Source organism: Pseudomonas sp. NBRC 111131 (assembly GCF_001320525.1).
Lineage (GTDB): Bacteria > Pseudomonadota > Gammaproteobacteria > Pseudomonadales > Pseudomonadaceae > Aquipseudomonas > Aquipseudomonas ceruminis.
The window spans coordinates 1-82,484 of sequence record NZ_BCBH01000026.1 but is presented as its reverse complement, the minus strand read 5'-3'; the positions used below and the strand labels follow the sequence as shown (position 1 = coordinate 82,484).

74 protein-coding genes and 2 pseudogenes are annotated in these 82,484 nt (G+C 63.1%); 40 read left to right on the top strand and 36 right to left on the bottom strand.

The features are described 5' to 3' along the window. Positions 1–1,379, bottom strand: a 1,379-nt coding sequence (locus APH34_RS20925) for a DUF1302 domain-containing protein (protein ID WP_054902795.1), incomplete at its 3' end; no start/stop codon positions are given. Positions 1,380–1,730: 351 nt separating this feature from the next. Here APH34_RS20925 and APH34_RS20920 point away from each other — a divergent pair. Then, positions 1,731–2,303 (top strand): TetR/AcrR family transcriptional regulator, encoded by a 573-nt coding sequence (locus APH34_RS20920; protein WP_156358102.1) that lies wholly within the window; start codon positions 1,731–1,733, stop codon positions 2,301–2,303. Positions 2,304–2,528: 225 nt separating this feature from the next. Then, positions 2,529–3,422 carry a PA4780 family RIO1-like protein kinase gene (locus APH34_RS20915; RefSeq protein ID WP_054902793.1) on the top strand — a complete coding sequence of 298 codons (894 nt, stop codon included), beginning with the start codon at positions 2,529–2,531 and terminating at the stop codon, positions 3,420–3,422. 24 nt (positions 3,423–3,446) lie between these two features. Here APH34_RS20915 and APH34_RS20910 read toward each other — a convergent pair whose 3' ends face one another. Beyond that, entirely contained in the window at positions 3,447–4,088 is a 642-nt protein-coding gene (locus APH34_RS20910) for a TetR/AcrR family transcriptional regulator (protein WP_054902792.1), read from the bottom strand. Positions 4,089–4,214: 126 nt separating this feature from the next. Between APH34_RS20910 and APH34_RS20905 the strand changes: the two genes are divergently transcribed. Next, the gene (locus tag APH34_RS20905) at positions 4,215–6,251 is read left to right on the top strand and encodes an NADH:flavin oxidoreductase (RefSeq protein ID WP_054902791.1); all 2,037 of its coding nucleotides are present in this window, start codon (positions 4,215–4,217) and stop codon (positions 6,249–6,251) included. A 53-nt stretch (positions 6,252–6,304) separates the two neighbouring features. On the opposite strand, the gene APH34_RS20900 is transcribed toward APH34_RS20905, so the two are convergent. Next, entirely contained in the window at positions 6,305–7,213 is a 909-nt protein-coding gene (locus APH34_RS20900; protein ID WP_054902790.1) for a LysR family transcriptional regulator, read from the bottom strand. Positions 7,214–7,367: 154 nt separating this feature from the next. Between APH34_RS20900 and APH34_RS20895 the strand changes: the two genes are divergently transcribed. The 3 genes from APH34_RS20895 to APH34_RS20885 are packed head-to-tail and all read left to right on the top strand — an operon-like array spanning position 7,368 to position 10,967. Next, a complete protein-coding gene (locus APH34_RS20895; RefSeq protein WP_054902789.1) occupies positions 7,368–8,672 on the top strand; it encodes an MFS transporter in 1,305 nt (434 codons plus the stop codon). Positions 8,673–8,703: 31 nt separating this feature from the next. After that, positions 8,704–9,945, top strand: coding sequence for a Zn-dependent hydrolase (locus APH34_RS20890; protein WP_054902788.1), 1,242 nt, complete (start codon positions 8,704–8,706; stop codon positions 9,943–9,945). Then, entirely contained in the window at positions 9,945–10,967 is a 1,023-nt protein-coding gene (locus APH34_RS20885) for a histone deacetylase family protein (protein WP_054902787.1), read from the top strand. Before APH34_RS20890 ends, APH34_RS20885 begins: the two co-directional genes overlap by 1 nt. A 108-nt stretch (positions 10,968–11,075) precedes the next feature. Here the strand turns inward: APH34_RS20885 and APH34_RS20880 are convergent, their stop codons facing one another. After that, the gene (locus tag APH34_RS20880; RefSeq protein WP_054902786.1) at positions 11,076–11,267 is read right to left on the bottom strand and encodes a hypothetical protein; all 192 of its coding nucleotides are present in this window, start codon (positions 11,265–11,267) and stop codon (positions 11,076–11,078) included. A 113-nt stretch (positions 11,268–11,380) separates the two neighbouring features. After that, entirely contained in the window at positions 11,381–12,805 is a 1,425-nt protein-coding gene (locus APH34_RS20875; protein WP_054902785.1) for a PLP-dependent aminotransferase family protein, read from the bottom strand. A gap of 325 nt (positions 12,806–13,130) precedes the next feature. Here APH34_RS20875 and APH34_RS20870 point away from each other — a divergent pair, with 325 nt between their 5' ends. Together APH34_RS20870 and tam are read left to right on the top strand one after the other, a co-directional pair. Then, positions 13,131–14,540 carry an amino acid permease gene (locus APH34_RS20870; RefSeq protein WP_054902784.1) on the top strand — a complete coding sequence of 470 codons (1,410 nt, stop codon included), beginning with the start codon at positions 13,131–13,133 and terminating at the stop codon, positions 14,538–14,540. 320 nt (positions 14,541–14,860) lie between these two features. Beyond that, positions 14,861–15,637, top strand: a complete 777-nt coding sequence (gene tam, locus APH34_RS20865; protein ID WP_054902783.1) for a trans-aconitate 2-methyltransferase — start codon at positions 14,861–14,863, stop codon at positions 15,635–15,637. On the opposite strand, the gene APH34_RS20860 is transcribed toward tam, so the two are convergent. Both APH34_RS20860 and APH34_RS20855 read right to left on the bottom strand, forming a co-directional pair. Beyond that, positions 15,634–15,999, bottom strand: a complete 366-nt coding sequence (locus APH34_RS20860) for a DUF2784 domain-containing protein (protein ID WP_054902782.1) — start codon at positions 15,997–15,999, stop codon at positions 15,634–15,636. The two genes, tam and APH34_RS20860, sit on opposite strands and share 4 nt — an antisense overlap. Positions 16,000–16,051: 52 nt before the next feature. Further along, on the bottom strand, positions 16,052–16,921 hold the full coding sequence (locus APH34_RS20855) for a LysR substrate-binding domain-containing protein (protein ID WP_054902781.1): 870 nt from the start codon (positions 16,919–16,921) through the stop codon (positions 16,052–16,054). 242 nt (positions 16,922–17,163) lie between these two features. On the opposite strand from APH34_RS20855, the gene APH34_RS20850 reads away from it, so the two are divergent. The 5 genes from APH34_RS20850 (at position 17,164) to APH34_RS20830 (ending at position 23,365) form a co-directional block, all read left to right on the top strand. Beyond that, on the top strand, positions 17,164–18,480 hold the full coding sequence (locus tag APH34_RS20850) for an MFS transporter (protein ID WP_054902780.1): 1,317 nt from the start codon (positions 17,164–17,166) through the stop codon (positions 18,478–18,480). 14 nt (positions 18,481–18,494) lie between these two features. Continuing rightward, positions 18,495–19,886 carry an FAD-dependent oxidoreductase gene (locus APH34_RS20845; protein WP_054902779.1) on the top strand — a complete coding sequence of 464 codons (1,392 nt, stop codon included), beginning with the start codon at positions 18,495–18,497 and terminating at the stop codon, positions 19,884–19,886. A gap of 95 nt (positions 19,887–19,981) precedes the next feature. Beyond that, positions 19,982–20,692, top strand: a complete 711-nt coding sequence (locus tag APH34_RS20840) for a YebC/PmpR family DNA-binding transcriptional regulator (RefSeq protein WP_054902778.1) — start codon at positions 19,982–19,984, stop codon at positions 20,690–20,692. A gap of 133 nt (positions 20,693–20,825) precedes the next feature. Then, positions 20,826–21,770, top strand: coding sequence for a LysR family transcriptional regulator (locus tag APH34_RS20835; protein ID WP_054902777.1), 945 nt, complete (start codon positions 20,826–20,828; stop codon positions 21,768–21,770). A 182-nt stretch (positions 21,771–21,952) separates the two neighbouring features. Then, the gene (locus APH34_RS20830) at positions 21,953–23,365 is read left to right on the top strand and encodes a DOPA decarboxylase (RefSeq protein WP_054902776.1); all 1,413 of its coding nucleotides are present in this window, start codon (positions 21,953–21,955) and stop codon (positions 23,363–23,365) included. 35 nt (positions 23,366–23,400) lie between these two features. Here APH34_RS20830 and APH34_RS20825 read toward each other — a convergent pair whose 3' ends face one another. Further along, complete coding sequence (locus APH34_RS20825) at positions 23,401–24,774, bottom strand: MFS transporter (protein WP_054902775.1); 1,374 nt, start codon at positions 24,772–24,774, stop codon at positions 23,401–23,403. A 527-nt stretch (positions 24,775–25,301) separates the two neighbouring features. Here APH34_RS20825 and quiC point away from each other — a divergent pair. Further along, positions 25,302–27,209 carry a 3-dehydroshikimate dehydratase QuiC gene (gene quiC, locus APH34_RS20820; RefSeq protein WP_054902774.1) on the top strand — a complete coding sequence of 636 codons (1,908 nt, stop codon included), beginning with the start codon at positions 25,302–25,304 and terminating at the stop codon, positions 27,207–27,209. Between the two features lie 70 nt (positions 27,210–27,279). Here quiC and APH34_RS20815 read toward each other — a convergent pair whose 3' ends face one another. Next, a complete protein-coding gene (locus APH34_RS20815; RefSeq protein WP_054902773.1) occupies positions 27,280–27,528 on the bottom strand; it encodes a CsbD family protein in 249 nt (82 codons plus the stop codon). Between the two features lie 170 nt (positions 27,529–27,698). Here APH34_RS20815 and APH34_RS20810 point away from each other — a divergent pair, with 170 nt between their 5' ends. The 3 genes from APH34_RS20810 to APH34_RS20800 all read left to right on the top strand — a co-directional run bounded on the left by APH34_RS20810 (position 27,699) and on the right by APH34_RS20800 (position 29,921). Then, positions 27,699–28,454, top strand: coding sequence for a CatB-related O-acetyltransferase (locus APH34_RS20810; RefSeq protein ID WP_054902772.1), 756 nt, complete (start codon positions 27,699–27,701; stop codon positions 28,452–28,454). A gap of 109 nt (positions 28,455–28,563) precedes the next feature. Beyond that, complete coding sequence (locus APH34_RS20805; RefSeq protein ID WP_054902771.1) at positions 28,564–29,109, top strand: GNAT family N-acetyltransferase; 546 nt, start codon at positions 28,564–28,566, stop codon at positions 29,107–29,109. 140 nt (positions 29,110–29,249) lie between these two features. Beyond that, complete coding sequence (locus APH34_RS20800; RefSeq protein WP_054902770.1) at positions 29,250–29,921, top strand: TetR/AcrR family transcriptional regulator; 672 nt, start codon at positions 29,250–29,252, stop codon at positions 29,919–29,921. Between the two features lie 7 nt (positions 29,922–29,928). Here the strand turns inward: APH34_RS20800 and APH34_RS20795 are convergent, their stop codons facing one another. Further along, on the bottom strand, positions 29,929–30,936 hold the full coding sequence (locus APH34_RS20795; protein ID WP_054902769.1) for a GlxA family transcriptional regulator: 1,008 nt from the start codon (positions 30,934–30,936) through the stop codon (positions 29,929–29,931). Positions 30,937–31,124: 188 nt separating this feature from the next. Between APH34_RS20795 and APH34_RS20790 the strand changes: the two genes are divergently transcribed. The 4 genes from APH34_RS20790 to APH34_RS20775 all read left to right on the top strand — a co-directional run bounded on the left by APH34_RS20790 (position 31,125) and on the right by APH34_RS20775 (position 34,657). Continuing rightward, positions 31,125–31,337, top strand: a complete 213-nt coding sequence (locus tag APH34_RS20790; RefSeq protein ID WP_054902768.1) for a PLDc N-terminal domain-containing protein — start codon at positions 31,125–31,127, stop codon at positions 31,335–31,337. 86 nt (positions 31,338–31,423) lie between these two features. After that, entirely contained in the window at positions 31,424–31,831 is a 408-nt protein-coding gene (locus APH34_RS20785) for a RidA family protein (RefSeq protein ID WP_054902767.1), read from the top strand. A gap of 109 nt (positions 31,832–31,940) precedes the next feature. After that, positions 31,941–32,435, top strand: coding sequence for a GNAT family N-acetyltransferase (locus APH34_RS20780; RefSeq protein ID WP_054902766.1), 495 nt, complete (start codon positions 31,941–31,943; stop codon positions 32,433–32,435). Positions 32,436–32,560: 125 nt separating this feature from the next. Next, the gene (locus APH34_RS20775) at positions 32,561–34,657 is read left to right on the top strand and encodes an EAL domain-containing protein (RefSeq protein WP_054902765.1); all 2,097 of its coding nucleotides are present in this window, start codon (positions 32,561–32,563) and stop codon (positions 34,655–34,657) included. 43 nt (positions 34,658–34,700) lie between these two features. On the opposite strand, the gene APH34_RS20770 is transcribed toward APH34_RS20775, so the two are convergent. Beyond that, positions 34,701–35,525, bottom strand: a complete 825-nt coding sequence (locus tag APH34_RS20770; RefSeq protein ID WP_054902764.1) for an aldo/keto reductase — start codon at positions 35,523–35,525, stop codon at positions 34,701–34,703. 227 nt (positions 35,526–35,752) lie between these two features. On the opposite strand from APH34_RS20770, the gene APH34_RS20765 reads away from it, so the two are divergent. The 4 genes from APH34_RS20765 to APH34_RS20750 all read left to right on the top strand — a co-directional run bounded on the left by APH34_RS20765 (position 35,753) and on the right by APH34_RS20750 (position 42,154). After that, positions 35,753–36,631 (top strand): DMT family transporter, encoded by an 879-nt coding sequence (locus APH34_RS20765; RefSeq protein WP_054902763.1) that lies wholly within the window; start codon positions 35,753–35,755, stop codon positions 36,629–36,631. Positions 36,632–36,941: 310 nt separating this feature from the next. Then, entirely contained in the window at positions 36,942–39,200 is a 2,259-nt protein-coding gene (gene katG, locus APH34_RS20760) for a catalase/peroxidase HPI (protein WP_054902762.1), read from the top strand. Positions 39,201–39,554: 354 nt separating this feature from the next. After that, positions 39,555–40,868, top strand: a complete 1,314-nt coding sequence (gene pssA / locus APH34_RS20755; RefSeq protein WP_054902796.1) for a CDP-diacylglycerol--serine O-phosphatidyltransferase — start codon at positions 39,555–39,557, stop codon at positions 40,866–40,868. 119 nt (positions 40,869–40,987) lie between these two features. Next, entirely contained in the window at positions 40,988–42,154 is a 1,167-nt protein-coding gene (locus tag APH34_RS20750; RefSeq protein WP_054902761.1) for a GGDEF domain-containing protein, read from the top strand. 60 nt (positions 42,155–42,214) lie between these two features. Here APH34_RS20750 and ppnN read toward each other — a convergent pair whose 3' ends face one another. Both ppnN and APH34_RS20740 read right to left on the bottom strand, forming a co-directional pair. Further along, entirely contained in the window at positions 42,215–43,588 is a 1,374-nt protein-coding gene (gene ppnN / locus APH34_RS20745; protein ID WP_054902760.1) for a nucleotide 5'-monophosphate nucleosidase PpnN, read from the bottom strand. Positions 43,589–43,780: 192 nt separating this feature from the next. Further along, complete coding sequence (locus APH34_RS20740) at positions 43,781–44,842, bottom strand: YeiH family protein (protein WP_054902759.1); 1,062 nt, start codon at positions 44,840–44,842, stop codon at positions 43,781–43,783. Between the two features lie 111 nt (positions 44,843–44,953). Between APH34_RS20740 and APH34_RS20735 the strand changes: the two genes are divergently transcribed. After that, positions 44,954–45,838, top strand: a complete 885-nt coding sequence (locus tag APH34_RS20735; RefSeq protein ID WP_054902758.1) for a LysR substrate-binding domain-containing protein — start codon at positions 44,954–44,956, stop codon at positions 45,836–45,838. Positions 45,839–45,848: 10 nt separating this feature from the next. On the opposite strand, the gene APH34_RS20730 is transcribed toward APH34_RS20735, so the two are convergent. Genes APH34_RS20730 through APH34_RS20720 form a run of 3 tightly spaced genes read right to left on the bottom strand, consistent with a single transcriptional unit; the run spans position 45,849 to position 48,327 of the window. Beyond that, on the bottom strand, positions 45,849–46,457 hold the full coding sequence (locus APH34_RS20730) for a histidine phosphatase family protein (protein WP_054902757.1): 609 nt from the start codon (positions 46,455–46,457) through the stop codon (positions 45,849–45,851). Beyond that, positions 46,454–47,680: a nicotinate phosphoribosyltransferase gene (gene pncB, locus APH34_RS20725; RefSeq protein WP_054902756.1), complete on the bottom strand. Its 1,227-nt coding sequence runs from the start codon at positions 47,678–47,680 to the stop codon at positions 46,454–46,456. Before pncB ends, APH34_RS20730 begins: the two co-directional genes overlap by 4 nt. Beyond that, a complete protein-coding gene (locus APH34_RS20720) occupies positions 47,677–48,327 on the bottom strand; it encodes a nicotinamidase (protein WP_054902755.1) in 651 nt (216 codons plus the stop codon). Before APH34_RS20720 ends, pncB begins: the two co-directional genes overlap by 4 nt. A 141-nt stretch (positions 48,328–48,468) precedes the next feature. On the opposite strand from APH34_RS20720, the gene APH34_RS20715 reads away from it, so the two are divergent. Next, complete coding sequence (locus APH34_RS20715) at positions 48,469–49,173, top strand: NUDIX hydrolase (RefSeq protein ID WP_054902754.1); 705 nt, start codon at positions 48,469–48,471, stop codon at positions 49,171–49,173. Between the two features lie 55 nt (positions 49,174–49,228). On the opposite strand, the gene APH34_RS20710 is transcribed toward APH34_RS20715, so the two are convergent. Together APH34_RS20710 and APH34_RS20705 are read right to left on the bottom strand one after the other, a co-directional pair. Beyond that, complete coding sequence (locus APH34_RS20710; RefSeq protein WP_054902753.1) at positions 49,229–50,641, bottom strand: cytosine permease; 1,413 nt, start codon at positions 50,639–50,641, stop codon at positions 49,229–49,231. Between the two features lie 295 nt (positions 50,642–50,936). Then, positions 50,937–51,389 carry an Lrp/AsnC family transcriptional regulator gene (locus APH34_RS20705; protein ID WP_054902752.1) on the bottom strand — a complete coding sequence of 151 codons (453 nt, stop codon included), beginning with the start codon at positions 51,387–51,389 and terminating at the stop codon, positions 50,937–50,939. 111 nt (positions 51,390–51,500) lie between these two features. On the opposite strand from APH34_RS20705, the gene APH34_RS20700 reads away from it, so the two are divergent. Together APH34_RS20700 and APH34_RS20695 are read left to right on the top strand one after the other, a co-directional pair. Beyond that, the gene (locus APH34_RS20700; RefSeq protein ID WP_054902751.1) at positions 51,501–52,115 is read left to right on the top strand and encodes a LysE family translocator; all 615 of its coding nucleotides are present in this window, start codon (positions 51,501–51,503) and stop codon (positions 52,113–52,115) included. 140 nt (positions 52,116–52,255) lie between these two features. Next, positions 52,256–54,415: pseudogene (locus APH34_RS20695) on the top strand (response regulator). Between the two features lie 7 nt (positions 54,416–54,422). On the opposite strand, the gene APH34_RS20690 reads toward APH34_RS20695, so the two are convergent. The 10 genes from APH34_RS20690 to APH34_RS20645 all read right to left on the bottom strand — a co-directional run bounded on the left by APH34_RS20690 (position 54,423) and on the right by APH34_RS20645 (position 63,970). Continuing rightward, complete coding sequence (locus tag APH34_RS20690) at positions 54,423–56,606, bottom strand: response regulator (RefSeq protein ID WP_054902750.1); 2,184 nt, start codon at positions 56,604–56,606, stop codon at positions 54,423–54,425. A gap of 104 nt (positions 56,607–56,710) precedes the next feature. Further along, entirely contained in the window at positions 56,711–57,274 is a 564-nt protein-coding gene (locus APH34_RS20685; RefSeq protein ID WP_054902749.1) for an NUDIX hydrolase, read from the bottom strand. Between the two features lie 2 nt (positions 57,275–57,276). Next, positions 57,277–58,032 (bottom strand): GntR family transcriptional regulator, encoded by a 756-nt coding sequence (locus tag APH34_RS20680; protein WP_054902748.1) that lies wholly within the window; start codon positions 58,030–58,032, stop codon positions 57,277–57,279. 88 nt (positions 58,033–58,120) lie between these two features. After that, on the bottom strand, positions 58,121–58,510 hold the full coding sequence (locus APH34_RS20675; protein WP_054902747.1) for a carboxymuconolactone decarboxylase family protein: 390 nt from the start codon (positions 58,508–58,510) through the stop codon (positions 58,121–58,123). A 63-nt stretch (positions 58,511–58,573) separates the two neighbouring features. Next, on the bottom strand, positions 58,574–59,059 hold the full coding sequence (locus APH34_RS20670; protein WP_054902746.1) for a flavin reductase family protein: 486 nt from the start codon (positions 59,057–59,059) through the stop codon (positions 58,574–58,576). A gap of 13 nt (positions 59,060–59,072) precedes the next feature. Continuing rightward, a complete protein-coding gene (locus tag APH34_RS20665) occupies positions 59,073–60,554 on the bottom strand; it encodes an aldehyde dehydrogenase (RefSeq protein ID WP_054902745.1) in 1,482 nt (493 codons plus the stop codon). Next, the gene (locus tag APH34_RS20660) at positions 60,551–61,384 is read right to left on the bottom strand and encodes an alpha/beta fold hydrolase (RefSeq protein WP_054902744.1); all 834 of its coding nucleotides are present in this window, start codon (positions 61,382–61,384) and stop codon (positions 60,551–60,553) included. The genes APH34_RS20665 and APH34_RS20660 overlap by 4 nt, the downstream gene beginning before the upstream one ends. A gap of 68 nt (positions 61,385–61,452) precedes the next feature. After that, complete coding sequence (locus tag APH34_RS20655; RefSeq protein ID WP_054902743.1) at positions 61,453–62,049, bottom strand: amino acid synthesis family protein; 597 nt, start codon at positions 62,047–62,049, stop codon at positions 61,453–61,455. A 328-nt stretch (positions 62,050–62,377) separates the two neighbouring features. Further along, positions 62,378–63,418 carry an LLM class flavin-dependent oxidoreductase gene (locus APH34_RS20650; RefSeq protein ID WP_054902742.1) on the bottom strand — a complete coding sequence of 347 codons (1,041 nt, stop codon included), beginning with the start codon at positions 63,416–63,418 and terminating at the stop codon, positions 62,378–62,380. Positions 63,419–63,484: 66 nt separating this feature from the next. Then, positions 63,485–63,970, bottom strand: coding sequence for a flavin reductase family protein (locus APH34_RS20645; RefSeq protein ID WP_054902741.1), 486 nt, complete (start codon positions 63,968–63,970; stop codon positions 63,485–63,487). A 316-nt stretch (positions 63,971–64,286) separates the two neighbouring features. Here APH34_RS20645 and APH34_RS20640 point away from each other — a divergent pair, with 316 nt between their 5' ends. Further along, entirely contained in the window at positions 64,287–65,693 is a 1,407-nt protein-coding gene (locus APH34_RS20640) for a cytosine permease (protein WP_054902740.1), read from the top strand. 151 nt (positions 65,694–65,844) lie between these two features. Here the strand turns inward: APH34_RS20640 and APH34_RS20635 are convergent, their stop codons facing one another. Continuing rightward, positions 65,845–67,470, bottom strand: a complete 1,626-nt coding sequence (locus APH34_RS20635) for a methyl-accepting chemotaxis protein (protein ID WP_054902739.1) — start codon at positions 67,468–67,470, stop codon at positions 65,845–65,847. 248 nt (positions 67,471–67,718) lie between these two features. Then, complete coding sequence (locus APH34_RS20630) at positions 67,719–68,630, bottom strand: AraC family transcriptional regulator (protein ID WP_054902738.1); 912 nt, start codon at positions 68,628–68,630, stop codon at positions 67,719–67,721. A gap of 102 nt (positions 68,631–68,732) precedes the next feature. Between APH34_RS20630 and APH34_RS20625 the strand changes: the two genes are divergently transcribed. Genes APH34_RS20625 through APH34_RS20605 form a run of 5 tightly spaced genes read left to right on the top strand, consistent with a single transcriptional unit; the run spans position 68,733 to position 73,170 of the window. Beyond that, positions 68,733–69,293 carry a carboxymuconolactone decarboxylase family protein gene (locus tag APH34_RS20625; protein ID WP_054902737.1) on the top strand — a complete coding sequence of 187 codons (561 nt, stop codon included), beginning with the start codon at positions 68,733–68,735 and terminating at the stop codon, positions 69,291–69,293. Positions 69,294–69,340: 47 nt separating this feature from the next. Next, a complete protein-coding gene (locus APH34_RS20620) occupies positions 69,341–70,405 on the top strand; it encodes an acyl-CoA dehydrogenase family protein (RefSeq protein ID WP_054902736.1) in 1,065 nt (354 codons plus the stop codon). Continuing rightward, complete coding sequence (locus APH34_RS20615; protein WP_054902735.1) at positions 70,402–71,223, top strand: ABC transporter ATP-binding protein; 822 nt, start codon at positions 70,402–70,404, stop codon at positions 71,221–71,223. The genes APH34_RS20620 and APH34_RS20615 overlap by 4 nt, the downstream gene beginning before the upstream one ends. After that, positions 71,210–72,415: an ABC transporter substrate-binding protein gene (locus APH34_RS20610; protein WP_054902734.1), complete on the top strand. Its 1,206-nt coding sequence runs from the start codon at positions 71,210–71,212 to the stop codon at positions 72,413–72,415. The genes APH34_RS20615 and APH34_RS20610 overlap by 14 nt, the downstream gene beginning before the upstream one ends. After that, complete coding sequence (locus APH34_RS20605) at positions 72,415–73,170, top strand: ABC transporter permease (RefSeq protein ID WP_054902733.1); 756 nt, start codon at positions 72,415–72,417, stop codon at positions 73,168–73,170. The genes APH34_RS20610 and APH34_RS20605 overlap by 1 nt, the downstream gene beginning before the upstream one ends. Before the next feature lie 105 nt (positions 73,171–73,275). Here the strand turns inward: APH34_RS20605 and APH34_RS20600 are convergent, their stop codons facing one another. Together APH34_RS20600 and argC are read right to left on the bottom strand one after the other, a co-directional pair. Next, positions 73,276–73,962: a GNAT family N-acetyltransferase gene (locus APH34_RS20600; RefSeq protein WP_054902732.1), complete on the bottom strand. Its 687-nt coding sequence runs from the start codon at positions 73,960–73,962 to the stop codon at positions 73,276–73,278. A gap of 80 nt (positions 73,963–74,042) precedes the next feature. Beyond that, entirely contained in the window at positions 74,043–74,984 is a 942-nt protein-coding gene (gene argC, locus APH34_RS20595; RefSeq protein ID WP_054902731.1) for an N-acetyl-gamma-glutamyl-phosphate reductase, read from the bottom strand. Positions 74,985–75,135: 151 nt separating this feature from the next. Here argC and APH34_RS20590 point away from each other — a divergent pair, with 151 nt between their 5' ends. Both APH34_RS20590 and APH34_RS20585 read left to right on the top strand, forming a co-directional pair. Continuing rightward, positions 75,136–76,017, top strand: coding sequence for a LysR family transcriptional regulator (locus APH34_RS20590; RefSeq protein WP_054902730.1), 882 nt, complete (start codon positions 75,136–75,138; stop codon positions 76,015–76,017). A 165-nt stretch (positions 76,018–76,182) separates the two neighbouring features. Next, positions 76,183–76,455 (top strand): hypothetical protein, encoded by a 273-nt coding sequence (locus tag APH34_RS20585; protein WP_054902729.1) that lies wholly within the window; start codon positions 76,183–76,185, stop codon positions 76,453–76,455. Positions 76,456–76,548: 93 nt separating this feature from the next. Here APH34_RS20585 and APH34_RS20580 read toward each other — a convergent pair whose 3' ends face one another. Then, the gene (locus APH34_RS20580; RefSeq protein ID WP_054902728.1) at positions 76,549–77,199 is read right to left on the bottom strand and encodes a TIGR04211 family SH3 domain-containing protein; all 651 of its coding nucleotides are present in this window, start codon (positions 77,197–77,199) and stop codon (positions 76,549–76,551) included. A 204-nt stretch (positions 77,200–77,403) separates the two neighbouring features. Then, positions 77,404–78,453, bottom strand: a complete 1,050-nt coding sequence (locus tag APH34_RS20575) for a cytochrome D1 domain-containing protein (RefSeq protein WP_054902727.1) — start codon at positions 78,451–78,453, stop codon at positions 77,404–77,406. A 251-nt stretch (positions 78,454–78,704) separates the two neighbouring features. Here APH34_RS20575 and APH34_RS20570 point away from each other — a divergent pair, with 251 nt between their 5' ends. Further along, positions 78,705–79,184, top strand: coding sequence for a VOC family protein (locus APH34_RS20570; protein WP_054902726.1), 480 nt, complete (start codon positions 78,705–78,707; stop codon positions 79,182–79,184). Between the two features lie 27 nt (positions 79,185–79,211). On the opposite strand, the gene APH34_RS20565 is transcribed toward APH34_RS20570, so the two are convergent. Further along, the gene (locus APH34_RS20565; protein ID WP_232964185.1) at positions 79,212–80,195 is read right to left on the bottom strand and encodes an AbrB family transcriptional regulator; all 984 of its coding nucleotides are present in this window, start codon (positions 80,193–80,195) and stop codon (positions 79,212–79,214) included. Between the two features lie 205 nt (positions 80,196–80,400). Here APH34_RS20565 and APH34_RS20560 point away from each other — a divergent pair, with 205 nt between their 5' ends. Continuing rightward, positions 80,401–81,303, top strand: coding sequence for a LysR family transcriptional regulator (locus APH34_RS20560; protein WP_054902724.1), 903 nt, complete (start codon positions 80,401–80,403; stop codon positions 81,301–81,303). 30 nt (positions 81,304–81,333) lie between these two features. Here APH34_RS20560 and APH34_RS20555 read toward each other — a convergent pair whose 3' ends face one another. Further along, a complete protein-coding gene (locus tag APH34_RS20555) occupies positions 81,334–82,206 on the bottom strand; it encodes a LysR family transcriptional regulator (protein WP_054902723.1) in 873 nt (290 codons plus the stop codon). Positions 82,207–82,340: 134 nt separating this feature from the next. Here APH34_RS20555 and APH34_RS28845 point away from each other — a divergent pair. After that, positions 82,341–82,484, top strand: a pseudogene (locus APH34_RS28845) (muconate cycloisomerase); the annotation flags it as partial.

The following is an 82,484-nucleotide window of genomic DNA, read 5'->3' as shown; positions in this document are numbered from 1 at the left end:
TTGACTGTTTGCCCTTGGAGTATCTGCGTGCTTTGACTGAAGGCGTCAAAGACCGTGTCGTTGAGTGCGGCTCTGCCGATAGGAAGGTTAGGTCTGTAGGAAAGCTCACCAAAAACCGATGCGTCCGCAACGGAGGTGTTGAAGCTGAGGCCGAACATGCGGATGTTCTCGGGGAACTCCCGCCGCGCCGTGGTCAGGTTGCCCAGTTCCACAACTGACGCGCCGTTGATCAATCCCAACGCCTGGGCGGCGACTGGAGAGGTGGTCGCCGCGCTGACCAATGAGGGGTAGGAACTAACAGCGCCACGGGTGGCCAGGGAGGCCAAGCTATCTAGGCTCAGATGGGTACTGTTGATAGAGGAGGCGATAGTGGGATCTTTGGCGTGGTAGTTCACAAAGTAAAAGCCGAACTCCGTCGCGTTGAGGGCTTCTGCAAGATAACGAAATGAAACCCCGAACTGTCCATCGTCTTTGGCATTGATATCACGGCCAACGGAGGCAACCTTGAAATTTCCGTTGCTGTCTAGATATTCTGTTCCTTGCAGGCCACCTACCCCCAACGCTGAAAGCTGTCGGTAGGTATTGAGAAATGCGGGGTTCGCCAGGCTCGCGTTATTGGCGTATGCGGTGTGACTCCCGGGTACAAACAGGTCGGATTCTGAGAACAGTGTGCCAGCGGGATCATAAGACGATTCTTTCCAGTTCCACTGGTAAAAGGCTTCCGTACTTAGATTTTCGGTCAGATTTACAGTGAACGATAGCGCCTCCAACGGCACCAGAACCTCCTTGACTTCGGCGCCTGGCAGTCTGAGTTTTGCAACGTCAACAGGGTTGGTCGTGTTTATCCCGCCCCTGTAGAACAACCCTTCGCCCCAGTTGAATACTTGACGACCAAGGCGCGACGAAACGGCGTGCCCCCCCACGTCCCAGTTGCCATATACATAGGCATCCAGGATTTGCGCATCACTGCCAGCCTTATCCCGTGCCGCTTTTGTAAAGCTGGAATTCTTGGGGTAGTTCTGGCTCGGCTGAGCGGGCGTATTGTTATCCTCATAGTCGTTGCGTTTATCCATGATCTGCGTGTCATAGAAAGCCGTGCCACGAACGAAAGCACCATAGTTTTTGTACTTCAGGTCCACATCGGAAGTTAGTTTATAAACTTCGGATGCGAGCCCGGTATTGAAGTTTCTGTTCCCATCATTTTGGTTGAAGGCATCATTATGATGAGCTTGCCCCTGTACCCGCCAGATGCGTCCATATGAAACAGTGGTGTCGAGGCGAAATGTGAAATCACTATCAGGCGGCGAGAGGTCCATGCCGAATACCGGGGTGGAGCCCAAGCAGGGCACGCCCAGCAGGACGGTAGCGTTGACTGCCATTGCCAGCGCATTTCTATGTGAAGCACGTCTAGGTTCGATGCCCGAGGGAGTTTTCATATAGCACCATTGTTATTTTTGATTGAATAGCGCCTAGCTCATCGAGTGGTTATTGCACGCTTGAAGTGCGTACCATTCGGTACATCAATGCTATACACATCCTCCCTGTTTCGTCAAATATTTTATATCCTATTGATTTGCAAGTGTTTTTTATTGGGTTGCACGGGCTGCGTAGGCGGGTGTTCTGGTTGAGAGTTCTGATATACTCAGCGCCACGTATTGGCGCTCGGCATCCTGCTTAAGGCGCTGAACGAGGGCATATTGAATAACGCAGGGCAGGAGTCCGGGACGGCCATGATTAAACGCCCACCCATAGATGTGCTAAAGAAGATAATGGAAGATGCCTTGGCAAATGGCTTCGCGTTCCGTTCACTGCGCGCCATCGCAGAAACAAGCGGAGTCAGCCATCGCATGCTGATCTATCATTTCGGCAGCCAGGAAGGCCTCTGGTCCGCCGTTATAAATCACGTGCGGCAGTCCGAGAGACTTTTTTTCGATGAAAAAACTGCAGAGGTCAATACACCCGAGGATCTCAGGCGGTTTTTCGCATCGATATGGCAACGGTATACGTCACCCGAATTTTTACCGTTTTACCAACTGCATTTCGAGATATACAGCTATGCCCTGCGTCATAAAGAAGACTGCGCTGATTTTCTGCAGGGTGTAGTCACGCCCTGGGCAGCAGCTGTCGCCGCTCTTTTCGAGAAGGTCGGCTTTCCCGCTAGCGTCGCAACTGTAAGAGCACGTCTGGTGCTGGCGGCCACCAGGGGATATCACCTTGACTTGATCACCACAGGCGACAGTGACTTAGTTGAATGTTCAGCTCTGGAAATGCTGGACTTAATCTGTAAGCCGCCTGCTGTTTAACTGCTTATTATCCCTACCGTTGAGGCAGTGGCGTAATGTGCGCATTTGGCCAACTCAGTCATCTACGCACCTGCACTGCTAGGTCAATACTGGCTGTCACCGTCCGGTAGGGGTTGCAACGCCGGGTTGCCCCCTGAGCAGACAACCAAGCAAGACGCACCCGCCTGTGAGAGGATGTCCGCCTTCTTAGCCATAAGCCCCGACAGGACCCCGAACACTAGCCTGATGAAGACGCCAAAACGAATCGAACCGCTGATTGAAGACGGACTGGTCGACGAAGTGCTGCGACCCTTGATGAGCGGCAAGGAAGCAGCCGTCTACGTGGTGCGTTGCGGCGCCCAGGTACGCTGCGCCAAGGTCTACAAAGAGGCCAACAAGCGCAGTTTCCGCCAGGCCGCCGAGTACCAGGAGGGCCGCAAGGTCCGCAACAGCCGTCAGGCCCGGGCCATGGCCAAGGGCAGCAAGTACGGGCGCAAAGAAGCCGAGGATGCCTGGCAGAACGCCGAAGTGGCGGCGTTGTTCCGCCTGGCCGGTGCCGGCGTGCGGGTGCCCAAGCCGTACGACTTCCAGGACGGCGTGCTGCTGATGGAACTGGTCACCGACGCCGATGGTGATGCTGCACCGCGGCTTAACGATGTGCACCTGGAGGCGCAAGAGGCACGTGAATACCACGCGTTCGTCATCCGCCAGATTGTGCTGATGCTCTGTGCCGGGCTGGTGCATGGCGACCTGTCCGAGTTCAACGTGCTGCTGGGCCCCGACGGCCCGGTCATCATCGACCTGCCGCAGGCAGTGGATGCGGCGGGTAACAACCATGCCTACAGCATGCTGCAGCGTGATGTGGCGAACATGGCGCACTACTTCGGGCGCTTCGCCCCGGAGTTGAAAGACACCCGCTACGCCCAGGAAATGTGGGCGCTGTACGAAGCCGGGGAGCTGCGGCCGGACAGCCCACTGAGTGGCGAGTTCGAGGATGATGAGCATGTCGCGGACGTGGGCGGGGTGATGCGTGAGATCGACGCCGCCCGCCTGGACGATGCCCGTCGCCGTGCCGCGCGGGCTGAAGCGGAGCATGGGCCAACCAAGACCGAAGAGCCTCCACCCCCTTGGCTGCAGTGATTGCGGGCCGCTGCTGGCGGTCAGTCAGTCCGCTGACGGCCCGAAGTCGTTGCGCTGGTAGAAGCGCTCCAGCTCCTGCGCGGTCGGTTCTTCGCCGGTAAACACCCGCAGATACTCGGGGATGAAGCGCATGCGCTGGGCCAGCGGCTCATCGGTTTTCATGCTGATGTAGCCAATCTGGGTCAGGTAGATCGAACGGGCGCGGGTCGTTGCGGCGTCGTCGCTGAAGCCGAAACGGTCGAACATCTGCTTCAGCGCGTCGATGCGCAGGCTGTCGGCGTGCTTGATTTCCTCGGCCACCTGCTGCGACTGCAGCGCCCAGCTGCGCATGGCGAACTCGCACTGCGAATCGAACAATGCATCGTTCAGCCAGCAATCGAACACATTGAGAATTGCTTCGGTAATGGTGGCCGCATACGCCTGTGACTGGTTCACCAGGTTACGCGTGTTCTTGTGCTTCCATTGCTCGATCAACGCCAAGAGCAACGCTTCGCGGTCTTCGAAATACCAGTAGAAACTGGTGCGGGCGAGGTTGAGCTTCTTGGCCAGGGGCATCACCCGCACCGCATCCACCCCCGATTCCTTGAGGGTTTCGAACGCTGCGTTGAGCCAGCTCTCGATCGAGCCGCGGGCGGCGTTTTCCGGGGTGTTCGAGGTCATGTTCATGGCCGCATTGTTCCGTATCCACGGGGGGCTGGCAAGCGCCATGTACACCACTGTCTATTTTATTGACACTGGTGTACATGGGGGCTAATGTCGATTTTGCCTGATGACCTGAACGCGAGAACGACCATGTCCAATGATCCGTTGCTTCAGCCGTATGCACTCAAGCACCTCACCTTGCGCAACCGCATCATCACCACCTCCCACGAGCCCGCTTACGCCGAAGACGGCATGCCCAAGCACCTGTACCGTGCCTATCACGTGGAACGGGCCAAGGCAGGTGTTGCCCTGACCATGACGGCAGGGTCGGCCGCCATCTCGCGTGACAGCCCACCGGCGTTCAACAACGTGTTGGCCTACAAGGACGAAGTGGTCGGCTGGATGAAGGACCTGACCGACGCATGCCACGAGCACGGCGCGGCGGTGATGATTCAGCTCACCCACCTGGGGCGACGCACGCGGTGGGACAAGGGGGACTGGTTGCCCGTCGTGTCGCCGTCGCACAACCAGGAACCGGCGCACCGGGCCTTCCCCAAACGCCTGGAAATCTGGGACATCGAACGCATCATCAAGGACTACGCCGATGCCGCCGAGCGCATGCAGGCCGCCGGGCTCGACGGTATCGAGCTGGAGGCTTACGGGCACCTGATGGACCAGTTCTGGTCGCCACTGACCAACGAACTGCAGGACATCTACGGTGGCTCCCTGGAAAACCGTCTGCGTTTCACCTTCGAAGTGCTTGCGGCCATCCGCCAGCGGGTCGGTGACCGGTTCATCGTCGGCATCCGCTACACCGGCGACGAAGCGCTGGCCGGCGGCCTGACCCGGGAGGAGGGGATGCAGATTTCGCAACGGCTGAAGCACAGCGGCATGATCGACTTCCTCAACGTGATCCGCGGCAACATCGCCACTGACGCCGGGCTTACCGATATCATCCCGGTCCAGGGCATGCGCAATGCACCGCACCTGGACTTTGCCGGGGAGATCCGTGCGCTGACGGGCTTCCCGACCTTCCATGCGGCAAAGATCCCGGACGTCGCCACTGCTCGCCATGCCATTGCCGCCGGCCTGGTGGACATGGTCGGCATGACCCGCGCGCACATGACCGACCCGCACATCGTGCGCAAGATCATCGAAGGCCGCGAAGACGACATCCGCCCTTGCGTCGGCGCCAACTACTGCCTGGACCGCATCTACAACGGCGGTGCTGCCTACTGCATCCACAATGCGGCCACTGGCCGTGAAACGACCATGCCGCACCTGATACCCAAGGCGGCGCAGCGGCGCAAGGTGGTCATCATCGGTGCCGGCCCTGCGGGCCTCGAGGCGGCGCGGGTGGCGGGCGAGCGGGGCCATGAAGTGGTGGTCTACGAGGTGGCCGACAAGGCCGGTGGGCAAATCCGCCTGACCGCGCAATCGCCACGGCGCAAGGAAATGATCAGCATCGTCGACTGGCGCCTGGCCCAGTGTGAACGGCTGGGGGTGACCTTCCACTACAACGTCTGGGCCGACCGCCAGATCATCCTTGACCAGGCCCCTGATGTGGTCATTGTCGCCACCGGCGGCCTACCGCACATCGACGTGCTGGAGCAAGGCAACGAGCTGGTGGTGTCGAGCTGGGACATCATCGCTGGCGACGTCAAGCCTGGGCGCAATGTGCTGGTGTACGACGATGCCGGTGATCATGCCGCGCTGCAGGCTGCAGAGTTCATCGCGCAAAGTGGGGCACGCACCGAAATCATGACCCCCGACCGGGCGTTCTCGCCCGAGGTCATGGGCATGAACCTGGTGCCTTACATGCGGGCACTGCAACAGCTGGACACAACGTTTACCGTGACCTGGCGGCTGAAGGCCGTGGCCCGGACTGATGGCGGTTTGCTGGCGACCATCGGCACCGACTACAGCGAGCTGCGCCAGACCCGCCTGTTCGATCAGGTGGTGGTCAACCACGGCACCCGGCCACTGGACGAGCTGTATTTTCAACTGGTCCCGCTGTCGAGCAATGAAGGCGCGGTGCAGTACCTGGACCTGATTGCCGGCCGCCCGCAGGCTGTCACGCGCCGCGACGAGGGGCGCTTCCAGTTGTTTCGCATTGGCGACGCGGTAGCCTCACGCAACACCCATGCCGCCATTTATGACGCGTTGCGTCTGGTGAAAGACCTCTGAACCTCTTCGGCGCTGGAAGGCTGATCGCACGGGGGAGGGGCATCCTCCTCCCTTCAGTCGAGGCTGGCTTGTAGCGCCTCGATGAACACCGCTTCCGCCCGGCTCAGGCGCTGTTCCCTGTTCCACAGCAGGTGGATGTCCACATCGGCGATTCCCTCCTGGGGCGGTAGCTTCCACAGCAGCCCCGCTGCCACATCGGCCGCCACCACGTGCTCTGGCAGGCAACCGATGCCAAAGCCGGCAATCACCAGGCGGCGCACCTCTTCAAGGCTTGGCGAAGACGCCACGATCCGCCCGGAAAACCCCTGCTGGTCACGGAAGATGGTCAGCGGTGAAAGCATGCCGCCAATCTGGTCACTGGTAAAACTGACGAAATTCTCCCGCTGCAGGTCGCCTTCCGCCTGGCCGAACAGGGCGTGGTGCTTGCCGCAGAAAAACGCATAGCGCTGGCGCAGGAACAACCGCTGCTCCAGGCGCGGCTGCGCACGACGGTTGAGGCTCAGCCCTGCGGTGGCAGTTTTTTCCTGCAAGGCAGCGACGATATCCGAGCTGCGCATCACATCGATTTCCACGTCCACCCGCGGGTGCTGGCGGTGGAAATCGGCAAGAAAGGCATCGAAACGTTCGCTGACGATCCGGCTGATCATCAGTAGCCGGACCTTGCCCACCAACGCGTCCCCGGGCTGTTCCAGCAGGCCGCCGATCTGCGACATCTGCCCGTACACCTCTCCCGCCAGTTGGAACAGTTGCTCGCCCATGTCGGTGAGTACGAAGCGTGGCCCGCGGCGGGCGATCAACTGGCGGCCAAGCTGTTCCTCGAGGCGCTTGAGTGCCTGGCTCACCGCCGGCTGGGTCAGGTGCAGGCGCGCTGCCGCGCGGCTGATGGACAGCTCCTGGCCGATGATGCGAAAGGTGCGCAGCAGGTTCCAGTCGAGGCGATCGTTGAGCAGGCGGTCGGACATGTCAGGGCTCTATGATAAGCATGGCTAATAGTGCAAATAATAAATAGAAAATTGACTAATCATAGCCCTGGGACGATAAATCGCACTCAAGCGCCAGCAGAGCGCCACCGTGACCTATCAACTCCTGCCAGAAAAACAAGCAAAGGAGCCCCCCATGAAGCCCACCGCTTCGCCCCAGCCGCGCCGTGCCGCCGCGGCCGCGTTCATTGGCACCATGATCGAGTGGTACGACTTCTACATCTACGCCACCGCCGCCGCGCTGGTGTTCGGTGCGTTGTTCTTCCCTTCCGACAACAGCCTGTTCAGCACCATGGCCGCGTTCGGCACCTTCGCCGTGGGCTTCTTCGCCCGGCCGCTGGGTGGCATCGTCTTCGGCCATGTGGGTGACCGTATCGGCCGCAAGAAATCGCTGGTCATCACCCTGCTGATGATGGGCATCGTCACCGTGTGCATCGGCCTGCTGCCGACCTATGCGCAAATCGGAGCCACCGCGCCGGTGCTGCTGATCATCCTGCGGGTGATCCAGGGCATCGCCGTGGGGGGCGAATGGGGTGGGGCAGTGCTGATGGCCGGCGAGCATGCGCCCAAAGGCCGACGCAATTTCTTCGCCTCGTTCGCCCAGCTGGGCAGCCCGGCCGGGTTGATCCTTTCGCTGCTGGCGTTCGGCGCTGTCACCCGCCTGCCCGAGGAAGACCTGATGAACTGGGGTTGGCGCGTGCCGTTCCTGGCCAGCGCCTTGTTGCTGCTGGTGGGCCTGGCGATCCGCCTGGGGGTCAATGAGTCGCCTGAATTCATTGCCAGCCGTGAGCAGGCCGCGAAGGCCAAGCACAAGGAGCAGGCCCCGGTACTGGAAGTACTGCGTACCGCCTGGCGCCCGCTGCTGCTGTGCATCGGTGCCAATACCTTGGGCATCGCCGGGGTCTATTTCACCAATACCTTCATGATCAGCTACACCACCCAGCAACTGCATCTGGAGCGTTCGCTGATCCTTGAATGCCTGTTCTTCGTGGCGATCATCCAGTTCTGCGTTCAGCCGATGGCTGCGTGGTTGTCGGAAAAGATCGGTGCCACGCGTTTCTTGGCCCTGGTTGCAGTGTTGGCCATGGCCTCGCCCTACCCGATGTTCGTGCTGGTCAGCTCAGGCCAAGGCCCGCTGATCGTGCTCGGCATCGCACTGGCAGCGGCCTGCATGGCGTCGTTCTACGCCGTGATTGCCGGTTACGTCAGCGGGATGTTCGAAACCCGCGTGCGCTACACCGCCATTTCCCTGGCCTACCAGGTGTGCGGCGCCATCGCCGGTGGCCTGACGCCACTGATCGGGACATGGCTGGCCCATACCTTCACCGGTCAGTGGTGGCCGATGGCGGTGTTCTACACCGTGATCGCCACCCTTTCGCTGGTTTGCGTGCTTGCCCTGGCGCGCCAGTACGCCCTTAGCCAGCGCCTTGAGCTGGCCTGATTCAACCGCTTTGTTTTTGGAGTACCCGCACATGTTGAAGAGCAATGGCGAACGCCTGTGGGCGAGCCTGATGGCCATGGCTGAGGTCGGTGCCACCGCCCGCGGCGGCAGCTGCCGGCTGGCCCTGAGCGACGAGGACAAGGCCGGCCGCGAACTGTTCAGCCACTGGTGCCGCGAGGCGGGGCTGAGCCTGACGGTGGATGCCATCGGCAACCTGTTCGCCCGCCGCCTGGGCTCGGACCCGGATGCCGCCCCGGTGATGATGGGCAGCCACCTCGATACCCAACCTGAAGGCGGCCGCTTCGATGGCGTCTACGGCGTGTTGGCAGGCCTGGAGGTGGTACGTCGCCTCAATGACCTGAACATCCAGACCCGCAAACCGCTGGAAATTGCAGTGTGGACCAACGAGGAGGGCGCACGCTTCACCCCGGCCATGTTCGGCTCGGCGGTGTTCACCGGCACCCTGGCCCTTGAGCAGGCGCTGGCCATCCGCGATGCCGATGGCATCAGCGTGGCCGATGAGCTGCAGCGCACCGGTTACGCAGGGCAACGCCCACTGGGCGGTAAGGTCGATGCCTACTTCGAGGCGCATATCGAGCAAGGCCCCATCCTTGAAGACAACGCCAAATGCATTGGCGTGGTCAGTGGCGGCCAGGCCATACGCTGGCTCGACGTAACGGTCGAAGGCATGGCCGCCCACGCCGGCACCACGCCGATGCCGCTGCGCAAGGACGCCCTGTATGGCGCCGCAAGGATGATCCAGGCGGTGGAGCAACTGGCTGCCGATTTCGCCCCCGAAGGCCTGACCACGGTGGGTGAACTGTCGATTGCCAAATCCTCGCGCAACACCATCCCAGGCGTGCTGCGCTTCACCGTCGACCTGCGTCATCACCGTGATGACGCCATCGAGGCGATGGAACGTGAGCTTGGGCTCACGCTGCAGGCCATCGCTGCGCAACGGGGCTTGCAGGTACGCATCGTGCGCCATTGGGTCAGCCCGGCGACCCCGTTCGACGCCGACTGCGTGGCTGCCGTGCAGCAGGCGGTCGATGGCCTGGGCTATACCCAGCAGTCGATCGTCAGTGGCGCCGGCCACGACGCCATTCTGTTGGCCCGTTACTGCCCCACGGCCATGGTCTTCATCCCCTGTGTCGGTGGCCTGAGCCACAACGAGGCGGAAGACGTGCTGCCCGAGGATGCCCGCCAGGGTGCTGACGTGCTGCTTAACGCCGTGCTGGCCCGTGCTGGCCGTGTAGAACAAGGAGAAGCCTGATGCGTTGCTACTTTCACCCTGAACAGTTGCTGCACCACCCACGCAGCTACTACTCGCGCGGCGCCATGCGCACCCCCCAGGAAGTCCCCGAGCGCGCCCAGCGCCTGCTGCAGGCGGCCAAGGGGCTAGGCTTCGACATGCGCCAACCCGAGGATGCCGGCCTGGATCCGCTCAAGGCGGTACATGGCGAGGCCTACCTGGCATTCCTCGAAGAAGCCCATGCACGCTGGAAGGAGGTGCCCGAGGACTGGGGCGACGAGGTCATGTCGAACATCTTCGTGCGCGAGCCCAACGCCCTGCGCGGCATCCTCGCCCAGGCCGGGCGCTATCTGGCCGATGGCAGCTGCCCGGTAGGCGAACACACCTGGCACTCGGCCTACTGGTCGGCGCAGAGCGCTGTGGCAGCGGCCAAGGCAATCCTCGATGGCGAGCCCGCCGCCTATGCCCTGTGCCGCCCACCGGGGCACCATGCGCGCTTCGATGCCGCCGGTGGCTTCTGCTACATCAACAACGCCGCTGTCGCCGCCCAGGTTCTGCGCAGCCGCTACAGCCGCGTGGCGATCCTCGACACCGACATGCACCATGGGCAGGGCATTCAGGAGATCTTCTACGAGCGCAACGATGTGCTGTACGTGTCGACCCATGGCGACCCGACCAACTTCTACCCAGCCGTTGCAGGCTTCGCGGATGAGCGCGGCAGCGGCGCGGGGATGGGCTATAACCTCAACCTGCCGATGGCCCATGGCGCTAGCGAGGCGGAGTTCATGGCCCAGCTGGAGGTCGCACTGGCTGCAGTGAAGGACTTTGCTGCCCAGGTGCTGGTGTTGTCGCTGGGGTTCGACATCTACACGCTGGACCCACAGAGCAAGGTGGCGGTGACCACCGAAGGGTTCGCGGCGTTGGGTGAGCGGATTCGGGCGTTGCGGTTGCCGTGCGTGATCGTGCAGGAGGGTGGGTACCACCTGCAGAGCCTGGAAGCGAATGCGCAAGCGTTCTTCGCCGATAAGGCGGACTGGCGGTAGGGGGCAGGGGCCGATAATGGCGTTGTCGCTGCCGGCCCTTTCGCGGGCGTGCCCCGCGAAAGGGCCGGAACAGACGAGGCGCTCAGCGCCCCGCAGCTGTTGGTGCTGTTACGCCCACCACTGGGCGCCGCCTTTGGGCCAGCTGATGCCAGGGTATTCAAGGCGCACGAACGGATCATTCGCCCACTCCATGCCCATTTCCCAGAACACGCCGCCCGAGACGTTGTCGAGGTCTGTGTCGCTCAGCACTTGAAGGGTATCGGTGTTGGTTGTGTCCTGAGGTGTTGGTGTCTTGAACATGCTTGTCTCCTGATTTGTCCATGCAATGCGCGCCTGCGCAGCGCAGGGACAATCTAGGGGCCTACGCCCTACGGCCTCAATAGTACGGGTGTCCTAGGTCAACCGTGTGGTGCCTACAGGCTGGCACGCCGTACATGCTTCACCAGCACTTTCTCCAGCAGCTCCCACATCGCCGGGTCGGTACTGAACGCCACATTGAACCGCATCCACCCGGTCGGCTTGGCATCGACCATGAACAACTGCCCAGGCCCAAGCATGATGCCTTTCTCCAGTGCATCATCCAGCAGCGCCGCGCTGTCGGGAATCGCCGGGTGGCGGGTCCAGATGTACATGCCTTCGTCCGACTCGATGAACAGCTCGAAACCCAGCCGGTGCAGGTGGCGGCCGACTTCCTGGTGCGCCTCCGCCAGGCGCTGGCGCAGGCGCTTGAGGTGCTTGCGCCAGCGGCCGTCGATGATCGCGGCGTACACCACGCGCTCCATTACCTGCGAGGTGGTCAGGCCCGAGCGCATCTTCAGGTGCAACAGCTGTTGCGAAAGCTCCGGGTTAGCCAGCAGGTAGCCGACCCGTACGTTGGGCGAGATGCTCTTGGAGTAGCTGCCCACGTACACCACTTGCTGCAGGTGATCGAGGCTGGCCAGGCACGGTTGTGGCTCGGCGACCATGTCGGCGTACAGGTTATTTTCCACCAGGCGCAAGCTGTGCTGGCTGGCCAGTTGCAGCAGCCGGTGCAGTTGGGGCAGGGGCGTGCGCGAGCAGGTCGGGCTGTGCAGGTGTGGCTGGGTGAAAAAGGCCGTAGGGCGGTGATGCGCCAGCAGGTGTTCCAGGTGGTTGAGGTCATAGCCCGTTGGTGTGCGCGGCACACCGATGAGGGTGGCGCCCTGGGTGCGCAGGATGCTCATCAGGTTGGGGTAGCCGGGGTCGTCCACCAGCACCACGTCACCGGGCCGCACCAGGGTGCGCACGGCAAGGTCCAAGGCCTGGCTGGCGCCGTGGGTCAGCATCAGTTGCGCCGGGTTGGCCACGATCGACAATTCCTGCTGCAGGTTCTGCGCGGTCAGTGCACGCAGCTCCGGCAGGCCCATGGGGTCGCCATAGCCCGACAGCTCCAGCGGGCTGCCGGCCACCTGGCGCAGGCCGCGACGCAGCCCGTCTTCGTACATCCAGTCGTTAGGCAGCCAGCCACACCCCGGTTTGAACGGCAGTTGGCGGGTTTCGAAGATCTGCTGCAGGTACCATTCGGAGTTGAACGATGGTCGACTGGCGTCAGCTTCGCTGCTGTGGTTGTCCAGCAACTCGGCCACCGCGCGATTGACGAAGAACCCGGCATTGCCCTTGCTCACCAACAGGCCTTGGGCCACCAGCCGGTCGTACGCTTCCACCACGGTGAAGGTACTGACCGAATAGGTGGCGGCAAAGGCGCGAATTGAAGGGACTTTGGCGCCTGGCTTGAGGGTCTGGTTGTCGATCAGCTCGCGCAGCCCGTCGATGATCTGGTTGACCAACGGCGTCGAGGAGTCTGGGTGTAATTCGAGCATTCGGGTGCCTTGAGGGGTGCGTAACGCTAGGCGCCGGCAAGGTGTATTGCATTGGCGGCCTGTACAGTGCAGTGCGAGATTCATGCCACTGTGCATGGCTCTCTGTGGCGGACATTTTTACATTAGGTGTCAGATATCGCCACATAAAGCATGTTCAGTTCGCCCCTGGGGCAAACCCTGGGGCGCGTCAGCAGGCCGCCACGGAAGGCCTGCGTGTGTATTTGCACACCTCCTGCCCGCATTAGCACTGATGTACAGGTGAGCCGATGACCATCGCGGACTCACAGTTTTCCTTGGATAAAAAGAAGCACGGGGTACACAACTGATGGACGCAACATCCACAACCACCACCGCGAAAAGCGGGCACGAGAGCAAACTCAGTGCCTCGCTCAAGTCGCGCCACCTGACGATGATGTCGATCGCCGGGGTTATCGGCGGCGCCTTGTTCGTCGGTTCCGGCAGCGTGATCCACAGCGCCGGCCCGGCCGCTGTCCTGGCCTACCTGGCAGGCGGCATCCTGGTGGTATTGATCATGCGCATGCTCGGTGAAATGGCGACATCCTCGCCCGACACCGGCTCGTTCTCCACTTACGCTGACCGCGCCATTGGCCGTTGGGCCGGCTTCACCATTGGCTGGCTGTACTGGTGGTACTGGGTCATCCTCATGGCCTGGGAAGCCTATGTGGCGGGCAAGATCCTGCATGGCTTCTTCCCTGATGTGAGCGTCAACGTGTTCGTGCTGGCCACGACCCTGTTGCTGATCACCGTGAACTTCTTCAACGTCAAGCATTACGGTGAATTCGAGTTCTGGTTCGCGCTGATCAAAGTGGTGGCGATCATCTGCTTCCTGGTGGTGTGTACCGCCGCGGTGATGAACATCTGGCAGTACGGTGAAGTGCGTGGCATGACCCACCTGACCGCCGAAGGCTTCATGCCCAATGGCATCACGACGGTGATCGGTGCGTTGCTTGGGGTGATGTTCGCTTTCCTGGGCGCTGAAATCGTCACCATCGCCGCCTCTGAAGCCAAGGACCCGGCCACCCAGATCGTCAAGGCCACCAACTCGGTGGTATGGCGTGTGTGCCTGTTCTACGTCGGTTCGATCTTCCTGATCGTCTGCCTGGTACCGTGGAACGACCCGCAACTGGGCGTTTCCGGCTATGGCGCCTACCGCCGCACCCTGGAATTGCTGGGCGTACCGCACGCCGAGCTGCTGATGAACTTCGTGGTGTTGACCTCGGTGAGCAGCTGCCTGATCTCGGGCCACTACACGGCCTCGCGCATGCTGTTCTCCCTCGCCCAGCGTGGCGACGCGCCATCGTTCTTCAAGATCACCCGCGCTGGCACTGGCGTACCGGTCTACGCGATCATCGGTTCCTGCGCCGTGGCCGTGGTCTGCGCGCTGATCAACTTCAGCGAGACCCTGCGCCCGAAAGACGTACTGGAAACCCTGATGAACACCACCGGCATGATCGCCTTGCTGGTGTACCTGGTGATCGCCTTCTCGCAACTTCGCATGCGCCGCAAGCTGATCGCCGAAGGCAAGGAAGTGCGCCTTAAGATGTGGCTGTTCCCTTGGCTGACCTACCTGGTGATTGCCTTCATCATCGCCGCCCTGGTGACCATGGCCTTCATGCCTGACTACCAGATCCTGGTGATCTCCACCGGTATTGCCGCCGCCATCGTGGTGGCCATGGGTGTGGTGCATCAGATCCGCAGCGCCAGGCAGCACTAAGCGCTAGTGGTGGTTCGAAACGGCCGGCTCCCTTGGGGACCCGGCCGTTTCGCGTTGTTGGGCCGGGGTTTGGTCCGCAGGCATATGGAAGCGTCCGTTCATCCACGGTGAGCCGAGGAGGGCGGCGGCAGCGATCAGCGCCAGGATGGCGAGGGTGAGGAATGTTTTCATGGGCATGCGCGTGTCGGGTCAGACCTCAAGCATAGGCTGCCGGGCCGTACCGGGCACTGCCACCTGGGGATTTCTGAAGGTGGCAAAGCGGCCCTAAGGGCTGGCACATGGCTTATGCTGTGCACACTGTCCGCCCAAAGGAGGCCCCCATGGCCTGGTCTGCCACTCAGTATTCCCTGTTCGAAGACGAGCGCACCCGCGCTGTGCGTGACCTGCTGACCGCCGTGCCGCCGCGCCCGGTGCGCCATGCCACCGACCTGGGCTGCGGCCCCGGCAACTCCACCGAGGTGTTGTTGCAGCGCCATGGGGATGCCCAGGTGACGGCACTGGACAGCGACCCCGACATGATCGAAAAGGCCCGCGAGCGGCAGCGCTTGCGGGTCCCGCGTGTGCGCTGCGAAATCGCCGACATCGCCAGCTGGGCCGCGCCCGAACCGCAGGACCTGATCCTGGCCAACGCCTCGCTGCAATGGGTGCCCGATCACGGTTCGCTCTACCCGCACCTGGTGCGCCAGTTGAGCGAAGGCGGCAGCCTGGCCGTACAGACCCCGGACAACCTTGACGAGCCCGCCCACCGCCAACTGCGGGAGGTCGCCAGCCGTGGACGCTGGGCGGACAAGTTCGCCGACTTCAGCTTGCCGCCCCGGCACAATGCCGCGTTCTACTACGACCTGCTCAGCCCGTTGTGCGCCCGGGTGGATGTGTGGCGCACCACCTACCATCACCCGCTGCCGGGCGGCGCCGAGGCGGTGGTGGAATGGTTCAAGGGGTCGGCGCTGCGCCCCTATCTGGCAAAGCTGGACGAGCAGGAGCAGGCGGACTTCCTGCAGATGTACCTGCAGGCCATGCAGCGCGACTATCCGCCGGCCAGCGACGGCAAGGTGCTGCTGCCGTTCCCGCGGCTGTTTGTGGTTGCCACCCGCTAGCGGTGGCGCCAGCGCCAGATCACGTAACCGTAGACGCCGAGGTTGAGCAGCAGCACCAGGGTGGCCAGTAGCAGCTGGATCTGTGGGGTCAACCCGGCGGGGTAGATCAGCGGCCAGAGGTAATGCTCGACGAAACCACCGTGATAGCCGGCATCGCCGGCGCCCTCGCGCATGCGATTTTCCCAGTCGGTCAGCGGGCATTGCAGGTGCAGCCCCTCCACCGCCAGGCCCCAGGCCAGGGCGGGGAGGTGGACGAGCAGGGCGGCGCGCCATTTGAGCACCAGCAGGCCGCCGAACAGTACCAGCAGGATGAAGCCCAGGTGCAGCAGGACCAGGGTGTCGGCGGCTAGGCGAAAGAGCATGGCTGCCTCTTGATGGTGGGTAGAACCAGAATAGTTGTACTGCCGTGCGCCGCTACATCGCTTCCTGCACCACCTGCAAGAAGGTCGCCACCACCCGCCGCGTCCGCTGTTCGCTCAGGCACACCAATGTTTCGGTCAAATGCCGCTGGCAGTCGACGATCGGCAATGCACATACCCGTGCGTCCGCACCAAACTCGGCCGCCGACACCACCCCAACGCCAATCCCCACCACCACGGCCTCGCGCGCCGCTTCCCGGCCTTCGACCTGGATCGCCGGGCGAATCCGCAACCCGGCGCGCTGCATCTCTTCTTCCAGCGTCTGCCGTGTCACCGAGCCCGGTTCACGTAGCACCAGCGGCGTGTCGTCCAGGTCGGCCAGGTTGATCGAACCACGGCTGGCCCACGGGTGGTTGTGCGAGACGAACGCCACCATCGGGTCGCGGCGCAGGGGCACGCAATACAGCCGCTCATCGTCGACATCGCGACCCAGCAGCGCCAGGTCGGCCTGATAGCTGAACAGCCTGGCCAGGAACTCGTCGGTGTTGCCCGTTTCCACCTTCACCTGGATGCCGGGATATCGCTGGCAGAAGCGCGCGACCTGCGGCAGCACGTGGACCGGGGCATCCACCGCCAGCACCAGGCTGCCGGTGTGCAGTGCGCGGGAGTCCTGCAGCAGTTCGTGGGCTTCGGCCTCGCAGGCGAACAGGCGCTGGCTGATGCCCAGCAGGCGCTCGCCCAGGTCGGTCAGTTGGACTGAGCGCTTGTTGCGGTGAAACAGCAACACGCCAAAGCGCTCCTCGAGCTTGCGCACCTGATCGGACACCGCCGGTTGGGTGAGGAACAGCTTTTGCGCGGCGCGGGTGAAGCTGCCGTGCACGGCCACCGCGTGAAAGGCCTTGAGTTGAGCGTGGGACACCGACATGTCGACTCCAGTAACAAGCTGAGCTTATGTGTGAAATACGATAAATCGATTTTATTTATCAGTCACCAGCTGTTTCCATGTTCTGCAACCCCACGCCCCCCTAAGCGGCCGCCGGGCCATGGCGCACGTTCCTGCGCCATCTGACCAGATGACGAGCCACGTCATGCAGTGCGCAACACAACAACAAGACAGGCGTTTCTTCACATTCTGCCGGCACACTTGAACAAGAGGTCAGACTCACCATGAACCAATCCCTAGCCGCGTTCAAACGCTGGCGCATTCAGATTTTTGCTATCACCTGGCTGGCCTACGCCGCCTTCTACTTCACCCGCAAGGCCTTCTCCGTGGCCAAGCTCGGCATTGGTGAAGACCCGACATTCATGCTCGACAAGGCCGCCATGGCCAACCTTGACGCCATCTACCTGGCCGCCTACGCCGTGGGCCAGTTCACGTGGGGCATGCTCGCCGACCGCTTCGGCCCGCGTGTGGTGGTGCTCGGCGGTCTGCTGATTTCGGCGGCAGCGGCGGTGGTTATGGGCAGTTATGCAACCTTCCCGATCTTCGCTACCTGCATGCTTGTCCAAGGCCTGGCGCAATCCACTGGCTGGGCCGGGTTGTGCAAGAACATCGGCAGCTTTTTCCCCGCCTCGCAGCGTGGCCGCGTGTTGGGCCTGTGGAGCTCCTGCTATGCCTTCGGTGGTCTGGTGGCCTCGCCGTTCGCCGGCTGGTGGGCCTACACCCTGGTCGGTACCTGGCACGCAGCGTTCTTCTCCAGTGCGGCAGTGGTGGCAGCGGTGGCGGTGCTGTTCTTCTTTCTGCAGCGCAACAAACCCGAAGATGTCGGCCTGCCGGCGGTAGAGCCCGAGCCCCAGAGCATGGCGCCAGGCAGCCACCTGTGCAGTGTGTGGGCACCGCTGCGCGAGATCCTGCGCAACCGCACCGTACTGACCCTGGGGCTGGCGTACTTTCTGCTCAAGCCGGCGCGCTACGCCATCTTGCTGTGGGGCCCGGTGATCGTCTTCGAGCAGATGCCTTCGGTGGGCAAGGTTGGCGCAGCCATCATTCCCACGGCCTTTGAACTGGCCGGGTTGCTAGGCCCGATCATGATCGGGCTGGCGTCGGACAAACTGTTCGGTGCCCGGCGCATGCCGGCCTGTGTGATCAGCCTGGTGTTGCTGACGGTGACCCTGGCGGCGTTCATGGCGGCCATGCACAGCGGCAGCATCAGCCTGGTGGTAGGCCTGTTGTTCGTCATGGGCCTGACCTTGTACGGGCCGGACTCGATGATCAGCGGCGCGGCGGCCATCGATTTCGGTACGGCCAAGGCTGGCGCGACGGCGGCCGGTTTTGTCAACGGCTGCGGCTCGGTGGGCGCGGTGCTGGGCGGCCTGCTGCCTGGCTACTTCGACAGCGTCACGGTGTTCATCGTGTTTGCCGGCTGCGCCCTGTTCTCGGCCTTGGTGCTGTTGCCGCACTGGAACAGCCGCCCGGCCAGCGTAGCCCAGGCCAATGATGTGGCACCCAATACCAGCATGGCGATCAAGCCACTGCGTACCTAAAGGAAAGCGAGCGAATGAGACCCTTCTGGCTGCAACAGGCTTTGGATTCAGCGCAGGATGCGGCATGCCCGCCGCTGCAAGGCGATGCCCGTTGTGACGTGTGCATCGTCGGCGGCGGCTATACCGGGCTGTGGACTGCACTGATGCTCAAGGAAGCGGTACCGGCGCTGGATGTGCTGCTGCTCGAGGCGGACATCTGCGGTGCGGGTGCCAGTGGGCGTAACGGCGGATGCGCGTTGTCCTGGTCGGCCAAGTACTTCACCCTTGAGCGCCTGTTCGGTGCGGCCGAGGCGGTGCGCCTGGTCCGTGAGTCGGAGCGCAGCATCGGTGCCATCGGTGCGTTCTGTGCCGCCAACGGCATCGACTGTGACTACCGCCTGGACGGCACCTTGTACACCGCCACCAACCAGGCCCAGGTCGGCGCCACCGATGCGGTAATCGCTGCGCTGGAACGCAAGGGGATCAATTCGTTCGAGCGCCTGGCGCTGGACCAGGTGCAGCGCCTGGCAGGCTCTGCGCGGCACCTGGAAGGCTGGTTCTCGCCGGCCGCCGCCACCGTGCAGCCGGGCCGGCTGGTGCGCGGCCTGCGCCGTGTGGCCCTGCAGCGCGGGGTGCGCATCCATGAAGGCACGGCCATGACCGGCCTGGCACATGGCAGCCCGGTGCAGGTACGCACAGCCCATGGCACAGTGCGTGCTGACCGCGTGGTGTTGGGGCTCAATGCCTGGATGGCGCGGGCCTTCCCGCAGTTCGAACGCAGCGTGGCGATCGTCTCCAGCGACATGGTCATCACCGAGCCGTGCCCCGAGTTGCTGGGCGAAATTGGTCTGAACACGGGCGTCAGCGTCCTCGATTCGCGCATTTTCGTGCATTACTACCACAACACCAGCGACGGTCGCCTGATGCTGGGCAAGGGCGGCAACACCTTTGCCTATGGTGGGCGCATGCTGCCGGTATTCGACCAGCCCTCGCCGTACCAGCCGCTGCTGCGCGAAAGCCTGGGCGAGTTTTTCCCCGCCTTGGCCGAAGTGCCACTGGCGGCCAGCTGGAATGGCCCGTCGGACCGCTCGGTGACCGGGCTGCCGTTCTTCGGCCGGCTGGACGGGCAAAGCAACGTGTTCTATGGCTTCGGTTACTCCGGCAGCGGCGTCGGGCCGTGCCACATGGGCGGGCAGATTCTCTCGTCGCTGGCCCTGGGGCTGGACAACCCGTGGACCCGCTCGCCCTTGGTCAAAGGCCCGCTGGGCTGGTTCCCGCCGGAGCCGATCCGCTACCTCGGCTCGCTGGTGGTGCGCAACGCCATCCGCCGCAAGGAGCGGGCCGAGGACCGTGGGGTGCGGCCACGCCACCTGGATGTGCGGCTGGCGCGGTTCGCAGCGGCGGCGGGCAAGGCCGACAAAGCGTGAGATTTCTTGTCGAACAGGGGGGCGAGGGCGTATAAACTGCTCCCACTTTTTGGCCGGTCGCTTCCTGAACCGGCCGCTGAAACAAGAGAGTCGACATGGGCGCACAGTGGAAAGCCAAACATAAAGAAGCCGCGGCCAACGCCAAAGGCAGGATCATGGGCAAGCTGTCCAAGGAAATTCAGATCGCCGCCAAATCTGGCGCCGACCCGGACATGAACCCGCGCCTGCGCCTGGCCATCGAGCAGGCCAAGAAGGCCTCGATGACCCGCGAAACCTTGGAACGCGCGATCCGCAAGGGTGCCGGCCTGGACGGTGATGCGGTGCAGTACCATGCGGTGAGCTACGAAGGGTTCGCGCCGCACCAGGTGCCGCTGATCGTCGAGTGCCTAACCGATAACGTCAACCGCACCGTTGCGCAGATCCGCGTGCTGTTCCGCAAAGGCCAGCTGGGTGCCAGCGGCTCGGTGGCGTGGGATTTCAACCACGTAGGCCTGGTCGAGGCGACGCCCAACGGTGACGCCGACCCCGAAATGGCGGCCATCGAAGCCGGTGCGCAGGACTTCGAAGAAGGTGAAGAAGAGGGCTCGACCCTGTTCATCACCGACACAACCGACCTGGACGCGGTACAGAAGGCCCTGCCAGACCATGGTTTTACCGTCACTTCGGCGAAGATCGGCTATACCCCGAAGAACCCCGTGAGCGCTGGCAGCCTGAGCGCCGAGGCGTTGGCCGAGGTTGAAGCGTTTCTTGAAGCGATCGACGAGAATGACGACGTGCAAAACGTCTATGTCGGCCTGACCGACTGAAACCAGGGCCGCTTTGCGGCCCGAACGCCGGCAAGCCGGCTGCGCGGCTATGGCACAGGCCTTCAGGCGTGTGGCGTAGTGGCGGGGCCGGCTTGTTGGCGATCGGGCCGGTGAATGCAACCAGGGAGCCTGCATGAACCCGACCTTCGCCTCCCTCAGCCTCGCCCACCTGCGTACCCTTGACTGTCTGCTTCAGCTCAAGAACCTCAGCCACGCTGCCGAACGGCTGGGCGTCAGCCAGTCAGCCCTGAGCCGGCAGCTGGCTCACCTGCGCGAAGCCTTCGACGACCCGTTGCTGGTGCGCCAAGGCCGTGGCTACGTGCTCAGCGAGTACGCCGAAGCGCTGGTCGAACCCCTGCGCCAGGTCCTCGAGGAGCTCCAGGCCTTGCGCCAGCCTGCTTCCTTCGACCCTGCGCGCTGCGAGCGGCGCTTCTGCCTGGCCGCTTCGGACTATGTCGCCGAGCACATGCTGCCACGGTTGGTGGCCGCGCTGGAGCAGGAGGCCCCCGGCGTGAGCATCGAGTACCGCACCTGGCAGGCCGGCCAATACGCCTTGCTCGCCAGTGGCGAGATCGACCTGGCCACCACACTGTTCGACGAGTCGCCGCCCAACCTGCATGGTCGCCTGCTGGGCGAGGACCGCGCGGTGTGCCTGATGCGTCAGGATCATCCGCTGACGGCCTGCGCAGCGTTGAACCAGGACGATTACCTGGCGTTCAAGCATGTGCGCATCTCTGGCGGGGGTGACAAGGACAGCTTCATCGACCGCCACCTGCGCGGCCAAGGGCTGCAGCGGCGGGTGAGCCTGGAAGTGCCGTTCTTCTCGGCCACCGTGCAGGTGATCGGCAACAGCCAGGCGCTGGCCACCGTGCCCGAGCACATTGCCCGTCAGTTGAGCCGCCTGCACGGCCTGGCCTGGCGGCCGCTGGGGTTCGTCGACCACACCCAGCGCTACTGGGTGGTGTGGCACCAGCGCTTGCAGGCATCGGCTGAGCATCGCTGGTTGCGCAACCGCGTGTTCGAGTTGTGGCGCCAGTCGCAGTTCGGCGTGCAGGGTGGGCATGCGGATTTGCCATAGCAGGTATGCGCGAAGCGGGGTTATTCGCCAGGCTGCAGCGGCCTAGACTGTGAGCATTAGGGTGTCTGTGCCGGCCCCTCTCGCGGGGCCTCCACCGATCTTGGGCAATGCCAGCCCCTGTGGGCGCCGGCTGCCGGCGATTGGGCCAGCACGAGCACCCATGAGCCCACAGGAGACCGCGCGTGACCCCAGAACAATTCCGCCAGTACGGCCACCAACTGATCGACCTGATCGCCGACTACCGCCAAACCGTCGGCGAGCGCCCGGTCATGGCCCAGGTCGAACCCGGCTACCTGAAAGCCGCCTTGCCTGTAGCTGCCCCGCAGCAGGGCGAGCCGTTCGACGCGATCCTCGATGACGTCAACCAGTTGGTGATGCCTGGCTTGTCGCATTGGCAACACCCGGACTTCTATGGCTACTTCCCGTCCAATGGCACCTTGTCGTCGGTGCTCGGCGACTTCCTCAGCACCGGCCTGGGCGTGCTGGGCCTGTCGTGGCAGTCCAGCCCGGCGCTGAGTGAGCTGGAGGAAACCACCCTCGACTGGCTGCGCCAGTTGCTAGGCCTGTCGGCGCAGTGGAGCGGGGTGATCCAGGACACGGCCTCTACCAGCACCCTGGTCGCCTTGATTTGCGCCCGCGAGCGTGCCACCGATTACGCCTTGGTGCGCGGTGGCTTGCAGGCCGAAGCCAAGCCACTGATCGTCTATGTCAGCGCCCACGCCCATAGCTCGGTGGACAAGGCTGCCTTGCTGGCGGGCTTCGGCCGCGCCAACATCCGCCTGATTGCCACCGACGAGCAGTTCGCCATGCGTCCGGAGGCCTTGCAGGTGGCCATCGAGCAGGACATTGCCGCCGGCAACCAGCCCTGTGCGGTGGTCGCCACCACCGGCACCACGACGACCACGGCGCTGGACCCGCTGCGTCCGATCGGCGAAATCGCCCAGGCCAAGGGTTTGTGGCTGCACGTTGACTCGGCCATGGCCGGCTCTGCGATGATCCTGCCCGAGTGCCGCTGGATGTGGGACGGCATCGAACTGGCCGATTCTGTGGTGGTCAACGCCCACAAATGGCTGGGCGTGGCGTTCGACTGCTCGATCTACTACGTGCGCGACCCGCAGCACCTGATCCGGGTGATGAGCACCAACCCCAGCTACCTGCAATCGGCGGTCGATGGCGAGGTGAAGAACCTGCGCGACTGGGGTATCCCACTGGGTCGCCGGTTCCGCGCTTTGAAGCTGTGGTTCATGTTGCGTAGCGAAGGGGTAGAGGCGTTGCAACAACGCTTGCGGCGTGACCTGGACAATGCCCGTTGGCTGGCTGAACAGGTCGAGGCAACGCCGGACTGGGCCCTGTTGGCGCCAGTTCAGTTGCAGACCTTGTGCATCCAGCATCGGCCGGCGGGGCTGGAAGGGGAGGCGCTGGATGCGCATACCAAGGCCTGGGCCGAGCGGCTCAACGCGTCCGGTGAGGCGTATGTAACCCCGGCGACTTTGAATGGGCGCTGGATGGTGCGGGTGTCGGTGGGGGCGCTGCCAACGGAGCGTGAGCATGTGGAAGCGCTGTGGCAGCAGTTGCGGGCAGTGGTTAACGGCTGAACGTGCCGGGGCCGCTGTGCGGCCCCGGCGATCTGTCAGTGGCTCACTGCCTGAAAGCTCCCCTTGCGGCTGGCTTCAAAGGCCTCTTTTTCCATAGGCTTGGCCTGCGGATTGCCCAGGTCTTCCATCGCCAGGCGATGGGTTTCTGGCGCGATGTACGCAGCCAGGGCACACACGCAGGTAATAAGGAATGCCAGCCCACCCACCACCAGCGGAATGTTTTGCGAACCTGGCGGTGCCACCAGGGCGAACAGTGCAGGCAGCATGGCCGTCAGCATGGTGCCGATGTTCTGTGCGATGGCCATGGCCGACACGCGGTAGCGGGTGTGGAACAGCTCAGGGTAGAAGCTTGGAAATACCGCGTTGTAGCCCTGGTACACCATGCCCCACATGACGATGGAGGCGGCGAAGGCCAGGGGTACGTTCTGAATGCTGATCGCATACAGGTAGACGAACGCCAGCAGCCCTGAGCCCAGGCAGCCAGCGATCATGGTCGGGCGACGGCCAATCTTGTCAGAGAGGTTGCCCACGAACGGGATCACCAGTACCGCGACGATGTTGCCCACCACCGGGATCCACAGGTACACGCTCTTGTCGAAGCCGATGCCGTAGGCAGGCTGCACCGCATACGCGGCGCCGAAGATGGTCGCGACCACCGGAATCACGTTCATCAGGGCCATGAACATCACCAGCACCATGTGCTTCCAGCTATGGCGGAAGGCCTCGCTGATGGGCGACTTGGCGACTTTGTCCTGCTGCTCTTCCTTCACGAACGCTGGGGTTTCATGCACTTCCTTGCGGATGATGAAACCGGCAATCAGCACCACCGAACTCATCAGGAACGGGATGCGCCAGCCCCACTCGTTGAACGCCTCGCTTGGCATGAAGTAGGCCAGTGGCAGGAACACGGCCGCCGCCAATACCTGGCCAGCCTGCACGCCCTGCAGGGTGAAACTGGCGTAGTAGCCGCGTCGACCGAACGGTGCGTGCTCCATGATCATCGAACTGGCCCCGGAAATCTCACCGGCAACGGCGAAACCTTGGATCAGCCGCAGCACCACCAGCATCGCCGGGGCGAGCAGGCCAATGTCGTGATAAGTCGGCAACAGGCCCACGGCCATGGTCGACAGGCCCATCAGGAACATGCACAGCAGCAGCACGTTCTTGCGACCACGGGTGTCGCCCCAATGGCCAAGCACGAAGGCGCCGACCGGGCGGGCCAGGTAGCCCACCCCGTAGGTGGCCAGCGAGGCAATGATGGCCATCTTCGGGTCGGTGTTGGGGAAGAAGATCTGCGGGAAGATCAGTGCCGCCGCCTGGGCATAGATGAAAAAGTCGTAGTACTCGAGTGCCGAGCCTATCCATCCGCTGGCGGTCGCTTTCTTGGCTTGAGAGCTTGAGTGGGCCATCGTTGTCTCCGTTGTTCTTGTTGGTCGCCGCACTGCTGGCGCCGTCCGGCTGCGGCCAGTGGTTGTGCAGTCGCTATCGGGAGTCTGGGTGCGCTTTCAAAGGGCGGACGATCGCAGGTGGCGTCGGGGGCAGCAGGAGAGCGAACGAGCAGGTGCGCGGTACAAGGCGAGCGAAGTGTGCATAGGTCGGTACCCGTTTTATTGAACTTATTATGTTGTGCGTTGGGCTTGTCAGCGCGGGCTGCACCGAACTGCCGGCAGGGCCAGGCGGTGGCGGTCGGTATGCCTGCGTCTGGTTTTCATGGTTGCCCACGGGTTGCGCTGAATCAATTCGTAGAAACGGGTTTTGTTCGGTAATCGAACGCAAAACTAACCATTCCGTACAAAGTCATTGATAGGGTGACTTTACCTGCGAATAATCGAGGGTGCCAAGCAGTCAGAAGGTGCATTGCCAGCCAACCCGCGTAGCGGCGGGTACAGACGCACCACGACCTGCCAGCCCCGTAGCCCCTAACAAGGAATTCACCATGCAGCGTTCGATAGCCACCGTGTCCTTGAGCGGCACCTTGCCGGAAAAGCTCGAAGCCATCGCCGCCGCCGGTTTTGACGGCGTCGAGATCTTCGAGAACGATCTGCTCTACTACGCCGGTAGCCCCCGTGAAGTACGGCAGATGTGCGCCGACCTCGGCATCGCCATTACCTTGTTCCAGCCGTTCCGCGATTTTGAAGGCTGCCGCCGCGACCGCCTGCAGAAGAACCTCGACCGTGCCGAGCGCAAGTTCGACCTGATGCAAGAGCTGGGCACCGACCTGGTGCTGGTGTGCAGCAACGTGCAGGCCGACGCGCTGGGCGATGAGCAATTGCTGGTGGACGACCTGCGCCTGCTGGCCGAGCATGCCGGCCAGCGCGGCCTGCGCATCGGTTATGAGGCCCTGGCCTGGGGCCGCCACGTCAACACGTACCAACAGGTGTGGAACCTGGTGCGCCAGGCTGACCACCCGGCGCTGGGGGTGATCCTCGACAGCTTCCACACCCTGTCGCTCAAGGACGACCCTGCTGCGATTCGCGGGATCCCCGGTGACAAGATCTTCTTCGTGCAGATGGCCGATGCGCCGATCCTGGCCATGGACGTGCTGGAGTGGAGTCGTCACTTCCGTTGCTTCCCAGGGCAGGGCGAGATGGACCTGGCGGGCTTCCTCGCGCCCATCCTCGCCACCGGCTACCGTGGCCCGTTGTCGCTGGAGATCTTCAACGACGGTTTTCGCGCCGCGCCGCCCAGGCAAAATGCCGCCGATGGCCTGCGTTCGCTGTTGTACCTGGAGGAACAGACCCGCTTGCGCCTGCAACAGGAAGGCACGGCCCTCGAGCCGGGCGTGCTGTTCGCTCCGCCCGCCGCCAGTGGTTACGACGCAGTGGAATTCCTTGAGTTTGCCGTCGACGAAGCGGTCGGCGCGCGTCTGGGCAGTTGGCTCAAACGCCTGGGCTTTACCGAAGCTGGCAAGCACCGTAGCAAGGACGTGCGCCTGCTGCGCCAGAACGACATCAATATCGTGCTCAACGCCGAACCTTACTCGTTTGGCCACAACTTCTTCGAAGCCCATGGCCCGTCATTGTGCGCCACCGCGCTGCGGGTCAAGGACGAGCACGCGGCGCTGCAACGCGCTACCGACTTCCGGGGCCAGCCGTTTCGCGGCTTGGTCGGCCCCAATGAATGTGAGGTCCCTGCCGTGCGCGCCCCGGATGGCAGCCTGATCTACCTGGTGGAGCAGGGCAAGGAAGGCCCGTCGCTGTACGATACCGACTTTCTTCTGGACCAGGCCGTCACGACCACCGGCGGCCTGCAGCGCATCGATCACATGGCCTTGGCCCTGCCGGCCGAGGCGCTGGACAGCTGGGTCCTGTTCTACAAGAGCCTGTTCGACTTCGCCGCCGATGACGAGGTGGTGCTGCCCGACCCCTACGGCCTGGTCAAGAGCCGCGCCCTGCGCAGCCAATGCGGGAGCCTGCGCCTGCCGCTGAACATCTCGGAAAACCGCAACACCGCCATCGCCCATGCGCTGTCCAGCTATCGCGGTTCTGGCGTGCACCACATCGCTTTCGATTGTGAGGATATTTTCCGTGAAGTGGCCCGCGCCAAGGACGCCGGTGTGCCGCTGCTGGAGATACCGCTGAATTATTACGACGACCTGGCGGCGCGGTTCGATTTCGACGACGAGTTTCTCAGCGAACTGGCCTACTACAACGTGCTGTACGACCGCGATGCCCACGGGGGCGAGCTGTTCCACGTGTATACCGAGGCGTTCGAGGACCGTTTCTTCTTCGAGATCATCCAGCGCAAGGGGGGCTATGCGGGGTATGGGGCGGCCAACGTTGCAGTGCGCCTGGCAGCGATGGCCAAGCGGCGTAGCGGGGTGGCGCGCAAACCGGTGCTGTGAGCAGCGCGTCCGGCCTGTCGGGTGCAGGAACGGCCCTTGCGATGCACGCCAGGGCCGCTCCTGGCAGCCGTCAGCGCCGGAGCAGGCGGCTGACGACCAGCGTGATGGCTGCGCCGACCGCCAGTGCAGTCAGCGGTTTTTCTCTCACAAATGCAGATACATTGTTCAGCGCGTCACCATAGGTCTGGGTGAGCTGTCCTGATGCCTGGCGCACATCACCCTCGGCTTCCATGGCCGGATCTTCAAGAAACTGGCCTGCCGCACTCTGTGCCTTGCCTGCCACTTTCTGTGCAACCCCTTCGATCTGTTCACGTTTCATGATTGATAACACCTTCCTTTGATTGGCAATGGGCATATCGCACAGGGTTAGGGGGCACGGCTGCTGGAATAGTTCCAACGGGTTGTCTGCGGTTTTGCGTGGCCCTAGGGCGTCAAGATTTTTGCCAACCCGCTTGGTACACTCTGCAAAAGTCGTAGAGATCGCTGTGCATGTTCAATCTGATCCAGTCAATAAAAGAATCACAGTATAAAAAACGCATCAGACAGTTAGGCGGCAAGATCGCGGGTGGCTCAAAGACCTTCAATAAAGTTGCCGAAGCGGATATTGAAGCCTTCGTCCAACTGGGCCACATACACATCGAGTCCACACGTGTGAGCATTGGTGCCCACACCTACATCCGAAGCCATTCAAGGCTTTCGCTGGTGTCTTCGATAGGCCGGTTCTGCTCGATAGGGTCCGGTTGCGTGATTGGGCAGGAGAAGAACACTCACCCGTCCAACTGGGTCAGTTCGCACCCCTTCCAATATGAAAACAACCACCTGACCTATCGGCCTGACCAGTCCTTTGCGACCATTGGCCATGATGTGTGGATGGGGGAGGGGGCGACCATCCTGGAAGGCGTGAAGGTCGGCACAGGCGCTATTGTGGGCACCCGGGCACTGGTGACCCGTGATGTACCGCCCTACGCCATTGTCGGCGGAAACCCGGCAAAGATCATACGTTATCGCCACCCCGAAGACGTGATCAGCCGGCTGCTGGACAGCCGCTGGTGGGAGCTGGACATGGCCACGCTCAAGGCACTTCCCCTTGATAGCCCGCTGGCGTTTCTCGCCTCGATTGAAAAGCTCAACGCCACGCAGCCCGCCCGTTATACAACGCTGAGAGTGAATCGGCGCAGCGTGACCGAGGTTGGTATCGCCAGTTCAGGGCCTGGCAAGCTGTCGCAGGCAGCAGGTGCCAAATAGCCCGCACGGTGCAGGTAGGCACAACTCACTCAGCCAGGAACGCTCGACTTGATCGGTTAATTGGCAGAGGATCCACACTCCACCACAGCGCGTGCTCAGGAATGATGCTATGGAATGCCTACCGACCCTGTATACAAAACGCCTTGTCCTCACCCCGCTGCAGTTGGAGGATGCCCCCGAGATACAGGAATTGTTCCCGCAATGGGAGGTTGTCCGCTATCTCGACCGTCGTGTGCCCTGGCCGTATCCGGACGATGGGGCGCTGGTGTATGTGCGCGATATTGCCTTGCCTGCCATGGCGGCGGGCCGCGAATGGCACTGGATGATTCGCACCATCGACAACCCCCAACGCAGCATCGGAAGTATCAGCCTGTACGAGCAAGCCGGGAACAACAGAGGCTTCTGGCTCGCGCCCCAGTGGTGGGGCAAGGGTTACATGCGTGAGGCATGCGAGGTCATCAACACCTACTGGTTTCAGACCCTGGCGCGCCCGCTCATGCAGGTGCCCAAAGCCGTCGATAACGATGCTTCGCGCAAAGTATCGGAGCGCGAGGGGATGCGCAGGGTAGGCGTGCGAGACGGGCATTTTGTCTGTGGGCCTATGCAGCTCGAGATCTGGGAGCTGACACGCAGCGAATGGCTCGGCACCGTGTAAAACCTGGCTGCAGGCCCCTGCATAGGGCGATGCGGGCCAATGCGCCGCGCCGCTGACCACTCGACCAACAGCGCGCTTCCCCCCGCACCCCCACTCACGGATAATCCCCCCAAATCCCAATAAACACCCCGTGAGCAGCTATGAGCCATCCCGAAGCCCCCCTCGGCCAGCCCGAGATCGAAGGGACACGCAAGTCGCGCAAGAACAACCCCGAGAAAACCCGCGAGGACATCCTCCAGGTCGCCATCAACGAGTTCGTCCAGCAAGGCCTGGCCGGCGCGCGGGTGGATGCCATTGCCGAGCGAACGGCCACCTCCAAGCGCATGATCTACTACTACTTCGGCAGCAAGGAGCAGTTGTACGTCGAATGCTTGATCAAGCTCTACGGCGACATCCGCAAGACCGAGCAGAGCCTGGACCTGGAGTCGTTGCCGCCCGAGCAGGCCATTCGCCGGCTGGCCGAGTTCACGTTCGACCACCACGACCACAATGTCGATTTCGTGCGCATGGTCTGCACCGAGAACATCCATTACGGCGAGTACGTCAAGAAAACCCCGGCCATCCGCGAGATGAGCAGCCTGGTGCTCCAGGCCTTGAACCGGACCTTGCAGCGTGGCGTGGAAGCGGGTGTGTTCCGCGCAGGCATCGAGGTCCTCGACCTGCACATGCTGATGAGCTCGTTCTGCTTCTATCGGGTGTCGAACCGTCACACCTTCGGCGACATCTTCCAGATCGACCTGGCCGACGAGCAGGTCAAGCTGCGCCACAAGGCCATGATCTGCGACGCAGTGATGCGCTACATCCAGGCTTGAGCGCCGCTCATTCGCCCAGCCGTTGCTCGCGTGACGGCGGGTAGCCAAAGTACGCCGCGTAGCACTTGCTGAAGTGCGACACCGAGACAAAACCGCAGGCCACTGCCACTTCCATCACCGACAGGTCGGAATACTGCAGCAGGCGGCGGCTCTTGGTGATGCGCAGCTCCATGTAGTAGCGCCGTGGCGAGGTGCCCAGCTGGGCCTGGAACAGCCGGTCGATCTGCCGGCGGGAGCGGCCGCTGTAGGCGGCGAGCTGATCGAGGCTGAGGGTTTCCTCGAGGTTGTTTTCCATCAGTTCGACGATGGTGCGCAGGTGCAGGCTCATGGACTTCTTCGCCCCGGGGCCGACCTGGCGATAACGGGCGCCGGAAAATGACAGTATTTCCTCCACGCCTTCAGCCAGGCCATCGCCGTATAGCCGACGAACCAGCCCGAGCATCAGTTCCATGGCGCCATTGGGGCTGGCGGCGCTGAGGCGGTCGCGGTCGAGGGTGAAGCTGGCCGGAGTGATGCGCGTCTGCGGGCTGCGCTCGGACAGGCTGGCGCGCTGCTCGGGATGGATGCTGCAGCCGTAGTCATCGAGCACGCCGGCGCGGCCGAGGAACCAGCTGCCATTCCACAGCCCGCCCAACGCCATGCCCTGGGCCGCGCATTCGTCCAGCAGGCGGTCGAGTTCCGGGTATTTGAGTGGCGTGCGCAGGCCGCCGCAGATAATCAGCAGGTCGAGCTGTTTCAATGCGTCGACGGCCAGTTCCGTGGCCACCAGTTCCAGCCCCAGGTCGCTCAGTACCCGGTCGCCGTCCAACGACAGCGGGGTAAAACGGAAGCTGTCGGCGCGCAGCAGGTTGGCCGTTACCAGCACGTCCATGGCCACGGTAAAACTGGCCATGGAAAAGTGCTCGAGCAGAACGAAATCGACGCGGTAGGGCGCCTGCGGGTCACCGGCGGCGGACTTGAGCCGCAGCATGTTGCTGGTGCTGGTCTTCTTGCTGAACTGGCGTGGGGTGGGCACTCTGGACTCCGCTTCCTGGCTGGCCGGGTGAGTGTGGCCGCTGGCTGCGGTAAAGACAATCGCCCGGGTGGGCATGGGGTATTCGACGTCGTATGCAGGCAACTGGGCCTTGGAGCGGGTTGCAAATCCGAATGAACCCTCGGCGCTGTTTGCGACCCAACTCAGTACATGCCAACGGGAGAGTGCTCATGGAAATCGGAACGATCTGGATCATTGTCGCGGCTGTGGTCATCCTGCTGGAAATCTTCGCCCTCTGGCACATCATCGGCAGTGACCGGCGCGCCGAGCGCAAGATGCTGTGGGTCGTCTTCGTCGTCTATGCACCGGTTCCAGGGTTGCTTGTCTGGGCCTGGCGCGGGCCGCGTGCCGTGAAAGGCCGGTCGGTCCTGCAAGAGAAATGAGCCTGGTTTTGCTTAACCTCCAGCCCTTGACCTCGACCTAACTCAAGGTCCCAGACTCGGGCGCTCACCCTAACTTGGAGCGCCCCATGACCCACCCTTTCGAACTGTCCAACCCACATGGCCTGTACGACCCCAGTGCCAATGCCTATTCCCATGTTGCCCAGGTGCAGGCCGGCAGCCGCTTGTTGTTCATTGCCGGCCAGGGCGGGGAAGATGCGACAGGCCGGTTATCGCCGGTGTTTGCCGAACAGGCGCGCCAGGCATTGGCCAATGTCGAGACGGCCTTGGCCTCCAGGGGCGCCAGGCTCGACCAGGTGTGCAAGCTTACCTTGCTGATCGTCGATCACAGTGAAGAACGCCTGCGCCAGTGGGTGGCTGAGGCGGATCGGGCCTGGGGTGGGCATATGAAGCCGACCTGCACGCTGATACCGGTACCGCGGCTGGCGCTGGACGGGATGCTGGTCGAGATCGAGGCTGTTGCGGCAATTGGATGACCCCTAATAGGGGAGGGTGGCAATACTGAGGTGTCGCGGAGTTGCCCATGAAAGGGTCGTGACGAGCAACCCAGACGGCTTAGAATCACTCATTTACCCGAGCCTACCCATGCTACCCATCGAATTGCTGCCAACCACCGCTGACCAGGCCGAACTGATCCGCAACCTCTACCAGTTCTACGCCTACGAGTCTTCCGACTGGGAGCAGGAGGACGTCGAGGTGGACGGCCGCTTCTACATCCACGAGGAGCACTTGCAGCGCTACTGGCAATCCGTAGGCTGGAGCGCCAACCTCGTGCTGGTGGACGGGTTCATCGCCGGTTTCGTGCTGGTCGAGCGCAGCGAGCTGCCGGGTATGGACGCCAGTGAGCTGGCCGACCTGTTCATCCTCAAACGCTATCGCCGCCAGGGCATCGGGCGCGCCGTGGCCCACCAGCTGTTGCACGGGCCGGGGGACTGGCTGCTGCGCTGCTATGCCCTGGATCCTACAGCCGTCGCCTTCTGCAAGGCGGTTGTGGCGGATCTACTGCGGCCAGTCCAGCAAATCGTGGTGGCCGATGATCCCGACCTGCTCACCTACCGAGTCACCTCTGCGCTGCATTGAGCAAAATTTTGTGAACCACTTCACAAAATCCGCTCACGCGGCATAATGCCAGCACCTATCAATCAAGACCCGCCCGCTCTGGGTTGGGGTTCCTTTCGTGCGCGTCGCAGGTTCAGGTAAATTCCATGTCGTTAGTCGCAAGCCCCGACATCATGTACCGGCTGTTGATCCAGAGCGTGGTGGACTATGCCATCTACCTGCTCACTCCCGACGGTATTGTCGCCAACTGGAACCCCGGCGCCCAGCGGGCCAAGGGTTACCTTGCCGAGGAAATCGTCGGCAAGCACTACTCGCTGTTCTATAGCGAGGATGAACGCGCCGCCGGGCTGCCCGAGCAGAACCTGGAGCAGGCACGCAGCACCGGCCGCTTCGAGGAGATCGGCGCGCGCCTGCGCAAGGACGGTACGGCCTTTCAAGCCCACGTGGTGATCGATGCGGTGCACGATGACAGCGGCCGGCTGGTGGGTTTCGCCAAGGTAACCCGGGACATTTCCGAACGGCGCAAGCAGGAGCTGGAGTTGCTACAGGCCAAGGAGCTGGCCGAGCAGTACAGCCAGGAGATGAGCAACCTCTCGCAGTTCCTCGATTCGGTCATCGCCAACATTCCCGCCAGTGTCATTGTTCAGGACTTGCAAAGCCGGCGTATCCTGCTGGCCAATCAGCAGGCCGAACGCCTGTTCGGCGGGCGCGGCAGTAGCATGATTGGCCAACTGCCCGGCGAATGCCTAGCACCGGCCGCCGCCAATTACCTGGAACAGCAGCTCAGCCGTGGGGCTCGCAATGCCAAAGGTTATGCGGCCGAAACCCGGGTCGACACCGCGTGTGGACCACGCACACTGCGCAGCCGCGCGCTGCTCAGCCAGAACCGCGAGGGCCAGGCCGACTATGTGCTGTTCGTGGCCGAAGACGCCACCGAAGAGCTGGCTGCCCACGCGCAGATCCACCATATGGCCCACCACGACGCGCTTACCGGGCTGCCCAACCGTACGCTGTTCAACGAGCGCCTCAAGCAAGCGCTGGTCCGTGGTCACGAGAGTGACAGGCTGACCGCTGCCCTGTGCCTGGACCTGGACAACTTCAAGAACATCAACGACTCCCTTGGCCACGCCTTCGGTGACAAGCTGCTACGCGCGCTGGGCAAGCGCCTGCGCCGCGAACTGCGCGAGCACGATACCCTGGCTCGGTTGGGTGGGGACGAGTTCGCCGTGGTGCTGACCGGCCTGGAAAGCCGCGACGCCGCCTGTAACACCGCGCAACGGCTGATCGACGCGATCTGCCCACCGTTCCAGATCGAGGGCCACCAGTTTTCTGTTGGCGTGAGCATCGGTATCGCGCTGGCGCCGGACGACAACGAACAGGCCGAGCAACTGCTCGGCTATGCCGACATGGCCCTGTACGAGGCCAAGCGCAATGGTCGCAACCGGTACGAGTGCTTCCACGTCGAGCTGGATGTTGCCGCGCGCCAGCGTCGGCTGGTGGAAACCGACTTGCGAACCGCGTTGCACCTGGGCCAACTGCACCTGCACTACCAGCCGGTGGTGGACCAGCAGACCAGCAGCGTAACCGGCTACGAAGCGCTGTTGCGTTGGGAGCACCCGACCCGCGGCATGGTCATGCCCATGGACTTCATCCCCATCGCCGAGGAAACCGGGCTGATCCACGAACTCGGCATCCGCGCGCTGAACCTGGCGTGCCAGGAGGCGGCCAGCTGGGACAGTGAGCAGACGGTGTCGGTGAACCTGTCGCCGGTGCAGTTCAAAAATGCCAACCTGGTCCATACCGTTTCCCTTGCCCTGGCCGATTCGGGCCTGGCGCCACAGCGCCTGGAGCTGGAAATCACCGAGTCGGTGCTGCTGGGCAACAGCGAAGAAAATGTGCGGACCTTGCGAGCGCTGAAAGACCTGGGGGTATCGATTTCGCTGGATGACTTTGGCACCGGCTATTCGTCGCTGGGCTACCTGCGCTCGTTCCCGTTCGACCGGATCAAGATCGACAAGTCGTTCGTGCATGACATGTGTGACAGCCGTGAGGCGATGTCGATCATCCGCGCGATCACCGAGCTGTCCAACAGCCTGATGATCAAGACCACAGCCGAGGGTGTGGAGTCCGAGGAGCAGATGCAGCGGCTGGCCGCGGAGGGGTGCTCGCACTTCCAGGGTTATCTGTATGGGCGACCGGTGCCTGCGGGGGAGCGGTTGAAGCAAGTGAGCATGCCCTTGTAGGCGCAGCCTTGTGTTACGAAAGGGCCGCAGGGCGGCCCTGTGCTCAGCTGTTCCAGGCTGGCGCAAAGTCCGGGTTCACCACCCGTTGATCCTTTGGCAACCCGGCAATGCGCGCCCGGTCTTGATCGTCAAGCCGGACCTCGAGCGCCGCCAGGTTGCTCAGCTGGTTCTCCCGGCTGCTGGCCTTGGGGATCACCGCCACGCCATCCTGATCCAGCAGCCATTTCAACGCCACCTGGCTCGGTAGCACGCCGTGCTTGTGCGCGATGTCCTGAATCACCGGTTGTTGCGCCGCGCGCCCGCGCGCCAGCGGGGTGTAGGCCGTCAGCAGCACATCGTGCTGGCGGGCATAGTCGAGCAGCGGTTGCTGGCCGAGCAGCACGTGGTATTCGACCTGAATCGCCGACAGCGGCGCGCCCAGTGCCTCGATCACCTGACGCAGCAGGCCGAGCGGGAAGTTGGCCACACCGATGTGTCGAGCCTTGCCTTCCTCGCGCAAGGCGGTCAGGGTTTCGATGCTGCGAGCCAGGTCCCAGTCTTTACCTGGCCAGTGGATGTGGAACAGGTCGACCTGTTCGGTACCCAGGGCGCGCAAGCTGTTCTCCAGGGACTGGCGCATGGCAGCGGGGTCCAGGCGGTCCCACCAGACCTTGGTGGTCAGGTGAATCTGTTCGCGTGGCACGCTGCTGTCGCGCAGTGCCTGGCCGACGGCGGTTTCGTTGTCGTAGGCGCTAGCAGTGTCGATGTGCCGGTAGCCCAGGTCCAGTGCCTGATGGACTGCGCGGGTGCACTCGGCACCGATCATCGGCCAGGTGCCCAGGCCGATGCGGGGCAGGTCGAGGCCGTTGCGGGTGGTGAGCCTATGCATGAAAACTCCTTGTTCAGGTATGGGTCCGTAGCCGATGGTGCGCTTTTCGCCACCCCCTAACCATGCGCGCACCACAGAAAGTGGTCGATCAGCGAACGGAAAGCACAGGCCTTTGAACCAACTCGTTAATTGAGCTTCCTCAAGCAGGCGTCTCTCTTCTAGAATCCTTGCTGTTCTGCCCGCCTTCACCTGGCGCAGCATGCCGCCGCGCCGCCGTCGAGTACGCCATGAGTTCCAGCACACCGCTGTCCGGAGTCAACCAACCGCTGCGCGGTATCGTCCTGGTGGTGGTGGCAACGTTCCTGTTCGCCAGCCACGACGCGTTGTCCAAGTTTCTGGGCGGGCTCTACCCGATCATCATGGTGGTGTGGGCACGTTACCTGGTGCATACCTTACTGATGGCCGGGATCTTTCTGCCCAGGGCCGGCCTCAACGTGCTGCGCACCCGGCGCCCATTGCTGCAGACCCTGCGCGCATTGAGCCTGCTCAGTACCAGCTTGCTGTTCACCACCGGTTTGCAATACCTGCCACTGGCCGAGGCGACAGCGGTCAACTTCCTTGCGCCGGTGCTGGTCACCGCGTTGTCGGCGCCGCTGCTCAAGGAGCGGGTAACGGTCGGCCAGTGGGTGGCGGTGGTGCTGGGCTTCGTCGGGGTGCTGGTGGTGGTGCACCCTGGCGGCGAAATGTTCACACCGGCCATCCTGTACCCGTTCGGTTCGGCGCTGGGTTTCTGCTTTTATCAATTGCTCACACGCATGCTTGCGGCCCATGACAGCCCCACAACCAGCAACTTCTACGCCGGCCTGTGCAACACCTTGGTGATGAGTGCGCTGGTGCCGTTCTTCTGGCAAGTCCCGCGCTGGGACCATGCGTTGCTGATGCTGGCCCTGGGCGGTTTTGGCATGAGCGCGCACCTGCTGCTGACCCAGGCCTTCCGCCATGCGGCCCCGGCGTTGCTGGCGCCGTTCAGTTACTGCCAGATCGTGTTTGCCGGCTTGTTGGGCCTGCTGATCTACCGCCAAGTACCGGACAGCGCGAGCCTGTTGGGGATTGCCATCATTTGCCTGAGCGGTCTGGGGGCCGCCTGGATGCAGCGCAGAACGTGAGGCCACCGGTGAACGGGTCGGCACCCAAGCCCCCTGACAGAGCCAACCTATTACCCTCCAATAGCCACTCTATTAGAAGTCTGCCCAAGCTCGACTAGTCTTGACCGTGGCCCCGCGAATTGCGCGTGTGGGCGGCGCCTGAGCACCTGTGTGCAAGGCCGCGTCGCCCGCCCATTGCAGCGTCGCAAGCCCGTGTCGGTACGTGACCGACACGACCTGATGAAGGGGTAGGCATGAGCCCATGTGCTCGGCTGAAAGAACACCTGGCATAGACCGGAAATCTGGATAACCGACCCAAAGGTAACAGCAGATGTCGAACGAATCGAAATGCCCGTTCCATCAAACCGCAGGTGGCGGCACCACCAACCGTGACTGGTGGCCTGACCAGCTCAACCTCAGAATTCTTCATCAACACACCGCGAAGTCTGACCCTATGGACTCGGACTTCGACTACGCCAAGGCGTTCAAAAGCCTCGACTTCCAGGCCCTCAAGCAAGACCTGACCGCCCTGATGACCGACTCCCAGGACTGGTGGCCGGCCGACTTCGGCCACTATGGCCCGCTGTTCATCCGCATGGCCTGGCACAGTGCCGGTACCTACCGCATCGGTGACGGCCGCGGTGGCGCGGGTTCTGGCCAGCAGCGCTTTGCCCCGCTCAACAGCTGGCCTGACAACGTCAGCCTGGACAAGGCACGGCGCTTGCTGTGGCCAATCAAGCAGAAGTACGGCAACAAGATTTCCTGGGCCGACCTGATCGTGCTCACTGGCAACGTCGCGCTGGAATCCATGGGCTTCAAGACCTTCGGCTTCTCCGGTGGCCGCGCGGACGTGTGGGAGCCGGACGAGGACGTGTACTGGGGCTCGGAAAAGGTCTGGCTCGGTGGCGACACCCGCTACGGCAAAGAGCAGCTCAAGGCCCAACCACCTGGCCAGGGTGACCTGGTGGCCGAGCCTGCCAAGCATCCTGAGGAACAAAGCCGCGACCTGTCGGGCGAACGCAACCTGGAAAACCCGCTGGCCGCGGTGCAGATGGGGCTCATCTACGTCAACCCGGAAGGCCCGGAAGGCGAGCCAGACCCGGTTAAATCGGCCAAGGATATCCGCGACACCTTCGGCCGCATGGCCATGAACGACGAAGAAACCGTGGCGTTGATCGCCGGCGGCCATGCCTTCGGCAAGACCCACGGTGCCGGCCCGGCCGACAACGTCGGCGCCGAACCGGAAGCCGCGCCACTGGAGCTGCAAGGCCTTGGCTGGCCCAACAAGTTCGGCACCGGCAAGGGGGCCGACACCATCACCAGCGGCCTGGAGGTAACCTGGACGTCCACCCCGACCCGCTGGAGCAACGAATACCTCAACAACCTGTTCAACTTCGACTGGGAACTGACCAAAAGCCCGGCAGGTGCCCACCAGTGGCGGCCGAAAGAGGGCAAAGGGGCAGGCACCGTGCCGGACGCTCATGACCCGAGCAAAAAACATGCTCCGTCGATGCTGACCTCTGACCTGGCCCTGCGGTTCGACCCGATTTACGAGCCGATCGCCCGCCGCTTCAAGGACAATCCCGACCAGTTGGCGGACGCTTTTGCCCGCGCCTGGTACAAGCTGATCCACCGCGACATGGGGCCGCTGGCCCGTTACCTCGGCCCAGAGCTGCCCAACGAAGAATTGCTGTGGCAGGACCCCCTGCCCAAGGTGGATCACGCGTTGGTGGGCGACCAGGACATTGCTGAGCTGAAAGCCAAGATACTCGCCTCGGGCTTGAGCGTGGGTGAACTGGTTTCCGCCGCCTGGGCGGCAGCCTCGACCTTCCGCGGCTCGGACAAGCGCGGGGGTGCCAATGGTGCGCGCCTGCGTCTGGCGCCGCAGAAGGACTGGCCTGCAAACCAGGGCGTGGACAAGGTGCTGGCGGCGCTGGAGAAGATCCAGGGCGAGTTCAACAACGGCGGCAAGAAGGTGTCACTGGCCGACCTGATCGTGCTGGCCGGTACTGCCGCGGTGGAAAAGGCCGCCAAAGAGGCCGGATACACCGGCAGCGTGGCGTTCCATCCGGGCCGCGTCGATGCCTCGCAGGCGCAGACCGATGTCGAGTCGTTCGCGGTGCTGGAGCCATTGGCTGACGGTTTGCGCAACTTCACCAAGGCACGGTACAGCGTCAAGGCTGAGAAGCTACTGCTGGACAAAGCCCAATTGCTGACCCTTACCGCGCCGGAGTTGACCGTACTGGTCGGTGGCCTGCGCGTACTGGGTGCCAACCACGGTGGCAGCAAGCACGGGGTGTTCACCGACCAGCCTGGAAAGCTGAGCAATGACTTCTTCCGCAACCTGCTGGACATGGGCGTGGAGTGGAAACCGACCTCGGGTGACAACGAAACCTTCGAAGGACGTGATCGCAAGACCGGGCAGGTAAAATGGACGGCCAGCCGTGTTGATTTGGTGTTCGGCTCCCATGCCCAACTGCGGGCGTTGAGCGAGGTGTATGGCAGCAGCGATGGCAAGGACAAGTTCGTCAAGGACTTCGTTGCGGCCTGGGTGAAAGTCATGGAGCTGGACAGGTTTGATCTGAAATAGGGGCGTAACTAACGGGGGCGCTTTGCACCCCAGTCGCGGCACAAAGGCCGCTTCCACAGGCTGAATGTGACACAGCCTTGTGGGAGCGGCCTTTGTGCTGCGATTGGGCTGCAAAGCAGCGCCTGGGGCCATCCCGCCACTTCCAGGTTGGATATGGAAATGACGATACCGGGGAAGTGCTCTTGCAGCGCCTGAATGTCCTGAGGCGTAATGCGTCGGGGGCAGTGAGAAAAACGGGCCTCGCATGTTTCTTGTTGTTATGGGTCGTTGCCCGGCTGATCTTACATCCGGGCATGGCGGCCAGGAATGGACCCGATTGCAGACAGAAGGTGAACGTACGTGAACCCCGAATCCATGCTGGCGGCATTGCCAGGTTTCGCCATCGCGCCTGAAGCGATCCAGCTATTGCCCGATGCTGCGGCTTATCGCACCTGCCTGCTCGAGCGGATCGCGTCGGCGACGCGGCGCATCGTCATCGTTGCGTTGTACCTGCAGGAGGATGAGGCCGGGCAGGAGGTCCTCGATGCCCTGTACCAGGCCAAGGCGGCGCGGCCGGGGCTGGAAATCGTCGTCGTGGTCGACTGGTTCCGGGCCCGGCGTGGCCTGCTGGGGGCTGGGCGGCAACCGGGCAACGCCGCCTGGTATCAGGCGCAGCGCCAACTGCGCGGGCTGGATGTGGTCATTCATGGTGTGCCGGTGCAGACCCGCGAATTGTTCGGTGTGCTGCACCTCAAAGGCAGCGTGATCGATGATTGCGTGCTGTATACCGGTGCCAGCCTCAACAATGTCTACCTGCACCGCTTCGACCGTTACCGCCTGGACCGTTATCACCTGTTCCAATCGCCCGCGCTGGCCGATGCCATGGTCGACCTGGTCCGGCGCCTGCTGCACTCCACTGCCACGCCGCGCCTCGACCTGCCGGAGCCACCCGCCACCCGCAGCCTGCGCGGCGATATCCGCCGCCTACGTGCACGGCTGCGGCGCATGGCGTATGACGCGCCGGCGGCGGTACCAGGGCAGGGCCTGCGGGTCGTCCCGCTGCTGGGCGTGGGGCGTGGCAACCCGCTCAACCGTGCGCTTTGCGCGCTACTGGCGGCAGCCCGTGGGCAGATAATCATCAGCACTCCTTACTTCAACCCTCCACGGGTGGTGTTGCGTGAGCTCGACCAAGCCCTGGCGCGCGGTGTGCAGGTGGAGTTGATCGTTGGCGACCGCACCGCCAACGACTTCTACATCGCCCCCGGTGAACCGTTCAGCGCCAGTGGCGCGCTGCCTTACCTCTACGAGGACAACCTGCGGGCTTTCGCCCAGCGTCGCCACGCCGCCCTAGCCAGCGGGCAGTTGGTGGTGCGGATCTGGAACGACCCTGGGCATACCTTTCATGCCAAAGGCGTGTGGGTCGACCAACGCTACTCACTGCTGACCGGTAACAACCTCAACCCACGCGGGTTCAATCTGGACCTGGAGAACGGGTTGCTGATCGACGATCCGCAGGGGCAGTGGCGGGTGCCCCGGGACAGGGAGCTGGAGAGCATACGCCGGCACGCGCCGAAGATCGCGGCGGCGCAAGCGCTGGGCCTGAAGGCCGAGCACCCTGCGCAAGTGCGCAAACTATTGCGTCGCTTGCGTTACAGCCGGTTGGCGCCGCTGATCAAGCGGGTGCTTTGAGGCAGGTGCTACCGGTTACATTCATTTGGGTGCTCATGGGTGACCGGCCCCTCTGAAAAGTCATACCAAAGGAATACAATCTGGCGCTTCCCATATTAACCAGATAGGCCAATTCATTCATGGCGCTTGATCCACCCACGATGCTGACCATCACCATCGCCCTGGCGGCCGCCGCTGCACTGTACCTGGCGATCGAGTGGCGCAGCGTCCGCGACGCATCACTGCTGTTCTGGAGCGCGGGATTTGCCACCATCACCGTCGGTTCGACCCTGGCGCTGCTGCGGGGCATCGGCCTGTTGCTGATCGGTATCTGGTTTGCCAACGGCTTGCTGGTGGTGGCGCACGCGCTGTTCCTGATGGGCGTTGTGCGCTTTACCCAGGCCCGTCTGTCGCGCGCCTGGCTGTTACTTGTGGTTGTGTGGTGTGCCTTGCTGTTCCTGCCTGTCGGGCCGCAGTGGTCGAAGGTCATGCTGATGGCCAATTCGCTGCTGGTGGCGCTGCTCACGCTCAAGGCCTGCTGGTTGCTGCGCCCCCATGGCCGGTCGCTGAGCGTGGGGGCTGTGCAGTTGCGGTATGTCTTGCTCATTCATGGGGTGTTCTACATAGCCAAGGCTGCCATCGCGATAACCCCCGGCACGCTGATAGACCTGGCGACGTTCAGTGGCCTGATCATCCAGATATCCCTGGTCGAAGGGGCCATGGCGATCATGCTGATTGCCCTGTCGATGACCGGCACCGTGCGCTACCGCCGTGAAGAACGGATTGCCCGGCTGGCCGCGCGCGATCCGTTGACTGCCCTGTACAACCGCCGCGCCCTGGAAGTGCGGGCCACGCACCTGTTCAAGGAGGTTAGCCCGGCGCGGCCAGGGGCGTTGCTGCTGATCGACATCGATAACTTCAAGCTGGTCAATGACCTGCATGGCCACGCCGCCGGTGACCGTTTGCTGGTGGCGCTCAGCGAAATGATCCGTGCGGTGTTGCCGGAACGTGCGCTGGCAGCGCGGTTGGGGGGCGATGAGTTCGTCATCCTGTTCGGCGATGCCAGCAGCGAACGGGTGGTGGAACTGGGCGGTGTGTTACGGGGCCAGTTTCAACAGTTTGCCGAACAGGCCATGCCGACACCGCAGGCGGTGACCTTGAGCATCGGCGCCAACCTGTTCGACCAACCACCGGCCAGCTTGGCGGCGTTGATCGAGCAGGGGGATGTGGCGTTGTATCAGTCCAAGCGCGGCGGACGCGACAGCATTCGCCTGGTTGATCGCACAGCGTTCAGCCCTGTCAGGTAGCGGACGATCAGGCCCCATCACCGGCAAGCCGGCGGTTGGGCCGCAAGACGGGCTTCGCCGTCAAGCCACTACCTGGTAGCAGGGCACATACGCCGCGCCGCCGGGCAGTTTCATCCGGTGCTGGTCGACAAACGCCTGCAACAGGCGGCCGAGTGGCTCCAGCACCGCACTGTCACCGCGGATCTGGTACGGCCCGTGCTCTTCGATCAGGCGTATGCCCTTGTCCTTGACGTTACCGGCAACGATCCCGGAAAACGCCCGGCGCAGGTTGGCGGCCAGTTCATGGGCCGGCAGTTCGCGGCGCAGGGCCAGTTCGGCCATGTTGGCATGGGTCGGGTCGAAAGGATGCTGGAAGCCTTCGTCGATCTTCAGCAGCCAGTTGAAGTGGAAGGCATCGTTGCGCTCGCGGCGGAACTGCTTGACCTCCTTGAGCCCCTCGACCATGTGCCGGGCCACTTCGGCTGGGTCATCGATGATGATCTGGTAGTGGCGCTGCGCAGCCTCGCCAAGGGTGGCGCCGACGAAGGCGTGCAACTGCAGCAGGAACGGTTCGGCGCTGCGTGGCCCGGTAAGGATGACCGGGAAGGGCAGGCCCTGGTTGTCCGGGTGCATGAGGATGCCGAGCAGGTAGAGAAACTCCTCGGCCGTGCCGGCACCGCCAGGGAAGATGATGATGCCATGGCCGACACGTACGAAGGCCTCAAGGCGCTTTTCGATGTCTGGCAGGATCACCAGTTCGTTGACGATGGGGTTGGGCGCTTCAGCGGCGATGATACCCGGTTCGGTCAGGCCCAGGTAACGGCTGCCATGCATGCGTTGCTTGGCGTGGGCGATGGTTGCACCCTTCATCGGGCCTTTCATGACGCCTGGGCCGCAGCCGGTGCACACGTCCAGTTTACGCAGGCCCAGCTCGTGGCCGACCTTCTTGGTGTACTGGTATTCCTCGGTGCTGATCGAGTGGCCACCCCAGCACACCACCATTTTCGGCTCCACGCCCGGGCGCAGGGTGCGCGCATTGCGCAGCAGGTGGAAGACGTAGTCGGTGATCCCTTGGGAGCTTTCCAGGTCGATCCGCTGGCTGGCCAGCTCGCTTTCGGTGTAGACGATATCGCGCAGGGCGCTGAACAGCATTTCGCGGGTGCTGGCGATCATTTCGCCATCGACGAAGGCATCGGCCGGAGCGTTCAGCAGCTCCAGGCGCACGCCACGGTCCTGCTGATGGATGCGTACCTCGAAGTCCTGATAAGCCTCGAGGATGGTCTTGGCATTGTCGACATGGGCGCCGGTGTTGAGGATGGCCAGGGCGCACTGGCGGAACAGGGTGTAGAGGCTACCGGTACCGACTTCGCTCAGTTGCTGGACTTCACGTTGCGACAGCGTCTCCAGGCTGCCTTTGGGGCTGACGGATGCATTGATGACATTGCGTTGGGGCATCTAAGTCTTTCCTGTGCAGGTAAAACATCCTTCTTTGACACCACCATACCGACAAATGTGCGCGGCAACGAGGGGGGGATGGAAAAAGCCTAAGGCCTGGGTCGCTCTCTTCGCGGGCAGGCCCACCCCCACAGGTTCCCGCTGGTTCGGGGCAGGTCTACCCGCAAAGAGAGCGAAACTGATCCGGCCTGGTCATCCGAACACTTTCTGCACGCCCAGTGTGATGGCCAGCCCGCCACCGAGCAGCCACAGGTTGAGCAGCGCCCCGGTCGCCAGGGCCCGCGGCCCGGCCTGGCGGATCTGGCTCAAGCGGGTTTCCATGCCCAGCGCAGTCATGGCCATGGTCAGGGCAAAGGTGTCGAGGCTGTTGATTGCCTGGGTCACGCTGCCCGGCAATACCTGCAGCGAGTTCACCAGCACCAAGCCGAGGAAGCCGAAGGCGAACCAAGGCATGGCGATGCGGCCATTGCCTTGTGCCTGGCCGGGCCGGCGCACACGGCTGATCCATACACCTACCACCAGCAGCACCGGCACCAGCAACATCACCCGGGTCATCTTGACGATGGTGGCGATGTGAGTGGCCTCGGGGCTGACGTTGCTCGCGGCGCCCACCACCTGGGCCACTTCATGAACGGTTCCACCCAGGAACAGGCCGGCGCCCAGGGTGTCCAGGTGCAGCCAGCCGGCGTTGATCGCCAGGGGGTAAAGGAACATCGACAAAGTGCCGAACAGCACCACACTGCCGACGGCCATGGCGCTCTTGTGCGGTGCACTGCGCAGGGCCGATTCAAAGGCAAGTACCGCTGCAGCGCCACAGATCGCGCTACCGGCAGCGGTCAGCAGGGCGGTGTCGCGGTCCAGCTTGAACACCTTCATGCCGCACCACAGGCCGATCAGCAGGGTGCTGCTCACTACCAGCAGCGAAACGGTGAGCCCCGACCAGCCCACTTCGGCGATTTCCTGCAGGCTGACCCGCAGGCCAAAGAAGGCCACCGCGATGCGCAGCAGGCCACGGGCAGAGAAGTTGATGCCCGCCGCCCAGCTTGCCGGCACCCCATCACGCAGCGCGTTGCCATACAAGGCACCCGCCACGATGCCGACGATCAATGGGCTGATGCCCAGGTGGGCGATGGCAGGCAGTGCCGCCAGTTGAGTGACCGCGAGTGCGAACAGCGCGACGAACAGGATGCCATTGAGCCGCCCTCGGGTAGAGAGGGTAGGCGTGAAGGCAGGGTGGGACGGAACCGTGGCCATGTGAGTCCTCCGGGAAGGTGTTTCGACAAGGCCTACGTTAATTCGGTTATAAGCTTATAAAAAATCGTAATTCAGGATGCCAGGTATCCATTTAGCTGATATTTTCAACTCATGACCCCGGAACAGCTGATAACATTCGCCACGGTTGCCGAACACGGCAACATCAGCCATGCGGCCTTGGCTCTGCATCTGTCGCAGCCGGCAGTGTCCGGCCAACTCAAGCTGCTGCAGGAGGCATTTGGCGAGCCGCTTTACCAGCGCGCGGGGCGCGGGGTGCGGCTGACCGCTGCCGGCGAGCAGTTGCTGGCTCATGCCGAGCGCCTGCGCGAGACGTTTCGCCAGGCTCAGGCGCTGCGCGAGGCCATGCGCGGGCTGGAGCGGGGCACGTTGCGCATCGGCGCCAGCACCACCCCGGCCAGCTACCTGCTGCCCTACCTGATCGCCGACTTCCATGCGCGCTACCCTGAGGTGCTGGTCACGACCTCCCATGGCAATACTGCGGAAATCGTCGAGGCGTTGGGCAGTCTGGACATTGCCTTGATCGAAGGCCCGCCTGGGCAGGAATTGCCGCTGGGCACGCAAATCACCCCCTGGCGGGAAGACGAGATTGTCGCCATCGTACCGGCCGGGCACCCGTTGGCCGATGACCAGCAGCCCTTGGAAGCCCTTGGCAGATACCCGTTGGTGCTGCGAGAGGGGGGCTCGGGTGTGCGGCAGATCGTCGAGCGGGCCTTCGCCCGCAATGGCGTGGCCATGCGCGTTGCGCTGGAAATCGCTGGGGTAGAAGGGGTCAAGGAGGCGGTGCGGGCGGGCATGGGCATCGGCTTTGTGTCAGCCATGTCGATCCGGCATGAGGATGGTGCCTTGCGGCGTGTACGTATTGGCCCGCAGCCGCTGATCAGGCGCTTTTCGATCCTGCTGCCCCACGCCGCCACGCCCTCGCGGGCGGCGGCGCGGTTCATGGAGCTTTGCGTCGGTCCGTTTTCCGAGGGCTGAAGGGCCGGCGCTAGCGACCTTCCAGGTCCTTTGACGCGCGCATCCAGCGATAATCGCTGCCTTGCACCATCAGTATCTGGTCTTGAGGGATGACCAGTTGCGTGGCTGCCCGGTGTTCAACCTTGGCCATAAGACTCAAGAGCACGCGGATAACCCCGGCATGGGTCACCAGCACCGTGTCCTCACTGACGCTTCGCAGAAAATCGGCCACCCGTACCGAGGCTTGTTGATAGCTCTCGCCACCCATTGGGATGAAGGCAAAGGGGTCGGTTTCATACGCGTCGAACGCCTCGGGCATGCGCTGCGAGACCTCCTGTAGCGTCATGCCTTCCCACGCACCAAACGAGATCTCGGTAACCCGCTGATCATAGCGAATGGCGTCCTCATGCTGGCCGAGCGCTTGTGCGATCGCCTTCATGGTATTGGCCGCACGCAGCATCGGGCTGCTGATCAACTGGTAAGGGCTGGCATGGGGGAGTAGCCAGGCAAGGGTTTGGCCGTTGGCTGCCGCTTGCTGCCGACCGACAGGGTTCAAGTCAATATCCCGGCTGCCCTGCAGGCGATGCTGGGCGTTCCACTGTGTCTGGCCGTGCCGGACGACATAGAGCGTATGGGTCAAAACGTACCTCCCCCCAACTGCCGATCGCCCACCTTGAACACGTGCTTCAGGTACGCCACGAAGTTTTCGTCCCGGCACTGGGTCTTGCCTGGGCTGTCACTGATCTTGGCCACGGGTGCTCCGTTGCAGGCGGTCATCTTGATCACCATGTTCATTGGCTCGACCCCCGGGATATCGCAGGTCAGGTTGGTACCGATGCCAAAGCTCACCTGAATTCTCCCTTGCAGGGCGCGGTACAGCTGCAGCGCCTTGGCGAAGTCCAGCCCATCGGAAAAGATCAGCGTCTTGCTCTTTGGGTCGATTCCCAGGTGCTGATAGTGGGCAATGGCTTTTTCCGCCCACACCAATGGGTCGCCTGAGTCGTGGCGCAGGCCGTCGAAGAGCTTGGCAAAATAAAGGTCGAAGTCGCCCATGAAGGCATCCATGGTGATGCAGTCGGTGAGCGCGATGCCCAGCAGCCCTCGGTATTCGCGGACCCAGCACTCCAGTGCGGCGGCCTGGCTGTCCACCAGGCGCGTGCCGAGTTGCTGGTGCGCCATGAACCACTCGTGGGCCATGGTGCCGATCGGCTTGAGCTCGTACTCGCGGGCCAGGTGCACGTTGCTGGTGCCAACGAAGCGGCCGGGGAAGTCGCGCTTGAGGATGTGCACCACCTCTTCTTGCACCCGGTAGGAGAAGCGCCGCCGGGTGCCGAAGTCGGCCAGCTGAAAGCCTGCCAGTTCCTCGCTGCTGGCCTCGGCCTTGAGCCAGTCGAGCTTTTGGTACAGGCGTTCGCCGACCTGCTCGATGACCACCTCGCGGTACCGATAACGGTTGCGCACCTCACTGATGATCGCCAGCAGCGGAATCTCGTAGAGAATGACGTGCAGCCAGGGCCCGCGCACGCGAATCGCCAATTGCCCGGCATCATCGAGGCCAACCTGGACATAGCGCAGGTTGAAGCGGAACAGGCTGAGGAAGCGAATGAAGTCCGGCTTGATGAAGGGAATTTTCTCCAGGTACGCCAGTTGGTCGTGGGTGACCGTGACGTCTGCCAGTTGCGCCACCTGATGACGAATTTCCGCCAGGTAGGGGGACAGGTCTTCGCGGTTGCGGCAGCGGAACTCCCACTCGACTTCGGCATTGGGGTAGTTGTGCAGCACCGCCTGCATCATGGTGATCTTGTAGAAGTCGGTGTCCAGCAGGTTCTGAATGATGTGTGGACCGAAAACGCTGTCGCTCATGGGCGGGCCTCCTTGATCAGAGAGAGCTGGTGGTCGAGTGCCGCTTCGTCGCCGCAAAGGATAACGCCTTCTGCCGCCAGTGCCCCGCACGCCGTGATCGCACCTTCCTGAGTCAGGGCGCGGCAGGCGGGCAAGTACAGTAGCACCTGGAAGCCGGCCTGGCGCAGTTGGCGGGCGGTGGTACTGACGCAGTAGTCCAGCGCCAGGCCCCCGACAATCACCGCGCCCACCTGCTGCACCTTGAGGTATTCAATGACCCCAGTGGAACGCCGCTCGGCCAGGTCGTGGTAGCAGGCGCCGTAGGGATGCAGGTCGGGCTCGACGCCTTTCCACACGAAGTAGTCATAATCGATGGGGGCGGGCAGGCCGGGTAGCAGCTCGAAGCCTGGCGTACCCGGCACGCAGTGGCTGACCCAGGTCAGGTCGGCATTGGCCAGGGTGAGCGGACGCAGCATCTGCCCTGGGTCGGCGACCACCCAGGCGGCATTGGCCGGGTGGGCATCCTTGCTGCCCAGGCGCAGGTCGGCACGTCGTGCCATGGCGTTGAGGTCATCGGCGATTTCATTGCCCTCAGGCACCGGCAGTTCCTGTGGGGCGTTGGCGGTGAAGCCGTTTTGCGCGTCGACATCGAAACTGGCGATTTTCATCGGGGGACCTCCTTGCTGGAATGGCTATATAATTCACCTGGTGCATTAAGTATGTCAAGGCCTATATTTCAAAGGAAATTGAGCTTGCCTTACTTACATGCTCTGGTGGAATATTGCGCTATCAACCGGTGGAGTGTGCAATTGAGTACAGTCGAAGTCCTGGCCAGCGTCGATATCGTCGCTTTGCGCCTGGCCCCCGAAGCCCAGCATCTGCAAGTACTGTTGCACCGCCGCGAGCGCGAGCCGCATGCCGGCCAATGGGCCTTGCCTGGGGTCATCATCAACGGTCGGACGGCAGACACCAGCCTCGAAGGCGCCGCCGAGCGCGCCTTGCGTGAAAAGGCCAGGGTACTGCCACGTTACCTGGAGCAGGTCTGCACTGAGGGCAATGCCTTCCGCGATCCACGTGGCTGGTCACTGAGTACCTGTTACCTGGCCTTGCTCGATCCCGGGCAGCAGGTAGAGGGTGAGCACCTGTCGTTTTTCGACCTGGACAGTGTATTGGGCCGCAAGATGCTGCTGCCGTTCGATCACAACTTGCTGGTGGAACGGGCCCGCGAGCGGCTGGCGGCCAAGACGGTATACAGCAGCCTGCCGCTGTATTTGCTGGCGCAGACGTTCACCGTGCTCGATGCGTTGGGGGCGGTACAGGCGTGCCTGGGGCAGGCAGTGAACAACACCTCGCTGCGCAAGCGTCTGGAGCGTTTGCGCGAGCTGGGTTGGGTTCGTGATACCGGGGAGAAGAACCAGCCACGGCTGGGCAGGCCGCAACAGTTGTATCAATACACCCCGCAGGGCGAGCGGCCGTTCATGTTCGACCGCAGTTTGCTGCCCGAAGGTGCTTAGCGGTCGTCATGACCCCTCGCCGTGAGGCCGGTGAGGGGGGCGATTCAGCAACTGATTACGCGGCGGCGGCCAGTTTGGCACTCGTCTGCCGGCGACGATAGGCACTGTCACGGCTGGCCAACCACCAGTACAGCGGCGAGGTGATCACCAACCCCACCAGCCAGGACAGATCGGCACCGTTGATGTGCTCGGAGATCGGCCCGACATACAGGGGTGTGTTCATGAACGGGATCTGCACCACGATGCCCACCGCGTAGGCGAGCAGCGCCTGCGGGTTGTAGCGCCCGTAGATCCCACCATCGACCTTGAAGATCGACTGGATGTCATAGTCGCCCTTGTGGATCACATAGAAATCGATCAGGTTGATCGCCGTCCACGGCACCAGTACCACCAGCAGCACCAGCACCATGTCGACGAAGTGGCCAATGAAGTCCGCCGAGGCGAATACCGCCACTACGCAGCAGGCGGCCAACACGATCAGCGACAGCACCGCACGGCTTTTGGCGGTGGGGATCCAGCGGTAGGCGAAGGTTTGGATCAGGGTGATGATCGACAGCACCGCGCCATACAGGTTGAGGGCGTTGTGGCTGATCACGCTGAGCAGGAACAACACCAGCATGACCGGGCCCAGGGTGCCGGTGGCAAGCTTGACCGCGTCCATGGTGTCCATGCCGGCCGGGATCGCCAGCACCGCCACGGCGCCGAAGATGAACGACAGGCTCGAACCCAGGGCCGAACCCAGGTAGGTGGTCCAGAACGTCGACGACACCTTCACGTCAGCCGGCAGGTAGCGCGAATAGTCCGACACATAGGGAGCAAAGGCGATCTGCCACAGCGCCGCCAGGGACACGGTGGCCAACCAGCCGGCGAGGTTGAAGCCGCCTCGGGTCAGGAAGTCGTCGCTTTGCACATGGGTGAAGATGTAGGCAAAGCCCACCACAATGCCGATGCCCAGCACCCAGGTGCCGATGCGGTTGAGGACGTGGATGAAGCGATAGCCGATGATGCCGATGATGCCCGAGCCCAGTGCGCCGATGACAATGCCCACCGGCACGGGCACGGCGTCGACCACGCCATGCAGCGACTTGCCGGCCAGGACGATGTTGGAGGCGAAGAAGCCGATGTACATCACCCCGGCGATCACCACCACCAGCAGTGCGCCGAGCGAGCCGAACTGGGCGCGGCTCTGGATCATCTGCGGGATGCCCATCTGCGGGCCTTGGGCCGAGTGCAGGGCCATGAGCACCCCGCCGACCAGGTGACCGACCAGGATGGCGACGATGCCCCATACCAGGTTCAGGTGAAACAGCTGCACGCCCAGGGCGCCGGTGACGATGGGCAGCGGCGCGATATTGCCGCCGAACCACAGTGTGAACAGATCCCTTACCTTTCCATGGCGGTCTTGCGGGGGCACGTAGCCGATCGTGTGTTTTTCTATGAGGGGTGCCGAATTGGCTGCACTGGTCATGACTGACTCCAAGGCAAGGTAGGGCATCGGGTGCTGCCCGGGTGCGTGCCGGCGAAGGGCGACGCGTTCTTGTTGGAGCGATGATGGGGTGTGCGGGGGGAACGAGAAATTAGTAAATATGTACCCATAAACCTTAAAAAACCTAAGGCTGACAAAAGGTTAAGGGATGAGTGATAGCAAGGAGCGGGCCACCGGGCTGCAAGCCCCGCTGTTGATGGGTTCGCGAGCAAATGGGGCCGTGCGGGGTGGGCCAGGGTGGTGCAGGGTGTGCATTTACAGTGCAGGGTCAGCGCCCCTACATTGGCAACAAGCGGTCCTGAATCACTTCTTTCATCACCAGGGTGGAACTCAGCCGCTTTACATTGGGGATGCTGGTCAGTTGTTCGTCATACAGCTTCTGGAACGCCGGCAAGTCCTTGGCCACCACATGCAGCAGGTAGTCTGGGTCACCAAACAACCGCTGCGCCTCGACGATCTGGGGGATGGCGCCCAATGCTGCTTCAAAATCCGCCACCGGCTGGCGGGTGACCTCACGCAGGGTGACGAACACCAGCGCCGCGAAATTCAGCCCGAGTGCGCTCGGTGCCAGGCGGGCATGGTAACCGAGGATGGCGCCGGCCTCTTCCAGCGCCCGAAGCCGTCGATGGCACGGCGACAGGCTAAGACCCACGCGGTCAGCCAGCTCTGTTACCGAAAGGCGACCATCTTTTTGCAGCTCGGCAAGAATCTTGCGGTCAGTTCTGTCCACTGAGAAGGATCTTCCACAAATTGGAGGGCAGGGGAAAATATACGAAAGAAAATCCCTCGTTGGAATCCGTACGCTTTCTTCATCCCAAAAATGGTGTGAAGGAAGACTCAAGTGGCAATCAGTGTGCTGACGGCGTTCTGGGCCGTATCGTTGCTGTTCGTGATTACCCCCGGTGCCGATTGGGCCTATGCCATCTCGGCTGGGATGCGTGGACGATGGGTAATGCCGGCGGTGGCGGGTATGTTGTCTGGCCATTTTCTGGCAACCCTCGTGGTGGCGGCCGGGGTGGGAAGCCTGGTAGTGGGGCACCCGCTGGCGCTTACCTTGTTGACGCTGGCGGGCTGTACCTACTTGCTGTGGCTGGGCGGCAACCTGTTGCTAGACCCGGGGGTGCCCCAGGCGGGGCAGGCCGGTGTTGGCGAGTCCGGTTCGCGCTGGGCATTCAAAGGCTTTTGCGTAAGCGGGCTCAACCCCAAGGTGTTCCTGCTTTTTCTGGCGTTGCTGCCGCAGTTCACCGATCCTCAGTCGAGCTGGCCGGTGCCGCTGCAGATCTTGCTGCTGGGGCTGGTGCACCTGGGCAGTTCGCTGGTGGTCTATCTGTTGGTCGGGTATGGGGCCAAGGCGGTGCTGAGCACCCGGCCCGGTGCGGCGAAAATGGTGGGGAGGGTATCGGGCATGGCGATGATTGCAGTCGCCCTGGGCTTGATCGTGAGCCAATTGGCCTGAAGCCACCCACGGCCTGACGGACGCTGCGTACGCTGGCGGACATGCGCCGTTGATCGACTGGTGAATTCGAGTGGAACGAACCGTTGATTGCACATCTCCTATCCTCAGACGGATGGCTATGTGCCCGGGACTTCCCAGCGATGAAACCCCTTCAACAACTCGATAATCCGCCACTGCACTTCCTGCTCAATGGCGGTGCCATCGGTAGCCTGCTGCAGACCATGGACTGGCGCGATTCACCACTCGGCCCGCCAAACACCTGGTCACCACACTTGCAGACAGTGATGGCCACCCTGTTACCGGCACAGGCGCAATTCGTGCTGTTCTGGGGTGAGGCTTACGTGGCGCTTTACAACGATGCCTATGTACCCACCATTGGTAACAAGCACCCACAAGCGTTGGGGCGGCCAGGCCAGGAGCACTGGAGTGAACTGTGGGACGACCTCGAACCGCTGCTGCGTGGTGTACGCGAGACGGGCCAGACCTTCTCGGCCAAGGATCGCCCCTTCTATATAGAGCGCCGCGGGCTGGGCGAGACCGTGTACTTCGACCTGTCCTACTCCCCGGTACGCGAGGCCGATGGCACGGTCGGCGGGGTACTGTGCCTGGTCACCGAAACCACCGAGCGCGTGCGCTTCCAGCAGCGCCAGGCGTTCTTGCTGGACCTGGGCCGGACCCTACCCGGATTGGGCCAGGCAGATCGCATCGAGGCCTATGCCGTCAGCCGGCTGGCGCAGCAACTGGGGGCGATGCAGGTGTATTTCGCAGAAGACCTGGGGGACGGCACGGGTTTCAAGGTGACGCACGCGTGGGCAGACGGCGTGCTCTCCATGCAGGGCCAGCATTGCTACGCGACCTTTGGTGCGTCACTGCGTGAGCAACTGGTGGCGGGCCAGGTGGTCCAGCAGGTTCACGACAGCCTCTCGGTGCAGCACGCTGGCCTGCGTACCACGCTGCACGTGCCGGTGCTGCGTGCCGGCCGCCTGGAGGCAATGCTGGGCGTACACTTTCACACCCCGCGTCAATGCGTCGAAGACGAATGCCAGCTCGCAGAAGAAACCGCCAAGCAAGCGTGGGCGGCCATTACCCACGCGCGCGCCGAGCACGCCCTGCACCTGCTCAACCACAGCCTGGAGGAACGTGTTGCTGCTGTATTGGCCCAGCGCGAAGCGGCGATGTTGCAATTGCACGAGGCGCACAAGCTGGAAATGATTGGGCAGTTGACCGGCGGCATTGCCCATGACCTGAACAACATGCTCACCCCAATTATCGCCTCGTTCGAGCTCATGCATCGGCACCCGCAGTCCGAGCGAGCCCCGCGCCTGATCGAAGGGGGGTTGCAGGCGGCCGAGCGGGCACGCAACCTGGTAGGGCGCCTGCTCAGTTTCGCCCGTCGGCAGACCCTCAAGCCCCAGTCCGTGTCGCTGGCGGCGCTGGTGGAAGACATGCGCGAACTGATTGCCCGCTCGCTGGGTCCGACCATCGAGGTGCAGGTGGTGGTCGACCCGGCTTTGGCGCCCGTGGTCGTCGACCCCCATCAGCTGGAGTTGGCGCTGCTCAACCTGGTCGTCAACGCCCGTGACGCCATGCTCGATGGCGGTTCATTGAGCATCAGCGCCGGGCTTGCTGGCGATGGGCCGCACCGGCCGGCCGGGCTTGTGGGCGCACAACTGGCCTGGCTATAGGTGCGCGACAACGGTTGTGGCATGGACGAAGAGCAGTTGCGCCGCTGCATCGAGCCGTTCTATTCCACCAAGGGTGTAGGCAAGGGTACCGGCCTGGGCCTGCCGATGGTGCAAGGGTTGGCGTTGCAGTCTGGCGGTGGCTTCGCTATTGGTTCGCAGCCAGGGCAGGGGACCGAAGCCACCCTGTGGCTGCCGATCAGCGACAGCGCCGCGGTGTGCGCTGACAGCGAGCTGGTTGAAGCGCCGCAGGCGGACCGGGCGAGGCGGGTACTGTTGGTGGACGATGAGGAAATTGTGCGCCATGCCACGGCCTCGCAGTTGCGCGACCTGGGCTATGAGGTGATCGAGGCCGCCAGTGCAGCGGCGGCGCTGCAACGGGTGGCGCGGGGCTGGATGCCCGATGTGCTGGTGACCGATCACGTCATGGCCGAGATGACCGGAGCGCGTTTTGCCCAACAGATGCGCGAGCGCAAGCCCGACCTGCCGGTGCTGATCATTACCGGCTATGCCAACCTGACGCCCAAGGAGCTCAAGGGCTTCGAGGTGCTGCGCAAGCCCTACCGGCAGGCCGAGCTGGCGCAAAGTGTGGCGCGGTTGTTGACAGCCAGGCCTTGACGGTCTTTCAAGCTCCGAGCACTTTGCCGAGCAGCTGGCATACCTGTTCAGCCGAATACGGCTTGGCCAGGAACGCAAAGCCATGATGCCCCTCTTCAGCAATCGCTTCGCTGTAGCCGGAGGTCAGGATCACTGGCAGTTGTGGGCACTGGCGCTGTATTTCGCGGGCCAGCGTCAAGCCGTCCATGCCTGGCATGACGACATCGGAGAACACTGCATCGAAGTCTCCCGCGCTGTGGCTCAACTGCGCCAGGGCGTCTTGCGCCGACCTCGCCCAGCTGATGCGAAAGCCATGTTCCTCAAGAATCTGAGCGGTAAAATGACCCAGGTCGGGGTTGTCCTCCACCACCAGGATCCGCCGCTGCGCGCCGCTCACCTGGGGTGGGCCAACAGCGTTGTCGACATCGGCCTGTTCGTCAGGCGCTGCCTCTTGCGGTAAATACAGGGTAAAGGTTGTGCCCTGGCCCGCCACGCTGGTCACTTCGACGTCTCCACCGGACTGCTTGGCAAAACCGAAAACCTGGGAAAGGCCAAGCCCTGTACCTTCACCGGGTGCCTTGGTGGTAAAGAACGGGTCGAAAATGCGGTCGAGCAACTGCGCAGCGATTCCGACCCCATTGTCCAGCACGGAGATGGCCGCAAACGGCCCGGCTTGCGCTGACTGGCCGCGCAGGCCAGGCATGCCCTGGTCGGCCAGCAGTCGCAGGCGCAAAAGCCCTTCCCCGGCCATCGCATCGCGCCCGTTGAGCATCAAGTTGACCACCGCGGTTTCCAGTTGGCTGAGGTCAGCGCGAACATGGCAGGGCGCAGCGGGCAGCTCCAGTTGTATCTCGACTCTGGCACCCGTGGCTGTATCGATCATCTCGGCCATGGCTTGCAGGCGAGGCCCGACGTCGAATACCTGTGGGCTCAGGGCCTGCCTACGCGCAAACGCGAGCAGTTGGCCGGTCAGCTTCGCGCCTCTGTCGACCGTTTCGGCCATGGTCTTGAGGTATCGCTCGCGGCGGCCTTCGTCGAGGTTGGGGCGCTGTAAAAAATGCAGCGATGAACGGATGATAGTGAGCAGGTTGTTGAAGTCGTGGGCAACGCCACCGGTCAACTGGCCGATGGCTTCAAGTTTCTGCGTCTGGCGCAATACTGCTTCGGTGTGCAAGAGCTGCGTGGTGCGTTCTTCGACACGGTGTTCCAGCGTGGCATTGAGCGCCCCCAGCGCGGCCATGGTCTCGCGCACTTTCTGGTGAGCCTCGGCGCGCTGGATATGTGCCCAGCACCGTTCGGTCACTTCGCTGATCAATGCTTGGTCGTACCCCGTCCACTGCCGCGGCACCTTGTCGTGGATGGCCATCAGCGCAGTGAGGCGACCCTCCTTGATCAGGGGCATGCAGATGGTGGCCGTGATGCCGATGGCTTGAAACGTCGCGGCTTCTTCCTGTGCAAGTTCGCTCAGGTTGTCGTTGATTACCAAGGGCAGCCCAGCGCGCAGGCGGCTGACTGCCAAACGGCCAAAGTCGGTCAGGTGGTAATGGCCAAGTAACCTTGGCGATCCCGCAGCGACATAGTCGCCACGGATGGTGAAACCGTCTTCGTCACCCTCCATCGTGGCATAAGCACAACTGGACAGCGTGAGGTGCTCGACCAGCAGGCGCGTGGTGATCGCCATGATCCGTTCCGGGTCGGTGGCATTGGCCACCGCGCGACCGAGGGTGTCGAGAAAGTGCAGGCGCTGGTTGGTAACGACGTTATGGGTGGTTTCGGTGACCGTGTCGAGCATCCCCAGCACTGCGCCGTTCTGGTCACGGATGGGGCTGTAGCAGAATGTGAAATAGGCGCGTTCCGGGCGGCCACTGCGCTCGATGGTCAACGCAAAATCTTCGATGTAAACGGCTTCTCCGGCCATCGCACGGTCGGCCAGGCAGGCAATGTCGCTCCACGCTTCCTGCCACACTTCGCCAAACGGCTTGCCCAGGGCCTGCGGTTTGTTGCCGAGGATCTGGACGAACGCGTCGTTGTGCAGGGTGATCAGGTGTTGCCCCCAGAGGATGGCCTGGGGAAAGCGCGAGGCCAGGCACAGGGCCACGGTGGTCTTGAGCACATCGGGCCAACCGTCGATCGGGCCCAGAGGCGTGGCGGCCCAGTCGTGGTTACGAATGCGTTCGGCCATCAGCCCGCCGCCGTCTAGCCATTTAGCCATGTGCTGTTCCGATCCATTTACCTAGGATCATAAGGGTGCACCGAGAATGTCGGTTTAGCGAGTGCTTTGTGGTGGTGGTATCGGCCCAGATGGGGGTGAACCGCCTAGCGAATGAAATGCACCTTACCGGTATCGTCATTCCCCATGTAGATCCCGTACACCCCTGCCTGCCGCTCCAGAATGTAGCGTTCGAGAATCTGCCGGATGGCGGGGTAGTAGATCTGCTCCCAGGGAATCTGGTCAGGCTCGAAGAATGTGTAGGCCAGCGTTTCCGGCCCGTATTGCCCGGTTTCCTCGGTAGCGATGGCGCGGAAGATGATGTACACCTCGCTGATCTTCGGCACACTGAAGATCGAGTACGGTGAGACGATTTCGGCGCGCACGCCGGTCTCTTCCCACACTTCGCGCAGCGCCGCCTGTTCGGTCGTTTCACCCGCCTCCATGAACCCTGCAGGCAGGGTCCAGGTGCCGGGGCGCGGCGGGATGGCGCGCTGGCACAGCAGGTACTTGCCATCGCGCTCGATGATGCAGCCGGCGATGATCTTCGGGTTGATGTAGTGGATATAGCCGCAGGCGATGCAGTGCAGGCGTGCGTGGGTGTCGCCTGTGGGAACGCCCCGGGCCAGTTCCGTGGTGCAGTGCGGGCAATAGCGCGGGGCGGTGGGCATGGTCAGCGGCCTATGCGAGGTTCCTTGAGGGCCAGGGGCTCGACGATGTCACGAACCTTGGCGGTGTTGTCGTCCTGCTTCTGGCGCAGATAGTCCAGTGCCACCTTGGCCGCGGCGCGCACGTGATCGACCGAAGCCTGGTGAGCCACCAGCGGGTCGCCGCCCTTGATCGCTTCGACGATCTTTTCCATTTCACGGTTGCTGGCGCCGCGGCGGTTCTCCTGCGACACCGAGGTGGCGCGCAGGTAGCTGATGCGCGCCTGCAACTGGCGCAGCTGCTGGGCCGCCACCTGATTGCCGGAGCCTTCCAGCAGCACGTCGTAGAACCCTTGCACCGAGTCCAGCACTTGTTGCAGTTCGCCATCCTCGAGCGCTTCGCGGTTGACCTCTAGCGCCCGCTCCAGGGCACGGATGTCCTTGGCCTTGGCGTTGAGGGTGAACAACTGCACGATCAGCCCTTCGAGCACGCAGCGCAGCTCATAGATGTCGCGGGCATCTTCCAGGGTGATGATGGCTACGCGCGGGCCCTTGGCATCGGCAAATTCCACCAGGCCTTCAGATTCCAGGTGACGCAGCGCTTCACGCACCGAGGTGCGGCTGACCCCGAGGCGGTCGCAGAGGTCGCGCTCGACCAGGCGGTCGCCCGGGAGCAGGTGGAAGTTCATGATTGCGCCGCGCAGCTTGTCGAGCACGATTTCGCGCAGGGTAACGGGGTTGCGGTTGACCTTGAAGCTGTCGTCGAGTGGCTGGCGTTTCATCAGGTGCGCTCTTTATGAGGCTGTTGCGCCAACAGGGCGGAGCACCCCGAACCGAGGCACTCCTTGCAGTGGTTCGAACAGCCCGTTGTTAACGGGTGGACTCCGCATCGGCTTCGGCGAACGCCTCGCGGGCTAGGCGGAAACTGTCCACCGCCGCGGGTACGCCGCAATAAATGCCGACCTGGAGCAGGATCTCGCGAATCTGTTCACGGCTCAGGCCATTACGCAAGGCGCCGCGAATATGCAGCTTGAGCTCGTGGGGCCGGTTGAGCGCGGAAATCATGGCCAAGTTTATCATGCTGCGCTCTTTGAGCGACAAGCCATCGCGGCTCCAGACATGGCCCCAGCAGTACTCGGTGACCAGTTCCTGCAATGGCTTGGTGAACTCGTCGGCGTTCTGGATCGAGCGGTTGACGTAGTCCTCGCCCAGCACCTGGGTGCGGACCTTCAGACCTTCCTCGTACTTTTCGTTGTTCATGTGCCCTATTCCGGAAGAAACATGTGGAACGGGGGCTGCAAAGCAGCCCCGGCGGTCTCAAGGTCAGCCCAGGGGCGGCAGGGCACCGAGCTTGCCTTTGTGGTAAACCATCGGCGTCACCGGCTCGGCCGGCAGCACCAGGTTCTTCACCGCACCGACGATGATCGCGTGGTCACCGCCGTCGTACTCGCGCCACAGTTCGCACTCGATGATCGCCGTGGCCCTGGCCAGCAGCGGGTTGCCCAGCTCGCTCAGGTGCCAGTCGATGCCTTTGGCCTTGTCTTTGCCCTTGCCGGCGAAGGCATAGGCCTCGGCCGTTTGGTCAGCTGACAGCAGATGGATCGCAAACTGCTTGCTGTTACGCAGGATTGGGTAGGTGTCGGAGGCGTAGTTGGGGCAGAACAGCACCAGCGCCGGGTCGATCGACAGCGCGCTGAACGCGCTGGCGGTGATGCCGACGATGGCACCGTCGGCATCCAGGGTGGTGACCACCGTGACACCGGAGGGGAAGGAGCCCATCACGTCTTTGTAGATGCCTGGTTCGATCATCTCGTGCTATCTCCTAACGCATCACAAACGGGTCGGGCATGGGCGCGGTGGAAAGGTTGATCCACACGGTCTTCAGCTCGGTATAGGCCAGCACCGAATCGATGCCGCTCTCACGGCCGTAGCCGCTGTTCTTGAACCCCCCGATCGGTGCCATGGCCGACACGGCGCGGTAGGTGTTGACCCAGATGATCCCCGAGCGCACGTCGCGGGCCAGGCGATGGGCACGGCCCAGGTCACGGGTCCAGATGCCGGCGGCCAGGCCGAATTGCGAGTCGTTGGCGATCGCCAGGGCTTCTTCCTCGGTCTTGAAGCGGATGACCGCGGCAACAGGGCCGAAGACTTCTTCCTGCATGATGGTCATCGAGTTGCTGTCGCACTCGAACAAGGTCGGCTCGTAGAACCAGCCTTCGCCTTCAACCTCGGCACGTTTGCCGCCCATGTGCAGCTTGGCACCTTCGGCCTTGGCAGCTGCGACCAGGCTTTCGACCACGGCCAACTGCTGGGCGGTGGCCATCGGGCCCATTTCGCTGGCCTCGTCCTGCGGATTGCCGATGCGGATGCGCCTGGCGCGCTCGACCAGGCGGGCGACGAACGCGTCGAAGATCTCGTCCTGAACCAACAGGCGGGAACCTGCCACGCAGCTTTGCCCGGACGCGGCGTAGATGCCGGCCACGGCGCCGTTGATGGCGCTGTCCAGGTCGGCATCGGCGAAGATGATGTTCGGCGACTTGCCGCCCAGCTCCAGCGACAACTTGGCGAAGTTCTCGGCACTGCTGCGCACCACATGGCGGGCGGTAGCGGCGCCCCCGGTGAAGGCGATCTTGCGCACCAGGGGGTGGCGGGTCAGCGCCGCGCCGGTGCTTGGCCCGTAACCGGTGACCACGTTGACCACGCCCGGCGGGAAGCCAGCCTCCAGGGCCAGACGGGCCAGCTCCAGGATGGTGGCTGAGGCATGCTCGGACGGCTTGAGCACGATGGTGTTGCCAGCTGCCAGGGCCGGGGCCAGCTTGATTGCGGTCAGGTACAGCGGGCTGTTCCAGGGGATGATGCCCGCCACCACGCCGATTGGCTCGTGCACGGTGTAGGCGAACAGGTCTGGCTTGTCCAGCGGCAACGTGCCGCCTTCGAGTTTGTCGGCCAGGCCGGCGGTGTAATGGAAGAACTCCGGCAGGTAGCCGACCTGGCCGCGGGTTTCGCGGATCAGCTTGCCGTTGTCACGGCTTTCGAGCTGGGCAAGGTGCTCCTTGTGCTCGGCGATCAGGTCGCCAAGACGGCGCAACAGCTTGCCGCGCGCGGTGGCAGTGATGCTGCGCCAGGCTTTGCTGTCGAACGCCCGCTGGGCGGCCTGCACAGCCAGCTCGACATCGGCTTCATCAGCGTCTGGCAGTTGCGCCCAGGCCTGGGCGGTGGCCGGGTTGAGGCTGTCGAAGGTCTTGCCGCTCTGGGCATCGCACCATTGGCCGTCGATGCACATCTGGAAACGAACGAGGGTCATGCAACAATCCCCTTGGCGGATTCGGTGAGGGTGCGGGCTTGGCTGAGGAAGTCCAGGAGCATCCTGTTGACTTCCCGCGGGGCTTCCACAGGCATCATATGCCGTTGCTCGGGGAGCACCACGCTGTGCGCGCCGGGAATGAGGGCGGCGAGTTGCCGGGTCATCGCCGGGGTGGAACCGGAGTCGAGTTCGCCGGTGGCGATCAGCGTCGGCACCTCAATGGTGCTCAGGTCATCGGCGCGATACATGTCCTGGGTGGCGAACAGCGAATACGTGGTGTGATAACCCTGCGGGTCGTTGCTCGCCAGCACCTGGCGGATGGCGGCGACCTGCGCGGGGTTGGCAGCCTTGTATTCGCGGCTGAACCAGCGGTCCAGGGCCGCATCGACGTTGGCGTCGGGGCCCAGCTGTGCAGCCTGAGCGGCGCGGGCGATCACGCCGGCACTCTGCTCGGGGGTGCGGTTGAACACGCTGTTGAGCACCACCAGTGCAGACAACCGCTGCGGGTAGCTCAGGGCGAAGGCCCGTGCCACCAGGCCGCCCATCGAAAAACCGATCACGCAGGCCTGGGCTACTTGCAGGTGGTCGAGTAGCTCTTGCAGTTGCGCGGCGTAGCCTTCCAGGCCGATGTCGGCGGCAGGCAGCGCGCTCTGGCCGTGGCCGAGCATGTCGTAGGCGATGACGCGGTAGTCGTTGGCCAGGCCCACGAACTGCCCGCCCCACATTTCCTTGTTCAGGCCCACACCGTGGATCAGCACCACGGGTTGGCCCTGGCCTTGGACTAGGTAACTGGTCCCGGCCGGTGTCCGTTCAGCGACAGGCTGAATCATGGAGGGCGCTCCTTGAAGGTCGGGCGCGGCGGGTAAGCACGCCACGCCCCGGCCCGTCTTGGTTGTTGTTATTGAGCGTTGGCTTTTTCGGCGGCCAGTTCTTCCAGGTCGATGTAGCGATTGCCGATGCGCGGGTGCAGGCGACCACCGTCGGCAGCGCCGAGGACCACGACGATTTCGTCGGCACGCGGAGCATCCTCGATCTGCATTTCCAGGGTGATGTAGTGCGAGCGCAGGCCTTCGTCGTCTTTCTGCATCATCGGGATCTGGATCGAAGTGCCTGGGCCGCCGCGCTTGTTGGTGAAGCTCAGGTAGCTCTTGGCCTGTACCGCTTCGCGGTAGTGGTTGCCGAAGCGCAGGGTGTGGATCACGGCCGAGGCGTGCTCGATCTCGCCGTCGGCGCCGACCACAGCGGCCTTGCCGTAGGCTTCGATCTTGTCGGCACCGCCGATGGCGGCGGTCAGGCGCTCGACCATCAGTGCGCCGAGGTCGGAGCAGTTGGCGCGGATTTCCGGCTTCAAGTCGTCAACGAAACCGCGACCGGCCCATGGGTTTTTGATCACCACGGCCAGGCCGACCATGGTCACGGGTGTGTCGGTGGCTTTGCCGCCTTCGATGCGGGTCTCTTCGCAGTAAGTGACGATCTTGCGGATTTCGAAACTCATGGGGGGCTCCTGGTGAGGGTTATCAGGTCTTGTTGTCTGATGGTATACCATAATATTTGTTGTGCAAGAGGGGGCGAAAAAAATCTCTTGCTGGAGGGACGAAAGGTGCGGTGATGCCTTGATTCTTGCGGTATCTGTACCGGCCTCTTCGCGGGGCGAGCCCGCTCCCACAGGTATCTCACTGCTCCCAGGTTCATCTGTGGGAGCGGGCTCGCCCCGCGAAGAGGCCGGGACTGCCTGTCCATTTCTCAAAAAAATGCCCGCTCGCGAGGGCCATGACGGCCCCCGGGAGCGGGCTGATCCCGCAACTACTTCAGGCAATGGGAATTCAGGCGAACGCCGGCACCACTTCGTTGATGAACAGCTCGAGCGACTTCTTCTTCTCGGCGTGGGGCAGGCTGTTGTCGCACCAGAAGCTGAACTCGTCGACGCCCAGTTCCTGGTAGTACTTGATGCGCGCGATGATTTCTTCCGGGGTGCCGATCATGGTGTTCTTACGGATGTTCTCCAGCTGGAACGCTGGCACTTCGGCGAACTTGGACTCCGGGCTTGGCTCCAAGAAGCCGTTGACCGGCACGGTCTTGTTGCCAAACCAGGCATCGAAGGTGCGATAGAAGCGCGAGATGGCCTGGGCGCCGACTTTCCAGCCTTCAGACTCCGACGGGCTGTGCACGTGGGTGTGGCGCAGCACCATCAGTTGCGGGCGCGGCACATCCGGGTTGTTGTCCAGCGCGGCCTGGAACTTGTTCTTCAAGTCCAGCACTTCTTCGTCGCCCTTCATCAGCGGGGTGACCATGACGTTGCAGCCGTTGGCCACGGCGAAGTTGTGCGAGTCCGGGTCGCGGGCGGCGATCCACATCGGCGGCGTGGCGTTGAACGGCTTCGGCACGCTGGTGGAGGTGGGGAACTTGTACACCTCGCCTTCATGGGCGTAGTCGCCCTCCCACAGTTTGCGCACCACCGGGACCATTTCACGCAGGGCCTTGCCACCGTCGGTAGCCGGCATGCCGTTGGCCATGCGGTCGAACTCGAACTGGTAGGCGCCACGGGCCAGGCCCACTTGCATGCGGCCGTTGCTGATGACATCGAGCAAGGCGCATTCGCCGGCCACGCGAATAGGGTTCCAGAACGGCGCGATGAGGGTGCCAGCACCCAGGCGGATCTTCTCGGTGCGTGCGGCAAGGTAAGCCAGCAGTGGCATCGGGCTGGGCGAGATGGTGTATTCCATGGCGTGGTGCTCGCCGATCCACACGGTGCTGAAACCGCCGTCCTCGGCCATCAGGGTCAGTTCGGTCAGGTCTTCGAACAGCTGGCGGTGGCTGACCTGTTCATCCCAACGTTCCATGTGTACGAACAACGAAAATTTCATGGGGCTTTCCTCGAAGCGTGAAAGGCTCGCCTGGCGCGCCAGGCGTCAGTGATAACGGTAGGCGTCTCAGACGAAGGCGGGCAGGCTGGCCATCTTGCCGCGGCAGTACACCATCGGCCGGGGGGCTTGCTCGGGGACGATCAGGTTGTGCACCTTGCCCACCATGATGGCGTGGTCGCCCCCTTCATACTCGCGCCACAGCTCGCATTCAATCACTGCGATGGCACCGGCCAGCACCGGGTTGCCCAGCGCGCTCAAGGTCCACTCGATACCGGCGGCTTTGTCCTTGCCTTTTTTGGCGAAGGCGTAGGCTTCGGCCTGCTGGTCGCCGGAGAGCAGGTGAATGGCAAAGCGCTTGTTCTTGATCAGCACCGGGTAGGAGTCGGCACTGTAGTTGGGGCAGAACAGCACCAGCGGTGGGTCCATCGACAAGGACGAGAAGGCGCTGGCGGTGAGGCCGACGATCGAGCCGTCGTCGTCCAGGGTGGTGATGACGGTGACGCCGGAGGGAAAGGAGCCCAAGACGTTCTTGTAGACGGTTGCGTCGATCATGGCGTGTACCTCGAAAGGGGTAGCGGTGGACCGCTTTTTATCGTTGATGTGTCTGATGGTATACCGTAATACTAGATTTGCAAGCGGAATTTTCCCTCGCTGTAAAATCACGATGAATGGCGCAAAGCCGCATGAACAGGGGGTTTGAAGGAATGGCAGCGCGTTCGCCGCCGTGGCTGAACCGGATCAGTTACCGTTTTAGAAACCGAAGCAGTGTTGTCAAAATCTTGGAATACCATAATATGGTCCTCAGCTGAGAGGCCGCCTAGACGCGGTTTCCTTACAACGATAAAAACGACCTTTCGAGCTGAAAACCATGTCCCAACCGTCATCGCAACACACGTTTGTCGAGAACCACACGGTCGATTACGTTCCGCCTGCCGAGCGCCATGGGAAGGCGCGCGATCTCTTTACCCTCTGGTTCAGCACCAACATCGCGCCGCTGCCCATCGTCACTGGCGCCATGGTGGTCCAGGTGTTCCACCTGAACCTGTTGTGGGGCCTGGTCGCCATCGCACTGGGCCATCTTCTCGGGGGCGTGGTCATCGCCTTGGCCTCTGCGCAGGGACCGCAGCTGGGCATTCCGCAGATGGTGCAGAGCCGTGGCCAGTTTGGCCGTTATGGTGCCTTGCTGATCGTGTTCTTCACGGCGCTGATCTACGTCGGCTTCTTCATCTCCAACATCGTGCTGGCGGGCAAATCGATCCACGGCATCGCCCCTGGCGTGCCGATGCCCACGGCTATCGTCATCGGCGCCCTGAGCGCGACGGCCATCGGCGTAATCGGCTATCGCTTCATCCACGGCCTGAACCGTATCGGTACCTGGGTGATGGGCTCGGCACTGCTGGCCGGCTTCATCATGATGTTTACCCAGGACCTGCCCGCCGATTTCTTCAGCCGTGGCGCGTTCAACCTGTCGGGGTTCATTGCCACAGTGTCGCTGGGCACCATCTGGCAGATCAGCTTTTCGCCTTATACGTCCGACTATTCGCGTTACCTGCCGCGTGAAGTCGGCATTGCCAAGCCGTTCTGGGCCACATACTTCGGCGCTACCCTGGGCACCATCCTGTGCTTCAGCTTTGGTGCCGTGGCAGTGCTGTGCGTGCCGGAAGGTACCGACGCCATGGACGCGGTGAAGCAGGCTACCGGCTGGCTGGGCCCGATTCTTATGGTGCTGTTCCTGCTTAATATCATCAGCCACAACGCCCTCAACCTGTATGGCGCAGTGCTGTCGATCGTTACCGCCATCCAAACCTTCTTTGCCAAATGGACGCCGAGCATCAAGGTACGGGTAACCCTGGCCTCGGTGATTCTGGTGGGTTGCGCGATGGTTGCGCTTAACGCCTCGGCGGACTTCATTGGCCACTTCATCGGCCTGATCCTGGCGCTGTTGCTGGTGCTTGTGCCGTGGGCGTCGATCAACCTGATCGACTTCTACCTGATCAAAAAGGGCCAGTACGACATCGCTTCGATCTTCAGTGCCGACGGCGGCATCTATGGTCGGTTCAATCACCACGCGATTATTGCTTATGCTTGCGGCATCGTGGTGCAGCTGCCGTTTGCCAATACGGCGCTGTATGTGGGGCCGTATTCGAACATTGTCGAAGGGGCGGACTTGTCCTGGCTGTTCGGGCTGCTGGTGACAGTGCCGCTGTATTACTGCCTGGCGACGCGCGGCAAGGCTGCCGAGCAGGCGGGGCGGGTTGTGAGTATCAACGACTGAGAGATTGAGGTTGCTGTAACAGGGGCTGCGTTGCAGCCCATCGCCGGCAAGCCAGCTCCCACAGTGATGGTGTACCCTTCAAGGGCAACATAGAACCTGTGGGAGCTGGCTTGCCGGCGATGGGCCGCACCGCGGCCCCGGCTATATCCGATCAAACCTTGAACTGCGCCACCATGCCATTGAGGTCCACCGCCAACCGCGACAAGTCCTGTGCCGCCGCGCTGGTCTGGTTGGCGCCCGCCGACGTCTGCATCGCCAGATCACGAATGTTCACCAAATTGCGGTCCACTTCGCGCGCCACCTGCGCCTGTTCCTCCGACGCGCTGGCAATCACCAGGTTGCGCTGGTTGATCGAAGCAATCGCCTCGGCGATGACCTCCAGTGCCTGCCCGGCACCTTGGGCCACTTCCAGCGTGCCGCTGGCTCGCCCTTGGCTGTTGTGCATGGCGGACACCGCACGCTCGGTACCGTTCTGGATGCCAGCGATCATCTGCTCGATCTCTGCCGTGGACTGCTGGGTGCGGTGGGCGAGGGCGCGCACCTCGTCGGCCACCACGGCAAAGCCACGGCCTGCCTCGCCAGCACGAGCGGCCTCGATGGCGGCGTTCAGTGCCAGCAGGTTGGTCTGCCCGGCAATCGCGCCGATCACATCGAGCACCCGGCTGATTTCATTGGCGTTGCTGGCCAGCAGTTCGATCTCGGCGGAAGTACCGGTGACGTCATCGACCAGGTGCTGGATCGAGGCCAGCGCCTGATTGACCTGCTCGCGGCCATCGCGGGTAGTGCGGTCGGCGCCCTGGGAAGCATCGGCGGTGCTCACCGCATTGTTCGCCACCTCTTCGACGGCCGCGGTCATCTGGTTAACGGCCGTTGCGGCCTGGTCGATCTCTGCGCTTTGCTGGTGCAGGCCGCGGCTGGTGTCTTCAGTCACGCTGTGCAGCTCCTCCGAGGCAGAAGCCAGTTGATCGGACGAAGCTGCAATTTTGCGGATGGTGTCGCGCAGGCTTTCCTGCATGCGGCTCAAGGCGCGCAGGAGCTGGGCCGGCTCATCGTGGCCGGTTACCTGGATGGTATGGGTCAGGTCGCCAGTCGCCACGCGCTCGGCCACGGCCACGGCATCGCCCAGCGGCAGGACGATACTGCGGGTGAGCAGGGTGGCAATGGCGGCCATCGCGACGACGATCACCAGCAGTGAGCCAATGATGGCGCTCAACGCTTCGTCGGCGGCGTGGCTGCTGCGCTGCGAGGCCTGCTCGGCACCTTTGCCGTTGTAGGCGATCAGTGCGCTCATGGCCTTCATCATGGCGTCGGAGGACTGCGTGATTTCGCCGCTGACCAGATGCTTGGCCTCATCCATCTGGCGAGCGGTCACGGCCTGAAGCAGACGTCGCTGAACGTCCAGGTACTGTTGGTGGGCGCCATTGAAGGCGTTGAACAGCGTGTGATCATCGGTCTCGACGATCGTGTCTTCGTAGTCCTTCAGGCCTTTGGCGAGTTGTTCGTTGATGCCTTTGAGCATCTCGAGGTTACGGGCGCGTTCCTCGGCGCTGTCGTCCAGCACCGTGCGCAGGGTGACGGCGCGGGAGCGACCGAGGTTGGTGCTGACTTCGTTCAGTGCCACCACGGCAGGCAACCAGGTGACCCGGATCTCGTCCGTGGCCCTGTCCATTTGCCGGGTTTCATAGAGTGCAAGCAGGCCCATGATCAGGACCAGGATGCCCAACAGGGCGAATGCGCTGGCAGCGCGAATGCCGATCTTCATATTCCGTAACTGCATGGAATGCTCCTTGACGTTGGCGTGCAGGCGTCAAGAGCATGGACGGAAAGCCGGCTCACCCGGGGTGGTGCCAGTCTCTCGATGCGCTGCGGATTTAAGTGTTTGCCTCACCCTCTTGAATATTTTTTGTTTTCAATGATGCCACAATGCCATCATTATTGACCAGTCATTCAATGTCATGACAAGTGCTGACATATCCTTCATTTATTGACTGATATGTCAGGTTCGCTGCCCATTCACTGCCTACCTCACCGCCCTTCATGCTGCCTGCGATAGGCCCCTGGCTGCACCCCGATGGCCTTGGCAAACGCCCGAGTAAACGCTGCCACCGACTGATATCCCACCTGCGCCCCCACCTGTTCCACGGTATTGCCCGCCCGCAGCAGCTGGCACGCGTGGCGCATTCGCAAGGCCAGCAGTACCTGCCCTGGTGACTGCCCGGCCAGTTCATTGAAGCGTTTGAAGAATGCCGACCGCGACAGCCCCGTGCAGGCTGCCATGCTTTCCAGGGTCCAGGCATTGCCAGGCTGGTCGATCAATTGTTCGAGCAGCCCAGCGAACGCGGGGTGCCGGGCGAGGGCGACCAAGCCGCCAAGAGGCTGCCCGGCATGCACCTGCTGGCGCAGGACATACAGGAACAACAGGTGGGTCAGGCGTTCCAGCAGGGTTTGCGATGGCGCGGGCGCGCGTTGGCATTCCTCCAGGATCAGCCCGAACAGTGCTCGTGCGGCATGCCCGGCCGGCTCGTGGGCGCGCAACAGAATCCAGTCGGCCAGCCCGTCGACAATCAGCGACGACAACCCCGGGCGCAAGTGAAAGAACCCGCACACCAGGCCCACCCCATCGCTGGCACTGGCATCGAGTACTTGCATGGTCTGGCGTGGCTGTGCGCAGGCGCTGACTGGGTCCTTGTCGCCAGACAGCCGGTAAGCCAGGTCGCGCAGCAGAAACACGGCATCCCCGGCCTCAAGGCGCACGGGCTCGGCCTGGCCATCGATGTGCAGCCAGCAATGCCCCTGCACCACCAAGTGAAAGCTGGCCCGGCCCAAACCGTGGGTGCTGGCGTGCCAGCCACCGCAATAGCGGCCTACATGGAACAGGCTGGCATCGAGTTCGAGGCCTTCTAATAACCAATCGACAAGAGGGGTGGACGAAATCATCTAATGCAAAGACTCAGGAGCAAGGAAAGGCGACTGACGAATATGGAGGGTAATTCTTATAACCAACAGACTGTATGGACACCCATCAAAGGAGTCCACTCCATGTCCTCGCGCATTACTCTACACACTCTGCAGAGCGCCCCGGAAGCGGCCCGTCCGTTCCTCGAGAACGCCCAGAAGAATTCCGGTTTCATCCCCAACCTGTTGGGCGTGCTGGCAAACGCCCCCGCGGCCCTGGAAACCTACGTCACCGTCTCTGCCCTCAATGGCAAGTCTGAGCTGACCTTGGCCGAACGCGAAGTGGTGCAATTGATCGCCGCCACCCACCATGGTTGCGACTTCTGCGTGGCGGGTCACACCGCCGTGGCGTTGAACAAGGCCAAGCTGCCGCAGAACGTAGTCGATGCCTTGCGCGCCCGTGGCGAACTGCCGGACGCCCGCTATGAAACCCTGGCTGAATTTGCCCGTGAAGTCATCGCCACCCGCGGCAATGTCAGCGACGCCACTTATCAGGCGTTTCGCGATGCAGGCTTCACCGAAGGCAACGCCCTGGAAGTGATTCTTGGCGTGAGCCTCGCAACCCTGTGCAACTTTGCTAATGTGTTCGCCCAGACGCCGCTCAACGACGAGCTGAGCAAGTACCGCTGGCAGCCCTCTGCATAAACCGCGCGTGGCGCCACGGCGCCTGCGTTTTCAACAGGAGTAGGGACATGCTTGATTCTGCATTTCGTCAGTGGCTGGATGCCAATGCCGAGGCAATCGACCAGGGCCGGTGCGACCCGCACCGCGTGCTGGCGCACATCGCCGAGTCGCAGGTGCTGCGCATCGGCGTCGACCCGGCGCTGGGCGGGAGCGGGGGCGAGGTGACTGACGCCGTCGAGGCGATCGCTGCCATTGCCGGCCATTCGCTGGCGTCGGCGTTTGTCTGCTGGGGCCAGCGTGCCTTCATCGAATACTTATTGCAAAGCCCAAACCAGGCGCTGCGCGAGCGCCTGTTGCCTGGCCTGCTGACCGGCGAGCTGGCCGGTGCCACCGGCCTGTCCAACGCCATGAAGTTCCTTTCTGGCATTGAAACGCTGCAGGTGCGGGGCCGCCCGCAAACCGAGGGTTGGGCCCTTGACGGCCGCCTGCATTGGGTCACCAACCTGCGCAAGAGTGGTTTCGTGGTGGCAGCAGCCATCGAGGACGACGCCGGTGGTGTGCCATTCGTGTTGGCGATCCCCTCCGATGCTGTGGGGCTGGAACGGTCCGACGACTTGCAACTGATGGGCCTGCAGTCGAGCAACACGGCGGCCCTGGCGTTCCATGAAGTGGCGCTCAGCCGCGACTGGCTGTTGCATGAAAACGCCCGTGAGTTCCTGCCCAAGGTGCGGCCGGCGTTCCTCGCGTTGCAGTGCGGTATGGCTATCGGCCTGGCGCGCCGTGCGCTGGACGAGGTGCAGGGGCACATCAATGGCCGTACTTCGTTCCTCGAAGAAGCGCGCCAGGTGCTCCAGGAACGCCTGGAAAATACCGTGGCAGCGCTCAAGCAGGGCTTGCTCGAAGGCCGTTTCCTCAGCCAGCCTGCCGCACTGTTCAAGCTGCGCATCACCCTGGCTGAAAGCGCCGCCGACGCTGTGCAACTGGAGCTGCAGGCCAGCGGTGGCAAGGCCTACTTGAGTGAATTCGGCGCAGGGTTTGCCCGCCGCTGGCGTGAATCGGCCTTCGTGCCCATCGTCACCCCAAGCCTGGTGCAATTGCGTGCCGAACTGCACCGCCAGGCGGCCAGCGCATGAGCCAACCGTTGCTCGAAGCCTGTGAAATAAGCCTGGGCTATCCACGCGAGGGCGGCTGGCAGGAGGTGCTGGCGCGTTTCGACTTGCAACTGGCGCCTGGGGAAGTGGTCACCATCCTCGGGCCCAGTGGTGTCGGCAAGTCCAGCCTGCTGCGGGTCCTGGCCGGCCTGCAGCAGCCGCGTAGCGGCAGCGTGAACTTGCACGGCGAACCGCTGCAGGGGCCCCATCCGCGCCTGGCGGTGGCCTTTCAGGACCCAAGCCTGCTGCCGTGGCTGAGCCTGGAAAAGAACGTGGCCTTCGGCCTGGACTTTGCCCGTCAGCCCAAGCTGAGCGCAGCCGAGCGCCGTGCACGCATCGACCATGCGATCGCCGCCGTGGGGCTGGCCCATGCGCGCAACCAGTACCCGGCGCAACTGTCTGGCGGCATGGCCCAGCGCACTGCGTTGGCCCGCTGCCTGGCACGCCAGCCCGAGGTGCTGCTGCTCGACGAGCCCTTCGGTGCTCTGGATGAAGTGACCCGTGCCGACATGCAGCAACTGCTGCTGCAACTGATCGCCACGCATAACACCGCGGCGGTACTGATTACCCACGATATTGACGAAGCCCTGCTGTTGTCCGACCGGGTCCTGCTACTGGGCGATCACCCAGCGCACATCCTCGGCCAATGGCACATCGACCTGCCGCAACCTCGCACGCATCGGGTCGAGGAGTTGGGGGCGCTGCGTATCGACATTCTCAAAACCCTTCGGCGGGCAAGCCGCGCAGCCGAACCTTCCTCTACCCCCTTGCCCTCGGAGGCTGTCCATGTGCATGGATGACTGCTGTTCCTCTTCTTCGCGTCGCGACTTCCTCAAGCTCAGCGCCATGCTTACTGCCGCCGGTGCGCTGCCGCTGCTGTCGAGCCTGCAGGCGCGTGCTGCCGCCGAACCGGATGCGCCAGTACGCATCGGCTACCTGCCGATCACTGATGCCACGCCATTGCTGGTGGCGCACAACAACGGCCTGTTCGAGGCAGAAGGCATCAAGGCTGAGCGCCCGGTGCTGCTGCGCAGTTGGGCTCAGGTGATCGAGGCGTTCATCTCTGGTCAGGTCAACGTCATCCACCTGCTGTCGCCCATGACGGTATGGGCACGCTATGGCAGCAAGGTGCCGGCCAAGGTAGTGGCGTGGAACCACGTTGGCGGGTCGGGCCTGACTGTAGCGCCGGACATCACCGAGATGAAACAGCTCGGTGGCAAGACCGTAGCCATCCCGTTCTGGTATTCGATCCACAACGTGGTGCTGCAACAGATGCTCAACGACAACGGCCTTACGCCCGTGTCCAAGCCGGCCAATGCGCCACTGGCAGCCAATGAGGTCAACCTGCTGGTGCTGCCACCCTCGGACATGCCGCCGGCACTGGCCAGCAAGCGCATCGCCGGCTACATCGTGGCCGAACCGTTCAACGCCCTGGCCGAGAACCTCAAGGTCGGCCGCGTTCAGCGTTTTACCGGTGATGTCTGGCGCAACCACGCCTGCTGCGTGGTGTTCATGCATGAACATGACCTGAACAACCGTCCCGAGTGGTCACAGAAGGTGGTCAACGCCATCGTCAAGGCGCAGCACTGGACCCGCGACCACCGTGCCGAAGCCGCCGCGCTGCTGTCCAAGGCCGGCCCCAACAAATACACCCCGCACGAGCCGGCTGTGCTGACCAAGGTGTTGGCCCCGTCCGCCGAAGACCGCGCCAGCTACATTGCCAGCGGCGCCATCCAGCACCAGCAGTGGGACGAAAAGCGCATCGACTTCCAGCCTTACCCGTTCCCCAGCTACACCGAGGAACTGGTCAAGCGCCTGAAAAACACCCTGATCGAAGGCGAGAGCAGTTTTCTGGCCGGCCTGGACCCGGCGCAGACCGCTCGCGACCTGGTCGACGACCGCTTCGTGCGCAACGCCATCGCGGCTGTCGGCGGCCCGTCGGTGTTCGGCATCGCCGACAGCTTCGAGCGTAGCGAGGAGTTCGCGGTCTGATGCGCAAGCATGTCGTACACGCTGGCCTGGGGCTGGTTGGTTTGCTGGGGTTGTTGCTGTTGTGGTGGGCCGGCGTGAGGCTGTTTGGCGAGGCCGATGGCCTGTCGGCGCGCTTCTCGCCCCAGGCAACCTTGGCCAGCCTGGTCGAACTGCTGGGGCAGGGGGAGGTTTACGGGCACATCTGGGTCAGCCTCAAGCGTATTCTGGTGGGCCTGTTGCTGGCGCTGCTGATCGGCGTGCCCCTGGGCCTGCTGGTGGGCAGCTACCGGCACCTGGAGGCCGCCACCACACCGGCCTTCCAGTTCCTGCGGATGATCTCGCCGCTGTCGTGGATGCCCGTGGTGGTGATGCTGATGGGGGTGGGTGACCAGCCGATCTACTTCCTGCTGGCCTTCGCGGCCCTATGGCCGATCCTGCTCAACACCGCTGCTGGCGTGCGTCAACTGGACCCACGCTGGCTGCAATTGAGCCGCAGCCTGAGTGCCACGCGGTGGGAAACCTTGTGCAAGGTGATCCTCCCCGGGGTGATCGGCCATGTGCTGACCGGCGTGCGCCTGGCCATCGGCATCTTGTGGATCGTGTTGGTGCCCTGCGAAATGCTTGGGGTGAGTGCAGGGCTGGGGTACTTCATTCTGGATACCCGCGACCGCCTGGCCTATTCGGAACTGATGGCGATGGTGTTGCTGATCGGCGTGCTGGGGTTCATGCTCGATGCCTTGGCCCGTGGGCTGCACCGGCGTTGGGTGCATGCCTGACGGGCCGGTGTGGTTTTATCGCCGGCAAGCGGGCTCCCACAGGAACCGAGTTTCCTGTGGGGCTGCTGCGCTCCACTTCTCCCGCCGGCGATAGAGCCCCCCAGCTCAATGCACCGTCTTGCGCTGCTTCACACACTCACGCGCGCGCATTGCCAGCTCATCCAGCCACTCATCCCGCTGCTGCTCAGCCTCGATCATCGCATCCTCCCCCTGCTGATTGAGCAGGTAGGTATGAATCTGATGCACCTCGGTGGTCTGGTAGATCGGTGCAATGTCCAATCGCCCGATCAACGCGCCACTGGCGTGCCCGGTGCTGCTCATCAGCACCTGCGGGCCGCTGGCCGTTACCACCTGCATGCCCATGGCCTCGAACCACGGCACCTGGTGCACAAAGGCATTCAGCTCGACACTGGCGTACCGCGCCTGCACGTCGCCCAGCAGGGCACGGGCGACGCCTTGGCGGCGGCGCTCAGGTACCACGGCGAGGAAGGCCAGTACACAGGCCTGTGGGTTGTCCTGGGCGGGCAGCGCCAGGGCGAAACCAAGCAGTTGGTCCGGCGCCTCGGCGTCCAGCGCGAGCGTGAGCTGCACGTCCAGGCCGCGGGTGCCATCCATCGCCTGTAGGTATTGGTGCACCTCCATCCCCACCCCGTATTGGTACAGCGGGTACAACGGGTTGTCGGCACGAATGGCGACACTGCTCAGATCGCCGACGTGATGGATCACCAGTTCGCGGATCTGGTTCTGGAAGGATTCGGGCGGCACGCTGTCGAGGCGGCTCAGGATGAACATCGGTGGACGGGCTCCGGCTGCGGTTGAATCACCCCGCGCCGGATGGCGCGGGGTACACAGTCTAACCCCTTTTTACTGCGTCAGCCTTGCGCCTGCATCGCCGCCAGCATCAGGTCGAGGTTCTGCACCGCAGCGCCCGACGCGCCCTTGCCCAGGTTGTCGAACACGGCGGTCAACAGCACCTGACCGTGCTCGGGGTTGGCGTACAGGGCCAGGCGCAGCTCGTTGCTGTCGTTCAGTGCCTCGGGGTCGAGCGGGGTGGCCGGGCCGTGCTGGTGCAGCGGCGACACCTGCACGTAACGGGCGCCTTGATAGTGTTGCTCAAGGCACGCTTGCAACTGCTCGGCGCTGGCCCCGCCAGGCAGCAGGCGCAGCTGCAGTGGAATGCTCAGCACGATGCCCTGGCGATAGGCCGCATAACCAGGCATGAACACGGGCCGTGTCGACAGACCGGCGTGCAGCTGGATTTCCGGTACGTGCTTGTGCGCCAGTTCCAGGCCATACAACTGCAGGGTCGGCGCCCGCGCGGCGTCGGGCTGTTCATGCCGCTCGACGGCCGCCCGGCCACCCCCAGAGTAACCGGAAATGGCATGGATGCTCAGGGGATAGTCGGCCGGCAGCAAGCCGGCTTTGACCAGCGGGCGCAGCAGGGCGATGGCGCCGGTGGGGTAGCAGCCGGGGTTGCTGACACGCTTGGCCTGGGCAATACGCTCGGCCTGATGCGCGTCTAGTTCCGGCAGGCCGTAGACCCAGCCAGGCGTGGTGCGGTGCGCCGAGCTGGCGTCGATCACCCGTACTGCTGGGTTATCAATGGCTGCCACGGCCTCGCGGGCGGCCTCATCGGGTAGGCACAGCAGGGCGATGTCGGCGCTGTTGATGGCCTCGCTGCGCCGTTGTGGGTCCTTGCGCTCGGCTTCGGGCAACGTCAGCAGGCGCAGGTCGTTGCGCCCCGCTAGGCGGGCGTGGATCTGCAGGCCAGTGGTGCCTTGGTCGCCATCGATGAAGACAACAGGGTTGTGCATGGTCAGGGTCCGGTCAAAGGAGGATGACCTATGCTCGCCTGTGGCGGGTGTAAAGAAAATTTGAATATCATGATGCTGGTGTTCAGTTATTCTGAATTTGAAACCGCCTGTGCCGACCCTTTCGCAGGCTCGCCCCAACAGGACCTCACCCATGCGCGAAATCAGCCTCGACCGCCTCCGCACCCTGGTGGTGATCACCGACCTAGGCTCATTCGCCGAGGCCGCCCGCCAGCTCAACCTGGCGCCGCCAACTATCAGCTTGCACGTGGCTGAGCTGGAGGCGCGGGTTGGCGCGCCACTGCTGACCCGCAACCGCAACCAGATCCGTCCGACGACTATCGGCGAAACCCTCTTGGCCCGTGCCCGACGGTTGCTGGCCGATGCCGACCTGGCGCTGGATGAAGTGCGCCGACAAGTCGAAGGCCTGACGGGCCGGGTGCGCCTGGGCGCCTCCACCGGCGCCATCGCACACCTGCTGCCCAAAGCGTTGGAGCATCTGCGGGTGGCACACCCAGGTATCGATGTGCAGGTCCAGGTGCTCACCTCGCAGGCTTCCCTGGCTCGGCTGCGCGAAGGCGCCCTGGACGTCGGCCTGGTGGCTTTGCCGCAGGTGGCGGGCAAGGGGGTCAAGGTCACCCCCTGGCGGCGCGACCCGATCCTCGCCTACGTGCCCGCCGAGTGGCAGCCACCAGCCAAAGTCACCCCGGCTTGGCTGGGCCAGCGCGCCTTGATCCTCAACGACAACAGCACGCAACTGTCGCGCGTGACCAGCGAATGGTTCGCCGCAGCGGGGTTGTACCCTGAGCCGCGTATTGAGCTGAATTACAACGACGCTATCAAGAGCCTGGTCGGTGCCGGTTATGGTGCCACGTTGCTGCCTCAAGAGGGCGAGGGGGCGGAGCTGGACCGGCGTATTGCATGCCGGCCGTTGCGGCCGGGGTTGTGGCGGCAATTGGGAATTGCTCGTCGGGAAGGCGAAACGGAGCGGGCCATCGGTTTTGTCTTGGACGCGTTGGAACGGTTGCGGCAGTAGGTACCGCGTTTCGGGCCCAGTGAGTCAGCGCCGTGCTCACGGCCTTGCCGGTAGGGCACGATGACAGCAGGAACCGAGGCGACGGCACGCTTGGCGGACTATGCTTTTTGCTGCGTCGTGTTAAACGTCACGCGATGATCATCCGACTTTCCAGGAGAGCACTCCATGAATGCCATCAAATCCATGACACTGCTGGTGATCGCCTCGGTACTGAGTTTTGCCGCCCACGCCGATCCGGCGAGCAACTGCGCAGCCAAGATCAAGGAACTGGAAGACATCCACAAAACCGATGGCCAGGCGCTGCATGGGGGCATGGCCCACGATTACCACGAGCTGCTCAAGCAAGCCAAGGCGGCGCAGGCCAAAGGCGACATGACCACGTGTCAGTCATCGGCCGACCGGGCCAAGACTATTTATAACAAAGCCCGCGGGAAATAGGTGTGTGCCTGAACTGGCCGCGTCGCGGTGCCACCCGCCAGGGGCCGGTTCAGGGTCGACGACCGCCTTGGGTCGGCAGCGCGCAGGCGCCCGTCAGAACCAGCGGTCGTTCTTCTTGCGCCCGCGTGTCAGGGCCGGCAGGATCAGCCCCGCCAGCAGGCCAGCGCCGGCAATGCTACCGCCATAGACCATGTAGCGCATCATCACCTGCTTGTTCTCGTCGCCCAGCCGCGCTTGGGTATCACGCAAGGCCGATTGGGACTGGTCGAGTTGCTCGTTGAGCGCCTTGTTGCGTGCTTCCAGTTCATCGATCAGTTGCTTGCGCGAGTCGAGGGTTTCCTGCATGCCTTGCACGCGGTTCTTCCAGCTGTCGTCAATGGTCTTGAGCTGGCCGGACAACTGCGCCACCTGCGCATCGAGTTGCGGCAAGCGTTCACCCTGGCCCGGTACGGACTGCAGGTCGCTGGTGAGTATCCATACCAGGTCACCATTTTGCCCGCGCACCTGGCTGTAGTTGCCCTGGCTGCCAACCAGGCTGAGTTTTTGCCCGGACTTGAGCGTGCCGACAATGCGGTGGCCATCGGTCGGGCCGCTGCGTACGTAGGTGCTCAGGCTGTCACTGACCCAGCGCGCATCGCTGGCCGGCTCTTCGGCATGTACGGGGGCAGCGAGCGCCACCAGGGCGGCGATCAGGCTGCCGCGCAGGGCAGGGAGTGCGAGGGAGACTGGGCGGGATTCAGGCATGTTGGGTCTTCGCTGCAACAGAAAAAGTAGGCCCGATGACGTGTGATCATGCAGGGGCCGGTGAACCGGTCGGTGAATTGACCGTCAGCGAAAGACCGCGTTTTTGTAAGCAGGTTCACTGCCTTGAGTAGGAATTCTCTGCAGGATGTTGCAACCCGGCGCGGCGCGTCCTGGCATGGCCGCGCCGGCTGGGTGCGTGACAGATCAGCTCTCAGGCTGCGGGACGATGGCCAGCGCATCCGGCTCCGGCCCCGTTTTCCAGCGGTCTTTCTCGGTCCAGCTGGCCGTATCGATCACCGCCACCTGATCACTGCCACTGATAGCCACATAGGCCCGCTTGCCGTCGGGAGACACCACCGCACCAATCGGCAGCGCCTGGGCGCCGAGCAGGGTTTCGCGGTAATGCTCACCCTCCTTGGCCAGGCCAATACGCTTGATTTCACGCTTGGCCGCCACGTCGATCACGGCCAGTTCCGCCGACTTCGCGCAGGTCACCAGTGCATACTTGCCATCTGGTGTCATGGCGATGCGGATCGGGAACAGGCCAGTGCGGATACGGTCAGTGACCTCCAACCGCTTCGCGTCGACGATCACCACCTCGTTACCTTCGCGGTTGCTGACCCATACCTGGGTGCCGCTCGGGGTCACCGCGATGCCTTCACTGCCGTTACCGGTCGGTATGTCGGCAATCTTTTTCTTGTGCAACAGGTCCACTACCGACAGCGTGCCCGACTCGACATGGGTCACATAGGCCCGGTCAGCGCCCGGTGACAGCGCGACCATGTGCGGCTTGCCGCCACCCACGTCGATGCGGTCGAGCACCTTGCCCTGGGCCAGATCGACGATCAACAGGCGCTCACTGTCTTCGGTGGTGACCACCACCCGCTGGCTGTCCGGCAGGAAGCGAATGCCGTGGGGGCGCGAGTCCTTGCCCAGGTCGATGGTGCGCACCACGGTGCGTGATGGCCAGTCGATCACGCTCAGGCTGTTGTTGGCCGTGCCCTGGGCACCGTAGTTGCCCACCGCTGCCAGCAGCCCGTTACTGGCCACCACCACTTCGTGCGGGCCGGTACCTACCGGCAGACGGGCAAGTTCCTGGCCATTGGTGCTGTCCAGCGCCCAGACGCTGGCATCGGCCTTGTTGCCTACCAGCAATACGTCACTCGCCCAGGCGCCTGGCACGCAAGCCATCAGCGCACTGGCCAGGGCCAGGCGACGCAGGTGGGGGAACATCGGTTCGAAAGGGAAGGGCATGTCCAGTCTCCTTTGGATTGCAGTCCATGTTGCATGCTCAAAGGCTGTGACCGGGCCTGGCGTGCGAGAGTTTAGTTTTTTATTGCCTGGCTGGGCTTGTGACTGCGCGAAGGCTGGGGGAGGGACGCGATGTAATCGGCAAGCTCGCTCATTGCCACGCGCATCCGCGTCAACAGCTTTTCAGTAAATGTCCCCCCGTCCTGGCTGAGGCGCTAGACTCAATGTTCTCTGCCTGTCCATGGAGCCTGACCATGACTGCCAAGAACACGATCTGCCTCTGGTTCGACCATGATGCCGAGCAAGCGGCCACCTTCTATGCCAGTACCTTTCCGAACAGCCAGGTCGTCGCGGTGCACCAGGCACCGAGCGACTATCCATCGGGCAAGGCGGGGGACGTGATCACCGTCGAATTCACTGTCATGGGCATCCCCTGCGTAGGGCTCAACGGCGGGAAGGCATTCACCCACAGCGAGGCTTTCTCGTTCCAGGTCAGCACCGAAGACCAGGCCGAAACCGACCGGCTGTGGCAGGCCATCGTTGGCAATGGCGGCCAGGCAAGCGTGTGCGGCTGGTGCAAGGACAAGTGGGGTATCTCGTGGCAGATCTGCCCACGTATCCTCATCGAGGCCATCGGCAACCCGGACCGGGCAGCGGCCAAGCGGGCTTTCGAGGCGATGATGACAATGGACAAGATCGATGTGGCGGCAATCGAGGCGGCGTTGCGGGGCTGAGCAAGTGCCTGGCATCGGGTGGCCGGCTTACGCCTGGGTCAACCGGATGATCTGCCTGGCACAAAAGGCCCCGGTCAGGATTACCCCAAACAACCGCAGCGTTTGCATCGCCAGCACCAAGCCGACGTCGGCATGGGTTTCTACCGCAATGATCGCCATGGCATCCAGCCCTCCGGGGCTGGTCGCCAGGTACATGGACAGAAAGTCCGTGCCCATGGCCAGGGCCAGCCCCCAGGCAAACGCCGCACACAACACAATCAACGCTACCGCGCCGGCAATCATGGTGGGCAAGCGTTTCCACACATAACGCACGGTCTGCTGATCGAAGCGCAAGCCGATGTAGCACCCGATGGCGCCGTAGGCAACGGCCAGCAGCGGTTCAGGCAAGCTGATTGTCAGCCACCCGCCCAGGTGCAGCGCACCCCCGAGCAACAGCGGCATCAGCAGCGCACCGGCAGGCACACGGTTACCGGCCACCAGGCCCACGAACACCACCGCGAGGCTGAGCAGCCCGTCGACCAGCTGCGAGCCCTGCGTCATCGCTGGCGCAGTGGCTGCCGCGCCCGCCGCCGGGGTGGCACCGAGCAGGTGGCTGACCAGCGAGCCGATCATGACCACGCAGACCACACGCACATACTGCATGGTTGCCACCACCCTGGCGTCAGCACCGTGCTCTTCGGCCATCGACACCATGGCTGACGCGGCGCCTGGCGCGGTACCCCAGGCGGCGGTGCTGCCTGGGATGCCGCCGAAACGCACGGTGCCCAGGCCGACGATGGCGCTCAAGGCCACGGTGATGAACGTGGCCACCAGCATCAGTTGCCAGGACTGGGCCATGGAGACCAGCACGGCCCAGGACACCGAATGGGCCACCAATAACCCGACGCAGCCCTGGCCGAAGCGGAACACCTGGCGGTGCAGGCTCAAGCGTGCTCCGCAAACGCCGAACACGATGGCTACCAGCATAGGGCCGAGGAACAACCCGGCCGGTACGGCCAGGGCATGCAACATTTGGCCGAGGGCGCCGGCGCAGGTCAGTAGGGCGAGCCATTGGAAGAGAGGTCTGGAAAAGCCTGAGAGGGCGGTCTGCAACGTAGATACTCCTTGCGCAGCGATAACACGGGGCTGGCAGCGCCAGCGGAGAAAATTATCGACGGCGCAATCTATCAAGTCTATTTTCTACTTTTGATGAATCCATAACTGAAATTCATGAATCATGGACCTGCGTGACCTTACCTATTTCGAAACCATCGCCGAGCTCGGCCACCTGGGCCGCGCTGCGCAACAGCTCAACCGCAGCCAGCCGGCGTTGACCAAGAGCATTCAACGGCTAGAGGAATCGCTTGGCACCCGGTTGTTCCAGCGTGACGGGCGTCGCATCAAGCTCACCGAAGTCGGCAAGCTGTTGCTGGCGCGGGGTAGGCAGTTGCAGTTGAACATCGCCGAAACCGAACGCGAGGTGCGCGATTTTGCCGGCGGGCTGGTTGGCAACATTCGCCTGGGCTGCGCGGCAAGCATGGCCGACCACCTGCTGCCGCACCTGACTGCCGCTTTGCTGGAGCGGGCCCCGGAGGTGACCTTGAAGCTGTCCATCGGCCAGGACGATGTACTCAAGGAGTCCCTGCGGGCAGGGCGGCTGGATGTGATCATCTCCCCCCAGATTGCCGATGACCCGCAATTCACCACGCACCCCATTCTGGAGGACGAAGCCATTGTGGTGGCGAGTGCCGAGCACCCGGTGTTCGCCGGCCCCATCGTGCTCAAGGATCTCTGCCAGTACCGTTGGGTACTGGCGGGGCCGACCGTTACTGCACGGCGCTGGATCGACAATGTGTTCATCGCCCATCAACTGCCAGCACCGCAGGTGCAGATCGAAACCAACGCCATTTCACTGTTGCCGCGGCTGATTGCCCGCACTCAGCTGTTGAGTTTTGCCGCACGGGAAACGGTGGAGCATGGCTTGGGCATGTCGTGGCTGCGTGAGGTACCCCTGAAGGAAACCACCATGCGCAGGACCGTGGCGGTGTCCGTGCGCACGGACGGCTATGTGTCGCCTGCGGCTGAGGCTCTGGTGGCGCTGCTGAAGGACAAAGGCCGCAGCTTCTTCGAGCGGGACTGAATGGCAGGCCTGGGGGCACACCCAGGCGGTTCAACCAGCCTGCTGCGCGATCAATGCCAGGCAGCGCTGCACGATCGGGCTCAGGTCGCCCTTGCGGCGGCTGAGGATGATTGGGCTGACCGCACGGGTGTCGAGCAGGTTCGCGTATTCGATATCGGTCCGGTGCTGCTGCTGCACCGAGTCCGGCACCAGGGTGACGCCCAACCCCACGGCAACCAGGCCGATAGCAGTTTGCAGTTCATTGGCCCACTGGCTGACGTTCAGGCTCATACCGTGGTGGGCGAACAGCGCCAGGATGTGATCGGCATAGCTGGGCCTGGGGTTGGCCGGATAGAGGATGAACGCTTCCTTGGCCAGCTGGGCGAGGGTGAGCGGAGCTCCGGCCAAGGCATGGCCCTTGGGCAGGACGGCCACCAGCGGGTCTTCGCGCAGTACCTGCTGGGCGATGGCCGGGTCGTCGATGCGGATGCGGCCGAAGGCGATGTCGATGCGGCCACTTTTCAACGCCTCCACCTGCTGCACGGTGGTCATTTCGCTCAGGCCAAGCTCCAGCTCACTGTCCTGGCGCAACGCCCGGATAAGCTCCGGCAGCACCGTGTACAAGGTCGAGGGAGCGAAGCCGATGCCCAGCCATTGGCGCTGGCCCTGGCCGATGCGCCGGGTGTTATCGCTGATGTGCTCCAATTGCTGCAGCAAGGTGCAGGTCTGCTCGTAGAAAAAGCGGCCGGCCTCGGTCAGCCGCAGTGGCCGCTCGCGCACCACCAGCAAAGTGCCGAGCTGTTCCTCGAGCTGGCCGATCTGCCGGCTCAGCGGCGGCTGGGCAATGTGCAGCAGTTCGGCAGCGCGGGTGAAATTCAGCGTTTCAGCCAGCACCTTGAAGTAACGAAGGTGGCGCAGCTCCATCAGACCTCCTGGGTATGGTGGGAGATTCATTTGATATTGGACGGCCTTCAGGGTCTCGCGCAATGCTTGAATAATCAAGTAAATGTAGTATCGGGTCTGCGGCCTGCAGCCTGATTTGACGGGACCTTCGAACAATGACAGACGCCCTGATCGAGCGCATCGATGCGCTTATCGTCGACCTGCCCACCATCCGCCCGCACAAGCTGGCCATGCACACCCTGCAGCAACAGACCCTGGTGGTGCTGCGCCTGCGCTGCAGCGATGGCGTGGAAGGCATC

Bases quoted from the DNA above. Each gene is read 5' to 3' on its own strand.
- APH34_RS20920 (WP_156358102.1), top strand. From the start codon at position 1,731: ATGATTAAACGCCCACCCATAGATGTGCTAAAGAAGATAATGGAAGAT.
- APH34_RS20915 (WP_054902793.1), top strand. From the start codon at position 2,529: ATGAAGACGCCAAAACGAATCGAACCGCTGATTGAAGACGGACTGGTC.
- APH34_RS20910 (WP_054902792.1), bottom strand. From the start codon at position 4,088: ATGAACATGACCTCGAACACCCCGGAAAACGCCGCCCGCGGCTCGATC.
- APH34_RS20905 (WP_054902791.1), top strand. From the start codon at position 4,215: ATGTCCAATGATCCGTTGCTTCAGCCGTATGCACTCAAGCACCTCACC.
- APH34_RS20900 (WP_054902790.1), bottom strand. From the start codon at position 7,213: ATGTCCGACCGCCTGCTCAACGATCGCCTCGACTGGAACCTGCTGCGC.
- APH34_RS20895 (WP_054902789.1), top strand. From the start codon at position 7,368: ATGAAGCCCACCGCTTCGCCCCAGCCGCGCCGTGCCGCCGCGGCCGCG.
- APH34_RS20890 (WP_054902788.1), top strand. From the start codon at position 8,704: ATGTTGAAGAGCAATGGCGAACGCCTGTGGGCGAGCCTGATGGCCATG.
- APH34_RS20885 (WP_054902787.1), top strand. From the start codon at position 9,945: ATGCGTTGCTACTTTCACCCTGAACAGTTGCTGCACCACCCACGCAGC.
- APH34_RS20880 (WP_054902786.1), bottom strand. From the start codon at position 11,267: ATGTTCAAGACACCAACACCTCAGGACACAACCAACACCGATACCCTT.
- APH34_RS20875 (WP_054902785.1), bottom strand. From the start codon at position 12,805: ATGCTCGAATTACACCCAGACTCCTCGACGCCGTTGGTCAACCAGATC.
- APH34_RS20870 (WP_054902784.1), top strand. From the start codon at position 13,131: ATGGACGCAACATCCACAACCACCACCGCGAAAAGCGGGCACGAGAGC.
- tam (WP_054902783.1), top strand. From the start codon at position 14,861: ATGGCCTGGTCTGCCACTCAGTATTCCCTGTTCGAAGACGAGCGCACC.
- APH34_RS20860 (WP_054902782.1), bottom strand. From the start codon at position 15,999: ATGCTCTTTCGCCTAGCCGCCGACACCCTGGTCCTGCTGCACCTGGGC.
- APH34_RS20855 (WP_054902781.1), bottom strand. From the start codon at position 16,921: ATGTCGGTGTCCCACGCTCAACTCAAGGCCTTTCACGCGGTGGCCGTG.
- APH34_RS20850 (WP_054902780.1), top strand. From the start codon at position 17,164: ATGAACCAATCCCTAGCCGCGTTCAAACGCTGGCGCATTCAGATTTTT.
- APH34_RS20845 (WP_054902779.1), top strand. From the start codon at position 18,495: ATGAGACCCTTCTGGCTGCAACAGGCTTTGGATTCAGCGCAGGATGCG.
- APH34_RS20840 (WP_054902778.1), top strand. From the start codon at position 19,982: ATGGGCGCACAGTGGAAAGCCAAACATAAAGAAGCCGCGGCCAACGCC.
- APH34_RS20835 (WP_054902777.1), top strand. From the start codon at position 20,826: ATGAACCCGACCTTCGCCTCCCTCAGCCTCGCCCACCTGCGTACCCTT.
- APH34_RS20825 (WP_054902775.1), bottom strand. From the start codon at position 24,774: ATGGCCCACTCAAGCTCTCAAGCCAAGAAAGCGACCGCCAGCGGATGG.
- quiC (WP_054902774.1), top strand. From the start codon at position 25,302: ATGCAGCGTTCGATAGCCACCGTGTCCTTGAGCGGCACCTTGCCGGAA.
- APH34_RS20815 (WP_054902773.1), bottom strand. From the start codon at position 27,528: ATGAAACGTGAACAGATCGAAGGGGTTGCACAGAAAGTGGCAGGCAAG.
- APH34_RS20810 (WP_054902772.1), top strand. From the start codon at position 27,699: ATGTTCAATCTGATCCAGTCAATAAAAGAATCACAGTATAAAAAACGC.
- APH34_RS20805 (WP_054902771.1), top strand. From the start codon at position 28,564: ATGGAATGCCTACCGACCCTGTATACAAAACGCCTTGTCCTCACCCCG.
- APH34_RS20800 (WP_054902770.1), top strand. From the start codon at position 29,250: ATGAGCCATCCCGAAGCCCCCCTCGGCCAGCCCGAGATCGAAGGGACA.
- APH34_RS20790 (WP_054902768.1), top strand. From the start codon at position 31,125: ATGGAAATCGGAACGATCTGGATCATTGTCGCGGCTGTGGTCATCCTG.
- APH34_RS20785 (WP_054902767.1), top strand. From the start codon at position 31,424: ATGACCCACCCTTTCGAACTGTCCAACCCACATGGCCTGTACGACCCC.
- APH34_RS20780 (WP_054902766.1), top strand. From the start codon at position 31,941: ATGCTACCCATCGAATTGCTGCCAACCACCGCTGACCAGGCCGAACTG.
- APH34_RS20775 (WP_054902765.1), top strand. From the start codon at position 32,561: ATGTCGTTAGTCGCAAGCCCCGACATCATGTACCGGCTGTTGATCCAG.
- APH34_RS20770 (WP_054902764.1), bottom strand. From the start codon at position 35,525: ATGCATAGGCTCACCACCCGCAACGGCCTCGACCTGCCCCGCATCGGC.
- APH34_RS20765 (WP_054902763.1), top strand. From the start codon at position 35,753: ATGAGTTCCAGCACACCGCTGTCCGGAGTCAACCAACCGCTGCGCGGT.
- katG (WP_054902762.1), top strand. From the start codon at position 36,942: ATGTCGAACGAATCGAAATGCCCGTTCCATCAAACCGCAGGTGGCGGC.
- pssA (WP_054902796.1), top strand. From the start codon at position 39,555: ATGCTGGCGGCATTGCCAGGTTTCGCCATCGCGCCTGAAGCGATCCAG.
- APH34_RS20750 (WP_054902761.1), top strand. From the start codon at position 40,988: ATGGCGCTTGATCCACCCACGATGCTGACCATCACCATCGCCCTGGCG.
- ppnN (WP_054902760.1), bottom strand. From the start codon at position 43,588: ATGCCCCAACGCAATGTCATCAATGCATCCGTCAGCCCCAAAGGCAGC.
- APH34_RS20740 (WP_054902759.1), bottom strand. From the start codon at position 44,842: ATGGCCACGGTTCCGTCCCACCCTGCCTTCACGCCTACCCTCTCTACC.
- APH34_RS20735 (WP_054902758.1), top strand. From the start codon at position 44,954: ATGACCCCGGAACAGCTGATAACATTCGCCACGGTTGCCGAACACGGC.
- pncB (WP_054902756.1), bottom strand. From the start codon at position 47,680: ATGAGCGACAGCGTTTTCGGTCCACACATCATTCAGAACCTGCTGGAC.
- APH34_RS20720 (WP_054902755.1), bottom strand. From the start codon at position 48,327: ATGAAAATCGCCAGTTTCGATGTCGACGCGCAAAACGGCTTCACCGCC.
- APH34_RS20710 (WP_054902753.1), bottom strand. From the start codon at position 50,641: ATGACCAGTGCAGCCAATTCGGCACCCCTCATAGAAAAACACACGATC.
- APH34_RS20690 (WP_054902750.1), bottom strand. From the start codon at position 56,606: ATGGCTAAATGGCTAGACGGCGGCGGGCTGATGGCCGAACGCATTCGT.
- APH34_RS20685 (WP_054902749.1), bottom strand. From the start codon at position 57,274: ATGCCCACCGCCCCGCGCTATTGCCCGCACTGCACCACGGAACTGGCC.
- APH34_RS20680 (WP_054902748.1), bottom strand. From the start codon at position 58,032: ATGAAACGCCAGCCACTCGACGACAGCTTCAAGGTCAACCGCAACCCC.
- APH34_RS20675 (WP_054902747.1), bottom strand. From the start codon at position 58,510: ATGAACAACGAAAAGTACGAGGAAGGTCTGAAGGTCCGCACCCAGGTG.
- APH34_RS20670 (WP_054902746.1), bottom strand. From the start codon at position 59,059: ATGATCGAACCAGGCATCTACAAAGACGTGATGGGCTCCTTCCCCTCC.
- APH34_RS20665 (WP_054902745.1), bottom strand. From the start codon at position 60,554: ATGACCCTCGTTCGTTTCCAGATGTGCATCGACGGCCAATGGTGCGAT.
- APH34_RS20660 (WP_054902744.1), bottom strand. From the start codon at position 61,384: ATGATTCAGCCTGTCGCTGAACGGACACCGGCCGGGACCAGTTACCTA.
- APH34_RS20655 (WP_054902743.1), bottom strand. From the start codon at position 62,049: ATGAGTTTCGAAATCCGCAAGATCGTCACTTACTGCGAAGAGACCCGC.
- APH34_RS20650 (WP_054902742.1), bottom strand. From the start codon at position 63,418: ATGAAATTTTCGTTGTTCGTACACATGGAACGTTGGGATGAACAGGTC.
- APH34_RS20645 (WP_054902741.1), bottom strand. From the start codon at position 63,970: ATGATCGACGCAACCGTCTACAAGAACGTCTTGGGCTCCTTTCCCTCC.
- APH34_RS20640 (WP_054902740.1), top strand. From the start codon at position 64,287: ATGTCCCAACCGTCATCGCAACACACGTTTGTCGAGAACCACACGGTC.
- APH34_RS20635 (WP_054902739.1), bottom strand. From the start codon at position 67,470: ATGCAGTTACGGAATATGAAGATCGGCATTCGCGCTGCCAGCGCATTC.
- APH34_RS20630 (WP_054902738.1), bottom strand. From the start codon at position 68,630: ATGATTTCGTCCACCCCTCTTGTCGATTGGTTATTAGAAGGCCTCGAA.
- APH34_RS20625 (WP_054902737.1), top strand. From the start codon at position 68,733: ATGTCCTCGCGCATTACTCTACACACTCTGCAGAGCGCCCCGGAAGCG.
- APH34_RS20620 (WP_054902736.1), top strand. From the start codon at position 69,341: ATGCTTGATTCTGCATTTCGTCAGTGGCTGGATGCCAATGCCGAGGCA.
- APH34_RS20615 (WP_054902735.1), top strand. From the start codon at position 70,402: ATGAGCCAACCGTTGCTCGAAGCCTGTGAAATAAGCCTGGGCTATCCA.
- APH34_RS20610 (WP_054902734.1), top strand. From the start codon at position 71,210: ATGTGCATGGATGACTGCTGTTCCTCTTCTTCGCGTCGCGACTTCCTC.
- APH34_RS20605 (WP_054902733.1), top strand. From the start codon at position 72,415: ATGCGCAAGCATGTCGTACACGCTGGCCTGGGGCTGGTTGGTTTGCTG.
- APH34_RS20600 (WP_054902732.1), bottom strand. From the start codon at position 73,962: ATGTTCATCCTGAGCCGCCTCGACAGCGTGCCGCCCGAATCCTTCCAG.
- argC (WP_054902731.1), bottom strand. From the start codon at position 74,984: ATGCACAACCCTGTTGTCTTCATCGATGGCGACCAAGGCACCACTGGC.
- APH34_RS20590 (WP_054902730.1), top strand. From the start codon at position 75,136: ATGCGCGAAATCAGCCTCGACCGCCTCCGCACCCTGGTGGTGATCACC.
- APH34_RS20585 (WP_054902729.1), top strand. From the start codon at position 76,183: ATGAATGCCATCAAATCCATGACACTGCTGGTGATCGCCTCGGTACTG.
- APH34_RS20580 (WP_054902728.1), bottom strand. From the start codon at position 77,199: ATGCCTGAATCCCGCCCAGTCTCCCTCGCACTCCCTGCCCTGCGCGGC.
- APH34_RS20575 (WP_054902727.1), bottom strand. From the start codon at position 78,453: ATGCCCTTCCCTTTCGAACCGATGTTCCCCCACCTGCGTCGCCTGGCC.
- APH34_RS20570 (WP_054902726.1), top strand. From the start codon at position 78,705: ATGACTGCCAAGAACACGATCTGCCTCTGGTTCGACCATGATGCCGAG.
- APH34_RS20565 (WP_232964185.1), bottom strand. From the start codon at position 80,195: ATGTTGCATGCCCTGGCCGTACCGGCCGGGTTGTTCCTCGGCCCTATG.
- APH34_RS20560 (WP_054902724.1), top strand. From the start codon at position 80,401: ATGGACCTGCGTGACCTTACCTATTTCGAAACCATCGCCGAGCTCGGC.
- APH34_RS20555 (WP_054902723.1), bottom strand. From the start codon at position 82,206: ATGGAGCTGCGCCACCTTCGTTACTTCAAGGTGCTGGCTGAAACGCTG.